This is a genomic window from Streptomyces changanensis (assembly GCF_024600715.1).
Taxonomy (GTDB): domain Bacteria; phylum Actinomycetota; class Actinomycetes; order Streptomycetales; family Streptomycetaceae; genus Streptomyces; species Streptomyces changanensis.
Genome location: NZ_CP102332.1, coordinates 1,944,083 through 2,058,805, shown reverse-complemented (window position 1 = coordinate 2,058,805; position 114,723 = coordinate 1,944,083). Strand labels below are relative to the sequence as shown.

The window sequence follows — 114,723 nt, the reverse complement described above, 5'->3', positions numbered from 1 at the left end:
CCGCCAAGTCCGACGTCGAGCGGCAGGCCGACGCCAAGGAGAAGACCGGTGTCTTCACCGGCGCCTACGCGGTCAATCCCGTCAGCGGCGAGCGGGTCCCCGTCTTCATCGCCGACTACGTCCTGATGGGGTACGGCACCGGCGCCATCATGGCCGTCCCGGCGCACGACACCCGCGACTTCGCCTTCGCCCGCGCCTTCGACCTGCCCATGCGCTGCGTCGTCGAGCCGGCCGACGACCGGGGCACGGACCCTGCCGCGTGGGACGACGCGTTCGACTCGTACGACGCGCGGATCATGGCCTCCACCAACGACGACGTGTCCCTGGACGGCCTGGGCGTCGTCGAGGCCAAGGCGCGCGTCACCGAGTGGCTGGAGACCCGCGGCATCGGCGAGGGCACCGTCAACTACCGGCTGCGCGACTGGCTGTTCAGCCGCCAGCGGTACTGGGGCGAGCCCTTCCCGATCGTCTACGACGAGGACGGCGTCGCCCACCCGCTGCCCGAGTCGATGCTGCCCCTGGAGCTGCCGGAGGTCGACGACTACGCGCCGCGCACCTTCGACCCGGACGACGCCGACACGCAGCCCGAGACGCCCCTGTCGCGCAACGCGGACTGGGTGAACGTCACGCTGGACCTGGGAGACGGCCCCAAGCGGTACCGCCGCGAGACCAACACCATGCCCAACTGGGCCGGTTCCTGCTGGTACGAGCTGCGCTACCTGGACCCCCACAACAGCGACAAGCTGGTCGACCCGGAGATCGAGCAGTACTGGATGGGCCCGCGGGACGGCATGCCGCACGGCGGTGTCGACCTGTACGTCGGCGGCGCCGAACACGCCGTCCTGCACCTGCTGTACGCGCGGTTCTGGTCCAAGGTGCTGTTCGACCTGGGCCACGTCTCGTCCGCCGAGCCGTTCCACCGGCTGTTCAACCAGGGCATGATCCAGGCGTTCGTCTACCGTGACGCGCGCGGCATCGCCGTCCCGGCCGCCGAGGTCGAGGAGCGCGACGCTGCCTTCTGGTACGGGGGCGAGAAGGTCAGCCGCGTCCTCGGCAAGATGGGCAAGTCCCTGAAGAACGCCGTCACCCCGGACGAGATCTGTGCCGAGTACGGCGCCGACACGCTGCGCCTGTACGAGATGGCCATGGGCCCCCTGGACGTGTCCCGGCCGTGGGACACGCGCGCGGTGGTGGGCCAGTACCGGCTGCTGCAGCGGCTGTGGCGCAACATCGTCGACGAGTCGACCGGCGAGGTCACCGTCGTCGACGCGGAGCCGGACGAGGACACGCTGCGCGCCCTGCACAAGGCCGTCGACGGCGTGTCCCAGGACATGGCCGCGATGCGCTTCAACACCGCCATCGCCAAGATCACCGAGCTGAACAACCACCTGACGAAGTCGGGTGGCGCGGTGTCCCGGTCGGTCGCCGAGCGGCTGGTCCTGCTGGTCGCGCCGTTGGCCCCGCACATCGCCGAGGAGCTGTGGCGCAGGCTGGGCCACACCGGCTCGGTCGTCCACGAGGAGTTCCCGGCCGCCGACCCGGCGTACGTCGTGGACGAGTCGGTGACCTGCGTCGTGCAGATCAAGGGCAAGGTCAAGGCGCGTCTGGAGGTTTCGCCGGCCATCACGGACGCGGAGCTGGAGGCGCTGGCGCTGGCGGACCCGGCGGTCGTGGCCGCCCTGGGTGGCGCCGGCATCCGCAAGGTGATCGCGCGGGCGCCGAAGCTCGTGAACATCGTCCCGGCGTGACGGAACACCGGGGCGCCGAGCGGCGCCCCGGGTTTTTCCCCTAGGGGGCGGGTCGAGGGGCCTCTCGGAACCCCCGACCCGCCCTTCGCCGTTTACCGTGGAGAGAACAACCGACAACGAGGGGACCCCCATGGCAGAGGCGATCGCGATTCTGGCGCTGCTCTTCGTCGCCCTCGTCGTCCTTGGTGTGTACGCGAGCGTCAAGGCGATCGGGGCCGCCAAGCGCGGCGTCGACCGCACTCTGACCCAGGCGCGCCGCACCGTGGAGGACACCACCCTCCGCGCGAAGAGCATGGGGCAGGGCGGCGTCGCGGGCGAGCTGGCGCAGCTGCGGCTGTCCCTGCGGACGTCGATGCGCGCCACGCAGGACGCCCTCGCGGCGGGCGCGGCGGAGGACGCCTCCCTCCAGGAGTCGCTGCAGCTGTTCCGGCGGCTGAGCGCCCACGGGCACGAACTCGACGAGGACCTCAAGCGGATGGAGCGCGACCCGGACCGCACCCGGGTGGCCGCGCACCTGCAGGACCTGCGGGAGCGCACGCGCCGCATCACCGACTCGGCGGACGCGCTGCGGTGGGCGGCCCGGGAGCGGGCGCAGAAGTTCGCCGACGACGAGTTGGACACGCTCAGCGCGCAGATCGACATGGAGGCCGGCGCCCTGCGCCACTGGACCACGTCCGAGACCCCCGGGACGACGGACCGGCGTCCCCCGGAGGCGTCGGGTACGCGGTCTCCCGGGACCTCGGACACGCAGGCGGCAAGGCCCGCCCCGCCGTGGACGGCACGGCCCGAGACCCAGGACCGCACAGGGACGTCGTGGCCCGAGGCCGGCGCCGGGCAGACGCCCACGCAGACGTGGCCCGCCGACGCCGACGGAGACCGGGACGCCGCGGCGGACCCCACCGCCCGGGGTGCCGCCGCGGGTGGCGACCGGGACACCGGCGGCGCGGCGGAGGGCGCCCGACCCGCGATCACCGCGCGCGACCCCCGCCTGGAGACCGGCTACCCGTGGCAGAAGGCCCGGCGGCCCGAGACCACCAACTGACCGCACGGCAGGAGCGGGGCGCCTCCCGGCCGCAGGAGCCGGGGCCTCGGCACTTCCACCGGGCCCGGCCGGGGCGGTGGCCCTGACGGGGCCGGGGCTGCTTCCGCAGGCCGCCTGCGGGTAACCTCCGGGTCATGTCCCGCCATGTCGCGATCGTCACCGACTCCACGGCCTACCTGCCGCCACAGACGATGGAGCGGCACGGTATCAGCGCGGTACCGCTGACCGTGGTCCTGGGGGACCGGGCCCTGGAGGAGGGCACCGAGATCTCGGCGCGGTCCCTCGCGCAGGCCCTGCAGAAGCGGCGCTCCGTCACCACGTCACGGCCCAGCCCCGAGGTGTTCGCCGCCCGCTACCGCGAGGTCGCCGAGACGGGCGCCACCGGCATCGTCTCGCTGCACCTGTCGGCGGAGCTGTCCGGCACGTACGAGGCCGCGCTGCTCGCCGCCCGCGAGGCGCCGGTACCGGTCCGGGTCGTCGACACCGGGATGGTCGCGATGGCGCTGGGCTTCTGCGCCCTCGCGGCGGCCGAGGCCGCGCAGGCCGGATGCACCCTGGACGAGGCCGTCGCGGCGGCCGAGAAGCGCGCCGCCGGCACGTCCGCGTACTTCTACGTCGACACCCTCGACTACCTGCGCCGCGGCGGGCGCATCGGCGCGGCCCGTGCCCTGCTCGGCTCCGCCCTGGCCGTGAAACCGCTGCTGGAGCTGACCGGCGGGCGGATCGAACCGCGGGAGAAGGTCCGCACCGCGTCGAAGGCCATCGCACGGCTGGAGGAGATCGCCGTCGAACGGGCGGGCAGGGCCCCCGTCGACATCGCCGTGCACCACCTCGCCGCGGCCGACCGGGCGGAGACGCTCGCCGGGCACCTGCGCGAACGCGTTCCCGGGCTGGCCGACCTCCACGTCAGCGAAGTCGGCGCCGTGATCGGCGCGCACACCGGGCCGGGGTTGCTCGGAGTGGTCGTCGCACAGCGGTGACCCCACCCTGAAGAGTGGCCGAGTTATCCCCAAGTGCCGTGTTATCCACGGAAATCGATACGGCCGCCCAGACTCGCACGCTTGTGTCTACCGTGTGATCCATGACGACACGAACACACTCCGTGACCGGTCACGCGGCCGCCCTTCCTCGATCCTCCGCGGCCACGAGCGGACCCGGCAGGCCTCCGGGCTCGGACGGCCGGACGCGCGGCCGGACAGGCGCGCCCCGGGCGCGCGGACGACACCGCGCCCGCGGCGACGCGGCACGGGACGCGCTGGCCGCGTACGCGCTCCGACGCAGGGCGGACGCGCTCATGGCGGGCACTCCCCGGCCCGCGCGTGCGCACCCGCCTGCGAGCGAACCACCCGCGCCCGCACCGTCCGCGCCCGCACCGCCTGCGAGCGAACCGCTCGCGCCCGCACCGCTCGCCGGCGGTGAGCCAGGCGTGGAGGAGCCGGGCGTCGGTGAGCCGCTCGCGGGAGAGGCGGGCCGCGGTGAGCCGGGCATGGTGACCGCCAGGGGAGGGCCTGCCCCGGAGCCGCCGGCTTCCCGCACGTCCGTGGCGGGGCCGGCGCAACCGCCGCCGCGTGCGGTCCCGCTCCGGAGGGTGCGACCGGCCGGTCGGCCGGAACCGCCGCCTTCCCCGGGCGCGCCGCCGGGACGGCGACCGTCCCCGTCCCCGCCGCCCCGGACCGGCGGGGCGCCCGAACCGCCCTACCCGGTGCCGCCGCCCGTCGCGCGGCCGCAGCGGTGGCTCGCCCTGCGTGAGCGGTTACCCCTGTGGGTGCAGCTCCGGTGCGGGCTCGAACGCCGCACGCTGGCCGCGCTCGCCGTCCTGCTCGTCGTGGGCGTCGTGCTCGCCGGACGCCTCTTCTGGTCAGGTCGCCCCGAGACGGTCCACGCCCCGGAGGTGGTGGTGCGCGCCGAGCCCACGGCCACCACTCCGGCGGACCCCGTACCACCCGTCGACCGTCAGGTCGCCGCGCCACCGGCGGCGCCGTCCGTGGTCGTCGTCGACGTGAGCGGCGAGGTGCGGCGTCCCGGTGTGCTGAGGCTGCCGACCGGCGCCCGGGTCGTCGACGCGCTGCGGGCGGCCGGGGGCGTCCCGCCGGGCACGGACACGACCGGACTCAACAGGGCCCGTGTCCTGGTCGACGGCGAACACATCCTGGTCGGGGTGCCCGCGACCGCCGGCCCGCCGGGGATGCCCGCGGCCGCCCCGGAGGGCGCCGCCGGAGTCGCCCCCGCGGGCGGGCCGATCAGCCTCAACAGCGCCACCGTCGAGCAGCTCGACACGTTGCCCGGCGTGGGACCGGTCCTCGCCCGCCACATCGTCGACCACCGCACGCGGCACGGGGGCTTCCGGTCCGTGGAGGAGCTGCGGGAGGTACGCGGCATCGGCACCCGCCGGTTCGCCGACCTCCGTACGCTCGTCAGGCCGTGACCCGCCCTCAGACGCCGCCCTCGCACCCGTCGGCCGGGCGGCCGGGCACGGGCCAGGTGCCGGGGCGGTCCTCCCGGCCGCCGGTCCACAGCGCGTCCGGTCACCGGCTCGGAGCCGCCCGCCCACGGCAGGAGGAACCAGCCGATCTGCGGCTGGTCGGACCCGCCCTGGCGGCCTGGGGAGCGGCCGCGCTGGCCCTGGGCGTGCCGGGCTGGTGGACCGTCCTCGGTGTCACCTCGTGCGGGGCGGTGGCTGCCCTCCTCCTGCTGCGCGGGCGGACGGCACGGAGACCGGCGGCCGTCGCGCGGCGGGGGAACACCACCGTGTGCGCCGCGGTGTTGCTGTGCGCGGCGGCCGGGGCGGCGTCCGCCGGACTGCACGGCGCGGACCTGCGGCGGGGGCCCCTCCCGGGGCTGGCTGCGGAGCACCGGCGGATCGGGGCCGAGCTGTCGGTCGTCTCCGACCCGCGTGCCGTGGTCCCGCGCGTGCGCGGCAACCACGCGATGCCCGCCTCGATCATGCTGAGCGCCGAGGTGACGCGGGTGACGGCACCCGACGGGACCATCGCGCAGGTCCGCACCCCGGTCCTCCTCCTCGCCCGGCCGGGCAAGCGCCAGGGCGACGCGGCCGCCTGGCTGCGGCTGCTGCCCTCCACCACACTCCGAGCGGAAGGCCGGCTGACGCCACCACGCCGGTCCGCCGACCCCTTCGCCGCCGTGCTGTACGTGGACAGCGGCCCGCCGCGGGTCACCGGCCCGCCGAACGGGCCGCAGCGCGTCGCGGGCCGGCTGCGCGCCGGGCTGCGGGAGGCGACGGACAGCCTGCCGCCGGACGCGCGGGCGTTGCTGCCGGGCCTGGTCGTCGGTGACACGTCGCGCATCCCGGAGGACCTGCGGGCCGCGTTCCAGGCCACCGACCTGACCCACCTGTTGGCGGTGTCGGGGAGCAATCTGACCATCGTCCTGCTGTTGCTGATCGGACCTGCGGGAAGAGCCCTGAACGCTGAGCGGGGCGGGCTCGCACCCCGGCTGGGCGTGTCCCTGCGCACGACGGCCCTGCTGGGCGGGGTCCTCACGCTGGCGTTCGTGGTGGTGTGCCGACCGGAGCCGAGCGTGCTGCGGGCGGCGGCGTGCGGGGCGGTCACCCTGCTCGCCATCGCCACGGGTCGCCGCCGGTCGCTGATCCCCGCCCTCGCCGCCGCCGTCCTGCTTCTGGTGCTGTTCGAACCCTGGCTGGCCCGCGCCTACGGGTTCGCGCTGTCCGTCCTCGCCACCGGCGCCCTCCTCACCATCGCGCCGCGGTGGAGCGCCGCACTCCAGGCACGCGGTGTCCCGCCCCGGCCGGCCGAGGCGCTGGCCGCGGCGGCCGCCGCACAGGCGGTGTGTGCCCCGGTGGTGGCGGTATTCGCGGGTCGCGTGAGCCTGGTGGCCATTCCCTGCAACATCCTGGCCGAACTCGCGGTCGCACCGGCGACGGTGCTCGGGTTCGCCGCGCTGGCGGTGGCGCCGGTGGCCATACCGGCGGCCCGGCTGCTCGCCGAGTGCGCCGCCTGGCCCGCCGGGTGGGTGGCGACCGTCGCGCGCACCGGAGCCGCGCTGCCCGGCGCGGAGGCCGCCTGGCCCGGCGGCTGGCGGGGCGGGCTGCTGCTCGCGACCGTGACGGTCGCGCTGCTGTTCGCCGTACGGCGGCTGCCGCACCGGCCCTGGGTGGCCGCCGGCTGCGTCCTCCTCCTTCTGGTGGCGGTCGTGCGGCCGGCGCCGCTCACCCGCGTCGTCACCGGCTGGCCGCCGCCCGGCTGGGTCTTCGCGATGTGCGACGTCGGTCAGGGGGACGCGACCGTCCTGGCCGCCGGAGACGGCACCGCCGTCGTCGTCGACACGGGACCGGATCCCGAGCCGGTGGACCGGTGCCTGCGCGAACTGGGCGTCAGTCGCGTGCCGTTGGTGCTGCTCACCCACTTCCACGCCGATCACGTCACCGGGCTCCCCGGGGTGCTGCGCGGACGGTCCGTCGGTGTCATCCAGACCACGGGGCTCCACGACCCGCCCGGGCAGGCTGCGTTCGTCCACCGGACGGCGGCGGTCGCACGGGTGCCTGTGGTCCGCGCGGTACCCGGCGAGCGCCGCCGTACCGGACCGCTCGACTGGCAGGTGCTGTGGCCGGCGGCCCGGCCGGGGTTCGTCCCCGAGGGCCCCAACGACGCCAGCGTCACGCTGCTCGTGCGCACCCGGTCGGGGGTGACGCTGCTGCTCCTCGGCGACCTGGAGCCGCCCGCCCAGCGCGGCCTGGCGCTGGCGCACCCGGCGCTGCCTCCGGTGGACGTACTGAAGGTCGCCCACCACGGCTCGGCCCACCAGGACCCCGGCCTGCTCCACCGGGCGAGACCCAGACTCGCCCTGGTGTCGGCCGGGCGGGACAACCCGTACGGCCACCCCTCGCCGCACACCCTGGACGCCCTGCGTGAGGCGGGCGCTGCGGTCCTGCGCACCGACCGGGACGGCGCCATCGCGGTGACCGGCTCCGGCCGCGACCTCAAGGCGGTGGCCATACATCCGCCCCGCGGCCCGGACCCGCCGTGACCAGGGTCCCGCACGCGCGCTCCGTACCGCCGGGGCCGGGCGTCCCGCGTTGCCGGAACGGAAGGGCCGACCTGGCGGCCGGTCGCACCGAAAGGGGTTGAACAATGGTCTCGTGAACGGAGTGAACGAAGAGAACCGCACCGACGATGTCCGGCACGTGCTGGTCCTGCCCGACCGGGACGCCGCCGCGGAGGTCGCCGAGACACTCGGTGAGCGGTTCGCACTGGACGAGGAGCCGCGCCTCGTCCGCGACGCCCTCGCGGGCGAGGACGACGCCGAGGACGCCCAGTGGCTCGTGGTGGTCGAGGACCCGGACGGCCGGCTCTCCGCTGCCGAGCTGGACGACCTGGCCGCCGAGTGGGACGGCTGGCGCGAGGAGCCGTAGGAAGCCGAAGCCGCCCGGGGAGACGGCCGGGAGGACGGTCGGCAGAAGGCCGGGAGGGCGGCGAAGGCGGGGTTCGGGGCTCGTGAGAGACGGGGGTGAGGGCTGGGAGGGCGACGGGACGCGCGGTGTGAGGGGTGGTGTCCCGGGTGTCGGGTGGTGTCCGGGCAGTGGGGGGCGGGCACGGCGCGGCCGGGTGTCGGCGGGCCGTGGGATGCTGGGCGTGATGGCTCCCAAGAACCCGACCGACGACCCGCTCGCCCCCGTCACCCTCGCCGTGGGCCAGGAGGACCTCCTCCTGGACCGCGCCGTCCAGCAGGTGGTGGCCGCGGCCCGGGCCGCCGACGCCGACACGGACGTCCGTGACCTGACCGCCGACCAGCTCCAGCCCGGCGGCCTCGCCGAGCTGACCAGCCCCTCGCTCTTCGCCGAGCGCAAGGTCCTGATCGTGCGCAACGCCCAGGACCTGGCCGCGGACACCGTCAAGGACGTCAAGGCGTACCTGGCCTCGCCCGTCGAGGACATCTCGCTCGTTCTCCTCCATCCCGGGGGAGCGAAGGGGAAGGGCCTCCTCGACGCCGCGCGGAAGGCGGGCGCCCGCGAGGTCGCCTGTCCCAAGACGACGAAGCCGGCGGAGCGTCTGACGTTCGTGCGGCAGGAGTTCCGAGCGCGGGGCAGGTCGGCCACGCCGGAGGCGTGCCAGGCGCTCGTCGACGCGATCGGCAGCGACCTGCGCGAGCTGGCCAGTGCCGTCTCCCAGCTCACGGCGGATGTCGAGGGCACGGTCGACGAGGCCGTCGTCGGCCGCTACTACACCGGCCGGGCCGAGGCGTCCAGTTTCAACGTCGCCGACCGGGCCGTGGAGGGCCGTACCGCCGAGGCGCTGGAGGCCCTGCGCTGGTCCCTGTCGACCGGCGTGGCTCCCGTGCTGATCACGAGCGCGTTGGCGCAGGGCGTGCGCGCCATCGGCAAGCTGTCGTCCGCGCGGGGAGGCCGGCCCGCCGACCTCGCCCGCGAGCTGGGCATGCCGCCCTGGAAGATCGACCGGGTGCGCCAGCAGATGCGGGGCTGGACGCCGGACGGGGTGGCCGTCGCCCTGCGGGCCGTCGCGGAGGCCGACGCGGGCGTCAAGGGAGGCGGGGACGATCCCGTGTACGCCCTGGAGAAGGCGGTCGTCACCATCGCCCGCGCCGCCCGCTCCCGCCGCTGAGGCCCCCGCCCACGGGGTCGGTGCCAGCCCACGGGGGTCGTTGCCCACACGCGGGCTCGGGCCCCACGCGGTGGGCGGGGCCCGGTAGGTGGCCGGGGCCCGGTAGGTGGGCGCGGCCGGTCCGGGGGCGGGCTTCGGCCGGGTAGGCCAGACTGCCCGGTCCTGAGTTTTCCGGTTCTGACTTCCGGTCCTGGTCGCGGGTCCCTGTGCCTGGTCCGGCGTCCCTGGTCCGGCGTCCCTGGCCCTCGCGACCTTGGCCCTCGCGACCCTGGCCCTGGTGGCCCGGGCACGGTGGGCGTGGTGGTGCCCGTCCGGGTAAGCCGAAGGCCCCGGGGCCGTTCGGGGAAGAACGGGCCGCCGGGGCCTTCGGTTCACGATGGTGAGCCCGTACCCGCGTGGCGAACGCAGGCCGCGTACGAGCTCGGGGGTGCCGGTCGGGAGCGTGGTTGAGAGGGCCCGCTTGGGTCCCTTCCGGCGATCAAGTCTTCCGGGTCGGTCACTCCGAGGCGTGTGCCCGGGAGGTTCCGGCCGGTTCCGGGGACGGTGTCCCCGGGACGGGGGAAGCTCAGCCCTGCAGGGTGGCGACCCGAGCAGCCAGCGCCGACTTCTTGTTGGCGGCGGCGTTCTTGTGGATGACACCCTTGGAGACGGCCTTGTCGAGCTTGCGGGACGCCTCGCGGACCGCCACGGCGGCCTTCTCGACGTCACCCGCGGCGGCAGCCTCACGGGCCTTGCGGATCGCGGTCTTGAGCGACGACTTGACGGCCTTGTTGCGCAGGCGCGCCTTCTCGTTCGTCTTGTTCCGCTTGATCTGGGACTTGATGTTCGCCACGAAAGAGCCTTTTCAGGTTCGTAAGGATTCCTCGAATGTGTGCCACGCTGCTGAGAGGGCCACGAGACACAGCTGCCCAGGCTACCAGCAGCGCTTCGGGCGGCCCAAACCGAGCGCCCGTCCCCGTCCGTGGGACCATGGAAGCTACGTATCGATCCGACGTCGACCCGAGCAGAGACACCGGCGTACGCCCGTGCGTCTCGAGAATCAGGACCCTGCGTGCCCGCGACCCCCATCCACGTGCCCGAGCCGAGCCGTACCGACCCGGCACTGATCCGCAACTTCTGCATCATCGCGCACATCGACCACGGCAAGTCGACCCTTGCCGACCGGATGCTCCAGCTGACCGGTGTGGTCGAGCAGCGGCAGATGCGCGCTCAGTATCTGGACCGCATGGACATCGAGCGCGAGCGCGGCATCACCATCAAGTCCCAGGCCGTGCGTCTGCCCTGGGCCCCCACCGAGGGTGAGGGGCAGGGCCGGACCCACATCCTCAACATGATCGACACCCCGGGCCACGTGGACTTCACGTACGAGGTGTCCCGCTCGCTCGCCGCGTGCGAGGGCACGGTCCTCCTCGTCGACGCCGCCCAGGGCATCGAGGCGCAGACCCTCGCCAACCTCTACCTGGCGATGGAGAACGACCTCACCATCGTCCCGGTCCTCAACAAGATCGACCTTCCGGCCGCCCAGCCGGAGAAGTTCGCCGAGGAGCTGGCGAACCTGGTCGGCTGCGACCCGGACGACGTACTGCGGGTCTCGGCGAAGACGGGTCTCGGCGTCGAGGCGCTGCTCGACCGCGTGGTCAGGGAGGTCCCGGCGCCGGTGGGCGTCGCCGACGCCCCCGCCCGCGCGATGATCTTCGACTCGGTCTACGACTCCTACCGCGGTGTCGTCACCTACGTCCGTGTCATCGACGGCCAGCTCAACAAGCGCGAGCGCATCCGCATGATGTCCACCGGCGCGACCCACGAGCTGCTGGAGATCGGGACGAACTCGCCCGAGATGCTCCCGGCCGACGGTCTCGGCGTCGGCGAGGTCGGGTACCTGATCACGGGTGTGAAGGACGTCCGGCAGTCCAAGGTCGGTGACACCATCACCACCCTGCACAAGGGCGCCACGGAGGCCCTCGGCGGGTACAAGGACCCCAAGCCGATGGTGTTCTCCGGGCTCTACCCGCTCGACGGCTCCGACTACCCGGAGCTGCGCGACGCGCTCGACAAGCTCCAGCTCAACGACGCCGCGCTGGTCTACGAGCCGGAGACCTCCGCGGCCCTCGGCTTCGGCTTCCGCGTGGGCTTCCTCGGCCTGCTCCACCTCGACGTGATCCGTGAGCGGCTGGAGCGCGAGTTCGGCCTCGACCTCATCGCCACGGCGCCGAACGTGGTGTACCGGGTCCTCATGGAGGACGGCACCGAGCACACCGTCACCAACCCGAGCGAGTTCCCCGAGGGCAAGATCAGCGAGGTGTACGAGCCGGTCGTCCGCGCGACGATCCTCGCGCCCTCCGAGTTCATCGGCTCGATCATGGAGCTGTGCCAGACCCGCCGCGGCACCCTCCTCGGGATGGACTACCTCTCCGAGGACCGCGTCGAGATCCGCTACACGCTCCCGCTCGCCGAGATCGTCTTCGACTTCTTCGACCAGCTGAAGTCCAAGACCCGCGGCTACGCGTCCCTCGACTACGAGCCCACCGGCGAGCAGAGCAGCTCCCTGGTCAAGGTGGACATCCTGCTCCACGGCGACAAGGTCGACGCCTTCTCCGCCATCACGCACAAGGACGCGGCGTACGCGTACGGCGTGCGGCTCGTGGCGAAGCTGCGCGAGCTCATCCCGCGGCAGGCGTTCGAGGTGCCGATCCAGGCGGCCATCGGCTCCCGGGTCATCGCCCGCGAGACCATCCGCGCCATCCGCAAGGACGTCCTCGCCAAGTGCTACGGCGGCGACATCTCCCGCAAGCGGAAGCTGCTGGAGAAGCAGAAGGAAGGCAAGAAGCGGATGAAGATGGTCGGCTCCGTGGAGGTCCCGCAGGAGGCCTTCATCGCCGTCCTGTCCAGCGACGAGTCGGCGGGCAAGGGCAAGAAGTAACGGCCCGCGACCGGCCCCGGCGACCCACGCCGGCAGCCCGGCGACGCGTGGCCGCCGACCCCGGCGACCCACGCCGTGGCCCACGCCGGCGGTCCGGCGACCGCCGCGCGGAGGCGCCCGTTCGGATGACGGACGGGCGCCTCCTCCTTTTCGCCCCGCTCCGCAGTCGTTATGAACCGGGTATGAATCCCGAGGCCGCTGCCCCTTACGCCGGGGACAGCCGCGCTCTACCCTGATCCCGCTCGGGGGTTACTCGCGAGTTAAACAACCAGCCGTTGATCCACGCTTTCCCGCAGCAGTGAACAGCCCGCACGACGTGCGGCACCTGCCAGGCCCGCCGGAGGACGCCGTGAGCGACACACAGACCCAGATCGAGAACCGGCCGCCCTCCGTGGCGGCCCTGTTCCTTGAGCGTGTGGCCAGGACCCCGGACGCGGAGGCCTACCGCTACCCGGTGCCCTCCGCCACCGGCCAGGGGCCCGACGACTGGAAGGCGCTCAGCTGGGCCCAGACGGCGGACCGCGTGTTCGCCGTCGCCGCCGGCCTCGTCGACCTCGGCGTACAGCCCGAGGAGCGCGTCGCCCTCGCCTCCGCGACGCGCGTCGAGTGGATCCTGGCCGACCTCGGGGTCATGTGCGCGGGCGCCGCCACCACCACGGTCTACCCGCAGACCAACGCCGAGGAGTCGGCGTACATCCTCGCGGACTCCGGGAGCCGCGTCCTGATCGCCGAGGACGGCACCCAGCTGGCGAAGGCCCGGGAGCGCCGCGCCGACCTGCCGGACCTGCACCACGTGGTCGTCATCGACGCCGCCGCCGCGCAGCCCGCCGAAGGCGACCCCGAGGGGTGGGTGCTCTCCCTCGACGAGCTGGAGGAGCGCGGCCGCGCCTACCTGAAGGAGCACCCGGCAGCGGTCGAGGAGCGCGTCGGGGCGATCACCGCCGACCAGCTCGCCACCCTCATCTACACCTCCGGCACCACCGGCCGCCCCAAGGGCGTGCGCCTCCCGCACGACAACTGGTCGTACATGGCGAAGGCCATCGGCGCGACGTCCCTGGTCCGCGAGGACGACGTGCAGTACCTCTGGCTGCCCCTCGCCCACGTCTTCGGCAAGGTGCTGATCTCCGGGCAGATCGAGGTCGGGCACGTGACCGCCGTCGACGGCCGCATCGACAAGATCATCGAGAATCTGCCGGTCGTGCAGCCGACCTACATGGCGTCCGTCCCGCGCATCTTCGAGAAGGTCTACAACGGCGTCGCCGCCAAGGCGCGCGCCGGTGGCCCCGCCAAGTACCGGATCTTCCAGTGGGCGGCGGGCGTCGCCCGCGAGTACGCCAAGGTCACCCAGGACAGCTTCCGGCGCACGGGGCAGGCGAAGGCGCCCCTGGGCCTCACCGCGAAGCACAAGGTGGCCGACGCGCTGGTCTACTCGAAGCTGCGCGAGGCGTTCGGCGGCCGGCTGCGCGCCGCCGTGTCCGGCTCCGTCGCGCTCGCGCCCGAGATCGGGTACTTCTTCTCCGGCGCAGGCATCCACATCCTGGAGGGCTACGGCCTGACGGAGTCGTCCGCCGCCTCCTTCGTGAACCCGGGCGAGGCCTACCGCACCGGCACCGTCGGCAAGCCGCTGCCCGGCTGCGAGGTGCGCATCGCCGACGACGGCGAGATCCTGCTGCGCGGCCCCGGCATCATGGAGGGCTACCACAACCTCCCCGAGAAGACGGCCGAGGTCCTGGAGCCCGACGGCTGGTTCCACACGGGCGACATCGGCGAGCTCTCCGCCGACGGCTACCTGCGGATCACCGACCGCAAGAAGGACCTGTTCAAGACCTCCGGCGGCAAGTACGTCGCGCCGACCGAGGTCGAGGGCCACTTCAAGGCCCTGTGCCCGTTCGTCTCGAACATCGTCGTGCTCGGCGCGGACCGGAACTTCTGCTCGGCCCTCATCGCCCTCGACGAGGCCGCGCTGCAGGGCTGGGCGAAGGACCACGGACTCGCCGACCGGCCCTACGCCGAGCTGGTCGCCACCCGGCAGGTCGAGGAGATGGTCCAGGGTTACGTCGACCGGCTGAACGAGGGCCTGCAGCGCTGGCAGACGATCAAGAAGTTCCGGCTGCTGCCGCGTGACCTCGACGTCGAGCACGGCGAGCTCACCCCAGCCTCAAGCTGAAGCGGCCGGTGGTGGAGCGCGAGTACAAGAACCTCATCGAGGAGATGTACGAGGGCGCCCGCGAGGCCTGACGCGGGCCGGGCGCCGCGCCTGGCCCGGGCCCGCGCCGGCGCCCGGGCCCGCGCCGGCGCCCGGGCCCGCGCCGCCCCGCGCCGCGCCTGGCCCGGGCCCGCGCCGGCGCCCGGGCCCGCGCCGGCCCCGCGCCGCGCCCGCACGGGCCCACGGGCTGTCGGGCGGGTTCCACGGGCCGCGCGGGCTCCACGGGCCGGGCGCACCACGGGCCGGCCGGACGGGCGGGACCACGCGGGCGCACGGATCCCGCACCCGGAAAGCGGCGGCGCACGAGGCGGTGACGGGCGGGCGGGGCGGTGACGGGCGGGCGCGCGGGGTGACCGGTGGGCCGCCGCCGTCCGCCCGCGAACCGCCCGCGAACCGCCCGCGAACCGTCCCGCCCGGCGGTGACGGACAATGGACCCCATGCCTTCCGTACTGCCCGATGGTGAGCCCATGCCCGAGGACGGGGCGCTGCCCCCGTCCGCCCTGCACGGGGCCGCGGACCGGCCGCTCGGGTTCTACCTGCACGTGCCGTACTGCGCCACCCGCTGCGGCTACTGCGACTTCAACACCTACACCGCCACCGAGCTGCGCGGCTCCGGCGGCGTGCTCGCCTCGCGTGACAACTACGCGGAGACCCTCGCCGACGAGGTACGGCTCGCCCGCAAGGTCCTCGGCGACGACCCCCGCCCGGTGCGGACGGTCTTCGTCGGCGGCGGTACGCCCACGCTGCTCGCCGCCGGGGACCTCGTGCGCATGCTCGGCGCGATCCGCGACGAGTTCGGGCTCGCCGACGACGCGGAGATCACCACGGAGGCCAACCCGGAGTCCGTCGACCCGGCCTACCTGGCGACCCTGCGCGAGGGCGGCTTCAACCGGATCTCCTTCGGCATGCAGAGCGCCCGGCAGCACGTCCTGAAGGTGCTCGACCGCACCCACACGCCCGGCCGCCCGGAGGCGTGCGTCGCCGAGGCCCGCGCCGCCGGCTTCGATCACGTCAACCTGGACCTCATCTACGGCACCCCCGGGGAGAGTGACGACGACTGGCGCGCCTCGCTCGAAGCGGCCGTCGGCGCGGGCCCGGACCACGTCTCGGCGTACGCGCTGATCGTCGAGGAGGGCACCCGGCTCGCCCGCCGGATCCGGCGCGGCGAGGTGCCGATGACGGACGACGACGTGCACGCCGACCGCTACCTGATCGCCGACTCGGTCCTCGCCGACGCCGGGTACGCGTGGTACGAGGTCTCCAACTGGGCGACCTCCGAGGCGGGCCGCTGCCTGCACAACGAGCTGTACTGGCGCGGCGCCGACTGGTGGGGGGCGGGCCCCGGCGCGCACAGCCACGTCGGCGGGGTCCGCTGGTGGAACGTGAAGCACCCCGGCGCCTACGCCGCCGCCCTCGCGGAGGGCCGTTCGCCCGGCGCGGGGCGGGAGCTGCTGTCCGACGAGGACCGGCGCGTCGAGCGCGTCCTGCTGGAGCTCCGCCTGCTGGACGGCTGCCCGCTGTCGCTGCTGCGGCCCGCCGGGCTGGCCGCAGCCGAGCGCGCGGTCGGCGACGGGCTGCTGGAGCCCGCGCCGTACGCGGAGGGCCGCGCCGTCCTCACCCTGCGCGGGCGGCTCCTCGCCGACGCGGTGGTACGGGACCTGGTCGACTGACCGACCCGCCCCGCCACCGGCACCGACGGCCCCGCCGCCGGCACCGGCCCGCAGTCCCGGCGCCACCCGCCCCACCGGCACCACCGACCAGCACCGGCCCGCAGCCCCGGCTCGCCGTCACCCCGCGCCGGCGCCACCTCAGCCGCACCGGCCCGGCCGGGCCCCGCCCGACGGCGGCCGGGGGCCGGCCCTCACCCGCCGTGCGTGCCGACCGTCACGTGGTCGATGAGCCGCTCCACCGCCCCGAGCAGCTCCGGCTCCAGGTCGCGGTAGGAGCGCACGGCGCCGAGGATTCGCTGCCAGGCCGCGCCGGTGTTCTCCGGCCAGCCCAGGGCCCGGCACACGCCCGTCTTCCAGTCCTCGCCGCGCGGCACCGCCGGCCAGGCGGGGATGCCGAGCGACGACGGCTTCACGGCCTGCCACACGTCCACGTACGGGTGCCCCACGACCAGGACGTGCGGGTCGGTCACGGACGCGGCGATCCGCGACTCCTTCGACCCGGGCACCAGGTGGTCCACCAGCACCCCGAGCCGGGCGTCCGGGCCGGGGCGGAAGTCGCGCACGATCGCCGGCAGGTCGTCGACGCCCTCCAGGTACTCGACGACCACGCCCTCGATGCGCAGGTCGTCGCCCCACACCCGCTCCACCAGCTCGGCGTCGTGGCGCCCCTCGACGTAGATCCGCCCCGCCCGCGCCACGCGGGCCCGCGCCCCGGGCACGGCCAGGGAACCGGACGCCGTGCGCGACGGCCGCGCCGGAGCGCCGGAGGCCGGCCGGACCAGCGTCACCACGCGGCCCTCCAGCAGGAACCCGCGCGGCACCAGCGGGAAGACCCGGTGCTTGCCGAACCGGTCCTCCAGGGTCACCGTCCCCGCCTCGCACCGGACCACCGCCCCGCAGAAGCCGCTGCCCGCCTCCTCGACCACCAGGTCCGGTTCGGCGGGCACCTCCGGCACGGGGGCCGGCTTCTTCCAGGACGGGGTCAGATCGGGGTCGTAACGGCGCATGACTCTCTCGGCTCCGGGTGCGTGACGGGCGCCGACCCGCCCCGGGGACGTCCCCCGGGCGCGGCGGCGCGCACGCGCCCGACGCTACGACACCGCGAACCGCCGGGCCAGCTCATCGCGTTGGGCCCGTACGAACGCGGCGTCGACCACCGCCCCGTGCCCCGGCACGTACGCGGCGTCCTCACCGCCCAGCCGAAGCAGCCGGTCCAGCGCCGCCGGCCAGCGGGAGGGCAGGGCGTCCGGCCCCGCCTGCGGCTCGCCCGACTCCTCGACGAGGTCCCCGCAGAAGACGACCCCGGGCGGAGCGTCCCCCTCCGCGCCCGGCACCAGCAGCGCCAGGTCCTGGCCGGTGTGGCCGGGGCCGGCGTTCGCCAGCAGCACCCGGCGGTCCCCGAGGTCGAGCGTCCACTCGGCGCACACCAGGTGGTGCGGACGCACCAGCACGTCCACCGCCTCGCCCGCCTCCCGCTCGGACACGCCCTCCCGCACGGCGTCGGCCCGCAGCGCGTCCCGCTCCCGGACCAGCACCTCGTCGAGCCCCATCGCCCCGAACACCTGGGCGCCCGCGAACGCCGCCGCGCCCAGCACGTGGTCGAAGTGCGGGTGGCTGAGTGCGATGTGCGTCACGCGGCGGCCGCCCAGCAGCCCCTGCACCTCACCGCGGAGCGCGGCGCCCTCGCGCAGCGTCGACCCGGCGTCGAACAGCAGGACCGCGGCCCCGCCGACGACGAGCCCCACGGTGGCGTCCCACCCCGGGAGCCGCCTGCGGCCCACGCCGGGGGCGAGGCGCTCCCAACCGAACTCTTCCCAAGCGACGTCCATGCCTCGACGCTATCGGCAACGCCCCCGCCCGGCGCGCGGTACCGTGAGCGGCCGCCGCGCCCACCGGGCACGACGCATCGCCCTTGCCAGGCATTGACCTCGGCGCCGTACACTGGCCGCGGGGATGACTGGCACTCGGACGCGAAGAGTGCCAGCAGACGTCAGCAGACCGAAAGCCAGCTGGAGGTGCGCCGTGCTCAGTGAACGCAGACTCGAGGTACTGCGCGCCATCGTCCAGGACTACGTCGGTACGGAGGAGCCCGTCGGCTCCAAGGCGCTCACCGAACGGCACAACCTCGGCGTGTCACCGGCCACCGTGCGCAACGACATGGCGGTGCTGGAGGACGAGGGCTTCATCGCCCAGCCCCACACCAGCGCCGGCCGCATCCCCACGGACAAGGGCTACCGCCTCTTCGTCGACAAGCTCGCCGGCGTCAAGCCGCTGTCGTCACCGGAGCGCCGGGCCATCCAGAACTTCCTGGAGGGCGCGGTCGACCTCGACGACGTCGTGGGCCGGACGGTACGGCTGCTCGCGCAGCTGACCCGCCAGGTCGCGGTCGTGCAGTACCCGTCGCTGACCCGGTCCACCGTGCGGCACGTCGAGCTGCTGTCGCTGGCCCCGGCCCGGCTGATGCTCGTCCTGATCACGGACACCGGACGGGTCGAGCAGCGCATGGTCGACTGCCCCGCCCCGATCGGCGAGACGTCCGTCGCCGACCTGCGCGCCCGGCTCAACAGCCGGGTCGTCGGACGGCGCTTCGCGGACGTGCCGCAGCTGGTGCAGGATCTGCCGGAGTCCTTCGAGGCGGAGGACCGCGGCACGGTCTCCACGGTGCTCTCCACGCTGCTGGAGACGCTGGTGGAGGAGACCGAGGAGCGCCTGGTGATCGGCGGGACCGCCAATCTCACGCGCTTCGGGCACGACTTCCCGCTGACGATCCGGCCGGTGCTGGAGGCGCTGGAGGAGCAGGTCGTGCTCCTCAAGCTGCTCGGCGAGGCGACGGACCCGGCCATGACCGTGCGCATCGGGCACGAGAACGCCCACGAGGGGCTGAACTCCACGTCCGTCGTCGCGGTCGGTTACGGTTCGGGCGGCGAGGCGGTCGCCAAACTCGGCGTGGTCGGACCGACCCGCATGGACTACCCCGGAACGATGGGAGCGGTACGCGCAGTGGCACGTTACGTCGGACAGATCCTGGCGGAGTCGTAAGTGGCCACGGACTACTACGCCGTACTCGGCGTGCGCCGCGACGCGTCCCAGGACGAGATCAAGAAGGCGTTCCGGAGGCTCGCGCGCGAGCTGCATCCGGACGTGAACCCCGATCCGAAGACGCAGGAGCGGTTCAAGGAGATCAACGCCGCCTACGAGGTGCTGTCGGACCCGCAGAAGAAGCAGGTCTACGACCTCGGCGGCGACCCCCTGGCGGGCGGCGCCGGTGGCGCGGGCGGCTTCGGGGCGGGCGGCTTCGGGAACTTCTCCGACATCATGGACGCCTTCTTCGGCACGGCGTCCCAGCGCGGCCCCCGGTCACGGACCCGGCGCGGCCAGGACGCGATGATCCGGCTGGAGATCGAGCTCGACGAGGCGGCCTTCGGCACGACGAAGGACATCCAGGTCGACACGGCCGTCGTGTGCACCACCTGCTCCGGCGAGGGCGCCGCGCCCGGCACCTCGGCGCAGACGTGCGACATGTGCCGCGGCCGCGGTGAGGTGTCGCAGGTGACGCGGTCCTTCCTGGGCCAGGTCATGACGTCCCGCCCCTGCCCCCAGTGCCAGGGCTTCGGCACGGTCGTGCCGACGCCGTGCCCCGAGTGCGCGGGCGACGGCCGGGTGCGGTCCCGCCGCACGCTCACGGTCAAGATCCCGGCCGGTGTCGACAACGGCACGCGCATCCAGCTGGCCGGCGAGGGCGAGGTCGGCCCCGGCGGCGGCCCGGCGGGCGACCTGTACGTCGAGATCCACGAACTGCCGCACCCGGTGTTCCAGCGGCGCGGTGACGACCTGCACTGCACGGTCACCATCCCGATGACGGCGGGCGCGCTCGGCACGAAGGTGCCGCTGGAGACGCTCGACGGGGTCGAGGAGGTCGACATCCGGCCGGGTACGCAGTCCGGCCAGTCGATCCCGCTGCACGGCCGGGGCGTCACGCACCTGCGGGGCGGCGGCCGCGGCGACCTGATCGTCCACGTCGAGGTGCAGACGCCGAGCAAGCTCGACGCCGAGCAGGAGCGCCTGCTGCGGGAGCTGGCGGAGCTGCGCGGGGAGGAGCGGCCCACCGGCCAGTTCGCCCCCGGCCAGCAGGGCCTGTTCTCCCGGCTGAAGGACGCGTTCAACGGGCGCTAGCCCACGCGTGTGACGGCTCCCCGCGGCGTCGCGGGGAGCCTCCGCCGGACCCACGGGTGCCCCGCGCGGGCGGCCCGCCGGAGGCGCGGGCGCTGCGGGTGGCGGCCTCCGCCAGGCCCGGCGCGCCGCTCCCTGACGGGCGGAACAGGGGATTCGGCGGCTGCGCGGGGGCGTGACACCATGCGTGCATGCCCTCCGCGCTGACCGATCTCTGCCCCCACCCGATCGTGCAGGCCCCCATGGCCGGTGGCGCCTCCTGCCCCCCGCTCGTCGCCGCCGTCTGTGAGGCGGGCGGCCTCGGGTTCCTCGCCGCCGGCTACAAGACGGCCGACGGCATGTACCAGGAGGTCCAGCAGGTCCGCGCGCTGACCGCGCGCCCCTTCGGCGTCAACCTGTTCATGCCGCAGCCCGGCCAGGCCGACCCCGCCGCCGTCGAGGTCTACCGCCACCAGCTGGCCGGCGAGTCCACCTGGTACGACACCCCCCTCGGCGACCCCGACGCGGGCCGGGACGACGGGTACGACGCGAAGCTCGCCATCCTCCTCGACGACCCCGTCCCGGTCGTCTCCTTCACCTTCGGCTGCCCCACCCGCGACACCGTGCACGCCCTCGCGCGCGTCGGCACCCGCACGATCGTGACCGTCACCAGCCCCGACGAGGCGCGGGCCGCCGAGCTGGCCGGCGCCGACGCCGTCTGCGTCCAGGGCGTCGAGGCCGGCGGCCACCAGGGCACCCACCGGGACGACCCCGAGAGCGCTGCCGCCGGGATCGGCCTCCTCGCGCTGGTCACCCGGGTCCGCGAGGCCGTGTCCCTGCCGATGATCGCGGCCGGCGGTCTGATGCGCGGCGCCCAGATCGCCGCGGTCCTCGCCGCCGGCGCCGAGGCCGCGCAGCTCGGCACCGCCTTCCTCGTCTGCCCCGAGTCCGGCGCGCACCCCCTGCACAAGCGGGCCATGACGGATCCGCTCTTCACGCGCACCGAACTGACCCGGGCCTTCTCCGGACGCCCGGCCCGGGGCCTGGTCAACCGGTTCGTACGGGAGCACGGGCCGTACGCCCCGGCCGCCTACCCCGAGGTGCACCACCTGACCAGCCCGGTGCGCAAGGCCGCCGCCGCGGCCGGCGACCCGCAGGCCATGGCCCTGTGGGCGGGCCAGGGTCACCGCCTCGCCCGGGAGCTGCCCGCCGGGCAGCTCGTCGAAGTACTCCACTCGGAACTCCGGTCCGCGCTCACGGCGCTGGCCGTGGGAGGAGCGTCATGACCGCCCCCGTCTTCGTCGTCGAGGACCTGGCGGCCGCCGCCCCCGGCGCGACCGTCGCCCTGGACGGGCCGGAGGGGCGGCACGCCGTGTCGGTACGCCGCCTGCGCACCGGTGAGGAGATCGTGCTGACGGACGGCACCGGGCGCGGCGCGTACGGGACCGTCGCCGCCGTCGAGGGCAAGGACCGCCTCGACGTCGCCGTCGCCGAGGTGCGCGACGAGCCCGCGCCCGCGCCGCGCATCACCGTGGTGCAGGCGCTCCCCAAGGGCGACCGGGGCGAGCTGGCCGTGGAGACCATGACCGAGACCGGCGTCGACGCGGTCGTGCCGTGGGCGGCGTCCCGGTGCATCACCCAGTGGAAGGGCGAGCGCGGTCTGAAGGCCCTGGCGAAGTGGCGCGCCACCGCGCGCGAGGCGGGCAAGCAGTCCCGCAGGCTCCGGTTCCCGGAGGTCGCCGACGCGGCGAGCACCCGCCAGGTCGCCCGGCTGCTCGCGGAGGCGGACTTCGCGGCCGTGCTCCACGAGGAGGGCGCCGAACCGCTGGCCACCGCGCCGCTGCCGGCGACCGGCGATATCGTGCTGGTCGTCGGTCCCGAGGGGGGCGTCGCCCCCGACGAACTGGCCGCCTTCGCGGAGGCGGGCGCCAAGCCGTACCGGCTCGGCCGCAGCGTGCTGCGCACCTCCACGGCCGGCACGGCGGCGGCGGCACTGCTGCTGGGACGCACCGGCCGCTGGTCCTGACGCCCGCCGCCCGGGGCACCCCTCGCCCCGGGCCCCTCGCCCCGGGCGCCCGGCACCCGCGACACCCCGGCACCCGCGACACCCCGGCACCCGAAGTCCCACGTCCCGCGCCCGACGCCCGCCCGGTCCGGCGGGCCGCGCGGCGATAGGGTACGGAACGAATCAGTCGGGTACGCCCGTACCCGCCGCCGGAGTCGAGGAAGGGCCGCCAGCATGGCCGAAGAGCCGCGGAGTGACTGCCTGTTCTGCAAGATCGTGGCCGGGGAGGTGCCCGCGCAGGTCGTCCGCGAGACCGAGACGACCCTCGCGTTCCGCGACATCAACCCCCAGGCCCCCACCCACGTCCTGGTCATCCCCAAGGCGCACCACCCCGACGGCGCCGCGCTCGCCGCCGCCGCGCCGGAGATCGCCGCCGACGTGCTGCGCGAGACGGGCGAGGTCGCCGCGCAGGAGAAGATCGCCGGCAGCGGGTACCGCGTCGTCCTCAACACCGGCACCGGCGCCGGCCAGACCGTCTTCCACGCGCACGCGCACGTCATCGGCGGACGCGGCCTGGAATGGCCCCCCGGGTAGCCACCGTGTCCGTACGCGAATTCGTCGTGCTGGGTACCGCGAGCCAGGTACCCACGCGCCACCGCAACCACAACGGCTACCTGCTCCGCTGGGACGGCGAGGGCATCCTCTTCGACCCCGGCGAGGGCACCCAGCGCCAGATGCTCCGCGCCGGCGTCGCCGCCCACGACATCGACCGGATCTGCGTCACCCACTTCCACGGCGACCACTCCCTGGGCCTCGCCGGGGTCATCCAGCGCATCAACCTCGACCAGGTGCCGCACCCGGTCACCGCGCACTACCCGGCCTCCGGCCAACGGTTCTTCGAACGGCTGCGGTACGCCACCGCCTACCGCGAGCGCGCCGACATCGTCGAGGCGCCGGTCGCCGCCGACGGCCCCGTCGCCGAGACGCCCGGCTACACCCTGGAGGCGCGGCGCCTGTCGCACCCCGTCGAGTCGTTCGGGTACCGCCTCACCGAGCCCGACGGCCGCCGCATGCTGCCCGCGCGGCTCGCCGCCCACGGCATCCAGGGCCCCGACGTCGGGATCCTCCAGCGCGAGGGCGTCCTGCGCGGGGTGCGGCTCGACGAGGTCAGCGAGGTGCGGCGCGGCCAGCGCTTCGCCTTCGTCATGGACACCCGACTCTGCGACGGCGCGCACGCCCTCGCCGAGGGCTGCGACCTCCTCGTCATCGAGTCGACCTTCCTCGACGAGGACACCGACCTCGCCGTCGAGCACGGCCACCTGACCGCCGGGCAGGCCGCCTCCGTCGCCCGCGACGCGGGCGTCCGCCACCTGGTCCTCACCCACTTCTCGCAGCGCTACGCCGACCCCGCCGCCTTCGAGCGGCAGGCCCGCGCCGCCGGGTTCGACGGCGAACTGACCATCGCCGAGGACCTCGTCCGCATCCCCCTCCCCAAGCGCCCGTAGAGAGCGATGAACCTCCCCGAGAACCTCCCCAAGGCCGAACTGCACCTGCACATCGAAGGCACCCTCGAACCCGAGCTGGCCTTCGCCCTCGCCGCCCGCAACGGCGTCGACCTGCCCTTCGCCGACACCCACGAGCTCCGCGAGGCGTACCGCTTCGGCGACCTGCAGTCCTTCCTCGACCTGTACTACGCGCTCATGGCCGTCCTGCGCACCGCGGACGACTTCACCGAGCTCGCCGACGCCTACCTGGCCCGCGCCGCCGCCCAGGGCGTCCGCCACGCCGAGGTCTTCTTCGACCCGCAGGCCCACACCGCCCGCGGCGTGCCCGTCGGCACGGTCGTCGAGGGCCTCGCCCGGGCCCTGGAGCGGGCCGAGGAGCGGCACGGCGTGACCACGCGGCTCATCATGTGCTTCCTGCGCGACCTGCCGGCCGAGTCCGCGATGGAGACGCTGGAGTCGGTCCGGCCGTACCTGCGGCACATCACCGGCGTCGGCCTGGACTCCGCCGAGGTCGGCCACCCGCCCGCGAAGTTCCGCGAGGTGTACGAGGCGGCCGGCGCGATGGGGCTGCGGAAGGTCGCCCACGCCGGCGAGGAGGGCCCGCCCGCCTACGTCCGCGAGGCCCTCGACGTCCTCGGCGTGGAGCGGGTCGACCACGGCCTGCGCGCCATGGAGGACCCGGAGCTGGTCGAGCGGCTGGTGCGGGAGCGGGTGCCGCTCACCCTGTGCCCGCTGTCGAACGTCCGGCTGCGCGCCGTGGACGTCCTGGAGGACCACCCGCTGCGGGCCATGATGGACGCCGGCCTCATGGTCACCGTCAACTCCGACGACCCGGCGTACTTCGGCGGCTACGTGGGCGAGACGTTCCACGCCGTCCGCGAGGCGCTCGGCCTCACCCCGGACGACCTGCGCCGGCTCGCCCGGAACTCCTTCGAGGCGGCCTTCCTCGACGACGACGAGGCCCTGCGCGCCCGCTACCTCGCCGAGGTCGACGCCTACACCTTCGACTGAGCCCGGCGCCAGGGACCCCGCCCCCCCCGGTCCCGCCCCGCCGGCCCCCGGCTCGCCCCGCCCCCGTCCCCGCCCGCGCCGGGTACGCGCGCCGGGCGCCGGCCGGTGCGCTGGTGCCGGTGGGGATCCCGGGGCGTACGCGGGACGGATCGGGCAGACTGGCCGGAACCGCACCGCGCGACCGGGGAGCCCGCCGTGACCACACCCGAGCCCATCGGAGGACAGCAGCACCAGCACACCGCCGGTGTCGACCCGCTCGGAGGGCTCCGCACGCCCGAGGACCCCGAGTGCGACGTCTTCCTCACCGGCACGGTGTTCCTGGACATCGTCTTCACCGGTCTCGACAGCGCCCCCGTCCGCGGGACGGAGACCTGGGCCCGCGGCATGGGCTCCAGCCCGGGCGGCGTCGCCAACATGGCCACCGCCCTGGCCCGGCTCGGCCTGCGGACCTCCCTGGCCGCCGCGTTCGGTGACGACCACTACGGCGAGTACTGCTGGGACGCCCTCGCCGACGGCGAGGGCATCGACCTGTCCCGCTCGCGCACGGTGCCCGGCTGGCACTCACCGGTGACGGTCTCCATGGCCTACGACGGCGAGCGGACGATGGTCTCGCACGGCCACGAGGCCCCGCCGCCCGAGGGGTCCGTCCCCACCTGCCCGCCGCGGGCGCGTGCCGCCGTGGCCTCCCTCGTGCCCGGCCGCCCCGAGGAGTGGGTGGCCGGGGCCGCCCGCCACGGCACGCGGATCTTCGCGGACGTCGGCTGGGACGAGACCGGCCGGTGGGATCTGGGGGCGCTGGCGGAGCTGGAGCACTGCGGGGCGTTCCTGCCCAACGCCGAGGAGGCCATGCGCTACACCCGCACCGACTGCCCCCGGGCCGCCGCCCGCGCCCTCGCCGACCGGGTGCCGCTCGCCGTCGTGACGCTCGGCGCCGACGGCGCCTACGCCGTGGACGGCGCCACCGGCGAGACCGCCGAGGTGCCCGCCATCTCCGTCACGGCGCTCGACCCCACGGGCGCCGGGGACGTCTTCGTCGCCGGCTTCGTCACCGGCACCCTCGCCGGGTGGCCGCTGGCCGACCGGCTGGCGTTCGCCGGGCTCACGGCGGCGCTCTCCGTGCAGGAGTTCGGCGGGTCGCTCTCCGCCCCCGGCTGGGTCGAGGTGTCCGCGTGGTGGCAGTACGTGCAGAGCTGCTCCGACCAGGAACCCGCGGCGCTGCGCCGGTACGGCTTCCTGGACGCGCTCGTGCCGCCGCCCGGCCGCCGGTGGCCGCTGCGCCGGGCGGTGCCCACCATCGGCTTCCGCGGGTCCGACTGAGGCGGGGGCGGCTCCGCCCGAGGCCGGGGCGGCGCCGCCGAGCCTGCGAAAAGCCTTCGGGGATGCGTGCGGTACGCCGTACCCTGGACAGTCCAGTGGTTGTCGACAGGCGAGAACCCTGCAACAGGAGGTATGCGCAGGCCAGAAGGCCGGCCCATGACTCACACACCCACAGACCAGGTACGGGCCCACTTCACCGTGCCCGCGAAGCATCCGATGGTGACCGTGCTCGGCTCGGGTGACTCCCTGCTCCGCGTGATCGAGCGGGCCTTCCCCCGCGCCGACATCCACGTCCGGGGCAACGAGATCAGCGCGATGGGCGACGCCGCCGAGGTGGCGCTCATCCAGCGGCTGTTCGACGAGATGATGCTGGTGCTGCGCACGGGGCAGCCCATGACGGAGGACGCGGTGGAACGCTCGATCGCCATGCTCAAGGAGGAGACCGGGGGAGCGGCCGCGGCCGAGACGCCGTCCGAGGTCCTCACCCAGAACATCCTCTCCAGCCGCGGGCGCACCATCCGCCCCAAGACGCTCAACCAGAAGCGGTACGTCGACGCGATCGACAAGCACACGATCGTCTTCGGCATCGGCCCCGCCGGCACGGGAAAGACCTACCTGGCCATGGCCAAGGCGGTCCAGGCCCTGCAGTCCAAGCAGGTCAACCGGATCATCCTGACCCGGCCGGCCGTCGAGGCGGGGGAGCGGCTCGGCTTCCTGCCGGGCACGCTCTACGAGAAGATCGACCCGTACCTGCGCCCCCTGTACGACGCGCTGCACGACATGCTCGACCCCGACTCGATCCCGCGCCTCATGGCGGCGGGCACGATCGAGGTGGCGCCCCTGGCGTACATGCGCGGCCGCACGCTCAACGACGCCTTCATCATCCTCGACGAGGCGCAGAACACGAACCCCGAGCAGATGAAGATGTTCCTCACCCGGCTCGGCTTCGACTCGAAGATCGTCATCACCGGTGACGTCACGCAGGTCGACCTGCCGAACGGCACCAGGAGCGGTCTGCGGCAGGTGCAGGACATCCTGGACGGCGTCCAGGACGTCCACTTCTCCCGCCTCACGTCCCACGACGTCGTCCGGCACAAGCTGGTCGGCCGTATTGTCGACGCGTACGAGAAGTACGACACCCGAAACGGGCGTTGACCACCCGAAGCGAGAGACCGAAACAGCACCATGTCGATCGACGTCAACAACGAGTCCGGCACCGAGGTCGACGAGCAGGCGATCCTCGACGTCGCGCGCTACGCCCTCGCGCGGATGCGCATCCATCCCCTGTCCGAGCTCTCGGTGATCGTCGTGGACGCCGAGGCGATGGAGCAGCTGCACATCCAGTGGATGGACCTGCCGGGCCCGACGGATGTCATGTCCTTCCCGATGGACGAGCTGCGTCCGCCGTCGAAGGACGACGACGAGCCGCCGCAGGGGCTGCTCGGGGACATCGTGCTCTGCCCCGAGGTCGCCGAGCGGCAGGGCCGTGAGGCGCCCACGCAGCACTCCATGGACGAGGAGCTCCAGCTCCTCACCGTCCACGGCGTGCTGCACCTCCTCGGCTACGACCACGAGGAGCCCGACGAGAAGGCCGAGATGTTCGGCCTCCAGGCGGCGATCGTCGACGGCTGGCGGGCGGAGAAGGGCCTGACCGGCCCCTCCCCGGCGCCGACCGTGTCATGAGCGGTCAACTCGTCCTGGGCGCGGTCGCGCTCGTCGTGGTCGCCTGGCTCGCGGCGTGCGCGGAGGCGGGCCTCGCCCGGGTGTCCAGCTTCCGCGCCGCCGAGGCCGTGCGGTCCGGGCGGCGCGGGGCGGCCCGCCTCGCCCAGGTCGCCTCGGACCCGACCCGGTACCTGAACGTGGCGCTGCTCGTCCGGGTGGCCTGCGAGATGGCCGCCGGGGCGCTCGTCACCTACGCCTGCCTGGAGGAGTTCGCGACGACGTGGGTCGCGCTGGTCGTGGCGATCGGCGTGATGGTCCTCGTGTCGTACGTCGCCGTCGGCGTCTCGCCGCGCACGATCGGCCGGCAGCACCCGCTGAACACCGCCACGGCCGCGGCGTACGTCCTGCTGCCGCTGGCCCGCGTCATGGGGCCGGTCCCGCAGCTGCTGATCCTCATCGGCAACGCGCTCACCCCGGGCAGGGGCTTCCGCAAGGGGCCCTTCGCGTCCGAGGCGGAGCTGCGGGCCATGGTCGACCTGGCCGAGCAGGAGTCGCTCATCGAGGACGACGAGCGCCGCATGGTGCACTCCGTCTTCGAACTGGGCGACACCCTGGTCCGCGAGGTGATGGTGCCGCGCACCGACCTCGTCTCCATCGAGCGGTACAAGACCGTCCGCCAGGCCCTCACCCTCGCCCTGCGCTCCGGCTTCTCCCGGATACCGGTGACCGGCGAGAACGAGGACGACATCGTCGGTATCGTGTACCTGAAGGACCTGGTCCGCAAGACCCACGTCAACCGCGAGGCCGAGTCCGACCTCGTCTCCTCCGCCATGCGCGCCGCGGCCTTCGTGCCGGACACCAAGAACGCCGGCGACCTGCTCCGCGAGATGCAGCAGGAGCGCAACCACGTCGCGGTCGTCATCGACGAGTACGGCGGCACGGCCGGCATCGTCACCATCGAGGACATCCTGGAGGAGATCGTCGGGGAGATCACCGACGAGTACGACCGGGAGCTGCCGCCCGTCGAGGAGCTCGGCGACGGCCGCTACCGCGTGACGGCCCGGCTCGACATCGGCGACCTGGGCGAGCTCTTCGGGCTCGACGCCTACGACGACGAGGACGTCGAGACGGTCGGCGGACTCCTCGCCAAGGCCCTGGGCCGCGTGCCCATCGCCGGGGCGTCGGCCGTGGTCGACCTGCCCGACGGCCGCGCGCTGCGGCTCACCGCCGAGTCCCCGGCCGGCCGCCGCAACAGGATCGTGACGGTCCTCGCCGAGCCGCTGCCGCCGGAGCCGGAGGACGAGGCCGCGTGACGCCCGAGCGGCTGAGGGCGTTGTGCCTGGGCTTCACCGCCGCGGTGGAGGAGTTCCCGTTCGGCCCGGGGACGTCCGTCTTCAAGGTCGGCGGGCGGATGTTCGCCCTCGGCGCGCTCGACGCGCGGCCCCTCACCGTGAACCTCAAGTGCGACCCCGAGGACGCCCTGCGGCTGCGCGCCGAGCACCCCGGGCTGATCGCCCCCGGGTACCACATGAACAAGCGGCACTGGAACACCGTCACCGTCGGCGCCCTGCCCGCGCCGCTCGTCCGGGAGCTGGTCGAGGACTCCTACGACCTCGTCGTCGCCGGCCTCCCCCGGGCGGACCGCCTCCGCCTGGACCGGCCGTAGGCGCACTCCGTCCGGGCGGACCGCCTCCGCCCGGACGGGGAGTGGGCCGACTGCCCTCGGGAGGGCGCCGGGCGCCGACTTATGCTCGGGGCATGACACAGAGCACCGAACTCGACCCCGAGGACCGCAAGATCATCACGCTGGCGCGCAGCGCCCGCGCCCGCAACGGCGTCCCCGAGGGGGCGGCGGTACGGGACGAGACCGGCCGCACGTACGTCGCCGGGACGGTCGCCCTGGAGTCGCTCCGGCTCAGCGCGCTGCGCACCGCCGTGGCGATGGCCGTGGCCAGCGGTGCGCGGTCACTGGAGGCGGCGGCCGTCGTCTCGGACGCCGCGGCCCTCGACGACGCCGACCTCGCCGCGGTCCGCGACCTGGGCGGGCCGGCCACCCCGGTGCTGCTGGCCGGCCCGGACGCGGTCGTGCGCGCCACCGTGACGGCGGGCTGACCGGCGGGTCCGGCGGGCGCCGGCCGCCCCCGGCGGCGCCCGCCGGACCCGCGCGGTACGTGGCGCGTGTCCGGATCGGGGACAATGGCCCCCATGAGCGTTCGTAAACCAGAAACCGAAGCGACCCACCGGGCCGGCTTCGCGTGCTTCGTCGGCCGTCCCAACGCGGGCAAGTCCACCCTCACGAACGCCCTGGTCGGACAGAAGGTGGCCATCACCTCCAACCGTCCGCAGACCACCCGCCACACCGTGCGCGGCATCGTGCACCGGCCCGACGCGCAGCTCGTCCTCGTGGACACGCCGGGCCTGCACAAGCCGCGCACGCTGCTGGGCGAGCGGCTCAACGACGTCGTGCGCACCACGTGGGCCGAGGTCGACGTCATCGGCTTCTGTCTGCCCGCCGACCAGAAGGTCGGCCCGGGCGACCGGTACATCGCCAAGGAGCTCGCCGCGGTCAGGAAGACCCCGAAGGTCGCCATCGTCACCAAGACGGACCTCGTCGACTCCAGGACCCTCGCCGAGCAGCTCATCGCCATCGACCGGCTCGGCAAGGAGCTGGGCATCGAGTGGGCGGAGATCGTCCCCGTGTCGGCGGTGGGGGACAAGCAGGTGCGGCTCGTCGCCGACCTGCTGGTCCCGCTGCTGCCCGAGGGGCCGGCGCTCTACCCCGAGGGCGACCTCACCGACGAGCCCGAGCAGGTCATGGTCGCCGAGCTGATCCGCGAGGCGGCCCTGGAGGGCGTCCGCGACGAGCTGCCGCACTCGATCGCCGTGGTCGTGGAGGAGATGCTGCCCCGCGAGGGCCGCCCCGAGGACCGGCCGCTGCTCGACATCCACGCCAACGTCTACATCGAGCGCCCCAGCCAGAAGGGGATCGTCATCGGCCCCCAGGGCAAGCGCCTGAAGGAGGTCGGCATCAAGTCCCGCAAGCAGATCGAGGCGCTGCTGGGCACCCCGGTCTTCCTCGACCTCCACGTCAAGGTGGCGAAGGACTGGCAGCGGGACCCGCGCCAGCTGCGCAAGCTGGGCTTCTGAGCCGGGCGGCGGAGGGGGCGCTCACGCCCCCTCCCGCAGTACCCGCGACACCAGTTCCCGCTGCGCGTCGGTCAGGTCCGGTTCGGCGCAGTGCGCCGTCCGGCCGTCGACCGTGATCTCGTAGTGGAACCCGTCGGGCACCCCCACCCCCCGTCCGGCGGACCCGTCGCCATGGGGCCCGTCCCCGGCCGCCCCGCCCCCTGACCCGCCGTCCGCCGTGCCGCCGTCCGCGGACCCGCAGCCCCCTGTGCCGCCGTCCGCCGTGCCGTCGGCCGCGGCCCCGTCCCGGGCCGTGGCGCCGGGCAGCGCCGCCCCGACCAGCCGGTGCCACGCGTCGGCGTCCGGCAGGTCGGAGGTGTCCACCCCCGCTCTGCGCTCGATGCCCGCGAAGCCACCCGTGCGCCGTACCTCGATTCGCATGGCCCACGTCTACCCGCCGGTCGGTACTCCCACCGTCGACCACGCCTTCAGCACCGCCTCGGTCTCCGCGCCCGAGGCACCGTACCGCTCGCGCGCCGCCGCCGCGGTCAGCCGGGCGAACGCGGCGAAGTCCGCCGTCTCCTTGAGCTTGCCGCCGGTCAGCACGTCGTACCAGATCCGCCCGGCCCGCTCCCAGGCGTGCCCGCCCAGCGCCGTCGCCGTCAGGTAGAAGGCGTGGTTGGGGATGCCGCTGTTGATGTGGACCCCGCCGTTGTCCGCGGCCATGTCGACGTAGTCCGCCATCCGCGCCGGCTGCGGGTCCTTGCCGAGGACGTCGTCGTCGTACGCCGTGCCGGGGGCCTTCATCGAGCGCAGCGCCTCGCCCTGCACGCGGTCCGACAGGAGGCCCGCGCCGATCAGCCAGTCGGCCTGCTCGGCGGTCTGGCCCAGGGCGTACTGCTTCACCAGCGACCCGAAGACGTCCGACATGGACTCGTTCAGGGCGCCGGGCTGGCTGAAGTAGGCGAGGTTCGCCGTGTACTGGGTGACGCCGTGCGCCAGCTCGTGGCCGATCACGTCGACGGCCAGGGTGAAGTCCTCGAAGACCTCGCCGTCGCCGTCGCCGAACACCATCTGCTCGCCGTTCCAGAAGGCGTTGGCGTACTCCCGGCCGTAGTGGACGGTCGCGTCGAGGGGCAGGCCCGCACCGTCGATCGAGTCCCGCCGGAAGGCTTCGAGGAAGAGCGTGAACGTGGCGCCGAGCCCGGCGTACGCGCGGTTGACGGTCGCGTCGCCCCCGGGCTCCTGGCCCTCGGCGCGGACCTTCCTCCCGGGCAGCCGGGTGCCGTGCTCGGCGTCGTGGACCGTGCGGCGGGGCTCACCGGTGGCCGCGTCGCGGGCGGCCGTGCGGGTGCCCGTGACGGTGGCCAGGCGGCGGGCGGCGCGGTTGGCCTCGTCGGCGGCGAGGGTGCGGCGGGCGGCCGCGGCGGCCGCCGTGTCGCCGGAGCGGGCCAGCCGGTCGAGGAGGTGCGGGGGGACGATCGTGCAGAACACCCGGGAAGGGCGAGGGAACGCGGTCATACCTCGCAATGTGGCAGCCCGTCACCACAAAGTCACCGGTTGCGACGGTGATTGACGAAAAGGAGTGATTGCTCACCCTTTGGGGATTGGCGGCGCGGCGTCCCGCATACTGGAACGGCACCTCCGCCCCCGTCGACCCTGGGCTACGCTGCTGCGCATCATGCGTTTCGGGCTGCTTCTCCTTAGCCGCCGCGGCGAGGGCCTGTAGTCGTAGGCCGACCCCCTCCCCGCGGAGTCTGGTGCTGCTTCGACCCAGTCGGCCGTCCCGTGCAGGACACCCGAGGAGCCCTACGCCATGTCCCAGCCCGTTGGTCGCCCCACGCCCGTCACCAACGCCACGCACGCCCAGAAGCCGTCCGGGATGCCGATCCACAAGTACGGCCCGTACGAGGCCGTCGACATCCCCGACCGCACGTGGCCGGACCGGCGCATCACCAAGGCGCCCCGCTGGCTCTCCACCGACCTGCGGGACGGCAACCAGGCGCTGATCGACCCCATGTCGCCCGCCCGCAAGCGCGAGATGTTCGACCTGCTGGTACGCATGGGCTTCAAGGAGATCGAGGTCGGTTTCCCCTCCTCCGGCGAGACCGACTTCCAGTTCGTGCGCTCCATCATCGAGGACGGCGCGATCCCCGAGGACGTGACGATCTCCGTCCTGACGCAGGCCCGCGAGGAGCTGATCGAGCGGACCGTCGAGTCGCTGCGCGGCGCCCACCGGGCCACCGTGCACCTGTACAACGCCACCGCGCCCGTCTTCCGCCGCGTCGTCTTCCGCGGCTCCAAGGACCAGGTCCGGCAGATCGCCGTCGACGGCACGCGCCTGGTGATGGAGTACGCCGACAAGCTGCTGGGCGACGAGACGGTCTTCGGCTACCAGTACAGCCCGGAGATCTTCACCGACACCGAGCTGGACTTCGCCCTGGAGGTCTGCGAGGGCGTCATGGACGTCTGGCAGCCCGAGGAGGGCCGTGAGATCATCCTCAACCTGCCCGCGACGGTGGAGCGCTCGACGCCCTCCACGCACGCGGACCGGTTCGAGTGGATGTCGCGCCACCTGTCCCGGCGCGCGCACGTCTGCCTCTCCGTCCACCCGCACAACGACCGCGGCACCGCCGTCGCGGCGGCCGAGCTGGCCGTCATGGCCGGCGCCGACCGCGTCGAGGGCTGCCTGTTCGGGCAGGGCGAGCGGACCGGCAACGTCGACCTGGTCACGCTGGGCATGAACCTGTTCTCGCAGGGCGTCGACCCGCAGATCGACTTCTCGCAGATCGACGAGATCCGCCGCACCTCCGAGTACTGCAACCAGATGGAGGTCCACCCGCGCCACCCCTACGCGGGCGACCTGGTCTACACCGCCTTCTCCGGCTCCCACCAGGACGCCATCAAGAAGGGCTTCGACGCGATGGAGGCCGACGCGGCCGCCGCCGGGAAGACCGTCGACGAGATCGAGTGGGCCGTCCCGTACCTGCCGATCGACCCCAAGGACGTCGGCCGCTCCTACGAGGCGGTCATCCGGGTCAACTCCCAGTCCGGCAAGGGCGGCATCGCCTACGTCCTGAAGAACGACCACAAGCTGGAGCTGCCGCGCCGGATGCAGATCGAGTTCTCGCGGATCATCCAGGCGAAGACCGACGCCGAGGGCGGCGAGGTCACGCCGAAGGACATCTGGGCCGTCTTCCAGGACGAGTACCTGCCGAACCCGGACAACCCCTGGGGGCGCGTCCAGCTGCGGTCCGGGCAGACCACCACGGACAAGGACGGTACGGACACGCTGACCGCCGAGGCCGTCGTGGACGGCGTCGACACCGTGCTGAGCGGTTCCGGGAACGGCCCGATCTCGGCGTTCTTCGACGCGCTGCAGTCCATCGGCATCGACGTGCGGCTGCTGGACTACCAGGAGCACACGATGAGCGAGGGCGCCTCCGCGCAGGCCGCCTCGTACATCGAATGCGCCATCGACGGCAAGGTCCTGTGGGGCATCGGCATCGACGCCAACACCACCCGCGCCTCGCTGAAGGCCGTCATCTCGGCGGTCAACCGCTCCGCGCGCTGAGTTCCCCAAGCCGCGCCGCCGAACCCCGTCCCCCGGTCGAGGACGGGGTTCGGCCATGTCGTTGGCGTTCTCCGGACGAGGTACTGACGGCGCATCACGGATGTGGCTAACATCACGTGCACGTCGGCAAGGTGGCCGAGGCGTCAGGAGGTGCGACGTGCAGACAACACGGGGATCGCGGAGATCACGTGGCCGGAAGCTCCGCATTTGTTCCGTCCACACCTCGTGGCACACCGTCGGCGACGGTGAGTTCTTCTGCCCCGGCTGCGGCGGTGACCGCAACTACCGGCGCCGTACCGGCCGGCGCCGCCTCACCCTCCTGGGCGTCCCGCTGCTGGCGCGCGGGGTCACCGGCCCCGTCGTCGAGTGCGCCGCCTGCCACGACCGGTTCGGCACCGACGTCCTGGACCACCCCACCACGGCCCGGTTCTCGGCGATGCTCCGCGACGCCGTGCACACCGTGGCCCTCGCGGTCCTGGCCGCGGGCGGCACCTCCTCCGCCACGGCCGTGCGGACCGCGGTCCACGCCGTCCGGGCCGCCGGGTACGAGGACTGCACCGACGACAGCCTCACCGGCCTCATCGACGCCCTCGCCGCCGACACCGGCCGGTACCTCGGCGACGTGGACGGGCCGTGCGGCGCGGCCCTCGCCATCGAGCTGCACGAGGCGCTGGAACCGCTCGCCCCGCACCTCGCCGCGGCCGGCCGCGAGTCGATCCTGCTGCAGGGGGCCCGGATCGCCCTCGCCGACGGCGCCTACAGCCCCGCCGAGCGGGAGGTCCTCGCCACCGTGGGCAACGCCCTGCTGCTGCGGCCCGACGACACCACCCGCCTCATGGAAGCGGCGCGCACCCCGCTCTGAGCCCCGCTCGGGGGCCCACGACGGCGTACGCGCCGAGAAGCCGCCGGCCGCCCGCGGCGGGGCGGCCGGCAACAGGTGTCAGACCTCGACGCCGCTCGCCCGCAGCATCTCCTCGCGCTCCACGATCTTCACGCGCTCCCGGCCCTCCGCCTCGCCGCGCGCCCGCTCGGCCGCGTCCAGCCGGTACCAGCCCTCCCAGGTGGTGTAGGCGACGCCCCGACCCTCCAGGAACCGCACCACGGCCTCCTCGTCCGGCGCCTCGGGGCTCAGCAGGCGGCCCTCGCGGTGGTCCTCCAGCAGGTTCGCGACGGTCTCGTTCGCGTCACCCTTGGTGTGGCCGATCAGCCCGATCGGGCCGCGGCGGATCCACCCCGTGACGTACGTGGAGCGGACGTGCTCGCCGCCCTCGACCACCCGGCCGCCCTCGTCCGGGACGGTGCCGGACGCCGGGTCCCACGGCAGCTTCGGCAGCTCCTCCGAGAGGTAGCCGACCGCGCGGTAGACGGCCTGGACGTCCCAGGTGGTGAACTCCCCGGTGCCCTTGACGTTGCCCGTGCCGTCCAGCTCGGTGCGCTCGGTGCGCAGGCCGACGACCCGGCCGTCCTCGCCGAGGATCTCGGACGGCGACTCGAAGAAGTGCAGGAACAGCTTGTGCGGACGGTCGCCGACGTCCCGGATCGCCCAGTTCTCCAGGGTCTTGGCGACCATGTCGACCTGCTTGTTGGAGCGCCGGGCGTCGATGGAGCCCTGGTCGTAGTCGATGTCCTCGGGGTTGACGACGACCTCGATGCTGGGGGAGTGGTCCAGCTCGCGCAGCTCCATGGGGCTGAACTTCGCCTGGGCCGGGCCACGCCGCCCGAACACGTGGATCTCGCGGGCCCGGTTGGCCTTCAGCCCCTCGTGGACGTTCGGGGGTATCTCCGTCGACAGCAGCTCGTCGGCGGTCTTGGCGAGGACGCGCGCCACGTCCAGGGCCACGTTGCCGACGCCCAGCACGGCGACCTTCTCGGCCTCCAGCGGCCAGGTGCGCGGCGCGTCGGGGTGGCCGTCGTACCAGGAGACGAAGTCGGCCGCGCCGTGGGAGCCGTCGAGCTCCACGCCCGGGATCCGCAGTTCCCGGTCGGCGTCGGCACCCGTCGAGAAGACGACCGCGTCGTAGAAGGCGCGCAGGTCGTCCAGGGTGATGTCGGACGGGTAGTCGACATTGCCGAAGAGGCGGATCTGCGGCTTGTCCAGCACCTGGTGGAGCGCCGTGACGATGCCCTTGATGCGGGGGTGGTCCGGGGCGACGCCGTACCGGATCAGGCCGAAGGGCGCCGGCATGCGCTCGAAGAGGTCGATGGAGACGCCCGGGTCGGTGGCGGCCTCGGACTTCAGCAGGGCGTCGGCGGCGTAGATGCCGGCCGGGCCGGCACCGACGATCGCGACCCGCAGGGGGCGGGGCATGGCAGGTTCCCTTCGACGGTCAGCACTTCTCGTCCGCCAGCCTCACAAGCGCGGGGGTGGAGCGGTACCCGGTTCTGGTCTATGACCACATAAGGCTCGCTTATGGGGTATCGAAGTGACGGTTGGGGCATCACGGTCCGGTCGGACCGAGATCACCACCCTATGGGGCCCGTGGCGGTGCCCCGGCCCGGGGGGTCGACGCCCGGCCACCCACCGGGAGCGGCACCGGGCACCTCCGTCCGTACGGGAGAATGGGCCCATGAGCCTGTTCCGTGACGACGGCGTCGTGCTGCGCACCCAGAAGCTGGGCGAGGCCGACCGGATCATCACGTTCCTCACCCGCGGCCACGGGCGCGTGCGCGCCGTGGCGCGCGGGGTACGCCGGACCAAGTCGAAGTTCGGCGCCAGGCTCGAACCCTTCTCGCACGTGGACGTCCAGTTCTTCGCCCGCGGCAGCGAGCTCGTCGGGCGCGGCCTGCCGCTGTGCACACAGACCGAGACCATCGCCGCGTACGGCGGCGGCATCGTCACCGACTACGCCCGGTACACCGCCGGCACCGCGATGCTGGAGACCGCCGAGCGCTTCACCGACCACGAGGGGGAGCCCGCCGTCCAGCAGTACCTGCTGCTCGTCGGCGCCCTGCGCACCCTCGCCCGCGGCGAGCACGCCCCGCGCCTCGTCCTCGACGCCTTCCTGCTGCGCTCGCTCGCCGTGAACGGCTACGCCCCCTCCTTCGTGGACTGCGCCCGCTGCGGCATCCACGGGCCGAACCGGTTCTTCTCGGTGGCGGCGGGCGGCGTCGTCTGCGGCGACTGCCGGGTGCCGGGCAGCGTCGTACCCTCGGCGGAGGCCGTCGGTCTGCTCAGCGCGCTGCTGAGCGGCGACTGGGTCACGGCGGACGCGTGCGAGGCGCGCCACGTCCGGGAGGGCAGCGGGCTGGTGTCCGCCTACCTGCACTGGCACCTGGAGCGCGGACTGCGTTCGCTCCGCTACGTGGAGAAGTAGAGAACTAGGAGATGTGAGCCGCATGGCCATGGCACGACGCGGAATCCTCGGGCGCTCCAAGCGCCAGTACAAGGACCCCGAGCCGCACCCGTCCGGCGCGCGCCCGCCGGGGCTCCCCGGCGAGCTCGTCCCCGGGCACGTCGCGATCGTCATGGACGGCAACGGCCGCTGGGCCAAGGACCGCGGCCTGCCCCGCACCGAGGGGCACAAGGTCGGCGCCGAGCGGGTGCTGGACGTCCTCCAGGGCGCGATCGAGGCGGGCGTCGGCAGCATCTCCCTGTACGCCTTCTCCACCGAGAACTGGCGGCGCTCCCCGGACGAGGTGCGCTTCCTGATGAACTTCAACCGGGACTTCATCCGCAAGACCCGCGACCAGCTCGACGAGCTCGGCATCCGGGTCCGCTGGGTCGGCCGGATGCCCAAGCTGTGGAAGTCCGTCGCCCAGGAGCTCCAGATCGCCCAGGAGCAGACCAAGGACAACGACCGGCTCACCCTCTACTTCTGCATGAACTACGGCGGCCGCGCCGAGATCGCGGACGCGGCGCAGGCCCTGGCGGCCGACGTGAAGGCGGGGCGGCTCGACCCGTCGAAGGTCACGGAGAAGACCTTCGCCAAGTACCTGTACTACCCGGACATGCCGGACGTCGACCTGTTCCTGCGGCCGAGCGGCGAGCAGCGCACGTCCAACTACCTGCTGTGGCAGAGCGCGTACGCCGAGATGGTCTTCCAGGACGTGCTGTGGCCGGACTTCGACCGCCGCGACCTGTGGCGGGCCTGCCTGGAGTACGCCCAGCGCGACCGCCGCTTCGGCGGTGCGGTGCCCAACGAGCAGCTCCTCGCGATGGAGAGCGCGATGCGGGGCGACGGGACGGCCGGCGCCGAGGCCTGACCGGCCTGCGGCCGCGTAGGGCGGCGCCACGGCGCCCGGGCGGACGTGGAGGGCGCGGCCACCCCCGAGGGGGCCGCGCCCTCCGTACGTCGCTGCCGCGTCCCGGGGCCGGTCGTACCCGAGACGCGGCGCCCGGTTCAGCCCTCGGCCGCCGCGCACTCCGCGCAGGTGCCGAAGATCTCCACCGTGTGCGCCACGTTCACGAAGCCGTGCTCCGCCGCGACGGACTCGGCCCACTCCTCGACGGCCGGCCCCTCGACCTCGACGGCCTTGCCGCAGCCGCGGCACACCAGGTGGTGGTGGTGCTCGCCGGTCGAGCAGCGGCGGTAGACGGCCTCGCCCTCGCTGGTGCGCAGCACGTCGACCTCGCCCGCGTCCGCGAGGGACTGCAGCGTGCGGTAGACGGTCGTCAGGCCCACGGAGTCCCCGCGGTGCTTGAGCATGTCGTGCAGCTCCTGCGCGCTGCGGAACTCGTCCACCTCTCTCAGCGCCGCCGCAACGGCGGCGCGCTGCCGGGTCGACCGGCCGCGTACGCCGGATCCTGCCGTCGCCACAGGTGTCTCCTTGCCCTCGGCCCGCTCACGCGTACGTCGTGTGTCTACGTCCGCCTTCCGTCCGGCCATTCTGCCAGGCCCCGCGGCGGGGCCCGGCCGCCGTGATCGGCGGGCACGGCCTGATCGGATCAGACCTTGACGTCGTCGGCGGCGCCCGCGGACGGCCGCGCGTCGTGTCCGTGCGCCGCCCCGGCCTCCCGGGCGGCCCGGGCGCGCCGCCGGGCCAGCGGCGCGGCCAGCGCGGCGAACAGGACGAACACGGCGATGGCCAGCAGCACGATCGTGGCGCCCGGCGGGACGTCCTGGTAGTACGTCGTGACGGTGCCGGCCAGGGACACCGCCGTGCCGATGAGGACCGCCACCGCGAAGGTCGACCGGAAGCTGCGGGTCAGCTGCTGGGCGGCCGCGACCGGCACCACCATCAGCGCGCTGACCAGGAGCAGCCCCACGACCCGCATGGCGACCGTCACGGTGACGGCGGCCGTCACGGCCACGAGCAGGTTCAGCGCCCGCACCGGCAGGCCCGTCACGCGGGCGAACTCCTCGTCCTGGCTGATCGCGAAGAGCTGGCGGCGCAGCCCCAGCGAGACCGCCAGGACGAACCCGGCGAGCACGCAGATCGCGGTCACGTCCTCGGCGGAGACCGTCGCGAGGGAGCCGAAGAGGTAGCTCATGAGGTTGGCGTTGGAGCCCTCGGGCGAGAGGCTGGTCAGCATCACGCCGCCGGCCATGCCGCCGTAGAAGAGCAGGGCGAGCGCGATGTCGCCGCGCGTGCGCCCGTACATGCGGATGAGCTCCATCAGGACGGCACCGGCGATCGAGACGAGGCCGGCGACCCACACGGGGTTGGCGGACATCAGGAAGCCGAGGCCGACGCCGGTCATGGCGACGTGGCCGATCCCGTCGCCCATGAGGGCCTGCCGCCGCTGCACGAGGTGGATGCCGACGGCGGGCGCCGTGATGCCCACCAGGAGGGCGGCGAGGAGCGCCCGCTGCATGAACGCGTGGTCGAGGATTTCCATGGTCAGGTGAGCAGTCCCGTGCGGAGCGGCTCGTCGGCCGCGTGCGGATGTACGTGGTCGTGGCCGGGCAGCGCGTGCTGGCCGACGGCTTCCGGCGGCGGGCCGTCGTGGACGACGCACCCGTCGCGCAGGACGACCGCGCGGTCGATCAGCGGCTCCAGCGCTCCCAGCTCGTGCAGGACCAGCAGCACGGTGGTCCCGCCGCCGACCTGCTCGCGCAGGGTCGCGGCGAGCACCTCCTGGCTCGCCAGGTCGACGCCCGCCATCGGCTCGTCCATGATCAGCAGCTCGGGTTCGGAGGCGAGCGCGCGGGCGATGAGCACGCGCTGGTGCTGGCCGCCGGAGAGCGCCCACACCGAGTCCGCGGCCCGGTCGCCCAGGCCGACGAGCTCGATGGCCCGGTCCACGGCCGTCCGGTCGGCCCTGGAGGGCCAGCGCAGCAACCCGGTGCGGGAGAGGCGGCCCGAGGAGACGACCTCGCGGACGGTGGCGGGCACGCCGCTGGCCGCGGTGGTGCGCTGCGGTACGTAGCCGACGCGCGCCCAGTCGCGGAAGCGGCGCAGCTCGGTGCCGAAGAGGGATATCGCGCCGCCGGTGAGCGGCACCTGACCGATCACGGAGCGCACGGCGGTGGACTTGCCCGAGCCGTTCGCGCCGAGCAGGGCGACGACCTCGCCGCGGTGGACGGCGAAGTCGACACCGCGCAGCACGGGGCGTGCGCCGAGCGCGGCCGTGGCCGCCCGGACCGAGATGACGGGCTCGATGCTCACCGTGCCTCCATGGGGTGTGCCGGAAGGGGAGGGTCGGGTCACTTGGCGCCGAGGGCCTTCTGGAGGGCCGCCAGGTTGGCCCGCATGACCTCGAGGTAGTCAGCGCCCCGGGACCGGTCGGTGATTCCCTCCAGCGGGTCGAGGACGTCCGTCTTGAGTCCGGTGTCGGCGGCGAGGGTCTTCGCGGTCCGGTCGCTGGCGAGGGTCTCGAAGAAGACCGTGGTGACCTTGTCCTGCTTCGCGATGGCCTGGAGCTCCTTGACCCGGGCGGGGCTCGGCTCGGACTCGGGGTCGAGGCCGGAGATGCTCTCCTGGTCCAGGCCGTACCGCTCGGCGAGGTAGCCGAAGGCGGAGTGCGTGGAGATGAAGGTGCGGGTGGTGGTGTTCTTCAGGCCCTGCCGGAAGGCGGTGTCCAGGCCGCCGAGCTCCTTCACGAGCTCGTCGGCGTTCTTGCGGTACGTGGCGGCGTTCTCCGGGTCGGCCTTGGCGAGGGAGTCGCCGACGCCCTTGGCGACCTCCGCGTACTTCACCGGGTCCAGCCAGACGTGCGGGTCGCCCCCGGCCTCGCTCTCGTGGGCGTGGTCGTGGGACTCCTCCGCGGGGGACTCCTCCGCGTGGGACTCCTCGGCGTGCGCCTCGCCCTCGTGGGCGCCGTGGTCGTGGCCGTCGACGGTGGTGCCGTGCGACTCCAGGGTGGTGAGGGTGGCGGCGTCGACGGTGTTCGCCACGCCCGCCTGCTTGACCGCGTCGTCGACGGCGGGCTGGAGGCCCTTGAGGTAGAGGATGTAGTCGGCCTTGCCCAGATCGGCGATCTGGCGCGTCTTGAGCTCCAGGTCGTGCGGCTCGACCCCGGGCTTGGTGAGGGTGGTCACCGAGACCTCGTCGCCGCCGATCCGCTCGGCCAGGTACTGCATCGGGTAGAACGACGCCACGACGTCCAGTTTGCCGTCCTTGTTCCCCTCCGCGCCTCCGGAGGAGCCGGAGCAGGCGGAGAGGGTGACCAGGCCGAGGAGGGCGGCACCGGCCGCGGCGGTGGTGGATATGGGGCGTCGTACGTTCATGACACTCATTTTCAACTTTCCTGGAAACGATTGTCAACAAAGCGACCAAGTGGCCCCCGCCACCCACCGATTTGATCCCGAGGGTGCGCGCGCCGCTAATCTGAGGCATTCGCCGTTCGTCGTCGTCGTTATGAAGAGAGCACCGTGGCCGCCGACAAGATCGACACCATCGTCAGCCTGAGCAAGCGCCGTGGCTTCGTCTACCCCTGCAGCGAGATCTACGGCGGCCAGAAGGCCGCCTGGGACTACGGGCCGCTCGGTGTGGAGCTGAAGGAGAACATCAAGCGTCAGTGGTGGCGCTACATGGTCACCTCCCGTGAGGACGTCGTCGGTCTCGACTCGTCGGTCATCCTCGCCTCCGAGGTGTGGGAAGCCTCCGGCCACGTGGCGACCTTCTCGGACCCCCTCACCGAGTGCACCTCCTGCCACAAGCGCTACCGCGCCGACCACCTGGAGGAGGCGTACGAGGAGAAGCACGGTCGCCTGCCCGCGAACGGCCTCGCCGACCTGAACTGCCCCAACTGCGGCAACAAGGGCCAGTTCACGGAGCCCAAGCAGTTCTCCGGCCTGCTCTCCACCCACCTCGGTCCCACGCAGGACTCCGGCTCCATCGCCTACCTGCGCCCCGAGACCGCGCAGGGCATCTTCACCAACTTCGCCCAGGTGCACCAGACTTCGCGCAAGAAGCCGCCGTTCGGCATCGCGCAGGTGGGCAAGTCCTTCCGGAACGAGATCACTCCGGGCAACTTCATCTTCCGGACCCGCGAGTTCGAGCAGATGGAGATGGAGTTCTTCGTCAAGCCGGGGGAGGACGAGACCTGGCAGGAGTACTGGATGGAGCAGCGCTGGAACTGGTACACGGGCCTGGGTCTCCGTGAGGAGAACATGCGCTGGTACGAGCACCCGCAGGAGAAGCTCTCCCACTACTCGAAGCGCACCGCCGACATCGAGTACCGCTTCCGCTTCGGCGGCAGCGAGTGGGGCGAGCTGGAGGGCGTCGCCAACCGCACCGACTACGACCTGTCCGCCCACGCCAAGGCGTCCGGCACCGACCTGTCGTACTTCGACCAGGAGGCCGGCGAGCGCTGGACCCCCTACGTGATCGAGCCGGCCGCCGGTGTCGGCCGCGCCATGCTGGCCTTCCTGCTCGACGCGTACGTCGAGGACGAGGCGCCCAACGCCAAGGGCAAGATGGAGAAGCGCACCTCGCTGCGGCTCGACCACCGCCTCGCCCCGGTCAAGGTCGCGGTCCTGCCGCTCTCCCGCAACCCCGAGCTGTCGCCGAAGGCCAAGGGCCTCGCCGCCGACCTGCGCCAGAACTGGAACATCGAGTTCGACGACGCGGGCGCGATCGGCCGCCGCTACCGCCGCCAGGACGAGATCGGCACGCCGTACTGCGTCACCGTCGACTTCGACACCCTCGAGGACAACGCCGTGACGGTCCGCGAGCGCGACTCGATGCAGCAGGAGCGTGTCTCCCTCGACCAGATCCAGGGCTACCTCGCCTCCCGTCTGATCGGCTGCTGACGCACCACCGCGACGCACACCAGCGGCGGAGCCCCCGGAACCTCGGGACCGGGGGCTCCGCCGTGTCCGCCGGAGGCGGCGGAGAAAACCGGATGCCGCACGCCCCCGCGGGCGCTACGGTCTTCCCCATGTTCTTCCACCTCCCGTTCTACGAGTGAGAGGGCGCCGGGCCGTCCCGGCCCGCGGCGCCCCGACCAGTCACACCCGGACGATTTCTCACCATCAGGGAGACCCCCATGGCCAAGAGCCGCAACAATCTGCTCGGTGTCGGCGGACAGCGCGGAAAGCTGTCCCGCGGAGACCGACAGGGATCCGCGCCGTCGCCCGACGCCGCCGAGCGCCGCACGGCGGCGGCCGAGGCGAAGCAGGAGCTGCTGCGCAAGATGCGCGAGCGCGTCGGTGACGCGCCGGAGCAGGAGCAGCAGGAGACGCAGAAGTAGAAGTAGGAGCGGGAGCGGCGGGAGGGCCGAGCGCCCCCCTGCCGTGACGCCGTGGGCCCGGTCGCCTGGTGGGGCGACCGGGCCCACGCCCGTGGTGCGGCTCCCGTCGAGCGGCGTCCACGGAGGGGCAGCCCGCAGCCCGAGGAGCGGCTGCCGCCGGGCGGTGCCCGAGCGCCGGGCCCGTTGATCCGCGGCCGTCGGGCGGTGCCCGCCCAGTGGCGGGAGCCGAGGAGCGGCGGCCGTCGGGCGGGCCCCTAGCGGCGGTGCCCGAAGAGGGGCGGCCGGGGAGCGCGCGCGGTACGGGACAATGGGGGGCATGACCGCGTTCACCCCCCTCTCCATCGGCCCGCACACCGTGCAGCCGCCGGTGGTGCTCGCCCCGATGGCCGGTATCACCAACGCCCCGTTCCGCACCCTGTGCCGTGAGTTCTCCGGCGGCAAGGGCCTGTTCGTGAGCGAGATGATCACCACCCGGGCGTTGGTCGAACGCAACGAGAAGACCATGCAGCTCGTCCACTTCGACGCGTCCGAGACCCCGCGCTCGATCCAGCTGTACGGAGTGGACCCGGTCACCGTCGGCAAGGCGGTCCGCATGATCGTGGACGAGGACCTCGCCGACCACATCGACCTGAACTTCGGCTGCCCCGTTCCCAAGGTGACCCGCAAGGGCGGCGGCTCGGCGCTCCCGTACAAGCGGCCGCTGCTGCGGGCGATCCTGCACGAGGCGGTCACCAACGCCGGTGATCTCCCGGTCACGATGAAGATGCGCAAGGGCATCGACGACGACCACATCACCTACCTCGACGCCGGGCGCATCGCCGTCGAGGAGGGTGTCACCGCCATCGCCCTGCACGGCCGCACGGCCGCCCAGCACTACGGGGGCACGGCCGACTGGGACGCCATCGCCCGTCTGAAGGAGCACGTCCCGGAGATCCCGGTGCTCGGCAACGGTGACATCTGGTGCGCCGAGGACGCCCTGCGGATGATGCGCGTGACCGGCTGCGACGGCGTGGTCGTGGGGCGCGGCTGCCTGGGCCGGCCGTGGCTCTTCGGCGACCTGGTCGCGGCCTTCGAGGGCGGCGGCGCGGTGGCGGCGCCCGGCCTGCGGGAGGTCGCGGACGTCATGGTGCGGCACGCCCGGCTGCTGGGGGAGTGGATCGGCGACGAGTCGCGCGGTGTCATCGACTTCCGCAAGCACGTGGCCTGGTACCTGAAGGGCTTCGCGGTCGGGTCGGAGATGCGCAAGCGGCTGGCGGTCACCTCGTCCCTGGACGAGCTGCGCGCTCAGTTGAGCGAACTCGACCTGGACCAGCCCTGGCCCGAGGGTGCCGACGGCCCTCGCGGCCGGACGTCCGGAAACAACCGGGTCGTCCTGCCCGACGGCTGGTTGAAGGACCCGTACGACTGCGCCGCCATCAGCGCGGATGCCGAGCTGGACACCTCCGGGGGCTGATCGGCGGGTGGTTCCCGACGTCCGGATCGTGGACGTCAAGGGCCGTCGGCGGCGTGATTCTCGCCACCCCTGATCGGGCTGTCGCTCAGATGAGCGCGAAAGGGGTGGCTGTACTTCTCAAAGGGCGGCACTCAGTGCCACCCTTTGAGCGTTCAAGAAGTGAAGACAAGTGGGCGGGGAGGGTGCTCGGATGAGCGGTCTTTGAGGACTTCTTGACCATGACGGTTCAAGGGGTGAACCCTTCGCGTCTCCGCGGAAACCGGCGCGTTACTTTCGATCTGCTGGCGGACGGGTGGTTAAGGCCGCATGACGCGCAGGCGTACCTCCCCAGAAGCCTTCGATCTGGGTATGTTCCTCGCCGTCAGGGCAGCCACGTCGTCCTCGAGGAGTCGAGACCCGTGTCGGAAAACAAAGATCAGAAGTTCGTGTACGACTTCACCGAGGGCAACAGGGACCTCAAGGACCTTCTCGGCGGCAAGGGTGCCAACCTCGCCGAGATGACCAACCTGGGTCTCCCGGTGCCTCCGGGCTTCACGATCACCACCGAAGCGTGCAAGGTCTACCTCGAGAGCGGCGCCGAGCCGGCCGCCCTCCGCGACGAGGTCAGCTCCCACCTCGACGCCCTCGAGCGGAAGATGGGCAAGAAGCTCGGCCAGGCCGACGACCCGCTGCTCGTCTCCGTCCGCTCCGGTGCGAAGTTCTCCATGCCCGGCATGATGGACACGGTCCTCAACATCGGCCTCTCCGACTCGTCGGTCGAGGGCCTCTCCCGGCAGTCCGGCGACGAGCGGTTCGCCTGGGACTCCTACCGGCGCCTCATCCAGATGTTCGGCAAGACCGTCCTCGGCGTCGACGGCGAACTCTTCGAGGAGGCCCTGGAGGAGGCGAAGGACGCCAAGGGGGTCACGATCGACACCGACCTGGAGGCCGCCGACCTCAAGGAGCTCGTGGAGCGGTTCAAGGGGATCGTCGCGTCCGAGGCCGGCCGCGCCTTCCCGCAGGACCCCCGCGAGCAGATGGACCTCGCGATCAAGGCCGTCTTCGACTCCTGGAACGGCGACCGCGCCAAGCTGTACCGCCGCCAGGAGCGCATTCCGCACGACCTCGGCACCGCCGTCAACGTCTGCTCGATGGTCTTCGGCAACCTCGGCCCCGACTCCGGCACCGGCGTCGCCTTCACCCGCGACCCCGCCACCGGCCACCAGGGCGTCTACGGCGACTACCTGCAGAACGCGCAGGGCGAGGACGTCGTCGCCGGTATCCGCAACACCGTGCCGCTCGCCGACCTGGAGTCGATCGACAAGGCGTCGTACGACCAGCTCATGGGCATCATGGAGACGCTGGAGAACCACTACAAGGACCTCTGCGACATCGAGTTCACCATCGAGCGCGGCCAGCTGTGGATGCTCCAGACCCGGGTCGGCAAGCGCACCGCCGCCGCGGCCTTCCGGATCGCCACCCAGCTCGTCGACCAGGGGCTCATCGACGAGGCCGAGGCGCTCCAGCGCGTCAACGGCGCCCAGCTGGCGCAGCTGATGTTCCCGCGCTTCACCGAGGCCGCGCAGGTGGAGAAGGTCGCCCGTGGCATCGCCGCCTCGCCCGGCGCCGCCGTCGGCAAGGCCGTCTTCGACTCGTACACCGCCGTCAAGTGGTCCCGGTCCGGCGAGAAGGTCATCCTCATCCGCCGTGAGACCAACCCCGACGACCTGGACGGCATGATCGCCGCCGAGGGCATCCTCACCTCGCGCGGCGGCAAGACCTCGCACGCCGCCGTGGTCGCCCGCGGCATGGGCAAGACCTGTGTCTGCGGCGCGGAGGAGCTGGAGGTCGACACCAAGCGCCGCCGGATGACCGTGCCCGGCGGGCACGTCGTCGAGGAGGGCGACGTGGTCTCCATCGACGGCTCCACCGGCAAGGTGTACCTGGGCGAGGTACCCGTCGTACCGTCGCCGGTCGTCGAGTACTTCGAGGGCCGCATGCACGCCGGCGCCGACGACGCCGACGAGCTCGTCCAGGCGGTCCACCGGATCATGGCGTACGCGGACCGCGTCCGCCGGCTGCGCGTGCGGGCCAACGCCGACAACGCCGAGGACGCCTCGCGCGCCCGGCGGTTCGGCGCCCAGGGCATCGGCCTGTGCCGCACGGAGCACATGTTCCTCGGCGACCGCCGCCAGTACGTCGAGCGGCTCATCCTCGCCGACACGGACGCGGAGCGCGACGAGGCCCTCAAGGCCCTGCTGCCGCTGCAGAAGCAGGACTTCGTCGAGCTGTTCGAGTCGATGGACGGGCTGCCGGTCACCGTCCGCCTCCTCGACCCGCCGCTGCACGAGTTCCTCCCGGACATCACCGAGCTGTCGGTGCGCGTCGCCCTCGCCGAGGCGCGCAAGGAGCCGCACGAGAACGAGCTGCGCCTGCTGCAGGCCGTGCACCGGCTGCACGAGCAGAACCCGATGCTGGGCCTGCGCGGCGTCCGCCTCGGCCTGGTCATCCCCGGCCTGTTCACCATGCAGGTGCGGGCCATCGCCGAGGCCGCGGCCCAGCGCGTCGAGGCCAAGGGCGACCCGCGCGCCGAGATCATGATCCCGCTCGTCGGCACCGTCCAGGAGCTGGAGCTCGTCCGCGACGAGGCCGAGCAGGTCATCGCCGAGGTCCAGGCGGAGACCGGCGTCGAGCTGAAGCTCGCGCTCGGCACGATGATCGAGCTGCCGCGCGCCGCGGTCACCGCCGGCCAGATCGCCGAGTGCGCCGAGTTCTTCTCCTTCGGCACCAACGACCTCACCCAGACCGTCTGGGGCTTCTCCCGGGACGACGTGGAGGCCAGCTTCTTCACCGCCTACCTGGAGAAGGGCATCTTCGGGGTGTCGCCGTTCGAGACGATCGACAAGGACGGCGTCGGCGCCCTGGTGCGCAGCGCGGTGGAGGCGGGCCGGGCCACCCGCCCCGACATCAAGCTCGGCGTCTGCGGCGAGCACGGCGGCGACCCGGAGTCGGTGCACTTCTTCCACGAGGTGGGCCTGGACTACGTCTCCTGCTCGCCCTTCCGCATCCCGGTGGCACGGCTGGAGGCCGGTCGCGCCGCCGCCCGGTCCAGCGACAGCGACAGCCGCTGACCCACCCGGTCCCGCCGCGGCGCCCCCGCGGCGGGACCCCCACGGCCCCGGAGCCGCCGTCTGTCACCCGACCCTCACCGATCGGCGGCGGCTCCGGACTGCAAGGAACGGGGCGGACACCTTGTGCGGAGGTGTCCGCCCCGTACTGTTTCGTCCCGTGGGGAATTACCGGTTCCCCGGGAAAGCGGTCTGTTGAATTCCGTGCCAGTTGAAGGCCGGACTATTTACGGCGGATTGACATCGCGTCAATTTCCGGGCTCCGCCCGGGAAAGGAACGGGCGGAGCGCGGCCACCGGATCCCCACCCGCCGACCGCGCCCCATTACCCCTGCCAGACAGGAGAGCCGCAACCTTTCAGGCCCGCCGCCGGGCGTGAGAAGCCCCCCACGGTCTTCCGACACGCCACCTCGGGTCCTGAAGGTTTCCCGTCCGACGGCGTACAGCTTTTCGGTTCGGGGCCACCGGCCGCGATGCGTTTCAACTGTGGCTGAAATGCCGTGGTAACAACCTGTGATGGCATGCATACTCATCGGTGGGGGGTGATTGCGGATGCAACAGGTGGGGGTTCAGTGCTTCGTATACATTTCACCGGTGCGGATCTCGCCGGGGTCCGGATGGCGGCCCGGCCGGACGCGCTGTGGGAAACGATTCTCAGCTTTCACCGTTTGCGCGACCGGCGCGGCGCCCTGGTCTACGGGGAATGGCGCTCCGAAACCCGGACGCGGTTGAACGGTGAAACGCGGCTCCTCGGGGCGCTCGTCCCGGCGCGCGGCTATTTCCCGGACTTCCTGACCCCGCCCGAGGGGCTGGACGGCCTCGACACGGCCCTGGAGGCCCTGCGCGCCACCCCGCCGGCGCGGCTCCACGCGGAGCTCGGCCTCCTCGCCGGGGAGCGCCCCGCGGCGGCTCCCCTGCCCTCCTGGGCGGCCTCGCTCGCCGAGGGCCGTCCGGAGCCCTTCAGCCGCCTCCTGGGGGCGCTGCGCGGCTATCACCGGGCCGCCGTCGAGCCGTACTGGACCTACATACAGGCGCGGGTCGAGGCGGACCGCGCCGTCCGGGGGCGGGCGCTCCTCGACGGCGGCTCCGAGGAACTGCTCGCCTCGCTCCCGCCGATGCTCCGCTGGCGCGCCCCGGTCCTGGAGGCGGACTACCCGGTCGACCGGGACGTCCGGCTCGACGGACGCGGGCTGCTGCTCCAGCCGTCGTACTTCTGCCGCGGGACCGCCGTCACCTACCGCGACCCGCGGCTGCCGCCGGTCCTCGTCTACCCCGTGACGCACACCGAGGCCCCGGCGACCGGCTGCGAGCCCGGTGACGCCCCGCTCGGGCGGCTCGTGGGCCACACCCGGTCCGCCGTCCTCAAGGCCATCGGGCACGGCGGCACGACCAGCGAGCTGGCCCGCAGGGCCGGCGTGTCCCTCGCCTCCGCGAGCCAGCACGCCGGCGTCCTGCGCGACGCCGGGCTGGTCGTCACCCTGCGCCAGGGCAGCTCCGTACTGCACACCCTGACGCCACTGGGCGCCGCCCTGCTGCACGGCGGCGCCCGGCCGGTCCGGGAGCGGCGCCGCCGCTACGCCCGGAAGGGCCCCGTCACCTCGTAGGTGATGCCGCCCGACGAACTGCCCGTCGTGCCGCGCTGGCTGGAGAAGTACAGCCGCCTTCCGTCGGGGGAGAAGGCCGGGCCGCAGATCTCGGAGCCGGACTGGCCGTTGATCCGCAGGAACGGCGCGACCACGTCGTCCGGCGTGATGACGCAGATCTCCATGTTGCCGCCGTCCTCGGCGACGTACAGGTCGCCGGAGGACGTGCCGGTGACGTTGTCGACGCCGGTCAGCGGGGCGCCGCCGCTCACCAGGGAGTCGTCGTAGGCGAGCTCGTAGGTGTTGTTCGCGAGGTTGAGCTGCCACAGGCGGTTGTCGCCCTTGGTGGTGAACCAGAGGGTGTCGTTGGCGTAGTGGCAGCCCTCGCCGCCGCTGAACCGCTTGGCGCCCGAGACCTGGTCGCGGGTGTACGTGGGGGAGCCGTCCGGGTCCGGCACGGTCACCCAGGTGAAGCTGCCGGAGGTGGCGGTGCCGGCCTTCAGCACCTGGAGGGTGCCGGAGGACAGGTCGCCCCAGGTGGTGGGGACGAAGCGGTACAGGCAGCCGTTGGACTCGTCCTCGGTCAGGTAGATCACCTTGCGCACGGGGTCGGCGGCCGCCGCCTCGTGCTTGAAGCGGCCCATCGCGTCCCGGCGTACGGCGGCGTTCACGCCGTACGGGTCGGTCTCGTAGACGTACCCGAGGCTGACCTCCTCGCAGGACAGCCAGGTGTTCCACGGGGTCCTGCCACCCGCGCAGTTGGTGCGGGTGCCGGACAGGATGCGGTACGCGCCGGTGATCTGGCCCGTGGAGGAGAACCGGACCGCGCTCGCGCCGCCGCCCGGGTTGATCTCCGAGTTGGAGACGTAGATCCAGCCGGACCCGTCCGCGAAGCAGGCGCCGCCGTCGGGGGCGTTGTGCCAGGTGTACGAGGTGGCGCCGACCTTCTGGCCGGACCGGGCGATCACCCGGCTGGTGAAGCCGGCCGGGAGCTGTATGCCGTTGGCGTCGGCGGCGCCGAGCGCTCCGTACGGCCCGGGGCCGGGCTGGGCGGGCGCCGCGTAGGCCGCGCCGCGCATCAGCGTGTAGCCGAAGGCCGCGGCCGCGCCGCCCGCGACCGCTCCGCGCAGGAAACCACGTCGTTCCACTTCATCACTCCAGGGGCTTGTGACCGCCCCGCCGCACCGGTCGGCGGCGGAGTCGCGCGCTGCCGGAACCTAGGAGTCCCAGATTGACGGTGCAGCAACAAGCGGTGAAGGGGAAGAAGAGTCGCGCGGTCGTCTCCGCGGAGCCCTTCCCGAACGGGTCCCTCCGGGGTGGGCCCGGCCGGCGGCGGGCCGGGTGCGGGGCGGGGCCTCGCGGGGCCCGGGTGCGCCGCCCGGGGCCCGGGGCGGGGGTGCGGCAGGGGTGCGGAAAGAATTTTCGGCGGTCGGCGATGAGTTCCACGCGGCGGCCCGGTCTACCCCTCCGTAAGCAGCACGCGACACACGACAGCACGCCGGCCACACCGGCCGCAGCAGAGGGAGAGCCCGCCATGGCACAGATGATCTTCGTGAACCTGCCGGTCAAGGACCTGGAGACGGCCAAGGCGTTCTGGACGGAGCTCGGCTTCTCCTTCAACCCGGAGTTCACCGACGAGAACGCCGCCTGCCTGGTCATCAGCGACACGATCTTCGCGATGCTGCTGACCGAGCCCTTCTTCAAGAACTTCACGAAGAAGGAGGTCGCCGACGCCTCCACCACGACGGAGACCATCATCGCGCTCAGCGCCGACAGCCGGGCCCGGGTCGACGAGCTCGTCGACAAGGCCCTGGCGGCCGGCGGGTCCCCCGCCAACGACCCGCAGGAGATGGGCGACGCGATGTACAGCCGTTCCTTCCAGGACCCCGACCACCACATCTGGGAGGTCGTGTGGATGGACCTCGAGGCGATGCGGGCCGCCCAGGGCTGACCCGCCCGCGCCCGGCGGCGCCGGGACCGCGACCACCGCGGTCCCGGCGCCGCCGGGGTGGTACGTGCGACCGGCCGGCCGCGCGGGCCGGTCTCAGGCCGCCCGGACCGGGTACACCGCCACCGACACCTCGTCGTCGTCCAGGCAGCGGCCCGTCTCCAGGTCGAAGCGCTGCTTGAGCAGCGGCGACGCCACGAACGTCCGGCCCTCCGCCGAGCCGACCAGGCCCCGCGAGAGCACCTGGGCGCCCGTGAACGGGTCCCGGTTGTCGATCGCGTACAGCCGGCCGGAGCGGTCCCGGAAGAGCGCCGCCTGCCGGCCGTCCGGCAGCAGGGCCGCCATGCCGCGCCCCGGCGTCAGCGCGGCGGTGTCGCAGATCGGCAGCCAGTCGTCGGCGTGCGAGAGTTCCAGCCTCATCGGGCGGACACCCCTTCCAGGGTCAGGACGGTCAGGTCGGGCTTGATCTGGCCGCGCTCCGGCACGAACCGCACCGACGGGTCCGGGGCCTCGGGCGCGTTGACGAAGGAGACGAACCGGGCCAGCCGCTCCGGGTCGTGCAGCGTCTCGGACCACTCGTCGCGGTAGGCGTCCACGTGCCGCGCCATCAGCGCGTCCAGCTCCTCCCCGATGCCGAGCGAGTCCTCGACCACGACCTCCCGCACGTGGTCCAGGCCCACCCGCTCCACCCACGGCGCGGTGCGCTCCAGCCGCTCGGCGGTGCGGACGTAGTACATGAGGAACCGGTCGATCAGCCGGATCAGCTCAGCGTCCGACAGGTCCTTGGCCAGCAGGTCCGCGTGGCGCGGGGACGCGCCGCCGTTGCCGCCGACGTAGAGGTTCCAGCCGTTCGCCGTGGCGATCACGCCGAAGTCCTTCGACTGCGCCTCCGCGCACTCGCGCTGGCAGCCGGAGACCGCCGACTTCAGCTTGTGCGGCGCCCGCAGGCCCCGGTAGCGCAGCTCCAGGTCGATCGCCATCCGCACCGAGTCCTGCACGCCGTACCGGCACCAGGTCTGCCCCACGCAGGACTTCACCGTCCGCAGGGCCTTGCCGTACGCGTGCCCCGACTCGAAGCCCGCGTCCACCAGGCGCGCCCAGATCGCCGGCAGCTGCTCGACGCGCGCCCCGAACAGGTCGATGCGCTGCCCGCCGGTGATCTTCGTGTAGAGCCCGAAGTCACGCGCCACCTCGCCGATGACGATCAGCTTCTCCGGGGTGATCTCGCCGCCCGGGATGCGCGGCACGATCGAGTACGAGCCGTTGCGCTGCATGTTGGCGAGGAAGTGGTCGTTGGTGTCCTGGAGCGCCGCCTGCTCGCCGTCGAGGACGTACCCGTGCGACAGCGACGCCAGGATCGAGGCGACGGTCGGCTTGCACACCTCGCACCCCTCGCCGCCGCGGGCCCCCTCGCGTCCGTAGCGGTCGAGGAGTTCGGCGTACGAGGTGATCCGCAGGACCTGCACGATCTCGTACAGCTCCTGGCGCGTCTTGGCGAAGCAACCGCACAGGCCGCCGTCGCCGGTCTTCGGCAGGAGCTGCTGGAGCACCTTCACGCAGCTGCCGCAGCCGGTGCCGGCCTTGGTGCACTTCTTCACCTCGGGCAGCGTGGTGTGTTCGCAGATCGCGCCCTTGGTGACGTTGTGGCAGGAGCAGATCACCGCGTCGTCCGGCAGCGACTCCGGGCCCAGGGCGACGGGCGCGCAGGCGCCGGCCGGCAGGACCAGCTGCTCGGGGGAGACCGGCGGTACCGACCCGGTCAGCGGGCGGAGCATGCCGTACGAGTCGGCGTCGCCGACGAGGACGCCGCCCAGCAGCACGCCGTCGGGCGAGACCACCAGCTTCTTGTAGACCCCGGACCGCGAGTCGGAGTAGACGACGTCCAGGCAGCCGTCGGCCGTGCCGTGCGCGTCACCGAACGACGCCACGTCCACGCCCAGCAGCTTCAGCTTCGTCGACAGGTCCGCGCCGGTGAACGCCGACTCCCGCTCGACGATCGCGTCGGCGGCCGTCAGCGCCATCTCGTAGCCCGGCGCGACCAGTCCGTACACCCGGCCGTCCGCCGCGAGCGCGCACTCGCCGATGGCGTACACCGCCGGGTCGGAGGTTCGGCACCGCTCGTCGACGGCGATGCCGCCGCGCTCGCCGACCGCCAGTCCGCAGTCCCGGGCCAGCTGGTCACGGGGGCGGACGCCCGCCGAGAACACCACCAGGTCGGTGGCGAGCTCGGAGCCGTCCGACAGCCTCATCCCGGTGACCGCGCCGTCGTCGCCGACGACGACCTCCTGCGTGCCCACACCGGTGTGGACGGCCAGGCCCATGCCCTCGATGGTGCGCAGCAGCGCCGCGCCGCCGCCCTCGTCCACCTGCACCGGCATCAGCCGGGGCGCGAACTCCACGACGTGGGTGTCCAGGCCGAGCCCCTTGAGCGCGCCGGCCGCCTCCAGCCCGAGCAGACCGCCGCCGACGACCGCGCCGGAGCGGGCCGTCTTCGCGTACTCCTCGATCGCGAGCAGGTCCTCGATCGTGCGGTAGACGAAGCAGCCGGTGGCGTCCTTGTTCGGGACCGGCGGCACGAACGGGTAGGAGCCGGTGGCCAGCACCAGCGTGTCGTACGTGACGGTCATCCCGGACCGGGCGGTGACCGTGCGGGCCGCCCGGTCGACGGAGACCGCCGGGTCGTCGGTGTGCAGCTCGATGCCGTGCTCCGCCATGAACCCCTCGGGCACCATCGACAGGTCGTCGGGGGTGCGGCCCGAGAAGTACGAGGTCAGCTGGACCCGGTCGTACGCGGGGCGCGGCTCCTCGCAGAGCACGACCACGCGCGCCCGCTCGGTCGCACCGCGCTCGGCGAGCGCCTCCAGGAAGCGCTGGCCGACCATGCCGTGGCCGACGAGGACGATGGTGTGCGGGTGCGCGGGCGGGATCGCAGCCCCGGGCGTGTTCGGCATGTCAGGAGCCTCCGTCATGGGTGAGCAGGTGGAGCAGGGGCGCGTCCGGGAGGGCTTCGTCGCCCTCCCACGCCCGGGCGAGCGTGCCGACCGGGCCGAGGTCGCCGACGAGCACGCCGCCCACCAGCCGGTCACCGCGGACGACGACCTTCCGGTAGGCGCTGCGGGTGGCGTCGGTCAGCCGCACGGTGTCGTCGCCGGGCCGCGGGACCGCCTCGCCGAACGCCGCCAGTTCGAGCGCGTCCATGCTGAGCCGGGTCAGCGCGCGGGTGCCGCGGTACGCGGCGGTGCCGCCGGTGAGGACGTCCGCGAGGACGTCGGCCTGTTCCAGGGCGGCGCCGGCCAGGCCGTAGAGCCGGCCGTCGTGCTCGGCGCAGTCGCCGACGGCGTGGACGTACGGGTCGGAGGTGCGCAGCCGGTCGTCCACGACGATCCCGCGCCGCACGTCCAGGCCCGCCTCCACGGCGAGGCCGGTGCGGGGCCGGACCCCGCAGGCCAGCACCACGACGTCCGCGTCCAGCACGAACCCGTCGGCGAGTTCGACGGCCGCCACCGCCCCGGACGCGACCTTCAGTCCGCGCACGCGGCACTCGGTGTGGACCTCCACCCCCAGCGACACCAGGTGGCGGCGCAGCAGTTCCGCGGCCTCCGGGTCGAGCTGGCGCTCCATGAGGTGCTCGCCCTGCTGGGCCAGCACCACCTCGGCGCCCCTGGTGGCCAGCGCGCGGGCCGCCGAGACGCCCAGCAGGCCGCCGCCGATCACCACCGCGCGGACCCCCGGGCGCACCAGCCCGTCCAGCGCCAGACAGTCGTCGAGCGTCCGGAAGGCGTGGACACCGGCCGGCAGTCGGCCGTGGCCCAGACCGCGCAGCGGTGGCAGCACCGGGTTGGAGCCGGTCGCCAGGACCAGCCGGTCGTACGCGACCGTGCTGCCGTCCCCGCAGTGCACGACGCGGGCGGCCCGGTCGATGCCGGTCACCCGCACCCCACGCCGCGCCGGCTCGCCCGCCGGCCGCGGCAGGGCGATCACCTCGGGCCCGTACCGGCCGGCCAGGACGTCCGCGAGCAGCACCCGGTTGTACGGGGCGTGCGGCTCCTCGCCGAGCAGGGTGACGGGCAGCCGTTCGGCGAGGCGGGCCCCCGCCGTACCGCCGCCGACCACCACGATCCGTGAACTCATGTCCGCCAGCGTGCGTCGGCGGTGTTACCCGGCGGGACCCCGTGTGTTTCGCGCGGGGAAAGCCGCCCTCAGCGGCGCGGGTGGCCGCCGGTGAGGGACGGCGGCACGGGCCGTGACCGGGGCGGTGGGTTGGGGTGTGGTGTGCAGGTGCTCGGCCGGGTCGGTGGGCCCGGGGCCGGGACGGCGGCGCTCGCCGGGCGGGGCGGTGGGCCGGGGCGGTGCTCGGCCGGGGCGGTGGGCCCGGGCGCGGTGCGGCGGCGACCGGTGCGGCCACGGTGGCGGGGTGGCGGGGTGGCGGGGTGGCGGGGTGGCCGGGTGGCCGGGGGCGCGGGGCGTGGGGCCGCGGGGCCGCGCATAGGGTCATGCTCATGCCTGACCTCTCCCTGACCGTCCTCGCCCTCCTCTGCCTGGCCGCGCTGCTGGCGGGCTGGATCGACGCCGTGGTCGGCGGCGGCGGGCTGCTGCTCCTGCCCGCGCTGCTGCTGGGCGCGCCGCACGTGCCCGCCGCCCAGTGCCTGGGGACCAACAAGGCGGTGGCCATCGTCGGTACGACCGGCGCCGCGGTGACCTACGTCCGGCGCGCCCCGGTACGGGTCGGGCTCGCCGTGCGGATCGGGCTCGCCGCGCTCGCCGGGTCGATGGGCGGGGCGTTCTTCGCGGCGGGCCTCAGCAGCGAGGTACTGCGTCCGGTGATCCTCGTGGTGTTGCTGGGCGTCGCGGCGTTCGTGCTGCTGCGGCCGTCCTTCGGCACGGGCCCCGCGCCCGAGGGGCCGGTGCGGCGGGCCCGGATCGTCGCCGCGGTCGTCCTCGTGGGCGGCGGAATCGGCTTCTACGACGGGCTGTTCGGGCCCGGCACCGGCACGTTCCTGGTGCTGGCCCTCACGGCGGTGCTCCACCTCGACCTCGTCACGGCGTCGGCCACGGCGAAGGTCGTCAACGTCTGCACCAACGCCGGCGCGCTGGCGATGTTCGCCCACCAGGGCAACGTGCTGTGGCGGCTGGCGGCGCTGATGGCGGTCTTCAACCTCGTGGGCGGCATGCTCGGCGCGCGGATGGCGCTGCGCAAGGGCGCCGGGTTCGTCCGCGGGGTGCTGCTGGTGGTGGTGTTCTCCCTGGTCGCCAAGTTGGCGTTCGACCAGTGGGCGTGACGATCGGCCGGGCGGCGGCGGGGGGGGGCGATGGCCGGCGTGGGCGGCGGCCGGCGGGGACGGCCGCCGCCCCGGTGGGCCGGTGGGCGTGACGACCGGGTGGCGGGCCGCGCGGCCGGTCAGCGGGCGCCGATGAGGTGGGCGTACGCGACGACGTTGCCCTGGTAGCCGGTCTTCGGCGAGAAGCCGCCGCCGCAGGTGATGAGGCGCAGCTCGGCGCGGTCGGAGGGGCCGTAGACCTTGTCGTCGGGGAAGGCGTCGTTGTCGTACACCTCGACCGCGTCGACGGTGAACACCGCCGTGCGCCCGTCGGCGCGGGCCACCTCCACCCGGTCGCCCTTGCGCAGCGCGCCCAGCGCGTAGAAGACGGCGGGGCCCTCGGCGTTGTCGACGTGCCCGGCCATGATGGCCGTGCCCCGGGCGCCGGGCCGGGTGCCGTCCCGGTACCAGCCCGCGAGGTTGCGGTCGCCGGGGGGCGGCACGTCGAGGCTGCCGTCGCGGGTCAGGCCCAGACCCATGACGGGGGCGTCGACGCGCATGCGGGGGATGCGGACGCGGACGGGGGCCGCGGGCGGCAGCGGGTCGGCCGCGGCGGGCGTGTGCCAGCCGGGTCCGGCGGCGAACGCCTCGGCGGCCGACGGGACCGGGGGGCGGACGTCCCCCGAGCCGCTCTGCACCAGCCACAGTCCGACGCACGCCGCGACGGCTATGCCCCAGCCCCTGGCGCGGGCCGGGGTCTCGGTGGGGCTGCTCATGGGTCCTCCGCTGGGGGTGCCTCCAGGGGCCGGACGCCTCCGCGGGGGCGGGACCGCCCGCCCGGCCCGGGAGGGTCCCCCCGCCCCCGCCGCGGTCTCGGGGGCCGCGCGGCGGGGGCGGGGAGTTCGGGGGGTGCCCGCCGGTCGGCAGGACGCCCCGAGGGGCGGGCGGCCGCCGGGTGGGGGACCGGCGGCCGCCCGCGGGGAGGGGGTCTCGGTCGGTCAGCCGCCGTGGCCACCGCTCGCCCGGCGGCGCAGCAGCCACACGCCGGCCACGGCCGTGCCGGCCAGGACGGCGACGCCCGTCGCGATGCGGGCGGCGTCGGGGCCGACGCTGCCGCCGACACCGGTCTTCACGTGGCCGTGCGGGCCCTGGTGGGTGGGGTGGTGCGTCGGGTGGTGCGTGGGGTGGTGCGTGGGGTGGTGGGTCGGGTGGTGGGTCGGGTGGTGGGTCGCTCCGCCGCCCTGCTTGACGACCAGGTCACCCGTGGCCGTCCTGCCGTTGTCGCAGGCCACGCCGATGCCGTAGGTGCCCGGCTTGGTGTGCTCGGGGACGCGGAAGCGGCCCGTGGCCACCCCCTTGGGGCCCTCGGGCCGCAGCTTGAACTCGGCCGCGCCGAGCGCCTGCGCGTCCCCGATGCCGTGGCCGTCCCCGCATGCCCGGGTGCTCACGGTGACGGTCGTGCCGGGGTTCGCCACGGCCGGGGACACGTCCAGCCTCTCGAAGTCGCCGGCGTACGCCGCCGGGGCGGCCAGGGCGCCGAGGCAGACGGCCGCCAACGCGGTACCGGTCAACGAGCGGGCAGTGGTGCGCATGGCGGGCCTCCGGGCAGCGCTTCGGTCGGGCGTCCTGTCTCCGAGGTAAGGCCGCGGTGACCGTCCCCGCCTGCTGATGCGCCGTCAGGCAGTGCGCCGCACGGGCGGCCGGGTCGGACGTCGGCGCAGGTCACGGCGGGTGCGCGGGGACGGTGGGGACGGTGTTCCGAACGGGTGACGCCGACGGCGCTTGACCTGAAGTTTGGTTGAGGTGTGAGGCTCGTCCGCATGCAGACCACCACGCCTGACACGCCCCTGAACCTGGCCGTCCTCCTCGGCAGCAACCGCGAGGGCCGCTTCGCCCCCGTCGTCGCCGACTGGTTCCTCGCCCGCGCCCGCGAGCACGCCGACTTCACCGTCGACCTCGTCGACGTCGCCGACGCGGACCTGCCGACCGCCCTCTCCCACGCCCCCGGCCCCGCCGTGCGCGCCGCGCTCGCCGAGGTCGGTCCCCGGCTCGCCGCCGCCGACGCCTTCGTCGTCGTCACCCCCGAGTACAACCACTCCTACCCGGCGTCCCTCAAGGCCCTGGTCGACTGGCACTTCGCCGAGTGGCAGGCCAAGCCCGTCGGCTTCGTCTCGTACGGCGGCGTCTCCGGCGGCCTGCGCGCCGTCGAGCACCTGCGCCAGGTCTTCGCCGAACTGCACGCGGTCACCGTCCGCGACACGGTCTCCCTCCACAACGCGGGCGCCCTGTTCGACGCGGACGGCACACTGCGGGACCCCTCCGGCCCCGACGCCGCCGCGAAGAAGCTGCTCGACCAGCTCGCCTGGTGGGCCGGCACCCTGCGCACCGCCCGCACCACCCGTCCGTACGCGGCCTGAGGGACGACGGCCGTGCTGCTGCCCCTGCTCCGCACCCGCATCCGCCCCTACCGGCGGTTACTCGCCCTCGTCGTCGTCCTCCAACTCGTCCAGTCCCTCGCCGGCCTCCTGCTGCCCACCCTCAACGCCGACCTCGTCAACGGCGGCGTCCTGCGCGGCGACACCGGGCACGTCCTCGGCACCGGCGGCGCCATGCTCGCCGTGACCCTGCTCCAGGTCACCGCGGCCGGCGCCGCCGTGTTCGCCGCGGCCCGCGTCGCCATGGGCGTCGGCCGCGACCTGCGGTCCGAGGTCTTCCGCCGCGTCCAGGGGTTCTCCGTACGGGAGGTGGGCCGCTTCGGCCCCGCCTCCCTCATCACCCGCACCACCAACGACGTCCAGCAGGTCCAGACCCTGACGGTGCTCGCCCTGACCACCCTGGTCGCGGCGCCGCTGATGTGCTTCGGCGGCACCGCCCTGGCCCTCGCCCAGGACGTGCCCCTCGCCCTGCTCCTGCTGCTGTTCGTGCCCGTGCTGGCCGGTACCGTCCTGCTCGTCGTCCGCCGCATGCCGCCGCTCTTCCGCACCACCCAGGAGCGCGTCGACCGGGTCAACCAGGTCCTGCGCGAGCAGATCGGCGGCGCCCGGGTCGTCCGCGCCTTCGTCCGGGACCACCACGAGCAGCGCCGGTTCGGCGCCGCCAACGACGCGCTGACGGCCGTGTCCTTGCGGGTGGGCCGGCTGACGGCGCTCATGTACCCGCTCGTCATCGTCGTGTGGGAGCTCGCCACGGTGGCCGTCCTGTGGGCCGGCGGCCACCGGCTGGAGGACGGCACCCTGCAGGCCGGCGCCCTCATCGCCTTCCTGGGCTACCTGCTGCAGATCTTCATGGCCGTGATGATGACGATGTTCCTGCTGATGCAGCTGCCGCGGGCCGAGGTCAGCGCCGGGCGCATCCGCGAGGTCCTCGACACCGAACCGTCCGTCGCGCCGCCCGCCGCCCCGGTGCGCCGCCTGCGCGACCCGGGCCACCTGGAGGTCCGCGACGTCCACTTCAGCTACCCGGGCGCGCAGGAGCCCGTCCTGCGCGGTGTCTCGCTCACCGCCCGCCCCGGCCGCACCACCGCCGTCATCGGCTCCACCGGCAGCGGCAAGAGCACCCTGCTCAGCCTGGTGCCGCGGCTGTTCGACCCGACCGCGGGCGAGGTCCTGATCGGTGGCGTCGACGTCCGGGCACTCGACCCGGACCTGCGCGCCCGCACCGTCGGCCTCGTCCCGCAGAAGCCCTACCTGTTCTCCGGCACCGTCGCCTCCAACCTCCGCTACGGCCGGCCGGACGCCACCGACGAGGAGCTGTGGCACGCCCTCGCAGTCGCCCAGGCACGGGAGTTCGTCGAGGCGCTCCCCGACGGCCTCGACGCCCCCGTCGACCAGGGCGGCACCAACCTGTCCGGTGGCCAGCGCCAGCGCCTCGCCATCGCCCGCACCCTGGTCGCCCGGCCCGCGGTCTACCTCTTCGACGACTCCTTCTCGGCGCTCGACAACCGCACCGACGCCCTCCTGCGCGCCGCGCTGGCAAAGGAGACCGCCGACGCCACCGTCGTCATCGTCGCCCAGCGCGTCGCCACCGTCCGCGGCGCCGACCGGATCGTCGTCCTCGACGAGGGCCGCGTCGTCGGCACCGGCACCCACGAGGAGCTGCTGCGGGACGACCCCACCTACCGGGAGATCGTCCTCTCCCAGCTCACCGAGGAGGACGCCGCATGAGCCGCCCCGCACCCCGCGCCACACCCGAGCGGCGCGCCGTCCCCGAGCAGCGCGCCACGTCCGGGCGGCCCACCGCCCCCGCGCCGCCGCGCACGTCCCCCGAGCGACGCGGCCCGGCGGGCGTGGCGCAGCAGCGGGGCCCCGGCTCGCCCGCCGCCCCCGCCCTGGAGCGGTCGCTCGACTTCCGCCGCTCCGGGCTGCGCCTGCTGCGCACCTTCGCGCCGGAACGCGCCCTGCTGCTCGGCTCGCTCGCCGCCGCCACCGTGTACGTCGCCCTGGCCGTCCTGATCCCGAAGCTCCTCGGCGACGCCACCGACCTCGTCGTCTCGGGGGCCGGCACGCCCGGCGGGGTCGACTTCCAAGCCGTCGCCCGGCTCCTCGGCACCGTCCTGGCCGTGGCCGCCGCCTCCGCCGGGTTCGCCTGGGTACAGGCCAGGCTCGTCATGGCCGCCGTCCACCGGGCCGGGCACCGGCTGCGGGCGCGGGCGCAGGCCAAGCTGTCCCGGCTGCCCCTCGCGCACCTGGACCGCCAGCCCCGGGGGGAGGTGCTCAGCCGGACCACCAACGACATCGACAACGTCGTCCAGACCATGCAGCAGGCGTTCATCCCGATGACCCGCGCCCTGCTCACCGTCGTCGGCGTCCTGGTGATGATGGTGTGGATCTCCCCGCTCCTCGCCCTGGTCGCCCTCGGCACGGTGCCCGTGTCCGTCCTCGTCGCCGCGCGGATCGGCCGCCGCGCCCAGCCGCAGTTCGTCCGCCAGTGGGCCGTCACCGGCCGGCTCAACGGCCACATCGAGGAGATGTACTCCGGCCACGCCGAGGTGCGGGTCTTCGGCCGCGGCCGGGAGGCGGTGGAGACGTTCGACGCCCTCGGCGAGGAGCTGTACCGGGCGGGCTTCCGCGCCCAGTTCGTCTCCGGCCTGATCCAGCCCGCGATGACCTTCGTCGGCAACCTCAACTACGTCCTGATCGCCGTCGTCGGCGGGCTGCGCGTGGCGTCCGGGACGCTCTCCATCGGCGACGTGCAGGCGTTCGTCCAGTACTCCTACGAGTTCAACGGCCCGGTCAACCAGATCGCCGCCATGGCGAACCTCCTCCAGTCCGCCGTCGCCTCCGCCGAGCGCGTCTTCGAGCATCTCGACGCCGAGGAGGAGACCCCCGACCCCGCCCCGACCGCGCGGCCCGGCGAATCCCGGGCGCCCCGGGGGAAGGGCCACGTCGTCTTCGACCGGGTCTCCTTCCGCTACGACCCCGCCCGGCCCCTCATAGAGGACCTCTCCCTCACCGTGGAACCCGGCCGCACCGTCGCCATCGTCGGCCCCACCGGCGCGGGCAAGACGACCCTGGTCAACCTGCTCATGCGCTTCTACGAGACGACCGGCGGCCGCATCCTCCTCGACGGCACGGACATCACCGCCGTACCGCGCGGGGAGCTGCGCGCCGGCATGGGCATGGTCCTCCAGGACACCTGGCTGTTCGGTGGCACGATCGCCGAGAACATCGCCTACGGCGTCCCCGGTGACGTCCCGCGCGAGCGGATCGTCGCGGCCGCCGCGGCCGCCCACGCCGACCGCTTCGTGCGCACCCTGCCCGACGGCTACGACACGGTCCTCGACGAGGACGGCGTCGGGCTCAGCGCGGGCGAGCGGCAACTCCTCACCCTCGCCCGGGCCTTCCTCACCGAGCCGTCCGTCCTCATCCTGGACGAGGCGACCAGCGCCGTCGACACCCGCACCGAGGTGCTGATCCAGCGCGCCATGGCCGCGCTGCGCGAGGGCCGCACCTCCTTCGTCATCGCCCACCGCCTCTCCACCGTCCGGGACGCGGACGTGATCCTCGTGATGGAGGCGGGCCGCATCGTGGAGCACGGCGGCCACGACGAGCTGCTGGCGGCCGACGGCGCGTACGCCCGGCTCCACGCCGCGCAGTTCGCGGCGGCGACCACGTGATCCGGGGCGCCCCGCGGACCGGAGCGACACAGGTCACACCCGCCGCCCGCCTCTTCGGTGAACCGGGGAGGCGGGCGGCGCGTCGGACAGGGCGGGCGCGGTGCGCGCACCGCCGACGACGGGAGGGGTCCAGATGCGGCGCACGACACGGAGGACGCCGGACGGCACCCGCCGCGGCCGGCGGCGGCTGGTGCGGGGCGCGGTACTGGCCTGCGTCCTGGCGCTCGCACCGGCGACCTGGCTGCACACCAGCACCGCCGGCAGCCTCCGCACCACCGCCGACGTACCCGCCCGCGACGTCGCCGTGGTCTTCGGCGCCGGACTGTGGAAGGGTCGCCCCACCCCCTACCTCGCCCACCGCCTGGACGCCGCCGCCGAGCTGTACCGCACCGGCAAGGTGAAGGTCGTCCTCGTCACCGGCGACAACGGCCGCGTCGAGTACGACGAGCCCGACGCCATGCGCGCCTACCTCGTCGAGCAGGGGGTGCCGACGACCCGTGTCGTCAGCGACCACGCGGGCTTCGACACCTGGGACTCGTGCGTCCGCGCGAAGCGGATCTTCGGCGTCGACCGGGCGGTCCTCGTCACCCAGGACTTCCACATCCGCCGCGCCGTCGCCCTGTGCCGGGCGGCGGGCGTCGACTCGTACGGCGTCGGCGTCGGCGAACCGCGCGACGCCGTCTGGTACCAGGGCCAGGTCCGCGAGCTGGCCGCCGCGGGGAAGGCCGCCGCGGACGTGGTGCTGCGGCCCGACCCGACGTTCCTCGGCCACCGGGAGCCGGGCGTGGCGCAGGCGCTCGCCGCGGCCGACCGACCAGCGGCCGACTGACCCGCCACCCATCGCCGTCTCCCGTCACCGCGCCGCCCCCGCGGACTCCCGCCGTCGGGCCCCGCCCCGTGCCACCGGGCCCCGGGCCCCGGGCCCGTGCCACCGGGCCCCGCCCCGTGCCCCCGCCCCGTGCCCGTGCCGGGCGAGGGGCGCTCACCGCCCGCGCGCCCGCCGCCGGAGCGCGACGTACCGCCTGCGTAATACACGGGCACCCTGGCCGTAACACGCGCCCCGCAGGCTCGACGGCATGCTCGCCACCACCTCCACGCACTGCCCGTACTGCGCCCTCCAGTGCGGGATGGACCTCCGCCCCACCGAGGGCGGCGGCGTCGACGTCGTGGAGCGTACGGACTTCCCCGTCAACCGGGGAGCGCTGTGCGGCAAGGGACGTACCGCACCCGCCGTGCTCTCCTCCCGGGTCAGGCTGACCGGGCCGCTCGTCCGGAGCCCCGCCACGGGCGGACTCGAACCGGCCACCTGGGAGGAGGCGCTGCGCGCCGTCGCCGACGGGCTGCGGCGCACCCGCGCCGCGCACGGCCCCGACGCCGTCGGCGTGTTCGGCGGCGGCGGGCTCACCAACGAGAAGGCGTACGGTCTCGGCAAGTTCGCCCGGCTGGTCCTCGGCACCTCGCAGATCGACTACAACGGCCGCTTCTGCATGTCGTCCGCGGCGGCCGCGCACACCAGGGCGTTCGGCCTGGACCGGGGGCTGCCCTTCCCACTGGAGGACCTGCCCCGTACCGGCTGCGTCATCCTGGTCGGCTCGAACCTCGCGGAGACCATGCCGCCCGCCCTGCGGTACCTGACCGAACTGCGGGAGAACGGCGGCAAGCTCGTCGTCGTCGACCCGCGCCGCACCCGCACCGCCGAACAGGCCGACCTCCACCTCGCGCCCCGCCCCGGAACCGACCTCGCCCTCGCCCTCGGGCTGCTCCACCTCGTCGTCGCCGAGGGGCGCGTGGACGAGGAGTTCGTCGAGAGCCGCACCACGGGCTGGGCCGGGGCCCGCGCCGCCGCGATGGCCCACTGGCCGGCGCTGGTCGAGCGCATCACCGGCGTGCCGGTGACCGCGCTGCGCGAGACGGTACGGATGTTCTGCAACGCGGAGAGCGGCATGGTGCTCACCGCCCGCGGCCCCGAGCAGCAGTCGAAGGGCACCGACACCGTCGGCGCCTGGATCAACCTCTGCCTGGCCACCGGCCGTGCCGGCCGCCCCCTGTCCGGGTACGGCTGCCTGACCGGGCAGGGCAACGGCCAGGGCGGGCGCGAGCACGGCCAGAAGGCCGACCAGCTGCCCGGCTACCGCAAGCTCGACGACCCGGAGGCGCGCGCCCACGTCGCCGCCGTGTGGGGCGTCGACCCCGACACCCTGCCCGGCCCCGGCCGCAGCGCGTACGAACTGCTCGACGCGCTCGGCACGGACGTGCGCGCGCTGCTGCTGATGGGCTCCAACCCGGTCGTCTCCGCGCCGCGCGCCGCGCACGTCGAGGAGCGGCTGCGGTCACTCGACTTCCTCGCCGTCGCCGACGTGGTGCTGTCGGAGACGGCCGCCCTCGCCGACGTGGTGCTGCCCGTCACGCAGTGGGCCGAGGAGACCGGCACCACCACCAACCTGGAGGGCCGGGTCCTGCTGCGCCGCCGGGCGTTGACCCCGCCCGACGGCGTGCGCACCGACCTGGAGGTCCTGAACGGGATCGCCGCCCTGCTCGGCTGGGAGAAGGGCTTCCCGACCGACCCGGAGGAGGTCTTCGACGAGCTGCGCCGCGCCTCCGCGGGCGGCGCCGCCGACTACGCGGGCATCAGCTACCGGCGCATCGTGGAGGAGGACGGCGTCTTCTGGCCCTGCCCCGACCCCGACCACCCGGGGACACCCCGGCTCTTCCTCGACCGGTTTTCGACCCCCGACGGCCGGGCCAGGTTCGTCCCGGTCACCCACCGCCCGGCCGCCGAGGAGACGGACGACGAGTACCCCGTGGTGCTCACGACGGGCCGGGTCGTCGCCCAGTACCAGTCGGGCGCCCAGACCCGGCGGGTCGCCGAGCTGAACGCCGCCGCGCCCGGGCCGTTCGTCGAGCTGCACCCGCGGCTCGCCGAGCGGGTCGGGGTCGCCGACGGCGAGCGGGTGGCGGTCGTGTCGCGGCGCGGGCGGGCGGTCGCCCCGGCCCGCGTCACCACGTCGATCCGGCCCGACACGGTCTTCATGCCCTTCCACTGGCCGGGCGAGGGCCGCGCCAACACCCTCACCAACCCGGCGCTCGACCCGACGTCCCGCATGCCCGAGTTCAAGGTGTGCGCGGTGCGCCTGGAACCGGCCGGCGACTGAGCCAGTCGCCGCCCGGGATCGGCGCCCCGGGCGTGGTGCGCGGCGCCGGGACGTACACCCAGGCCCGGACCACGGCCCCGTCCCGCAGCCGCACGGTGTCGCAGGGACGCCGCTCGTAGAGGTTCAGCGGGTGGCCGGGCCCGAGGTACTCCTCCAACCGATCCAGCTCCGACAGCAGCTCCCCGTACGCGCCGGGCGCGGCGTGCACCAGGTCGCCGGCCACCTCTCCGTGGCCGCCGGGCACCGCGTACGGGTAGCCGGGACCGTCGTGCAGGGCGGCGCCGGGCAGCCGGGCCGGCTCCACGGCGGCGGTGCGGCCCGCCAGGAACAGGCCGTGGTTGACCTCGCCGGGCCGGAGCGTCCCGTACACGAAGAACGGCAGCTCCCCGGCGCTCACCCGGCCGTCTCCCGCTCGACCCACGCCAGGTAGCCGGCGTCGCCCCGGACCACCGGCGTGGCGATGATCTCCGGGGTGTCGTAGTCGTGGTGGGCGCGGAGGTGGGCCTCCAGCGCCTCGTAGCGGGCGCGGGCCGTCTTGAACAGCACCTGCCACTCCTGGGCGTTCTCCACGGCGCCCTCCCAGCGGTACACCGACGTCACCGGCCCGGAGACCTGCGCGCAGGCGGCGACCCGCGCCTCGACCGCGCTCCGCGCCAGCTCCCCGGCCTTCGCCGCGGAGTCGGTGGTGGTCAGTACGGTCAGCACCTCGGTCACGCTCGCACTCCTCGGCTCGGGGACGTCCACCGCACCCCCAGGATCCCACCCGCCGCCCCGGCCGCCCCGACCCCCGGCCGCCCCGACCCCCCGGCCGCCCCGCCCCCGGCCCGCGGCTCACGGCTCACGGCCGGGGGTGCAGCGGCACGGGCACCCGGTCCAGCCGCACCCCGAAGTGCTCACGGTAGGCGGCGAGGAGCTCGCCGTCCCCCTCCAGCTCGTGTTCCTCCCGTGCCCCGCCGTCGGTGGTGACGAGCCTGCGGCCGCTGAGCGTGACCCGGCCGCGCCCGGTCGGCAGCGAGCAGAGCGGCGCGCGCGTGAACGGCGACTCGGGCGAGGTGCGGTGCCACCACGCGCCGGCCGCGAAGTCGCGCAGGACGCGCGGCCGTTGCTCCAGCCGGTACCGGGGCGTGCCGTCCCGCACCACGTCGAGGTCGCCGGCCGCGTCGGGCTCCGCGCTCGGGACGAGGCGGAACACCCCCGCCGGGTCCCGCTGGTCGCCCGGGTCGTCGAGCCGCAGCGGGAAGTGGCTGTGGTCGCCGAAACCCACGTCGGCCAGCCAGGCCCGGCCGTCGCCGTCCGCCGCCCGGACCCGCAGGGCGAGGTGGTCGTACGGGATGCCCGGACGGCCGTCCTCGCCGAACACCCGGGCCTGGAGCAGCTCCACCTCGTAGCCGAGCGTGCGCAGCAGCGCCGCGAACGCCCCGTTCAACTCGTAGCAGAAGCCGCCGCGCCGCCCGTCCACGATCTTGGCGACGAGCGCCTCCTCCGCCAGCACGACGTCCTCGCCCAGGTGGATCGAGAGGTTCTCGAAGGGCACCACCATCAGGTGGCGCAGCTGGAGGTCGCGCAGGGCGGCCTCGGTGGGGCGGTCGGGCCGGTCGGCGCCGATGCGGCGCAGGTAGGCGTCGGTGCGCGCGGGCGACAGGGTGTCCATGGGGCCAGTGTCGCCGGGCGGCGCCCCTCCCGCCATGGGCCTTCGGACCGAGGGCGGCGGACCGAGGGTGCCGGGGTGAGGGCGGTGGACCGAGGGCGCCGAGGTGAGGGCGGTGGACCGAGGGCGGCGGGGGAGGCCGGCTGGGCGGCCCCGGCGGACGGGGCCGGCGGAGGTCAGGCCGGAGTGCCGGGCCCCCGCGGGCGGGGAACCGGCGGCGGGGTGGGGCCGCCCCCGTACACCACTGCGGCGAGGACGCCGCCCAGGACCGCGCCGGCGAGCTGGGCGGCGACGAAGCCGGGCAGGGAGCCGGGCGCGATCCCGGTGAACGAGTCGGTGAGCGAACGGCCCATGGTGGCGGCCGGATTCGCGAACGACCCGGACGAGGTGAACCAGATCGCGGCCGCCACGTACGCGGCGACCGCCACCGGGGCGAGCTCCGTCCGGTCCAGCCGCTCCAGGCCGACGACCAGCAGGACGAGCCCGGCGGTGGCGACCGTCTCGCCGAGCAGCAGGTGCCCCTCCGAGCGCACCTGCGTCGCCCAGGACCAGCCGCTCCCGCCCGGAGTCCGCCCGAACATCGCCTCGGCGAGCAGCGCCCCGGCCGCCGCGCCCACCAGCTGCGCGGCGAGGTAGAGCCCCACCTCGCGCGCGGGGACGGGCGCCCCGCCGCGGCGGCGGTACCACCACGCGCACAGGGTGACCACGGGGTTGAGGTGCCCTCCGGAGACTGGGCCGAGCAGCGCGACGAGCAGGCCGAGCCCGATCGCCGACGCGAGCGAGTTCGCCAGCAGCCGTACGCCGACGTCGTCGCTGAGCCCGGCGGCCTGGATGCCCGACCCGACGACGGCGGCGACGAGCGCCCCCGTCCCGACCAGCTCGGCGAGCACACGCCGGCGCAGTGCCACCGCCCCTCCCATGACCGTCACCGTCCCCCTCCGCGGCCCACCCCGGGCTCGATAACGGAAAATATATTCCACTGAGCGGAATCCGGTGAAGGGGGAGGTGAACAAGGGCATGCCCCTCCCTCCACCGCCTGGCACGATGCCCGGGTGCAGACCGCCGCCCTCGACAACGCCCGGTGGTGCGCCGCCGTGTGCCGCGCCCACGACCTGCCGCCCGGCACCTTCGGGGACCGCGCCTGGACCTCCGCCCGGCGCACCCCGCCGCTCTACCCGGACGCCGTCACCCTCCGCGCCGACGCGACCCCCGAGGACGTCCTCGGCGGGGTCGACCGCACCAGCCCCGGCTGCTCGGTCAAGGACGGCTTCGCCGCGCTCGACCTGGCGCCCCACGGCTTCCGCGTCCTCTTCGAGGCCCGCTGGATCCACCGCGCCGCCGGCCCGCCGCCGACCGCCCCGCCGACCCCGTGGGAGCCGGTCCGCACCGCCGGAGCGCTCGCCGCATGGGAACGCGCCTGGAGCGGCGGCAGCACCCCCGGCCCCTTCCGCCCCGCCCTTCTCGCCGACCCCGGCGTCACCGTCCTCGCCGGGCGCGCACCCGACGGCCGGATCACCTCCGGCGCCGTCCTCAGCCACGGGACCGGCAGCGGCAGCGGCGCCGGCGCCGGCCCGGGTACCGGCACGGGCACCGCTCAGGCCACCCGCGCCGGTACCGGCACCGCCGAGGACACCGGCACCGGCGTCGTCGGCGTGTCCAACCTCTTCGGCCCCGCCGCCGAGGCGTGGCCCGGCTGCCTCGCCGCCGCGGCCGCGCGGCACCCCGGCCTCCCCGTCGTCGGGTACGAACACGGCGACGACCTCGCGACGGCCCTCCGGTACGGCTTCACCGACGCCGGACCGCTGCGGATCTGGCTCGCCGACGACTGACGGGCGCTCCACCCCACCGGTGAGCGGGCGCCAAACCACCCGTGACCGCCGCGCAACACCCCGGCAACCTGCGCCCGTCAGGATCGACGTACGGTCCCCACCCCCGACGGAACGCGCAGGCGCCGCCCATGAGCTCACCCCACCGGCCCCCCACCCTGATCGCCGTCGCCCACGGCAGCCGAGACCCGCGGGCCCTGCCCACCGTGACCGCCCTGCTCGACCGGGTCCGCGCGCTGCGCCCCGGCCTGCCGGTCCGGCTCGGCCACATCGAACTGAACGCCCCGCTGCTCCCCGACACCCTGGACGCCCTGCCCGCGGGCGGCGACGCCGTCCTCGTCCCCCTCCTCTTCGGCCGCGGCCACCACGTCAAGCACGACCTGCCCCGCGCCGCCGCGGCCGCCGCCCCCCGCACCCGCGTCCGGGTCGCCGACCCGCTCGGCCCGCACCCGCTGCTCGCCGAGGCGCTGCACGACCGGCTCGTCGAGGCCGGCTGGCGCGACGGCCCGGCCACCCGCCGCCACGCCGGGGTCGTCCTCGCCGCGGCCGGCTCCCGCGACCCCGACTACGGCGCCGCGCACCTCCCCGGCGGCCCCGGCCCCACCGGCGGCATCCCGGCCCTCGCCGCGCTCCTCGGCGAACGCCTCGGCGGCGTACCCGTCGTGGCCGCCTACGCCTCCGCCGCCGCGCCGACCGTCCCCGAGGCGGTCCGGGCCCTCACCGCCCGCGGCCGCACCCGGATCGCCGTGGCCTCCTGCTTCACCGCGCCCGGCCTCTTCGCCACCCGCAGCGCCGCCGCGGCGCCCTGGCTCGCCTCCGCCCCCCTCGGCCCGCACCCCGCGCTCGCCCGCCTCGTCCTGCACCGCTACGACCGGGCGCTCGCCCGCCGCGCGGAGTCCGCTCCCCCCGCGTACGCCTCCGTCTGACGCACCGCGTGCTTCACCGTCACCCCCTGCGGTTACCTTCACTGCATGAACGGCATGGAAGGCACGACCCAGGCGACCGACGCGCACCAGACGACCGACCCGACCCGGACGAACCCCCCGAACCATCCCGTCGGGCCCTCCGCTCCGGCCGGGCCCGCCCCCGCATCCGGCCCGTACGACGAGACCGCCACCGAACGCTGGGCCGCCGAACCCGACAAGCGCCCCGGCCGCACCGCCTTCCAGCGCGACCGGGCCCGCGTCCTGCACTCCGCCGCCCTGCGCCGGCTCGCCGGCAAGACCCAGGTCGTCACCCCCGGCACCCTCGCCGAATGGGACGCCAGCCCCCGCACCCGGCTCACCCACTCCCTGGAGTGCGCCCAGGTCGGTCGTGAGCTCGGCGCCGCCCTCGGCTGCGACCCCGACCTCGTCGAGGCCGCCTGCCTCTCCCACGACATGGGCCACCCGCCCTTCGGGCACAACGGCGAGCAGGCGCTCAACGAGTTCGCCAAGGACTGCGGCGGCTTCGAGGGCAACGCCCAGTCGCTGCGGCTGCTCACCCGCATCGAACCCAAGCGGTTCGTCCCCGGCGGCCCCGGCGGCGAGCCCGTCAGCGTCGGCCTCAACCTCACCCGCGCCGCCCTCGACGCCGCCACCAAGTACCCCTGGCCGCGCGGCGCCCACCCCACCGACCCGCACTCGCCGAAGTTCGGCGTCTACGAGGACGACCTGCCCGTCTTCGACTGGGTCCGCCTCGGCGCCCCCGAGGGCCGCACCTGCTTCGAGGCGCAGGTCATGGACTGGTCCGACGACGTCGCCTACTCCGTCCACGACTTCGAGGACGGCCTCCACGCCGGCCACATCGACCCGGGCCTCCTCCTCTCCGCCCCCGAACGCGCCGACGTCTGGCGCGTCGCCGCCGGCCGCTACGTCCCGGGGGACACCGACCCCGAGGAGCTGTCCGAGGCACTCGACCGGCTCCTCGGACAGGAGTGGTGGCCCCACGGCTACGACGGCACCGCCCTCGCCCAGGCCCGGCTCAAGGACGCCACCAGTCAGCTCATCGGCCGTTTCTGCCTCGCCGCCGAGGCCGCGACCCGCCAGGCGTACGGATCGGGCCGGCTCACCCGGTACGGCGCCCGCCTCGTCGTCCCCCGCGAGACCCGCAACGAGTGCGCGGTCCTCAAGGCCGTCGCCGACCGGTACGTGATGCAGCGCGCCGAGCAGGAGGCCCTCCGCGCCGACCAGCGCGTCGTGATCGCCGAGCTCGCCGAGGCACTCGTCCACCGCGCCCCCGACGACCTCGACCCCCAGTTCCGCGCCCTGTTCGAGGCCGCCCCCGACGACCGCGCCCGCAAGCGGGTCGTCGTCGACCAGATCGCCTCCTTCACCGACGCCTCCGCCCGTGCCCTGCACGCCCGCCTCGCGGCGCCCGGCAGCCGGTAGGTCCTCTTCACGCACCGACCCGCCGTGCGGGACCCTCCCTAGGGCGCCGCGGCCCCCGCACGAGGCCGGGGCGTAGCGTGGACAGGGACGTACGGTGCATTCCGGTGGGAGGCGACAAGTGGTCGACGCAGATGAGACCTTCGTCATCGTGGGCGGGGGACTGGCCGGTGCCAAGGCGGCGGAGACGCTCCGCGCCGAGGGGTTCTCCGGGCGGGTGATCCTCGTCGGTGACGAGCGCGACCACCCCTACGAGCGGCCCCCGCTCTCCAAGGGCTACCTCGCCGGCAAGGACCCGCGCGACGGCGTCTTCGTCCACGAGCCCGCCTGGTACGCCCGGGCGGACGTCGAGCTGCACCTCGGGCAGTCCGTCACCGCCGTCGACCGCGAGCACCGGGCGGTCCGGCTCGGCGACGGCACCACGATCCACTACGACAAGCTGCTCCTCGCCACCGGCGCCGAGCCGCGCCGCCTCGACGTGCCCGGCACCGGCCTCGTCGGCGTCCACCACCTGCGCGGCCTCGCCGACGCCGACCGGCTCCAGGGCGTCCTCGCCGCCCTCGGCCGCGACAACGGCCACCTCGTCGTCGCGGGCGCGGGGTGGCTCGGCCTGGAGGTCGCGGCGACCGCGCGCGGCTACGGCGCCGAGGTCACCGTCGTCGAACCGGCCCCCACCCCGCTCCACCACGCGCTCGGCCCCGAGCTCGGCCAGTTCTTCACCGACCTGCACGCCGGGCACGGGGTCCGCTTCGCGTTCGGCACCCGTCTGTCCGAGATCGTCGGCCAGGACGGCATGGTGCTCGCCGCGCGGACCGAGGACGGCGAGGAGCACCCGGCGCATGCCGTGCTCGTCGCGGTCGGCGCCACCCCGCGCACCGCGCTCGCCGAGTCCGCCGGGCTCGCCCTCGTCGACCGGGCCCACGGCGGGGGCGTCGCCGTCGACGCCGCGCTGCGCACCTCCGACCCCGACATCCACGCCGCGGGCGACGTCGCCGCCGTCCACCATCCGCTCCTCGGCCTCCGGCTGCGCGTCGAGCACTGGGCGAACGCCCTCAACGGCGGCCCCGCCGCCGCCCGCGCCATGCTGGGCCGGAGCGTTTCCTACGACCGGGTGCCGTACTTCTTCTCCGACCAGTACGACCTGGGCCTGGAGTACTCCGGCTGGGCGCCGCCGGGCTCGTACGACCAGGTCGTGCTGCGGGGCGACGCCGGCCGGCGCCGGTTCCTCGCGTTCTGGCTGAAGGACCGCCGGGTCCTGGCCGGGATGAACGTGAACGTGTGGGACGTCACAGCCCCGGTCCAGGCCCTGGTCCGGGCGGGCGCGGCGGGCACCACCGTGGACCCCGAGGCCCTGGCGGACCCGTCGGCCCCCCTGGAGTCCCTGCTCCCACCCGCGTAGGCGCGGGCCGACCCCCCGGACCCCCGTAGAATCTCTGCGTGGCAGGCAGGATCAACGATGACGACGTGAAGGCGGTACGGGACGCGGTCCCGATCGACGCCGTCGTGTCCGAGTACCTCCAGCTGCGCAGCGCGGGCGGCGGCAACCTCAAGGGCCTGTGCCCGTTCCACGACGAGAAGTCCCCCTCCTTCCAGGTCAGCCCCGGCAAGGGTCTCTTCCACTGCTTCGGCTGCCAGGAGGGCGGGGACACCATCGCCTTCGTGATGAAGATCGACCACCTCTCCTTCTCGGAGACGGTCGAGCGCCTCGCCGCCAAGGCGGGCATCACCCTGCGGTACGAGGAGGGCGGGTACAACCCCGGCCACCAGCGCGGCGAGCGGATCCGGCTGATCGAGGCCCACAAGGCCGCCGCCCAGTTCTACGTCGAACAACTCGACGGCGCCGAGGCGGAGATCGGCCGGGCCTTCCTCGCCGAGCGCGGTTTCGACCAGGCAGCCGCCCGGCACTTCGGCGTCGGCTACAGCCCCGCCGGCTGGGACCACCTCACCCGCTACCTGCGCGGCAAGGGCTTCACCGACAAGGAGCTGCTCGTCTCGGGGCTCGCCCAGGAGAGCCGCCGCAACCCCATCGACCGGTTCCGCGGCCGACTGATGTGGCCCATCCGGGACGTCGGCGGCGACGTCGTCGGCTTCGGCGCGCGCAAGCTCCGCGACGACGACAACGGGCCCAAGTACCTCAACACGCCCGAGACGCCGATCTACAAGAAGTCCCAGGTGCTGTACGGCATCGACCTCGCCAAGAAGGACATCGCCAAGTCCAGTCGGGCCGTCGTCGTCGAGGGTTACACCGACGTCATGGCCTGCCACCTCGCCGGGATCACCACCGCCATCGCCACCTGCGGCACCGCCTTCGGCGGCGACCACATCAAGATCCTCCGCCGGCTGCTGATGGACAACGGCTCGGCCCGCGTCATCTTCACCTTCGACGGTGACGCGGCCGGCCAGAAGGCCGCCCTGCGGGCCTTCGAGGACGACCAGAAGTTCGCCGCCGAGACGTACATCGCCATCGCCCCCGACGGCATGGACCCGTGCGAGCTGCGCCTCGCCAAGGGCGACGAGGCGGTCGCCGACCTCGTCGAGCCCCGCACCCCGCTCTTCGAGTTCGCGCTGCGCCAGATCGTGGGCCGGTACGACCTGGAGACCCCGGCCGGCCGCGCCGCCGCCCTCGACGAGGCCGCGCCGGTCGTCGCCCGCATCAAGAACGTCGCCTCGCAGCACGAGGTCGCCGTGCAGCTCGCCGGCATGCTCGGCATCCTCGACACCCAGTTCGTCGTCAAGCGCGTCGCCCAGCTCGCCCGCTGGGCCAGGGACCGCGGCGGCCGCGGCCCGGCGCCCGCGCGCCACGCACCCTCAGGCGAGTCCGCCGCGGCGCCGGTGGCCCTGTCCGGCCCCGCGCTCAACCTGCGCAGCCCGGCCCACCGCACCGAGCGGGAGTTGCTCAAGCTCGCCCTCCAGTACCCGGCCCTCGTCTCGCCCGCCTTCGACGCGTACGGCGCCGACGAGTTCACCGCCCCGCCGTACGCCGCGGTCCGCCGGACCATCGCCGAGGCGGGCGGCGCGGAACAGGGCGTCCACGACGCCGCCGGGTACGTGGCGCGGGTCCGGGACGCCGCGCCCGACGACACGGTGCGCGCCCTCGTCACGGAGCTGGCCGTGGAGGTCATCCACGGGCGCACCGTCGACGAGACGTACGCGGGCGACCACCTCGTCCAGGTCCGCCTCCGCGCCGTCGACCGCCGCATCCGCGACGTCCAGGGCTCCCTCACCCGTCTCGGCGGGCAGGGCGACCCGGAGCGGTTCGCGGCCGTCCAGAACGAGCTGTGGGTCCTCCAGCAGTACGCGCAGTCGCTGCGCAACCGGGGCGCCGAAGCCCTCTGACGGCCCCGCGCCCCCGTCCGGGGCCGTACCCACCCGTGGTCGCGCCGTCACGCACCGGTCGCAAAAAGTGGGCGCACGACCCTCGTGGCGGTCCTGTGTCGTACCCCACACTGGGGGCGCAGCCTCGGACCGGCACGGTGCACCGCGCGGCGGGCCCGCGCCGTCCCGCCGCCGTACGCCCCCGAACCGGCAGCGATCACCTGGAGGTCGCCCCCGTGCAGACCCGGACCCTGACCGATGTCGCCGACGTCATCCCCCTGGTGGGCCGGCCGCAGGACCACCCCGAAGCGCTGACGGACGCCGTCCGGGACCCCGCGCTCCCGGACGCCGCGCTCCCGGAGGCGGTCGTCCCGGACACGGCGGTCCCGGACGGGGTCGTGCCGGAGGCGGTCGTGCCGGACCTCCCGGCGCGCTCCGCCGCGGACCGGGCCGCCGGGCCGTCGTCCGACCTGTTCCGGCAGTACCTGCGGGAGATCGGGCGCATCCCGCTGCTCACCGCCGCCGAGGAGGTCGAGCTGGCCCGCCGGGTCGAGGCGGGCCTCTTCGCGGAGGAGAAGCTCGCCCGCACCCCCGACCCGGACTCCCGCCTCGCCCACGACCTCGACACGCTCGTCGTCATGGGCCGCATGGCCAAGCGCCGCCTCATCGAGGCGAACCTGCGGCTCGTCGTCTCCGTCGCCAAACGGTACGTCGGCCGCGGCCTGACCATGCTGGACCTCGTCCAGGAGGGCAACCTCGGACTGATCCGGGCCGTCGAGAAGTTCGACTACGCCCGCGGCTACAAGTTCTCCACCTACGCCACCTGGTGGATCCGCCAGGCGATGTCCCGGGCCCTCGCCGACCAGGCACGGACCATCCGCGTCCCCGTCCACGTCGTGGAGCTGATCAACCGGGTGGTGCGCGTGCAGCGGCGGATGCTGCAGGAGCACGGGCAGGAGCCCACGGCCGTCGAGGTCGCCGCCCACCTCGACCTGCCGCCCGAGCGCATCGGCGAGGTGCTGCGGCTCGCCCAGGAGCCGGTCTCCCTCCACGCGCCGGTCGGCGAGGAGGACGACGTGGCCCTCGGCGACCTCATCGAGGACGGCGACGCGGCGTCCCCCGTGGAGTCCGCCGCGTTCCTGCTGCTCCGGGAGCACCTGGAGGCCGTACTGTCCACGCTCGGCGAGCGCGAGCGGGAGGTCGTCCAGCTGCGGTACGGGTTGGTCGACGGGCGGCCCCGCACCCTGGAGGAGATCGGACGCCTCTTCGGCGTGACGCGCGAGCGCATCCGCCAGATCGAGTCGAAGACCCTCGGCAAGCTGCGGGACCACGCCTTCGCCGAACAACTGCGCGGCTACCTGGACTGACCGCCCGCACCCGGTCGGCACGGGCGCCGCACGGGCGGCTACCCGTCGGCCTCCCCGCCGTCGCGGCGGGCGGAGCCGCCGAACGCCACCCCGAGGACCATGCCGATCGGCACGCCGAAGGCGACGCCCATCGCCAGGTCGTCGGTGACCACCCCGTACACCAGGCCCCCCGCGATGCCCAGGGGCAGGCCGACCGCGAGGCCGAGCCCGCTGCCGCCCTTCCCCGCGTCCCCGGCCTTGCCGGCTTCCCCGGCCTTGACCGTGTCCCCGGACCCCTCCGGCCCGCCGTCGGACACCCCGTCGGGGCCCCCGTCCGGTGTCCGGGCGGGTGTGTCCTCCGGCGTCCCGTCCTCCGGCGTCCCGTCCTCCGGTGTGCGGTGCTCCGGTCCCGAGCCCGTCGTCATGTCGTTCCCCCTCGTTGCCACGTGCGGTCAGTCGACCTCGGCCACGGCCTCGGCGAACTGCGCGGCGTACAGACGGGCGTAGGCACCCTCCGCGGCCAGCAGCTCGTCGTGCGTGCCCTGTTCGACGATGGAGCCATTCTCCATCACCAAGATCACGTCGGCGTCGCGGATCGTCGACAGGCGGTGGGCGATGACGAAGCTGGTCCGCCCGTGGGCGAGCCGCGCCATCGCCTTCTGGATCAGCACCTCCGTGCGCGTGTCCACCGAACTCGTCGCCTCGTCCAGGACGAGGATCACCGGGTCCGACAGGAACGCCCGGGCGATGGTGATCAACTGCTTCTCGCCGGCGCTGACCCCCGCCCCCTCGTCGTCGAGGACGGTGTCGTAGCCGTCCGGCAGCGTGCGGACGAAGCGGTCGGCGTGCGCGGCCCGCGCCGCCTCCTCGATCTCCGCGCGCGTCACCTCGCGACCGGCGGCCGCGCCGTACGCGATGTTCTCCGCGATGGTCCCGCCGAACAGCCAGGCGTCCTGGAGCACCATGCCGATCGAGGAGCGCAGCTCCTCCCGGGACATGCGCGCCGCGTCCACGCCGTCCAGCAGGATCCGGCCGGACGTGACCTCGTAGAACCGCATCAGCAGGTTGACGAGGGTGGTCTTGCCCGCACCCGTCGGACCGACGATGGCGACCGTCTGACCCGGCTCCACCGTCAGCGACAGGTCCTCGATGAGGGGCTTGTCCGGCTCGTACCGGAACGACACCGACTCCAGCGCCACCGCCCCGCCCAGCCGGCCCGGCCGCTCCAGCGCCGGCGACTCGGGCTGCTCCTCCGCGTCCAGCAGCTCGAAGACCCGCTCGGCCGACGCCACGCCGGACTGGAGCAGGTTCGCCATGGAGGCGAGCTGCGTCAGCGGCATGGAGAACTGCCGGGAGTACTGGATGAACGCCTGCACGTCGCCGATCGACAGCGTCCCGGACGCCACGCGCAACCCGCCGACCACGGCGACCAGCACGTAGTTGACGTTCGACACGAAGAACATCAGCGGCTGCATGAGCCCGCTGGTGAACTGGGCCCGGAACCCGGCCTCGTACAGTTCGTCGTTCTGCTCGCGGAAGTCCCGCGCCGCCTCCTCCTGCCGGCCGAAGACCTTCACCAGCGCGTGCCCCGAGTACATCTCCTCGACGTGGGCGTTGAGCCGGCCGGTCGCCTTCCACTGGCGGACGAACTGCGGCTGCGACCGCTTGCCGACCCGCGCCGCCACGACCACCGACAACGGCACGGTCACCAGCGCCACCAGCGCGAGAAGCGGCGAGATCCAGAACATCATCACCAGCACGCCCAGGACCGTCAGCGCCGAGTTGATCAGCTGGCCCATGGTCTGCTGGAGCGTCTGGCCGATGTTGTCGATGTCGTTCGTCGCCCGGCTCAGCACCTCGCCGCGCCGCGCCCGGTCGACGTAACTCAGTGGCAGCCGCTCCAGCTTCGCCTGCACGTCCTCCCGCAGCCGGTACACCGTGCTGTTGATGACCCTGATCGACATCCGGGTCGACACCAGCATGAGCAGCCCGGCGACGGTGTACACCGCCAGTGCCAGCAGCAGTACGTCGCCGACGGCCCCGAAGTCGATGCCCCGGCCCGGGGTGAAGCCCACCCCGGACAGCATGTCCGCGAGCCCGTCGTCACCGCGCTCCCGCACCGCGGCGACGGCCTCCTCCTTGGTACCGCCCTCCGGCATGCCGCGGCCCACGACCCCGGCGAACACCAGGTCCGTCGCCCGGCCGAGGATCTTCGGCCCGACCACCGCCGCCGCCACGCTCAGCACGCCCGCCGCGACCATCGTCCACAGCGCCGTCCTCTCCTGCCGCAGCCGCGCCAGCAGCCGCTTGAAGGAGCCCTTGAAGTCGGTGGACCGGTCGCCCGGGCCCCCCGCACTCGGTCCGCCAGGAGCCATCAGGCCGCCTCCGCCTCGGTCAGCTGGGAGAGCACGATCTCCCGGTACGTCTCGTTGTCCGCCATGAGTTCGGCGTGCCGTCCCGTCCCCACGACCCGGCCCTCGTCCAGGACCACGATCCGGTCGGCGTCCCTAATCGTCGACACGCGCTGCGCGACGATCACCACCGTCGCCCCGGCGGTGTCCCGGGCGAGCGCCGCCCGCAGCAGAGCGTCGGTCCGGTAGTCGAGCGCCGAGAAGGAGTCGTCGAAGAGGTAGATCTCCGGCCGCTGCACCAGCGTCCGGGCGATGGCCAGCCGCTGCCGCTGCCCGCCGGACACGTTCGTGCCGCCCTGGGTGATCGGCGCGTTGAGCCCGCCCTCGAGTCCGCGGACGAAGTCGGCGGCCTGGGCGGTCTCCAGCGCCTGCCACAGCTCGTCGTCGGTGGCGTCGGGCCGCCCGTAGCGCAGGTTCGTCGCGACCGTCCCGGAGAACAGGTACGGCCGCTGCGGGACGAGCCCCACCGTGCGGGCGATGACCGCGGGGTCCAGCTCCCGCACGTCGACGCCGTCGACCAGCACCCGGCCGCCCGTCACGTCGAACAGCCGCGGCACCAGACCCAGCAGCGTCGACTTGCCGCTGCCCGTCGAGCCGATGACCGCGGTGGTCTCGCCCGGCCCGGCCACCAGGTCGATCCCCCGCAGCACGGGCTCCTCCGCGCCCGGGTAGCGGAAGTCGGCGCCCCGGATCTCCAGCCGACCGCGCACGGCGGACGGCGTGGGCAGCGGCGTGACGGGCGGGCGGACGCTCGTCTCGGTGCGCAGCACCTCCTCGATGCGCTCGGCGCACACCTCGGCCCTCGGCACCATCATGAACATGAAGGTGGCCATCATCACGGCCATCACGATCTGCATCAGGTAGGCGAGGAAGGCGGTCAGCGCGCCGATCTCCATCCCGCCGTCGTCGATCCGGTGGGCGCCGAACCACACCACGGCGACGCTGGAGAAGTTGATGACCGTCATCACGGTCGGGAACATCAGCGCCATCAGCCGCCCCGCGGAGACCGACACGTCGGTCAGCTCGCGGTTCGCGCCCCGGAACCGCTCGCGCTCGTACGCGTCGCGGACGAAGGCGCGGATGACGCGGTTGCCGGTGATCTGCTCGCGCAGTACCCGGTTCACCGTGTCCAGCCGCTCCTGCATGGTGCGGAACAGCGGCCGCATCCGGGCCACGACGAGCCCGACGGACACGCCCAGCACCGGCACCACGGCCACCAACACGGCCGACAGCGGCACGTCCTGACCGAGCGCCAGGACGATCCCGCCGACGCACATGATGGGCGCGGACACCATCAGCGTGAACGCCATCAGGACCAGCATCTGCACCTGCTGGACGTCGTTGGTGGTCCGGGTGATCAGCGACGGCGCCCCGAAGTGGCCGAGCTCCCGCGCCGAGAAGGACTGCACCCGGTCGAAGACCGCCGCCCGCACGTCCCGGCCGAGCGCGGCGGCGGTCCTGGCGCCGTAGTAGACGGCACCGATGTTGCCCGCGACCTGCACCACGGACACCGCGATCATCACCGCGCCGTAGGTCAGGACGTAGCCGGTGTCGCCCACCACGACACCCTTGTCGATGATGTCGGCGTTGAGCGTCGGCAGGTAGAGGGTGGCGCCCGTCTGCAGCAGTTGGAGCGCCACCAGGAAGGCTATGGGCCGCCGGTACGGCGCCAGGTGGTTGCGGAGTAGTTGTCTGAGCACGGATTCAACTATCGCCCGCGGGCCCACCGCGTTACGACCGGGTTTTCGCCGGGTCCACCGGGGCGTCCCGCCGATCGGCTCGCCAGGACGCCCGCTGCCGCTCCGCGCCGAGCACCCCTACGCGCCGAGCGCCCCTCCGCTCCCGGCGCCCCTACGCGCCGAACGCCCCCGGGTGCAGCTGGTCGCGGGTCGCGCCGTACTGCTGGCGCACCGCCTGGCCCACCGCCAGTTCCTCGCCCGGCTCGAAGACCTGCGCCGCGGCGCCCCGCCAGGCCGGCGGCGCCTGCGCGGTGAGCGTGCCGTGCGCCGCGCCGAGCGCCCAGGCGGCCTGGCGGGCGGCGCCCAGCGCCGTGTAGTCGGCGGGCTGCGGCACGACGACCTGCGCGCCGAAGATCGCGGGCGCCGCCGCCTGCACGGCCGGCAGTTCCGCCGCGGCACCGAGCAGGAACACCCGCCGTACCTCGGCGCCGCGCCGGCGCAGCACGTCCATCGCGTCGGCGAGGGAGCAGAGCATGCCCTCGAACGCCGCCCGGGCCAGGTGCTCGGGCTTCATCGACTCGCGGCGCAGCCCGCTCAGGGTGCCGGCCGTGTGCGGCAGCGGTGGCGTGCGCTCACCCTCCAGGTAGGGAAGGAGCACCAGTCCGGAGGCGCCCGGCGTCGACTTCAGCGCCAGCGCCGACAGCTCCTCCAGCCCCTCGACGCCCAGCATCTCCGCCGTGCCGCGCAGCGCCCGCACCGCGTTCGACGTGTAGACCACCGGCAGGTGGGTCCCCGCCGCGTCGGCGAACGCCGTGATCATGCCCTGGCCGTCGGTGAGCGCCGTGTGGTGGACCGCCATCACCGAGCCGGACGCCCCGAGCGACACCACGGCGTCCCCGAGGCCGAGCCCCAGCCCCAGGGCGGCGGCCATGGTCTCTCCGGTGCCCGCGGAGATGAGCAGCCCCTCGGGCGTCACGCCCGCCGCCTCCGCCGGTCCCAGCACCTCGGGCAGCGCCGCCCGGTGGCCCAGCGCGAGCTCGACCAGGTCCGGCCGGTACGACCCGGACGCCGCCGACCAGTAGCCGGTGCCGGACGCGCCGCCCCGGTCGGTGGTCCGCCGGGCGGGCCGGCCCAGCAGCTGCCACACCAGCCAGTCCTGCGGCTGGAGGACCGCGGCGATCCGCCGCGTGGCCTCCGGTTCGGTGCGGGCGAGCCACCGGAGCTTCGCCACCGGGTGCGCCGAGCCCGGGACGCAGCCCACGGCCTCCGCCCACGCCTGCCGTCCGCCCAGCGACTCGACCAGGTCCGCCGCCGCGACCTGCGCCCGCTTGTCGTTGCCGACGAGCGCGGCCCGCACGGGGGCGCCCTGGTGGTCCAGGGGGACGAGGCCGTGCTGCTGCGCGGCGACACCGATGGCCTGCACTCCTTCGAGCAGCCCGCCCGCCGCGGCCTCGCCGAGCGAGAGCAGCCACGCCTGCGGGTCGACCTCGGTCGCCTTCGGTTCGAGGGGGTGCGCGGCGTACCCCTGGCGCAGGACGGCGCCCGTGTCCGCGTCGCAGACGACGATGCGCGTGGAACCCGACGAACTGTCCAACCCGGCGACTATCCCCATGAAGGAGATTCTGCCGTACTCCGACCCGGAACCGGCCCGTCGGGAACGTCCGCGCCCAGCCGGGTCAGGTGTTGCTCGTGCCCCACTCGTCCTCGGCGCCCTGGCCGCGGCCCCGCAGCGACCTGACCCGCTCGGAGACCGCCTCCGGCATCCGGTCGCCCACCCGCACGCTCACCGTGTGGTACGCCCGGCCCGCCACCTGCCGGCCGGTCTGCGTGGCCGACTCGGCGACGTTGCGCACGGCGGGGTTCGCCGAGAGCCGGCGTGCCGAGGCGCGCAGCTTCTCGTACTGTTCCCGGCCGGCCCTGGTGCCCAGGACGTACCCCACCGCCGCTCCGACGGCGAACGTGATCTTGTACCGCATGGCTGCCACCCTTCTCCGTAGGCGTCGCTGCCGGCCGCCTGCCCGCAGGGGCGGGGGTCACACCCGGCAGGCCGGGGCGGAACCGATTGGCGGAGCACCCCCCAGCTTGCGCTAATGTATGTGTCGCAGCGAGCGAGCGCCGCCCGGGAGGCCCCCGGTGGGTACGTTCGGTGCAACGCAGCAATCCCCTGTAGCTCAATTGGCAGAGCAGCCGGCTGTTAACCGGCAGGTTACTGGTTCGAGTCCAGTCGGGGGAGCGCGGTCCCCTGTAGCTCAATTGGCAGAGCATTCGGCTGTTAACCGGAGGGTTGCTGGTTCGAGTCCAGCCGGGGGAGCGGTGACGAGAGAGGGTCCTACGGGGCCCTCTCTCTTTTTCTTCCGGCGCGTCGGGAACCATCGGCGGGCCCCGGCAGTCCTTGAGGACGTGCGTTGCCGACCATCCGGAGCAGGAGATCGTATGAGCGGCTATGCTGCGGCAGACGGCGCGCACAAATGTGCGCGACGCGCCGCACGGGGCGGTAGCTCAGCCGGTTAGAGCAGCGGACTCATAATCCGTCGGCCGTGGGTTCGAGTCCCACCCGCCCCACCGTCGGCCACGCGGGCAGAAACCTATCGCCGCGCGTACGGGCAGGAGTGAGGGCCTCCACGGATCGCGTGGAGGCCCTCACTGTAGCCACGGAGCGGGGTCGGGCGGCCGGTGGCGTGCCGCGTGCCGCGCGAACGTCACCCCGTCGGACGCGTCACGCGAAGAGGCGGACTGTTCACCGGCGTGATGTCGATCGCCTGGTGGCTCCGGCTGTGGACGATGTGGCCCGTTCGGTCGGCGCCGCTGTGGTGCAAGCGCATCTGCGTCTTGGCGCCCGGGTGTCGGTCGAAGACGATCTTCGTGCCGACCCGGTTGCCGTGGGCCCCGTAGGTGTACCACCGGTGGCTGGGCCTGCCGGTCGGCCTGGCTCTGGTGCACGCCCGCGCCGCCGACCTCGCAGCCCCCGTCGTCCCGCCGCCGCGCCCCCTGCCCGCCGGCCTGGGCGGTGGGCGGAGCCGGCGGCGATGACGCCGTGTCGTCAGCACCAGTGCGGCGGCGCCGCGCGCGATCTTCTCGAACATGGTCGTTCCCCCTCGACGGGTTCCGGCAGCGGCGTGGTCGTCCGCGGTGTGCCGCTGTGGGGACCACGTCACCGGAGGGCCGGACGCCGCGGTACCTCACAGGTGCGAGGTCGACGGCCGGGGCGCCCGGCCGTCGGGCCCCCTCGGTCCCGCCCGGCCCCGCCCCGACCCGCCGACGGGCCCGGGGTCCGGGTGCTCAGCGGCCCACGGCCTCCGCGCTGCGGGCGGAGTGCCGGTGCAGCCGGGCGAGGGCCTCCTGCACCCGGCTCACCGGCTCGTCGAGCCGCAGTCGGGCCCGGGCGTAGGAGTGGACGAGCCTGCCCAGCCCGTACAGAGCCGGCCCGAGGTGTTCGAGCAGTCCGGCCGCGACGAGCTCGGTGAGCCGGTCCGCGGCGTCCTGCGGGCTCGTGCCGGCGAGGCGGGCCGCGGTGCGCACGTCGGTGTAGGCGGCCGGCAGCAGCGTCAGCAGCCGCAGCAGGCGGCGCGCGTCCCGTGACACCCGCTGCTCGGAGGCGGCGAAGGCGCGGCCCATGCCGCCGCGCAGCGCGAGCGAGGCGACGACGTGCTCGTGGTAGTCGGCGAGCGGCCAGTCGGGGTGGGCGGCGACGTGCCGCCCGACGATCACCAGCGCCTGCGGGAGGTGACCCACGGCCTCGCTGATCAGGGTCGCGGCGACCGGGTCCGCGTCGATGCGCCCCGCGCCCGCGGCGCCGCGCAGGATCCGCAGCGAGTCGGCCGTCTCGCACGGCGGGACCCGCACGCGTCCGCCGACCCCCGGACCGCCGAGCGGGCGCCGCGTGGTGATCACGGTGTGGCCCGCGCGGGGCCCGGGCAGCAACGGCCGTACCTGATCGGCGTCGTAGGCGTCGTCCAGGATCAGCAGCGCCCCGGTGCCCGCCAAAAGGCGGCGCAGCAGGACGGTGCGGCGCTCGGTGGAGGCCGGTACGTCCGCCATGGGCGTGCCGAGGACGCGCAGCAGGTGGCCGAGGACGGTGAAGGGCGTGGCCGGGGGCGCCGCCGGGTGGGTGCCGTGGAGGTCGGCGACGAGGACGGGGCCCCGGGCGTGGCGCGTGGTGACGAGGTGGCGGCCGAGCTCGTGCGCGAGGGTGCTCTTGCCCGCGCCCACCGGGCCCTCCAGGACCACGGTGCGGCCGTTGCCGGGGAGTTCCATGAGGCGCAGCGCCTCGTCCAGGAGGGGGCCGCGCACGAGGGTGCCGTCGGGCGGCGGCGGGATCTTGTCGGTGACCCGCACACCGGGGCCGGAGGCCGCCTCGCCGAGGGCCGCGTGCAGCGCGCGGCTCCACGCGGCGAGCAGGTCCTGGTCGTCCATCGTCAGCGCCCGCACCACCGCCAGCAGGAGGTCGGAATTCGGCCGACGGCGGCCCGTCTGGAAACAGTTCCCGACGGTCGAGCGGGCCGGCCACTCGCTTCTCGGTCGCCCCGCCCGCCGCCAGTCGCGGTGAACGCGGCGTGTTATCTCGGTGATGGACGGATTGCCGACTCTCATCTTCAGCGCACGCAGCTGGATGACGAACTCGTCAAGCGTCCGAATTCCGTCGAGTTCCGACGTCTGTGACACGCGGCCCGCTCCCTCCCCCGAAGTGTCAAGGCCGGTGATTGATGCGCGACTGCGCGTCACCGTACCGTACCCGTCGCCGCCGGCGTCAACCGTGATCCGCATGGTGAGAAGGGGATCGGGCGGTCCACCGACCGTAGGTCGACGGGATGTTGGTCGGCTGGGGGTGGGCTCCGGTTCCCGCGGTCCGATGAATTTTCCGGAGGCTTTGTATACGGCCGGGAGCGGGGTCGGGCGGGTCTCGGCGCGGGGGCCGGGAATGGGCCGGGCGCTGTTCCCCGGGCGACGGCGGCCCGCCTAGTATCGCGTTACCGAGACCTTTTCCCGGCTGCGGGACTTCGAGGGGGAGAGAGATGGCGAGTTCCCGGTGGGCTCCGCCGCGGCAGTTGTTCGGCTTCGTCGCGCTGCTCGTGCTGTTGTTCTTCTGGGCGTATTACGTCGGCGTGCTGGCCGGGGTGGTGGCGCCCGGTCTCCGCCCCGCCGGGGCGGAGACCGGGGTCGAGCAGGGGGAGCGCAGGGAGCTGGACGGGCACGGCCACGGGATGTGACCGGCGCCGGTCAGCGCTCGGCGGCTCCCGCGTCGACCGCCTTGCCGTCGGCGGTCTTCCCTTCGGCGGCTTGCGCGTCCGCGGTCTTCCCGTCGGGGGCCGGGGCGGCGGCGGCGCGCAGGACGCGCGGCAGCCACACCGCGATGATGACGGTGGAGACGAGCGCGATGGCCGCCGAGAAGACGACCACCGGGTCGTACGACCGGAGCGTGTCGTAGCTGATGCCGCCGCCCTCGCTCGCGATGAACGCGCCGATCTGGTGGATGAACCACATGAGGCCGAGCGCGAGGCCCTTGGCGCGGGCGTCCAGGGAGTTGATCAGGTACATCGAGCTGGCCACCACGGTGCCCAGGTAGGTGATGCCGAAGAGCAGCCCGAAGACGTTGGCGGCGAGCGCCGTGGGCGCCGCCATGAGGATGACCAGGGACAGCGCGCGCACCAGGTAGCTGAGGACGAGCACCTTGACGCCGTGGCCGCGGTCGCAGTAGTAGCCGGCGATGAGCGCGCCCACGATCTCGGCGGCGCCGAGCAGCGCCACCGTGGTGCTCGCGACGTTCGCGCCCAGGCCGATGTGGTCCAGGTGGGCCACCAGGTGGACGTCGACGAAGGCCATCGTCACGCCGCAGCCGAAGAAGGCGAGGCTGATCGTCCAGAAGACCCGCGAGCCGAGCACCTCGGAGAGCATGCCCTGGCTGGACTTGCGCTGCGGGGCCGCGCCCTCCTGCGCCGGGACGCCGGCCGAGCCGCCCTCCTTGGGCAGGACGAGCAGCGCGACGACGGTGACGACCAGCAGGACCACGCCCAGCCAGCGGAAGACCGACCGCCAGACCGTCCCCTCGTCCAGCTGGATCCACAGGGGCAGCAGCGCCACGAAGCCGACGGCGGTGCCGTTCATGAGGATCGCGTAGGTGACGCCCCGGCGGTGCGGGGGGAACAGCTCGTCGACGAGGACGCCCAGCGGCACGTACGAGATCGCCGTGTACGAGATCGCCAGGCCCACCCCGTAGACCACCGTGAAGACGGCGAACGACTGGGTGAAGCCGCCCGCCAGGAAGAGCACGCCGCCGAGGACGAGGCCGCCGGCGAGGGACTTGCGCGCGCCGAACCGGTCGGCGACGAAGCCCATCACCGGCGACGCCACCGCGTACGTCAGCATGAACGCGGACGGGGCGATCGCGAACGTGCCGCGCGACACGTCGAAGTCCTCCGTCATGGAGACGTAGAACGCCGTGAGCGTGTTCTTGATCGACGAGGACAGCAGCGCGATGACGAAGCCCAGGGCCACGGCGACGAACAGCAGGGTCCGCCCGTGCCGGGACGCCCCGGCCGCCGAGGACCCGCCGGGCGGGGGCGGTTCGGGCGTGCGCGTACTGGTCTCTTCCTCGAAGGGCGGCATGTCTCTCCCTGCCTGTGTCGTGGCCGGCGTCCCGGGCCCGTGGTGCGGTGGGTTGGGTTGTGAATGTACGCGGTCAGATGCCGCGCGCCCCGTCCGTTCCGGCCGGTGGACGGGTGAACTGACGCAAAGTCAGCTCCCGGCCGCCCCGCCGGACCGCGCCCGGGTCCGCTCGGCCACGGAGGCCGCCAGTTCACGGACGCCGTGGCGCATGTAGTGGCCGCGGTACGACGTCCCGTCCACGCGCGCGTAGTCGTCGAGGACGCCGTAGGAGGTGAAGCCGAAGCGCGACCACACCCGGTGCGCCTTGGAGTCCTCCCGGACGTCGATGGTGAGCGTCTCGACGCCCACCTCCGTCGCCTTGGCGCAGACCTGCTCGACCAGCTGGTAGACGGCCGACGTGCCGCGCACCCGGGGCTCCAGGTACGCCTTCATCACCTCGGCCAGGTGGCGGCAGTTGGGCATGCCGTTGGTCTTCATCACGCACATCGCCGCCACCCCCTCCCCGTCCTCGCCGATCAGGAGGTGACCGCCGCCGCCGGAGACGAGCTGCTCGACCCCGTCGACGAACCCCGCCTGCTGGGCCTCCGAGGGGGTCTCGGCGTAACCGAGGATCCCGTCGTCCGCGGCGCTCGCCGCGAGCATCCTGGCGAGGTCCTTCTCATGCGCCCGTACGTCGACGGGCCAGTGCCATGTCAACACGCTGGTGCCCACTCCGCTCTCTCGAATCGTTCAGGGCCCGCACCCAGTCGGTGAAGAAGGCCCGTGAGTCCGCCAGCCAGCCGTCCTCGATCCCCTCGGCGGCGGCCCGGTCGGGGAAGCTCTTGAGCAGCTCGGGGTCGCGCTGCTCCCGGAGCTTCTCGGCGTACGCGAGGAGCGTGTCCTCGGCGTCCGCCGTCAGGTAGTCCCGCGGCAGGTCCGGCACGTGGTCGGCCTCGCCCCCGGCGTACCGGCGCAGGTCGCGCCGGTACTCGCTGAGCAGCGTCTCCCGCAGGTACTCGGGGTGGCCCTGGCAGAAGACGTGCCGCAGCCCGTCGTCACCGGTCGCCAGGGACCAGGCGCCGTCCTCGGTCTCCAGCGCGACGGTGACGCCCACGCGCCGCAGCTCCTCGGTCGGCATGGTGTTCCACCGCGAGTGCGGCACGCGCACGGTGTCCGGCAGACCGGCCGTGAGCGGGCCGCGGGCGCGCACGCGGTGGGTGTAGACGCCCTGCCGCTTGTGCGGCAGGCGGCTGCGGCTCAGCCCGTGCAGCAGGTGCAGCGCCGCGTGCGCCGACTGGCAGGAGTACACCGTCGACGCGACCCTCCCCGCCGTCTCGGCCAGGATCCGGTCGACCACCGCGAGGGCCGGTTCGGCCTCCACCGCGCGGTAGCGCGGCTCGCCGCCCGTGACGATCAGCCCGTCCAGCGACGGCAGGTCCTCCCAGGCGATCCCGCAGTCCGCCGTCGGGCGGGTCATGTCCGCCCCGTACGCCGTGACCTCCACGGGCAGGCCGAGCCGGCCGGCCGCGCTCTCCACGGCGGTGGCGAACATGTACCGCGCCCAGCTCTCCGGGGCGGGTGAGAAGAGGTCGACGATCCCGATGCGCAGTAATCCGCCGGTCACGTCGGGTGTGTCGGTCATGGTGCCCCCGTTCGGCTTCACGTTCATGTCACGACGACCGGGCGTCGACGGCGCGCAGCGCCTGGTCCAGGTCGGCCATCAGGTCGGAGACGTCCTCCAGGCCGACCGAGATCCGCAGCAGGTTGGGGGCGATGCCGGCGCGCTCCTTCTCGAAGAGCGACATCCGGCCGTGCGTCGTCGACGCGGGGTGGGTGACCATCGACTTGGTGTCGCCGATGTTCGTGGTGAGGGAGATGAGCGACAGCCTGTCGACCACGTTCCACGCGTCCCCCTGGTCCCCGCGCACGGTGAAGCTGACCAGCCCCCCGTGGCCGGACTGCTGCGCGTCGACCAGCTCGCGCTGCGGGTGCTTCTCCAGGCCGGTGTAGAAGACCTCCTCCACCGCCGGGTGCTGCTCCAGCCACTCCGCCAGGAGCGTCGCGTTGCGCGAGTGCTCCCGCATCCGGATCGGGAGCGTCTCCAGCGACTTCAGGAAGACCCACGAGTTGAAGGCGCTGGGGCTGGGGCCGGCGGTGCGCAGCACCTCCGACACCGGCTTGAGCAGGTCCGCCCGCCCGGCGACGACGCCGCCCCCGCACCGCCCCTGGCCGTCGATGTACTTCGCGGCGGAGTGGATGACGAGGTCGGCGCCGAGCGCCAGCGGATTCTGCAGGACCGGCGTGCACAGGGTGTTGTCGACGACCAGCACGATGTCCCGCTCGGCCGCCAGGGCGGAGAGCGCGCGCAGGTCGGCGACGTGCATCATCGGGTTGGTCGGGGTCTCCAGCACGAACATCGCGGTGTTCTCCCGGACCGCGTCCCGCCACTGGTCGAGGTCCCGGACGTCCGCGACGGACACGGACACCCCGAACTTCTCCATGTACGTGCGGAAGAACCGGGGCGTCGTGCCGAACATCCCGTCGCCGAGGACCACGTGGTCCCCGGCCGAGAGCAGCCCGAGCGCCACGGCCGTGTACGCCGCCATCCCCGAGCCGACCGCGACCGCGGCGTCGGCACCCTCCATGGCCGCGATCCGCTCCTCGAAGGCGGCCGTGGTCGGGTTGCTGAACCGGATGTAGACGTTCCCGGGCCGACGGCCGGCGAACTTCTCGGCGGCGTCCTCGGCGTCCGCGAACACGTAGCTCGCCGTGAGGGCGAGCCCCTCGCTGTGGAGATCCGACAGGTCCTGGTACTGGCCCGCGCGCACGGCGTGCGTGGCGAGGGAGTACGACCCGGGCGGCTGTTTCACGGGCATCCCTGCTCCTCCGTCGTCCGCGGTCAGAGCCGGCCGGCCTTGTACTCCTGGTAGACGCCCTCGTACATGTTGTAGAAGAGGTCACAGGTGTGGGAGACGGCGTACAGCGCCTCCTCCTGCATCTTCTCCGTGGTGCAGATGTCGGAGACCAGGTCCAGGCCGTGGCGGACGTGGTGGACGTCCTCCGCCTGGTGCACGGAGAAGAACAGCAGGTCCTCGTCCTTCAGGCCGTACACCCGCTTGAAGATGCTGTCGCGGGCCTCGGCGCCGCGCGTCTCCAGGTTCTGGCCCTCGCTGGCGATCATCACCGCGGCCGCACCGATGTGGTACGTCTCCGGGTTCTTGCACGCCTTCATGCGGTAGTCGATCAGCTCCTGCGTGTTCGGCAGGGCCGTCTCGGCGTCACGGGTCTCGTCGTCGATGCCGATGGCGCGGATGAAGTCCTGCATCAGCTCGACGTGGTTCTTCGTCTTCGAGATGCGGCCCGTCTCCTCCTCGTAGAGGTTGAAGAGCAGGCGGCGCTTGTGGCGGCCCTCCTTCGGGCAGAAGTAGAAGAGCGTCTCTATGTAGTCCAGGAAGTGCTTCGTCAGCTGGTAGCCCTGGAGCGCCACCTTCTGCAGCGTGTGCAGCTCGCTCTTCTCGGCGTCGAAGAGGATGTCGAACATCGGGTGGTTCAGGGTGAGCTTCTCGTGCAGCGTCTTCTCGAGCTGGTCGCGAAATTCCTGACGTTCCATCAGCATGTCGGCTCTCCTTTGTCGGTCGTCTGGGCCGGTCCCCAGCATCACGCCGGGGGCGGGACGTGCTCGTCTTCGTGGACGATCCTGGACGGCGCCGCCGCGTTCCGTTCGAGCGCGGCCAGCAGGACGCAGACGGCGAGGCCCTCCATCGCCTGCTCCAGGTCGTCCAGGGCGGGATAGGTCGGCGCGATCCGGATGTTCCGGTCGCGGGGGTCGGTGCCGTACGGGAAGGTCGCGCCCGCCGGCGTCAGCCGGATGCCCGCCCCGGCGGCCAGCTCGACCGTGCGCCGCGCACAGCCGTCCGGCACGTCGAGGCTGACGAAGTACCCGCCCCGGGGCTCCGACCAGGTGGCCACGCCCAGACCGCCGAGCCGCTCACGCAGCACCCGCCCCACCAGGTCGAAGCGGGGGCGCAGCAGGGCGCGGTGGGCGTCCATGTGCGCGCGCAGTCCGTCGGCGTCGCGCAGGAACAGCGCGTGCCGCAGCTGGTTGAGCTTGTCCGGGCCGATGGTCCGCAGGGCGAGGTGGCCGGTCAGCCACTCCACGTTCGTGCGGGACGCCCCGAAGAACGCCACGCCCGCGCCCGCGAAGGTGATCTTCGAGGTGGAGCCGTAGACCAGCGGCCGGTCCGGGTGGCCGTGCTCCGCGCACCGGGCGAGGACGTCGGGCGCCTGCGCGGGCTCGTCGGTGAGGTGGTGCACCGCGTACGCGTCGTCCCACAGGATCCGGAAGTCCGGAGCCGCCGCGTCGAGCGCCGCCAGCCGGCGCACGGTCTCCTCGCCGTAGACCGCGCCCGTCGGATTGGCGTAGGTGGGCACGCACCAGATGGCGCGCACCTCCGGATCGGCGGCGGCGATCCGCTCCACCGCGTCCATGTCCGGTCCGTCGTCACGCATCGCGACGGGGATCATCTCGAACCCGAGCTTCTCGCAGAGCGCGAAGTGGCGGTCGTACCCCGGGACCGGGCAGAGCACCGCCGTCCGCCCCGCCGACCAGGGCCGCTCGGAGCCGGGGACGCCGAAGAGCGCCGCGTGCGCCAGCGTGTCGTGCATCAGCGCCAGGCTGGAGTTGCCGAGGGCGAGGAGCTGCTCGACGGGGACGCGCAGGACGCCGGCGAAGATCCGGCGCAGCTCCACGAGCCCCGCCAGGCCGCCGTAGTTGCGGTGGTCGGCGCCGGCGCCGGCCGGGCCCAGTTCGGCCCCGCCCAGGTCGAGCATCGGGGTCGAGAGGTCCAGCTGGGCCGGGGACGGCTTGCCCCGGGTCAGGTCGAGGGCGAGCCCGCGGGCCACGAGGGCGTCGTACGCGGCCCGGGTCTCCTCCCGCAACTCGGCGAGGCGGGCGGGGCTGGTGGTGCTCAGAGTCATGGCGCTCATCCGTGGTCGGGGTCGAGGACCTGGGCCAGCGCCCGGAGGACGCCCTGCTCGGGCCCGGAGGCGTAGCACAGCGGCAGGTCCTCGCGGACGAGCCAGTCGAAGAGGTCCGCGGCGGCCGCGTCGGCCCCGGCGGCGGTGGTGGCGGGCGTGGCGGTGCCGTCGGCGGCGGTGCCCGGGGCGGCTTCGGTGAGGAGGACCGGGGCGGCCTCGGGCGACCGCACCTGCGTCTCCGCCACCGAGGCGAACGCCACGGGCGCGTCCGGGGACACCCGGGCGACCACGTGCTGGGAGAGCTGGGCGCCGCCGCGGACACCGAGGGTCAGCACCGCCGGCACCTCCGGCCGGTCCGTCTTCTCGTGCACGGTCAGCCGCACCGTGTGCGGACCGGCGGTCCGGCCGGGCGCGTCCCGGTCGGCCCGCGCGATGGCCGTGTACCGGGCGGCCGCTGCCCGCCCCACCGCGAGGACGAACGCGATGGCGTCCTCCAGGACCTCCGGCCGGTCACCGAACACCTCCAGCCAGCGGGCCTGGGCGGCGGGCGAGACCGCGCAGGTCACCGCGGCCCGCACCAGCAGCGGTACCCGCTCCTCGGGCGCCTCCCGCAGCCACTCGGCGACGTGCGGCGCCATGGGCACGCCGTGCGGCGCCTCACCGCCGGCGGCCAGCGGCAGCACCTGCGGCCAGTCGACGTTGAACAGCATCACCGGCATCTGCCCGGCGACGTCCTCGTCGGTGAGCGCCGCCAGGTGGCGGGCCACCCGCTCCTCGTGCCGCTCGTCCTCCGCCGCGTCCGACCGCATCACCGCCGCGTAGTCCAGGAACTCCGCCACGCCCGGGCCCACCAGGGCCGCGGCGATGCGCTGCCGCTGCGCGTCGTACTCCGCGAACGCCTGCGGACGGGCGTACAGGGCCTTGGCGAACCGGTTGCCGCCGGAGTACACCGTCATGCCGATCCGGTCGTCCTCGGCCAGCTCGCGGGCGGCCAGCACGAGCGCGAGCACCCGGCCCACCGCGTACACCTCGGCGAGGTCGGCCCACTGCCCGTGCGTCTTCAGCCCGCCGACCGTGCGCTTGGCCTGCCCCCAGGCGAGTTCGAAGCGCAGCGGCTCCGACTCCGCGAGCGCCTCCACCACGCGGCGCTGCAGCGCCCGGGAGTCCAGGCGGCCCGCGTTGGCGCTGATCTGGTGGTTGCGGAACAGCTCGGCGACCAGGGCGGCCCGCCGGTGCGCCGGGTCGTCCAGCCGGTCGTACAGGGTCTCCCCGGTCAGCACCTCCAGGGTGCTCCGGGAACGCCGGACCATCGCCTTGGCCTGCCGCTCCACCCCCTCGCGCCAGCGCGGCAGCAGCTCCCCACGCAGCTGAGCGACCGTCAGCACGCAGCAGGGGGCCGGGGTCCGCGGGACGAAGGGGACGGCGTCGGGGCTCTCCCTGAGCAGCGCGGGCAGTCCGCTGCCGCTGACTATCCGGCCGGGCCGGGGGGAAGAGGTCGCGGTGGTCGTCATAGTTCCAGGGCCTCCAGGAGATGCGGAAAGGTACTGTCGAGCAGCGGCGCCGGGTCGTCCACGTAGGCGACGGGCTGCTGTGTGCGCTCCAGCCGGGCCAGCGGCAGGAAGTGCGGCTCGCGCTCGGCGCGGTCGGCCGCGCCGTGGAGCAGAACCGGCGTCTCCCCGGCGGCCTCCCGCTCGATGCGGTAGCGGAAGGTGGGCCTGGCTCGACCGTCCAGCAGAGCGTAACCGCCCGTCGAGTGCTGCGCCGTCATGTTCGCGTCGCGCGATGCCGCCGTCGTGAAGTGCAGCTCACCCGGCTTCCCGTGGATGGTGAGCTTCACCGCGCGGGGCGCCGTCTCCCGCACCAGGTTCAGGTCCCGGTCGGTGAGCGAGATCGCCACGTAACGGCAGGCGGCCCGCCATGCCTCCTCCCGCAGGGCGTGGTGCAGCGCCGGATCGGCGGCGGTGCGCCCGTACGGCGCGGCGGGCCGCTGCCCGTCCGGGCCCGTCACCGGGCCCGTCCCCGTCAACGGCCGCCCCAGGTGCGCGACGTACTGCGCGTACGCCTCCTGGTACGCGTCGGAGTAGCAGGGGCCGTCCGGGAGGCCGGCGTGGCCGGTGTCGAGCGCCGTGTAGTGCACGGACGTGGCGATCGACCAGAAGGTGTGCGCCAGTTGCTGCCCGGTGCCGCCCCCGTCGGCCAGCCGCGCCAGGCTGTCGCGCGGGGCGGCCGGGGAGAAGCGCCGTCCGTGCCGCTCGTGCAGGGCGGCCGCCTGGCGGAGGTAGTACTCCTCGCGCTCGCGCAGGTCGGCGGCGCCGAGGCCGCCGGCGACCCACTCCTCGTAGTCCACCACGCGCAGGACGTCCTCGGCGTCGAGCTCGCGCACCCACCGGCGCAGGGTGTCCTGGTACGCGTCCACCACCGCGTCGGGCGTGCGGCAGGCGCGGTTGTACTTGTGGCCGTCCGCCACGACGGTGAAGCGGCAGCCCGTGGGGGAGAGGGCCGCGACGGTGTGGGCGAGCGCCGCGCACCGCGCCAGCGAGTGCAGCTCCGCGGTGTCGGGGGCGACGCCGCGGTTCTTGACCGGGGAGAACGGCTTGCGGGAGAAGAGGGGGAAGACCAGCTCCACCGGCTCGCCGTGCGCCAGGGCGTCCCGCACCCGGTCGCGCAGCTCAGCGCGCCCCACGTGCTCACGCTGGGTGCGGAACCACTTGTTGTCGGAGAGCGCCTCGGCCACCGCCTCCGCCGAGCCGACGCGCTTCACCCCGTACTCGGACATCCGCTTGCGGGCCCGCGCCAGGGCGGTGTCGAGCCGCGCCGACGCGGTGCGGCTGACGGCCGCGCGCATCGCCGGGAGGACGCCCGCCATCCACTCCTCGGCGTCCAGGGTCACCGCGCGGGTGGCGTGCCGCCGGGCGGTGTACAGCTGGAAGGGCCGGGCGCGGACCGCGCGGATCAGCCGGTGGCCGTCGGATATCTGGCTCCTGCGCTGCTCGGCGGTGAGGTCGCGCAGCGACCGCTCGCGCCGGCTCGTCACGAAGCGGGTGGGCGCGGGGGCGGAGGTCTCGGGGGCGGTAGAGGTCATGACGGTGCCTCACTTCCTGGTGTGCGTGGTCGAGGGGGGCGCCGCCGCCGTGGCCGGGGCCGCCGTGTCGGGCGGCTCGCGCAGCAGGCGGACGACGACCGCGGCGACGGTGCCGACGGCGGTGAGCATCAGCCAGGCGGCGCCCCAGCCGGCGTGGTCGACGAGCAGTCCGAAGAGCATCGGTCCGGTGGCGCCGCCCAGCGAGACGCCCATCTGCGTCACCGCCGTCGCCCGCGCCGCGCGCCCGGGGAAGGCGGCCCCCGCGACGTAGTGGAGGAGCCCCGCCCACCCCCAGCCGCCGCCGAACGCGAGCAGTCCGCCCACCGTCATCACCCACGGGCCGCCGCCGAGGGCCAGCAGCAGCGTGCCGACGGCGCCCGCCAGGTACAGCTGCCACAGCAGGGCGCGCGGCGCGTACCGCCCCCGGTCCACGACGATCCCGGCGACGAGGCGCACCGCGATGTTGGTCGTCGAGCCGGCGGCGGCGAGGAGGCTCGCCCAGGTCAGCGCCATGCCCTCGTGGACACCGGAGGCGATGAGGAAGCCGCCGAGGGCGTTGCCCACCATCGCGCCGCACAGCCCGGCGACGGCCAGTCCGATCAGGTGGGCGTTCAGCCGCAGCGGCGGCGCCGGGGCCGCGGGCCCGCGCCGTCCGCCGGCCCCGCGGTGGCGCACGACGAGGCCGGGGAGCGCGTAGGCCACGCACACGACCGCCGAGGCGGTGAAGACGGCCCGCCAGCCGTACGGCACGGCGAGCGCGGGCACGGCCAGGCTGCCGACCAGCGTCGACGCCGGGATCGCCGCCTGCTTCAGACCGAAGGCGAACCCCTGCGCGGACGGCGGACAGCGCTGCATGAGCAGGGAGTTGGTGTGCGGCTGGGTGTAGCCGTAGACCAGTCCGCCGAGCGCGGTGCCCAGCGCGAGCCCCCAGCCGCCGCACCAGGCCGCCACCGACAGGCCGACGGCGGTGACGAGCGCGGCCGAACCGACCGTCGTCTCCGCCGACACCGGCGTGTCGACCCGCCGGCTCAGATAGGCGCCGGAGAGCGACGACAGCCAGTACGCCGCGAGGAGCAGCCCGGTGTCCCCGGCGTCCCACCCCAGCTCGCGGTTGACCAGCGTGCTCGTCGCCCCCACGAGGAACAGGGGCAGGGAGGTGAGCACGGTGATCAGCGCCACGCTCACGGCGGCCGCGGCCCCCGATCCGCGGCGGCGCCCGCCGGCCGCACCATCCCCGCCGGCCGCACCATCCCCGCCGGCCGCGCGAGCCCCGCCGTCCCGGCCTTCCCGGCCGCCCTGGTCGTCCCCGCCGTCCTCGCCGTCCCGCCCCACGACCGCCCCTTCCCCGAGGCTCTCCGCGCGCCGCGCCCCGGTCGGGGAAATCCCCGTCGCATTCCGGACGCGCGAACGCTCCCTTTCCGCGGTCCCTTTTCGGACCCGCGGATTCGAGATCCATCATGAGCAGTTCGGAAAACGGGCGGCAAGCACGTTCAAGATGCATGTGCCAATTTTCGCCAAACCCGGTCCGACCAGCGGCGACGGAGCTGACATCGAAGTGGAACCGAATCGACAGACCCGCTTTTCGGCCGCATTTCCCGGTACCGGTGAACGGGCGGCGACGGGGCGCCGAGTGCGCCGCGGCGGTCAGGGAACGAGGGGGTAATGCGCGACGCCGTCGCCGGGGAAGGCCGCCGCGGCCAGCGCGGAACCCGTGCCCGCCACCGCCGCGTCCGCCTCGGCGCGCAGCGCCTCCGCCGTGGCGCGATCACCGCCCCGGACCACCAGGACCGCCGCGTGCGCGTACCGGCAACGCGCGTACCGCACCGGCGCGCCCAGCGCGAGGCTGAGCGCCGCCGAGCGCTTCAGCAGCACGTACGCGGCGTCGGGGTCTCCGGTGTGCCCGCGGGCGGCGGCCAGGCAGAACAGCCCGCCCGCCTCCAGCAGCGGGTCCCGCACGGTGCGCGCCTGCTCCACGCACCGGTCGAGCAGGTACTCCGCCCCGGCCCAGTCGCCCCGCTCCAGGGCGATCCCGCCCAGCCCGAAGTAGGCGTGGCCGACCGCGACGACGTCCCCGAAGGCCCGCGCCGACTCCAGCCCGCGCCGGTACTGCGCCTCCGCCTCCACCAGGCGCCCCCGGCCGCGCAGCAGGGCCGCGGGCGCCAGCCGCGAGCGGTCCGCGGCCCGCCCGTGCAGCCGGCGCGTGATCTCCTCCGCCCGCCGCAGGTACGGTTCGGCGCCGTCCACGTCGCGCAGCTCCAGCAGGGTCTGCCCGGTCCACCGCAGCACCTGCGCCCGCGCCTCCTCGTCACCGGCGGCACGCAGGGCCGGCAGGCAGCGCGCCCAGCGCTCCAGCGCCCGCTCGTACCGGCCCTGGTACCGGTCCGCGCGTGCCACCTCGCGCAGCGCGAGCGCCGCGCCGTACGCGTCGGCCGCCTCCTCGAACGCGCGGTGCGCGTCCTCCAGCAGCGGTACGGCCTCGGCGTGCCGGCGTCGGGCGAGGTGCAGCTCGCCGAGCCCGAGGAGCATCGCCGCCGTGCCCCGGCGGTTGCCCGCCCCGCGCACGGCGCGCAGGGCGTGCCGGTGGGTCGACGCCCAGTCGTCGTGGTGACCGCGGGTGCGGAACAGGCAGCGGCAGACGGCCGCGAGGTCCCAGGCGTGACCGTCCAGCCCGTGGCCCGCCGCCTGGCGGACCAGCGCGGTGAGCGTCAGCCGCTCCGCCTCGTACCAGCGCAGCGGGTCCGCGGGCGGTGCGCCCGCAGCGTCCGGCGCTCCGGCGGACGGCCGGTCCGAGCGGCTGCGCACGGCTGTGAACTCGCCGCCGCACACCAGGTGGTGGGCCGTCTCGGCGTACGTGACGGCCGCCGCGGCCGTCCGGGCGACGGCGGCCCGGCGGGACTCCTCCGTCTCCGAGTCGGCCGCCTGCTCGGCGGCGAAGAGCCGCACGAGCTCGTGCACGCGGTAGCGCAGCTGCCCCGCCCGGTCGGTGCCGACCACGTCGACCAGACGGGAGTCCACCAGCTCCTCCACCGCCGCCTCCGCCTCGTCGGGCGCGGCGTCGAGCAGGGGAGGGGCGATCCAGTCGGCGAAGTCCGGCGGGGCCAGCACGGCCAGCCGGCGCAGCAGCAACCGCGCGGCCGGGCCGATGCCGCGGTAGGAGAGGGCGACGCTGGTCCGGACGGCGAGGCTGTCGTACTCCAGCTCGTCCAGGCGCCGTTGCTCGTCGGCGAGGCGGGTGGCGGCCCGGTCGAGCGTCCAGTGGGGCTTGGCCGCGAGCTTGGCCCCGACGATGCTCACGGCGAGCGGGAGCCGGCCGCAGTGCTCCAGGAGCTGGCGGGCGGCGTCCGGCTCCGCGGCGGGCCGGTCGGGACCGGTGATCCGCGCCAGCAGTTCCAGCGCCTGCTCCGGGCTGAACAGGCCCGGTTCGACCACGCGCGCCGCGAAGGACGTCGCCACCCGGGAGCGGCTCGTCACCACCACGGCGCAGCTGCCCGTGCCGGGCATGAGCGGCCGGATCTGTGCGGCGGACGCCGCGTCGTCGAGGATGATCAGCACACGTCTGTCGGCGAGCAGGGCCCGGTACGTCTCGGCGCGCTCCTCCAGGCCGTCGGGGATCGCGGGCCCCGGGGTGCCCAGTTCGCGCAGGAACCGGGCCAGGGCCTCCTCGGGCGGTACCGGATCGGTGTGCAGGCCGCGGAGGTTGATGTAGAGCTGGCCGTCGGGGAACGCCGGGCGGCACCCGTGGGCGACGTGGAGGGCGAGCGCGGTCTTGCCGGTGCCGCCCGCGCCCACGACCTCGGCGACCGGGACGTGCCCGGCCCTGGCGGGCGCCGTGCCGGCCGGGTCGGCGCGGCGCTCCCCGGGCGTGTGCGCCTGAGCCAGGACCTCCGCCAGGACCGCCGCCTCGTGCTCCCGCCCGACGAACTCGGGCACGCCGCCGGGCAGCAGACAGGGCCCGACCGGCGGCGGGGGCAGGGTCGGGGGCGCAGGCGGGGACGGGGATGGGGGCGGGGTGGCCGTGGCGGCGTCCGAGGTGGCCGGGGGGCAGGGGGCCGGGCGCGCGGCCGTCGGGGCGGGGGGACGCGGCGGCGCGGGCGGTCGCGGTGGTGGCGCCGGGTGCGGGGGCAGGGTGCCGCGCAGGATCTCCTCGTGGAGCCGGCGCAGCTCCGGCCCGGGGGCGACGCCGAGCTCCTCGTCGAAGAGCCGCGCCCCGTCCCGGTACAGCCGCAGCGCGTCGGCCTGCCGGCCCGAGCGGTACAGCGCGGTCATCAGCTGGGCGCGGGGACGCTCCAGGAACGGGCGCTCCTGGACGAAGGCGCTCAGCTCCGCGGTGAGCCCCTCGTACCGGCCGAGCGCCAACTCCAGCTCCGCCCACCGCGCGTGGAGGGCCACGCGCTCCTCCTCCCAGGCGCGGACCTCCGGCGCCCAGGCCCGCCGGCTCGTCCCCTCCAGGAGCGGCCCCCGCCACAGCGACAGCGCGCGGCGCAGCAGTCCGGCGGCCTCCTCCCGCTCGCCCGCTCCGGCGCGGACGTGCGCCTCGGCGGCGAGGCGGCGGACCAGGGCGGTGTCGAGCTCAGCGCCGCGGGTGGTGAGGAGGTAGCCCGGCGGGGTGGTGACGATGAGGCCGTCCGGCGCGCCCGCCCGCGCGAAGCGGCGGCGCAGCAGCGACACGCAGACGGCGACCTGGTTGGCGGGGTCCGCGGGGAGCCGGTCCTCCCACACGCCGTCGGCCAACTGGTCCACGGAGACCGTGCGGTCGGCGTGGAGCAGCAGCGTTCCGAGGGCGTACCGCAGCCGGGGGGCCGTGAGCGGGAGCCGGCGGCCGGCCACGCGGACCTCCAGCGGCCCCAGCAGCCGGAACTCCGGGCCGCCGTCGGAAAGCAGCGCCATCTCGTGTCGCTCCCCTCGTCGGTGCTCCAACCTCGCCGAGCCACCGACGACGCATCGAGCGCACCAGCAGCGACATTCGCACAACTGCCCTGGCGGCGCCAGGGTGATCCACGGAGAGAGACGCGCCGCGCTGCCGTCCGACTGAATGCCTATTAATCCCTACGAGTGGCAGGAATTCAGATTTTCTCCTGCGGCCCACGAGAATGGCGCTCCCCGCCCCGTCGCAGGAGATGCCGGTGTCCCGCCTCGACTCGTCCCCCGCCGCCGCCCCCGCCCCGGCCGCCACGTCGCACATGACGACCCTCGGCTACGCGCTGTTCGCCACCCGCTGGCTCCAGGCGCCCCTGTACTTCGGCCTCGTGGCCGCCCAGGGCGTGTACGTCTACAAGTTCTTCAACGAGCTCTGGAAACTGATCGAGCACGTCCTGAGCGGATCCGCCGACGAGACGCACGTCATGCTCGCGGTGCTGAAACTCGTGGACGTCGTCATGATCGCCAACCTGCTCATCATGGTCATCGTCGGCGGGTACGAGACCTTCGTCTCCCGCATCGGCCTGCAGGGCCACCGGGACCAGCCGGAGTGGCTTTCCCACGTCAACTCCAACGTGCTGAAGGTGAAGTTGGCGACGGCGATCGTCGGCATCTCGTCGGTGCACCTGCTCCAGATGTTCGTCGACGTCCACCACACCCCGCGGCACGACCTGCTGTGGGGCACGGTCATCCACATGGCGTTCATCGTCTCGGCCCTCATCCTGGCGTACATGTCCGGGCCGATGACCGCCCACGAGCACGGCCCCCGCTCCGACCACGCGGCGGAGCACGGCCCCGTCCACCCCCGTACGGCCGGCACCGCCGACGTGGCCGGTACCGCGCACGCCGCCGGCGCACCCGGCGCACCCGGCGCCCCCGGCGCTCCCGTCGGGCCGGTCGCGTGGGACGCCCTGGCGGGCGGCACGGCCGCGGGCGGGGCGAAGGCGGGCGCCGCCCTCCGGCCCATCCCGCGGCAGGCGGGCGCCGGACGGTACGCCGTCGGGGCGGAGGAGCGGGTGGCGGCGGCGGGCTTCCCGGCCCGCAAGGAGCTGGAGACCTTCGACACCGGTCACCTGCGGGCGCCCGACCCGCTGGTCCTGGACCGGCTGGGCCGGCTCGACTTCGTCGCGCGCGGCGAGAACGTCGTCTTCCTCGGCGGCCCCGGCACCGGCAAGACCCACCTCGCCGTCGCGCTCGGCGTGCGCGCCTGCGAGGCGGGGCAGCGGGTGCTCTTCGCGACGGCGCAGGAGTGGGGTGCCCGGCTGCGCCGCGCCAAGGCCGCGGGCCGGCTCGACGAGGAGCTGGCGGCGCTGGACGCCTATCCGCTGCTGGTCGTCGACGAGCTCGGGTACGTGCCGTTCGACGGCGAGTCGGCCAACCTCTTCTTCCAGCTGGTCGCGCACCGCTACGAGCGCGCCTCGCTCCTCGTCACCACCGACCGGCCCTTCGCGCGGTGGGCCGAGGTCTTCGGCGACGGCGGTGTCGCCTCCGCGACCGCGGACCGGCTCGCCCACCACGCCGAGGTCGTCGCGCTGGAGGGGGAGAGCTACCGCACCCGCGGCCTGGAGGCCGCGGCGGTGGCCGGCTGGCCGGGCCAGGGCGTCTGAGGCCGCCGGGCCCCGGCTCCGGCCCCGGGTGCGGAGCGGGACGCGCGGGAGCTCCGGACCTGTCGGGTCCGGGGCTCCCGCGCGTACGTCGGCGGCTCGGCCCGCCGTCGGCCGGCGCGTCGTCGGCCCGGCGTGTCGTCGGCTCCGCGGTGCGCGTCAGCGCGTCAGCGCGTCAGCGGGGACGGTGCGGCCTATGGGGTCGACGGGGGCCATGAGGTCGACGGGGTCACTCGACCTCGATCTTCACGTCGATGTTGCCGCGCGTCGCCTTGGAGTAGGGGCAGTACGCGTGGGTCTTCTCCAGCAGGTCGCGCCCGGCCTCGCCCTGGAGGTGGTCCGGGAGCTCGACGCGCATGACGACGGAGAGGCCGAAGCCGCCGTCGGTGTCCTTGCCGATGCTCACCTCGGCGGTGACGGAGGCGTCCTTGACGTCGATCTTCTCCTGTCGGCCGATCGCGCCCATGGCACTGGCGAAGCACGCGGCGTACCCGGCGGCGAAGAGCTGCTCGGGGTTGGTGCCCGCGCCGTTACCACCCAGGGCCTGGGGGAAGGCGAGCGGCAGGTCTATCCGGCCGTCGGAGCTGACGGCGCGGCCCTCGCGGCCGTTGGCGGTGGCGACAGCGGTGTACAGGGCGTCCATGGGGAGTCCCGGTCCTCTCGGTCGTGGAGTGGCGTCGAGATCATTTCTAGCAGGCAACTAAATTGCGCACAACTAAATTGGGGGGAGTAGCCTAGTGGGATGCACCACACCGACACGCACGGCGACGCCCGGGAGGACGAGGACTTCCTCCGCCTCGACCACCAGATCTGCTTCTCGCTGCACGCGGCGACCCGCGCCTTCAACGGCGTCTACCGTGTCGCCCTCAAGGACCTGGGGCTGACCTACCCCCAGTACCTGGTGATGCTGGTGCTGTGGGAACACGGCGAACTGCCCGTGAAGCGGATCGGCGAGCACCTGCGCCTCGACTCCGGCACCCTCTCGCCGCTCCTCAAGCGGCTGGACGCGGCCGGGTACGTGGAGCGGCGCCGCAGCGCCGAGGACGAGCGCTCCGTCACCGTCCGGCCCACGCCCGCCGGCGCCGCCCTGCGCGAGCGCGCCGCCGGGGTCCCGCGCCGGATGGCCGAGGTGACGGGCATGTCCCTCGACGAGATGCGCGCGCTGCGCGCCCGGCTCACCGACCTCGCCGCCGTCCTGGACGCCGCGGCGCGGACCATGGACGACGAGGAGGCGGTCGGCGGACGGCGCTGAGCGCCGTGGGCCCCCGCGCGGGTGCCCCGCCGCGACGGCGCGGGGCGGCGCCGGCCGGCCGTGCGGTGGCCCGGCGTGCGGTGGCCGGCCGTGCGGTGGCCCGGCCGGGCGCGGGGCCCGGGTGGGCGTGGGCGTGGTGCCCGGGTGGGCGTGGTGCCCGGGCAGGCGTGGGCGTGCCGGGCCGGGCAGGCGTGGGCGTGCCGGGCCGGGCAGGCGTGGGCGTGGTGCCGGGCGTGCGTACGGCGCCGTCAGACGATGCCGCGCACGACCCCCAGCTCCACCAGGTCCTGCGGGCGCAGCCGCAGCTGCTCCGCCGTGCGCGCGGCCTCCTCGGCCGGGCGCTTGAGGATCGCCGCCGCCGGCTCCGGGGCGATCACCGAGAAGTAGCTGTCCGGCGTCACCCACGTGCGGCCCGGCGCCGCGAGCGCCAGCGCGCCGCCCGACCCGCCCTCGCCGACCACCAGCGTCGTCACCGGCACCCGCGCCCCGGCCACCGCGGCGAACGCCTCCGCGATCGACGCGCCCGCGCCCGCCCGCTCGGCCTCCGCGTCGTTCGCGGCGCCCGGCGTGTCCACCAGCGTCAGCACCGGCAGGCCCAGCCGGTCGGCGAGGCGGACCACCCGCGCCGCCGTGCGGTACCCGGCCGGGAGCGTCGCCGTACCGCACTGGGCCGCGTACACGACCCCGTACCCGTCGCGCAGCCCCACGCCGCACAGCATCCCCGGGTCCGTGCCGCCACACCGGTCGCCGACGAGCGGCAGCCGCTCCTGGAAGTACACGTCCAGGTACGCCTCCGCACGGGGCCGCTGAGGGGCGCGCGCCCGGCGCACCGCGTCCCAGCCGGTCGCCGGCGGGCCGGCCGCCCCGCCCAGCGCCGGCGGCGGGGGCACCGGGCCCGGCGCCGGCCGGGTCAGGGCGGTCAGCCACCGCCCCAGCGTCGCGCGCAGCTCCCCGGCCGGCACCACCGCGTCGATCTGGCCCGCCGCGAGCTGGCCCTCCGCCGTGTACGCCGCCGGGTCGGCGTCCGCGGGCCGCACCCGCGCCCCGGCGAAGCCGATCTGCGCGCCGGGCAGCGCCAGCAACACGTCCGCGCCCGCGCCGATCGTCGCCCAGCCGCCCCCGGTCGCCGGGTCCCGCAACACGGCGACGTGCGGCACCCCCGCCGCGCGCAGCAGCACCGTCTCGCGGGCCACCCGCTGCAACTGCGCCAGCGCGACCATGCCCTCCTGCATCCGGCTGCCGCCCGTCGCCACCAGCGACACCAGCGGGACCCGCCGCTCGCGCGCGAGCCGGTACGCGGCGGTGATCCGGTCGCCGGTGCGCTCGCCCAGCGACCCGCCGAGGAAGCCGAACTCGAAGGCGAGGACGACGCACCGCACGCCCGCCACCTCGGCCTCCCCGTACACGGCGGACTCCGCCTCGCCCGTCCGCTCCCGCGCGCGGGCTCGTGCCTCCCCGTACCCGTCCCACCCCAGCGGCCCGTCGGCCGGGCCGGGGCCGGAGGGCGGTGGGGGCGGCGTGCGCTCCGTGAACCCCTCCGCGACCAGCGCTATCGCCGCGCGGGCGGTCAGCCGCGCCGCCGCCTCAGCCATGGAGGGCCCGCTTGAGCACCTTGCCCATGTCGTTGCGGGGCAGTGCGTCGAGGTAGCGGACGGCGCGGGGCCGCTTGTGCGGGGCGAGCTGCGCGGCGACGTGGTCCGCCAGCTCGGCCGCCGGCGGTGGCGCTCCCGGGTCGGTGGCCACCACCCACGCCACGACGCGTTCGCCCAGGTCTGGGTCGGGCTCGCCGGTGACGGCCGCCTCCCGCACCGCCGGGTGGGCGAGGAGGGCGTTCTCGATCTCCCCGGCGCCGATCTTGAAGCCGCCGCTCTTGATCAGGTCGGTGGCCCTGCGCCCCACGAGCCGTACCGATCCGTCCGCGTCCCGCACCGCCATGTCGCCGGTGCGGAACCAGTCGCCGTCGAACGCGGCGGCGGTCGCGTCGGGCCGGTTCAGGTACTCCGTGAACAGGTGCGGGCCGCGCACCTGCACCTCCCCGATCGTCTCGCCGTCGTACGCGGTGACCGGCGTCCCGTCGTCGAGGACGAGCCGCAGCTCCACGCCGGGCAGCGGCGTGCCGACGGAGCCGGGGCGCTCCGGCTCGGCGCCCGGACGGACGCTCGTGTTCATCAGCGTCTCGGTCATGCCGTACCGCTCGACCACCCGTCGTCCCGTCGCGGCGGTGATGCGTTCGTGGTCGGGCAGCGGCAGCGCGGCCGAGCCCGACACGAGCAGCCGGGCACCCGCCAGCGCCCGGGCGAGCGTGGCGCCGCCGGCGCCGGGGGCCGCGTCGGTACCGCGCGGGTCCGAGCCGGTGCCGGGGGCCGCGTCCGTACCGCCGGAAGGCGCGTCCCCACCGCCGGGGGACCCGTTCGCGGTGGGGGAGCCGCTCGGGGCCAGGGCCTCGGCGATCCGGTGGTACATCGTCGGCACGCCGAACAGCATCGTCCCGCCGTCGGCCAGGGCGCGCGCCACCCCGTCGGTGGTGAACCGCCCGAGGTGCCGGACGGCGCCGCCGCGGCGGAGGGGGCCGAGGACGCCCAGGACGAGGCCGTGCACGTGGAACAGGGGCAGCGCGTGCACCAGGACGTCGTCGGCCGTCCACGCCCAGGCGTCGGCCAGCGCGTCGAGGGTCGTCGCCAGGGCGCGGCGGGGGAGGACGGCGCCCTTGGGCGGGCCGGTCGTGCCGGATGTGTACACGACCAGCGCCGGCGCCCCGGGGTCCGGCTCGGCGGGCAGCGGGCCGCCGGCCGCGGCGCCGTCGGGCGCGTCGGCCGTGACGTCGACGCGCGGCAGGCCGGCGAGCGGCGCCGGGAGCTCGTCGCCCGGGGCGGCCAGCACCAGGGCCGGTGCGCTGTCGCCGACGATGTGCGTCAGCTCGCGCTCGCCGGTGCGGGGGTTGAGCGGTACGGCCGGGACGCCGGCGAGCAGCGCCGCGACCACCGCGACGCAGGTCTCCGGGGAGGGCGTGGCCCACACCGCGACCCGCCCGGCGCCGGCCAGGCGGGGGACCACGGCGGCGGCCGCTGAGCGGAGCCCGCCGTAGGTGAGGGCGCGGTCGCCGAACCGCAGGGCGGGCCGGTCGTCGTCGTCCGGGCCGCCGGCGGTCAGGGCCGGAAAGAGGGAACTCACGGGGCCGTCCTCCTCGCATCGCTGCACGGGGTGTCCCGCCATGCTCCCAGGCGCCGCCCGCCCGACCCCGACCCACCCGGCCACCGGCCCTGGGCCGCCCGGCCACCGGCGCCGGCCCGCCCGGCCACCGACCCCGGCCGGCCCGCGCCGGCCCGCGCCCGCGCCCGCGCAGCGCCGGGCCCGCGCGTACCGCCGTACCTCCGCCCAGCCGGGCCGTCGGGCCCGCCGCGTGCCGCCGTAGGCCCGTGCAGCCGTGCCTCTGGCCGGCGGCCGTCCGGGCTACTCCGCGTCGGCCAGGGGGTTGAGGGTGAGCGGCTCGATCCGGCCCTCCAGCATCTCGCCCAGCCCGAGGACCGCGCAGACGTCCGGACGCTCGGCGATCCGCACCGGCATGCCCGTCCAGTCGCGCAGCATCTGGTCGAGACCGGGCAGCCGGGCGCTGCCGCCGACCATGGTGATGCCGCGCTCGGCGAGGTCGGCGACGAGGTCGGGCGGGCAGTCGCGGAGCACCTTGCCGATGCCGTCGAGCACGGCCGTGAGCGGGGTGTGGATGGCCTGGCGGACCGCGGCCGTGTCCACGAGGACGGAACGCGCCAGTCCGGTGGCGACGTCGCGGCCGTGGATCTCGGTCGACGCCGGGCCCTCGGCGGTCAGCCCGTTGCCGTGCAGGGCGAGCTGCAGCGGGCGCACGGACTGCGTCGGCAGCATCAGCTCGTGCTGGTGGCGCAGGTACTGGATGACGGCGTGGTCGATGGCGTTGCCGCCCACGGGGATGCGCTCAGCGGTGACGATCGAGCCGAGCGAGAGCACCGCGACCTGCGTCGTCGCCGCCCCGCACACGAGGATCATGGTCGCGGTCGGCTGGGCCACGGGCAGGCCGCAGCCGACGGCCGCCGCGATCAGGGTGTCCACCAGCTCGACGCGGCGGGCACCCAGCCCGACCATCGTCTCGACGGTGGCGCGCTGGGCGAGCGGGTCGCTGTCGTGCGGGGTGCAGGCGGCCGCGCGCAGCATCGGCTTGCGGCGCAGCTGGCGGCGGAGCTTCTCGCCGAGGAGGCTGCGGAGCATCCGCTGCGCCATCTCGATGTCGACGACGCTGCCGCCGGAGACGGGGCGGACGACCCGGATGTAGTGGGGCGTGCGCCCGGTCATCTTCTCCGCGAACTCGCCGACCGCGATCAGCGCGCCGGTGCGCGTGTTCACGGCGGCCACGCTCGGCTCGTCCACGACGAGCCCGGCGCCCTTGACGAAGACCCGGGTCCTGGCGGCCCCGAGGTCGACGGCGACGTGGCAGCGGCGCAACTGCTCAAGACTGACGGTCACGGCGGATCCTCCCGAGAGCGGTGTGTGTCTGCATCGTCCGGCCGCCCGGGCCGGGGCGCGCGCTGGGCTGCGCCGGTGGGGGGACGGAGCTGACGGGGGGTCAGCCGGGTGGCCCAGGCCGCCCCGGTCCCACCGCCCGCGACCCCGCCGCCCGGAAGGGGCCGCCCCGCCGCCCCGCCGCCCCCGAGGGCCCCCGCGCGACGGGCGGGTGGCGCGGGCGCACCATGGAGGGAGGGGGACGGCCACCGGACGGAGGTACGGCTGCCATGGCCACGTACATGGACGTTCACCACGGGTTCGAAGGCATCACCGCCGACCAGCTGCGCCAGGCGCACCAGGCGGACCTCGCCCACGAGAAGGAGGAAGGCGTGCACTTCGAGCGGGCCTGGGCCGACCCGGAGTCCGGCACGGTGTACTGCCTGTCGTCGGCGCCCTCCAAGGAGGCGGTGCAGCGGGTGCACGAGAAGGCGGGGCACCGGGCCGACGAGGTCCACGAGGTGCCGATCGCGGTCTGAGAGGGCGGCGCGCCCACGCCCGAAACGTCGGGTGATCCGGTGACGGAAGGCGTCCTTCCACACAGGATCCTCACAAACTCTCCCGTCCGTGACGCCCGTCGGGCGCATAATCTGCGGGCGCCATGGATTACTGCCACCAGTGTCAGCGGCACCTCAACGGAGCCCTGGCCTGTGCCGGGTGCGGAACCCCCGTCGAGGAGCTCCGGCACGACGACCCCCAGCCATCCGCGGCGGACCACGTCTTCGAGCTCGCTCGGGACGAGCAGGCGCCGCGCGCGGTGACCGGGCGTGCCCAGGCGCGGCAGGCCCGCTCCGGGTCCGGTAAGGCCCGGTCCGGTGGGGACCCGTCCGGGTCCCGGCGCGCCGCGCGGGCCGGCGGCCGACGCGCCCGGCAGCGGCGCGGCCGCAACGTCCTGCTGGGGGTCACGGGCCTGGTCCTGGCGGCGGGCGCCCTGAGTCTGGCCGAACTGGCGATGGAGCACCCGGCCGACGGCGGCGCGGCCACCGCCGTGCGGCAGGAGGACGCGGCGCAGCCGGAGCCCCTGCCCGTCCCGACGCCGAGTGCCGGGCGGCCGGAGGGCCCCGACGAGGTCCGGGAGTCGCCGTCGGCGCCGCACCCCACCGTCGACCCGTCCGCGTCGGCGGACGGCGAGGGCGCGGTCGACGCGACCGGTGGTCCCGACGGCACCGCCCCCGCGCCCGGTGAGGGCGACGGGACCGGCGCGGACGGGGGAGCCGGGCAGGGGCAGGGCAAGGGAGAGCTGAAGAACCCGACCCGGCCGGGCGCCTCCCCGGACACGGACGCCTCGGAGCCTCCGCGGGACGCCCCCTCGGAGCCGGTCGAGGGCGACCCGGACCCGGACCCGACGCCCACCCCGCCGACCGACGACCCGGCGCCCGAGCCGCCGTCCTCGCCGTCGCCCGCACCCTCGCCGACGAAGAGCTGCACGCCGTGGCTGTGGTGGTGCTTCTAGCCTTCCGGTCCGACGCCGCCGCTGACGGGCCCGGCCCTCGGGCGACGGCAGCGCGTCCCGGACCGCCTTCCGGGGATCCCGCCGCAGGCGGGCACCGGATGCCCGGCCGGGGGCGCGCTGCCATCGCCTGAGGGCCGGGATCCCGCCGAGCATCAAGCCGCGGGCCGCCGAGCGTCAGTCCGGAAACACCCCAGGGTCAAGCCGCGGGCCGCCGAGCGTCAGTCCGGAGGCTCGCGAGGGTCAAGCCGGCTGCCGCCGAGGGTCAGGCCCGGGGCCCGCCGTCAAGACCATCAGCCCGGGGCTCGTCGAGCATGCGGCGCAGCAGGTCGCGCAGCAGGGCGCGCTCCGCCACCGAGAGGCCCGCCAGCGGCTCCCGGGCGAAGTCCAGGGCGTCCCGCAGACGGCGCGCGGTCGCGCGGCCCTCCTCCGTCGGCGCGGCCAGCTTCACCCGGCGGTCCGCCGGGTCCGGGCGCCGCTCGACGAGGCCGCGGGCCTCCAGGCGGTCGACGATGCCCGTCACGTTCGACGGCTCGCACCGCAGGGACACGGCGATGCGCCGCATGGGCAGCGGCTCCAGGGCGAGCAGGCTCAGCACGCGCGCCTGCGCACCGGTCAGCGAGTGCTGCGCCGCGGCGTGCTCGTACTCCTCGTGGTAGCGCGCCACGACGGTGCCGATGAGTTCCACGACCTCGACGGTGACCGGGTCTGTGCGTGTACTGGCCATGCCCGCCAGCCTACCCGTTTACTTGACAACCTGAAATATCGAGGCGCATGGTTGTTTCAGCTAGTGAAACATCTTCTGGAGGTACGCAGCATGTCCGCACTCCCGACGTCCGGCCGTGAATGGCACCTCGTCGCCCGCCCGCACGGCTGGCCCGTCCCGGAGGACTTCGCGCTCCGCGAGGCCCCCGTCACCGCCCCGGGCGAGGGCCGCATACTCGTCCGCAACCTCCACTTCTCGGTGGACCCGTACATGCGGGGCCGGATGAACGACGTGAAGTCGTACGTCCCGCCCTTCCGGCTGGACCACCCGATGGAGGGAGGCGCGGTCGGCGAGGTCGTCGCCTCCGCCGCCGAGGGCTTCGAGGTCGGCGACCACGTCCTGCACGGCCTGGGCTGGCGGGAGTACGCCGAGGTCGAGGCCGGGCGCGCCGCCAAGGTCGACGCCTTCCTCGCGCCGCTCACCGCCTACCTGGGCGTGCTCGGCATGACGGGCCTCACGGCGTACGCGGGCCTCTTCGAGACGGCCTCCTTCAAGGAGGGCGACGCCGTGTTCGTCTCCGGCGCGGCCGGCGCGGTCGGCAGCCAGGTCGGGCAGATGGCCCGGCTGAAGGGCGCCTCGCGGGTGATCGGCTCGGCCGGTTCCGACGAGAAGGTCAAGCGGCTGGTGGAGGAGTACGGCTTCGACGCCGCCTTCAACTACAAGAACGGCCCGGTCGGCGAGCAGCTGCGGGCCGCCGCCCCCGACGGCATCGACGTCTACTTCGACAACGTCGGCGGCGAGCACCTGGAGGCCGCGATCTCCTCGCTCAACGTCCACGGCCGCGCCACCATCTGCGGCATGATCGCCCAGTACAACGACACCGAGGCGACCCCGGCCCCGCGTAACCTCGCCCTGGTCATCGGCAAGCGCCTGCGCCTGCAGGGCGTGCTCGTCGGCGACCACGCCGCCCTCCAGCCGCGCTTCGTGGAGGAGGTCTCCGGCTGGCTGCGCTCGGGCGACCTGAAGTACGACGAGACGGTCGTCGAGGGCATGGAGAACGGCGTCGACGCCTTCCTCGGCATGCTGCGCGGTGCCAACACCGGCAAGATGATCGTTTCTCTCACCCGCTAGGCTCCCCCCAGGCCGTCGCGATCGTGGGCGCGAGTCGCGGCGCGACACAGGGAGGAACCCCTATATGTCCATCCAGCAGTCCGACGTCCTCTACACCGCCGTAGCCACCGCCGAGAACGGCCGGGACGGCCGTGTGGCCACGGACGACGGCGTGCTCGACGTGGTCGTCAACCCGCCCAAGGCGATGGGCGGCTCCGGCGCGGGCACCAACCCGGAGCAGCTGTTCGCCGCCGGCTACAGCGCGTGCTTCCAGGGCGCGCTGGCCGTCGTCGCCCGCCAGGAGAAGGCCGACGTGTCCGGCTCCGAGGTCACCGCCGAGGTGGGCATAGGCAAGAACGACGACGGTTTCGGGATCATCGTCAAGATCTCCGCGACCATCCCGAACGTCGACCCCGCCACCGCCAAGGAGCTGCTCGAGAAGGCCCACCAGGTCTGCCCGTACTCCAAGGCGACCCGCGGGAACATCACGGTCGAGCTCGCCGTCTGACGGACGGGCGTACGCCGCGCACGGGCGAGGGCCGCGTCCCCGGGACCACCGGGGGCGCGGCCCTCCGCCGTCCGTCCTCCCCGCCCCCGTCTCCCGCCCCCGTCCGCCGTCCGTCCTCCCCGCCCCCGTCTCCCGCCCCCGTCCGCCTTCCGCCCCGTGCCCCCGGTCCGTCAGCCGCTCTCCGCCGTCATCGGCCCGGCGTCCGGCGCATGCCGTCCGCCCCCGTGGCGACCGTGACCGGAAACCGGCGGCGTGGCCCCGATAGGGTGACCCCCATGCGTGATCTTGCCAAGGGTTTCGGCTTTCTCCTGCAGGGACAGCGGTGGGTCGGCCGGCACGGCCGCTGGTTGGGCTTCGGGCTGCTCCCCGGCCTCGTCACCCTCGTCCTCTACGCCGGCGCGTTGGTCGGTCTGGCCTTCGGCGCCGACGACCTGACGGCGTGGGCCACCCCCTTCGCCGACGACTGGTCCTCGCCCTGGCAGGGGCTGTTCCGCGGGTTCCTCACCGCCCTGGTCTTCGCGCTCGGGCTCTTCCTCGCCGTGATCACCTTCACCGCGGTGACCCTCCTGGTGGGCCAGCCCTTCTACGAGTCGCTCTCCGAGGAGGTCGACCGCTCGGAGGGCGGGCACGTCGCCGAGTCCGGGCTGTCCCTCGGCCGCGAGCTGTGGATCTCCGCCCGCGACAGCCTCCGCATCGTGGCGCGTGTGGCCTGCTACGGCGTGCTGCTCTTCGCCCTCGGCTTCGTCCCGGTCATCGGCCAGACCGTCGTCCCCGTGCTCGGCTTCTGCGTCTCCGGCTACTTCCTCACCGAGGAGCTCACGGCGGTCGCCTTCCAGCGCCGCCGCATCGAGCTGAAGGAGCGCCTGGCGCTGCTGCGCGGCCGCCGCATGATGGTCATCGGCTTCGGGGTGCCGCTGACCCTCGCGTACCTGGTCCCGTTCGTCGCGGTCTTCCTGATGCCCGGCGCCGTCGCCGGGGCCACGCTGATGGCGCGCGAGCTGGCGCCGGACACCCACCGGCCGGACCAGGAGCCCGCCCCCTCCGCGCAGCCCGGGGCGTACGGCCTCCACAAGGACTGACCCGCGTCCGCCCGCCGCGGCCACCCGCGGCCGCCGGCCCTTCGCCCGCCGGCCCTTCGCCCGCCGGTCCCCGCCTACCGGGGGGCCGGCCCACCGGGCACACCGGCCGCACCGGGCGCCTCTGCCCCCACGTGACCGGCCTGCGCGCCGACCACCCCGCCGGCCCCGGTACGGACCTCCGCCCGGACCAGCCCCGGCGCGGTCGCGTCCGCCTCGGCCAGCAGACCGCCGTCCGGACCCCACACCGCGCTGCGCCCGCAGCCGGTCCACGGGCCGGCGGGGCCGACGTGGTTGGCGAGGACCACGTACATGCCGTGGTCGCGGGCGACGGCCGGATAGACCGTCGCCCGCTGCCGCACGCCGTCCCCCGTCCCGTACAGGGAACTGGCCAGGTACACCCGGCAGCCGTCCGCCGCCGCCCGCTCGCCGACCTCCGGGAAGTGGTTGTCGAAGCAGGTGGCCAGCGCGAACCGCTGTCCGTCCAGCGTGAAGCGGCCGTCGCGGGTGCCCGCCGCGAAGACCTCGCCCTCCGCCTCGTACAGGTGCCGCTTGTCGTAGCGGGTGAGCAGCGACCCGTCCGGCCCGAACACGAACGACGTCAGGTACGGCCGCCGCTCGCCCGGTGCCTCACCCGGTGCCGCGCCGTTGACGACGGCGGCGGCGCCCACCGCGCGGCACGCGTCCCGCAGCGGGTCGAGCCGCGGATCGTCGGCGTCCGTCCACAGCCGGCGGTCCCGGTCGACGAGCTCCGGCTCGTAGCCGGTGAGGGCGAGCTCGGGGAAGACCACCACCCGCGCCCCGGCCGCCCCGCGGAGCATCCCCGCCATGGTGCGGACGTTGGCCCCGACGTCCCCGGGTACCGCGCTGAACTGGGCCGCTGCGACGATCATGTCCGACAGTATGCCGTCCCCGTCCGCGCGGCCCGGGGGGCCGACGGACCGTCACCGCCGCACGCCGCCCGGACCGCCCGCGCCCTCCGAGCCGCCGCCCGCGCCCTCCGAGCCGCCGCCCGTGCCCGCCGCCACGGCGATGACCGAGCGGACCTGCGCCGTGATGGCCGCCCGGTTCCGCAGGTACGTGGGGTCCTCCACCGCGTCCGCGTTGTCCGCGCCGAACTGCAGCACCGGCGTGTGCAGGTGCCCGCCCGGCAGGCCGGGCAGCCCCAGCCGGTCGCGCAGCAGCGTGGCGCGGTAGGCGATCTCGTTGGAGAGGTAGTCGCCCCCGCCGCCCGCGCGGGCCGCCGAGCCGGGCGTGGGCCCGTCGGGGCGGACCACCGGCTGGGCCGCTCCGGCGGGCACCTCCGTCACCGCCGTGTTGTCGTACATCGGGAACGGGCCCGCGGCGGCGGCCGTGATCGCGGCGTACGGCAGGCTGGTCACCGTCCACTGGGGCCGCGTGGCCGGGTCGTCGACCGGGACCGGGCCGGTCTGCGAGGCGTTCTCGTTGTCCGCGAAGCCGCCGCGCCACGCCCCGTTGTACCGCTCGACGTCGAAGCGGCCCACGCGGCCCTGGCTGACGGTGGTGAACAGGTCCACGCGCGGCAGGTGCGGGCGCAGCGCCCGTTCCACGGTGCCGTCCGCGAAGTCCCGCCAGCGCACCGGGAAGACCATC

Annotated in this window: 95 protein-coding genes, 3 tRNA genes and 3 pseudogenes (2 of these 101 only partly in view); 57 read left to right on the top strand and 44 right to left on the bottom strand. The window is 74.3% G+C overall.

The features are described from left to right. The 7 genes from leuS to holA form a co-directional block, all read left to right on the top strand. Window positions 1–1,748: the 3' portion of a leucine--tRNA ligase gene (leuS, locus tag NRO40_RS09215; RefSeq protein ID WP_058943082.1), read on the top strand. The gene continues 1,120 nt to the left of window position 1, outside the view; 1,748 of the gene's 2,868 nt are visible here — the last part of the coding sequence; its start codon lies beyond the left edge, outside the window; its stop codon occupies window positions 1,746–1,748. A gap of 130 nt (window positions 1,749–1,878) precedes the next feature. Further along, window positions 1,879–2,790: a hypothetical protein gene (locus NRO40_RS09210; RefSeq protein ID WP_058943081.1), complete on the top strand. Its 912-nt coding sequence runs from the start codon at window positions 1,879–1,881 to the stop codon at window positions 2,788–2,790. 134 nt (window positions 2,791–2,924) lie between these two features. Further along, on the top strand, window positions 2,925–3,770 hold the full coding sequence (locus NRO40_RS09205; protein ID WP_058943080.1) for a DegV family protein: 846 nt from the start codon (window positions 2,925–2,927) through the stop codon (window positions 3,768–3,770). Between the two features lie 785 nt (window positions 3,771–4,555). After that, window positions 4,556–5,215 (top strand): ComEA family DNA-binding protein, encoded by a 660-nt coding sequence (locus NRO40_RS09200; protein ID WP_306674858.1) that lies wholly within the window; start codon window positions 4,556–4,558, stop codon window positions 5,213–5,215. A 56-nt stretch (window positions 5,216–5,271) separates the two neighbouring features. Beyond that, on the top strand, window positions 5,272–7,794 hold the full coding sequence (locus NRO40_RS09195; protein WP_058943112.1) for a ComEC/Rec2 family competence protein: 2,523 nt from the start codon (window positions 5,272–5,274) through the stop codon (window positions 7,792–7,794). Between the two features lie 157 nt (window positions 7,795–7,951). Next, complete coding sequence (locus NRO40_RS09190) at window positions 7,952–8,179, top strand: hypothetical protein (protein WP_058943111.1); 228 nt, start codon at window positions 7,952–7,954, stop codon at window positions 8,177–8,179. A gap of 223 nt (window positions 8,180–8,402) precedes the next feature. Continuing rightward, on the top strand, window positions 8,403–9,386 hold the full coding sequence (gene holA / locus NRO40_RS09185; protein WP_408056986.1) for a DNA polymerase III subunit delta: 984 nt from the start codon (window positions 8,403–8,405) through the stop codon (window positions 9,384–9,386). A gap of 565 nt (window positions 9,387–9,951) precedes the next feature. Here the strand turns inward: holA and rpsT are convergent. Further along, window positions 9,952–10,218, bottom strand: coding sequence for a 30S ribosomal protein S20 (rpsT, locus tag NRO40_RS09180; protein ID WP_257375370.1), 267 nt, complete (start codon window positions 10,216–10,218; stop codon window positions 9,952–9,954). 219 nt (window positions 10,219–10,437) lie between these two features. On the opposite strand from rpsT, the gene lepA reads away from it, so the two are divergent. The 3 genes and pseudogenes from lepA (at window position 10,438) to hemW (ending at window position 16,183) form a co-directional block, all read left to right on the top strand. Next, window positions 10,438–12,306, top strand: coding sequence for a translation elongation factor 4 (lepA, locus tag NRO40_RS09175; RefSeq protein WP_058945495.1), 1,869 nt, complete (start codon window positions 10,438–10,440; stop codon window positions 12,304–12,306). Between the two features lie 349 nt (window positions 12,307–12,655). Then, window positions 12,656–14,544: pseudogene (locus NRO40_RS09170) on the top strand (AMP-dependent synthetase/ligase). A 397-nt stretch (window positions 14,545–14,941) separates the two neighbouring features. Then, window positions 14,942–16,183: a radical SAM family heme chaperone HemW gene (gene hemW, locus NRO40_RS09165; RefSeq protein WP_058945247.1), complete on the top strand. Its 1,242-nt coding sequence runs from the start codon at window positions 14,942–14,944 to the stop codon at window positions 16,181–16,183. A 191-nt stretch (window positions 16,184–16,374) separates the two neighbouring features. Here hemW and NRO40_RS09160 read toward each other — a convergent pair whose 3' ends face one another. Together NRO40_RS09160 and NRO40_RS09155 are read right to left on the bottom strand one after the other, a co-directional pair. Beyond that, on the bottom strand, window positions 16,375–17,190 hold the full coding sequence (locus NRO40_RS09160; RefSeq protein ID WP_058945246.1) for a DUF3097 domain-containing protein: 816 nt from the start codon (window positions 17,188–17,190) through the stop codon (window positions 16,375–16,377). A gap of 84 nt (window positions 17,191–17,274) precedes the next feature. Then, complete coding sequence (locus NRO40_RS09155) at window positions 17,275–18,012, bottom strand: MBL fold metallo-hydrolase (protein WP_058945245.1); 738 nt, start codon at window positions 18,010–18,012, stop codon at window positions 17,275–17,277. A 193-nt stretch (window positions 18,013–18,205) separates the two neighbouring features. Between NRO40_RS09155 and hrcA the strand changes: the two genes are divergently transcribed. From hrcA to era, 14 genes are all read left to right on the top strand, one after another. Further along, window positions 18,206–19,222, top strand: coding sequence for a heat-inducible transcriptional repressor HrcA (gene hrcA / locus NRO40_RS09150; protein ID WP_058945244.1), 1,017 nt, complete (start codon window positions 18,206–18,208; stop codon window positions 19,220–19,222). Beyond that, on the top strand, window positions 19,223–20,356 hold the full coding sequence (dnaJ, locus tag NRO40_RS09145) for a molecular chaperone DnaJ (RefSeq protein ID WP_058945243.1): 1,134 nt from the start codon (window positions 19,223–19,225) through the stop codon (window positions 20,354–20,356). It begins immediately after the preceding gene. A 188-nt stretch (window positions 20,357–20,544) separates the two neighbouring features. Next, on the top strand, window positions 20,545–21,618 hold the full coding sequence (locus tag NRO40_RS09140; protein ID WP_058945242.1) for a nitronate monooxygenase: 1,074 nt from the start codon (window positions 20,545–20,547) through the stop codon (window positions 21,616–21,618). After that, window positions 21,615–22,358 (top strand): 16S rRNA (uracil(1498)-N(3))-methyltransferase, encoded by a 744-nt coding sequence (locus NRO40_RS09135; RefSeq protein ID WP_058945241.1) that lies wholly within the window; start codon window positions 21,615–21,617, stop codon window positions 22,356–22,358. Before NRO40_RS09140 ends, NRO40_RS09135 begins: the two co-directional genes overlap by 4 nt. Window positions 22,359–22,571: 213 nt before the next feature. After that, the gene (locus tag NRO40_RS09130; RefSeq protein WP_058945240.1) at window positions 22,572–22,931 is read left to right on the top strand and encodes a histidine triad nucleotide-binding protein; all 360 of its coding nucleotides are present in this window, start codon (window positions 22,572–22,574) and stop codon (window positions 22,929–22,931) included. Window positions 22,932–22,936: 5 nt separating this feature from the next. Continuing rightward, window positions 22,937–23,842, top strand: a complete 906-nt coding sequence (locus NRO40_RS09125) for a ribonuclease Z (RefSeq protein ID WP_058945249.1) — start codon at window positions 22,937–22,939, stop codon at window positions 23,840–23,842. Window positions 23,843–23,848: 6 nt separating this feature from the next. Further along, window positions 23,849–24,853 (top strand): adenosine deaminase, encoded by a 1,005-nt coding sequence (locus NRO40_RS09120; RefSeq protein WP_058945239.1) that lies wholly within the window; start codon window positions 23,849–23,851, stop codon window positions 24,851–24,853. Between the two features lie 195 nt (window positions 24,854–25,048). Beyond that, window positions 25,049–26,170, top strand: a complete 1,122-nt coding sequence (locus tag NRO40_RS09115; protein WP_232791286.1) for a carbohydrate kinase family protein — start codon at window positions 25,049–25,051, stop codon at window positions 26,168–26,170. A gap of 156 nt (window positions 26,171–26,326) precedes the next feature. Continuing rightward, complete coding sequence (locus NRO40_RS09110) at window positions 26,327–27,325, top strand: PhoH family protein (RefSeq protein WP_079047529.1); 999 nt, start codon at window positions 26,327–26,329, stop codon at window positions 27,323–27,325. Between the two features lie 30 nt (window positions 27,326–27,355). Then, entirely contained in the window at window positions 27,356–27,853 is a 498-nt protein-coding gene (ybeY, locus tag NRO40_RS09105) for an rRNA maturation RNase YbeY (protein WP_228982569.1), read from the top strand. Continuing rightward, window positions 27,850–29,145 (top strand): hemolysin family protein, encoded by a 1,296-nt coding sequence (locus tag NRO40_RS09100; protein ID WP_058944698.1) that lies wholly within the window; start codon window positions 27,850–27,852, stop codon window positions 29,143–29,145. Before ybeY ends, NRO40_RS09100 begins: the two co-directional genes overlap by 4 nt. After that, on the top strand, window positions 29,142–29,498 hold the full coding sequence (locus tag NRO40_RS09095; protein WP_058944699.1) for an MmcQ/YjbR family DNA-binding protein: 357 nt from the start codon (window positions 29,142–29,144) through the stop codon (window positions 29,496–29,498). The genes NRO40_RS09100 and NRO40_RS09095 overlap by 4 nt, the downstream gene beginning before the upstream one ends. Window positions 29,499–29,590: 92 nt before the next feature. Next, on the top strand, window positions 29,591–29,944 hold the full coding sequence (locus NRO40_RS09090) for a hypothetical protein (RefSeq protein ID WP_058944700.1): 354 nt from the start codon (window positions 29,591–29,593) through the stop codon (window positions 29,942–29,944). 84 nt (window positions 29,945–30,028) lie between these two features. Continuing rightward, complete coding sequence (era, locus tag NRO40_RS09085; protein ID WP_058944701.1) at window positions 30,029–30,979, top strand: GTPase Era; 951 nt, start codon at window positions 30,029–30,031, stop codon at window positions 30,977–30,979. Window positions 30,980–31,000: 21 nt separating this feature from the next. On the opposite strand, the pseudogene NRO40_RS30940 reads toward era, so the two are convergent. The 3 genes and pseudogenes from NRO40_RS30940 to NRO40_RS09075 all read right to left on the bottom strand — a co-directional run. Then, a pseudogene (locus NRO40_RS30940) lies at window positions 31,001–31,129 on the bottom strand (protealysin inhibitor emfourin); the annotation flags it as partial. A gap of 120 nt (window positions 31,130–31,249) precedes the next feature. Continuing rightward, window positions 31,250–31,399, bottom strand: a pseudogene (locus tag NRO40_RS30750) (protealysin inhibitor emfourin); the annotation flags it as partial. 9 nt (window positions 31,400–31,408) lie between these two features. Continuing rightward, window positions 31,409–32,479, bottom strand: a complete 1,071-nt coding sequence (locus NRO40_RS09075) for a M4 family metallopeptidase (RefSeq protein WP_058944703.1) — start codon at window positions 32,477–32,479, stop codon at window positions 31,409–31,411. 295 nt (window positions 32,480–32,774) lie between these two features. On the opposite strand from NRO40_RS09075, the gene leuA reads away from it, so the two are divergent. Next, window positions 32,775–34,532: a 2-isopropylmalate synthase gene (gene leuA / locus NRO40_RS09070; protein WP_058944704.1), complete on the top strand. Its 1,758-nt coding sequence runs from the start codon at window positions 32,775–32,777 to the stop codon at window positions 34,530–34,532. Window positions 34,533–34,689: 157 nt separating this feature from the next. Then, window positions 34,690–35,394: a TerB family tellurite resistance protein gene (locus NRO40_RS09065; protein WP_058944705.1), complete on the top strand. Its 705-nt coding sequence runs from the start codon at window positions 34,690–34,692 to the stop codon at window positions 35,392–35,394. A gap of 78 nt (window positions 35,395–35,472) precedes the next feature. Here the strand turns inward: NRO40_RS09065 and NRO40_RS09060 are convergent, their stop codons facing one another. Then, complete coding sequence (locus NRO40_RS09060; protein ID WP_058944706.1) at window positions 35,473–36,840, bottom strand: FAD-dependent oxidoreductase; 1,368 nt, start codon at window positions 36,838–36,840, stop codon at window positions 35,473–35,475. Window positions 36,841–37,099: 259 nt separating this feature from the next. Between NRO40_RS09060 and recO the strand changes: the two genes are divergently transcribed. Next, window positions 37,100–37,846: a DNA repair protein RecO gene (recO, locus tag NRO40_RS09055; protein ID WP_058944707.1), complete on the top strand. Its 747-nt coding sequence runs from the start codon at window positions 37,100–37,102 to the stop codon at window positions 37,844–37,846. Between the two features lie 28 nt (window positions 37,847–37,874). Further along, window positions 37,875–38,735 carry an isoprenyl transferase gene (locus NRO40_RS09050; protein ID WP_058944716.1) on the top strand — a complete coding sequence of 287 codons (861 nt, stop codon included), beginning with the start codon at window positions 37,875–37,877 and terminating at the stop codon, window positions 38,733–38,735. Between the two features lie 137 nt (window positions 38,736–38,872). On the opposite strand, the gene NRO40_RS09045 is transcribed toward NRO40_RS09050, so the two are convergent. The 4 genes from NRO40_RS09045 to NRO40_RS09030 form a co-directional block, all read right to left on the bottom strand. Further along, entirely contained in the window at window positions 38,873–39,289 is a 417-nt protein-coding gene (locus tag NRO40_RS09045) for a Fur family transcriptional regulator (protein WP_058944708.1), read from the bottom strand. Window positions 39,290–39,417: 128 nt separating this feature from the next. Beyond that, the gene (locus NRO40_RS09040; RefSeq protein WP_257375369.1) at window positions 39,418–40,311 is read right to left on the bottom strand and encodes a metal ABC transporter permease; all 894 of its coding nucleotides are present in this window, start codon (window positions 40,309–40,311) and stop codon (window positions 39,418–39,420) included. A 2-nt stretch (window positions 40,312–40,313) separates the two neighbouring features. Next, window positions 40,314–41,081 carry a metal ABC transporter ATP-binding protein gene (locus tag NRO40_RS09035; protein ID WP_107115228.1) on the bottom strand — a complete coding sequence of 256 codons (768 nt, stop codon included), beginning with the start codon at window positions 41,079–41,081 and terminating at the stop codon, window positions 40,314–40,316. Between the two features lie 38 nt (window positions 41,082–41,119). Beyond that, the gene (locus NRO40_RS09030; protein WP_058944717.1) at window positions 41,120–42,142 is read right to left on the bottom strand and encodes a metal ABC transporter substrate-binding protein; all 1,023 of its coding nucleotides are present in this window, start codon (window positions 42,140–42,142) and stop codon (window positions 41,120–41,122) included. A gap of 144 nt (window positions 42,143–42,286) precedes the next feature. On the opposite strand from NRO40_RS09030, the gene NRO40_RS09025 reads away from it, so the two are divergent. The 5 genes from NRO40_RS09025 to NRO40_RS09005 all read left to right on the top strand — a co-directional run bounded on the left by NRO40_RS09025 (window position 42,287) and on the right by NRO40_RS09005 (window position 50,272). Continuing rightward, the gene (locus tag NRO40_RS09025) at window positions 42,287–43,669 is read left to right on the top strand and encodes a glycine--tRNA ligase (protein WP_058944711.1); all 1,383 of its coding nucleotides are present in this window, start codon (window positions 42,287–42,289) and stop codon (window positions 43,667–43,669) included. A gap of 236 nt (window positions 43,670–43,905) precedes the next feature. Then, on the top strand, window positions 43,906–44,109 hold the full coding sequence (locus NRO40_RS09020; RefSeq protein WP_058944712.1) for a DUF6243 family protein: 204 nt from the start codon (window positions 43,906–43,908) through the stop codon (window positions 44,107–44,109). 316 nt (window positions 44,110–44,425) lie between these two features. Next, window positions 44,426–45,562, top strand: a complete 1,137-nt coding sequence (dusB, locus tag NRO40_RS09015; RefSeq protein WP_058944713.1) for a tRNA dihydrouridine synthase DusB — start codon at window positions 44,426–44,428, stop codon at window positions 45,560–45,562. Between the two features lie 398 nt (window positions 45,563–45,960). Beyond that, complete coding sequence (gene ppdK, locus NRO40_RS09010; protein ID WP_058944714.1) at window positions 45,961–48,672, top strand: pyruvate, phosphate dikinase; 2,712 nt, start codon at window positions 45,961–45,963, stop codon at window positions 48,670–48,672. A 568-nt stretch (window positions 48,673–49,240) separates the two neighbouring features. Then, complete coding sequence (locus NRO40_RS09005) at window positions 49,241–50,272, top strand: ArsR/SmtB family transcription factor (protein ID WP_079047440.1); 1,032 nt, start codon at window positions 49,241–49,243, stop codon at window positions 50,270–50,272. On the opposite strand, the gene NRO40_RS09000 is transcribed toward NRO40_RS09005, so the two are convergent. Beyond that, window positions 50,242–51,399: a PhoX family protein gene (locus NRO40_RS09000; RefSeq protein ID WP_257375368.1), complete on the bottom strand. Its 1,158-nt coding sequence runs from the start codon at window positions 51,397–51,399 to the stop codon at window positions 50,242–50,244. The genes NRO40_RS09005 and NRO40_RS09000 overlap by 31 nt on opposite strands. 386 nt (window positions 51,400–51,785) lie before the next feature. Between NRO40_RS09000 and NRO40_RS08995 the strand changes: the two genes are divergently transcribed. Next, the gene (locus tag NRO40_RS08995) at window positions 51,786–52,202 is read left to right on the top strand and encodes a VOC family protein (RefSeq protein WP_058945532.1); all 417 of its coding nucleotides are present in this window, start codon (window positions 51,786–51,788) and stop codon (window positions 52,200–52,202) included. A 93-nt stretch (window positions 52,203–52,295) separates the two neighbouring features. Here NRO40_RS08995 and nirD read toward each other — a convergent pair whose 3' ends face one another. From nirD to NRO40_RS08980, 3 genes are read right to left on the bottom strand one after another with little or no spacing between them, the layout of a single operon-like run. Next, on the bottom strand, window positions 52,296–52,619 hold the full coding sequence (gene nirD / locus NRO40_RS08990; protein ID WP_058944987.1) for a nitrite reductase small subunit NirD: 324 nt from the start codon (window positions 52,617–52,619) through the stop codon (window positions 52,296–52,298). Next, the gene (gene nirB, locus NRO40_RS08985) at window positions 52,616–55,150 is read right to left on the bottom strand and encodes a nitrite reductase large subunit NirB (RefSeq protein WP_058944986.1); all 2,535 of its coding nucleotides are present in this window, start codon (window positions 55,148–55,150) and stop codon (window positions 52,616–52,618) included. Before nirB ends, nirD begins: the two co-directional genes overlap by 4 nt. A 1-nt stretch (window position 55,151) precedes the next feature. Beyond that, window positions 55,152–56,330, bottom strand: coding sequence for an NAD(P)/FAD-dependent oxidoreductase (locus NRO40_RS08980; protein WP_079047490.1), 1,179 nt, complete (start codon window positions 56,328–56,330; stop codon window positions 55,152–55,154). Between the two features lie 368 nt (window positions 56,331–56,698). Between NRO40_RS08980 and NRO40_RS08975 the strand changes: the two genes are divergently transcribed. Further along, window positions 56,699–57,478, top strand: a complete 780-nt coding sequence (locus tag NRO40_RS08975) for a sulfite exporter TauE/SafE family protein (protein ID WP_058944990.1) — start codon at window positions 56,699–56,701, stop codon at window positions 57,476–57,478. Between the two features lie 119 nt (window positions 57,479–57,597). Here NRO40_RS08975 and NRO40_RS08970 read toward each other — a convergent pair whose 3' ends face one another. Beyond that, a complete protein-coding gene (locus tag NRO40_RS08970) occupies window positions 57,598–58,233 on the bottom strand; it encodes a class F sortase (RefSeq protein ID WP_257375367.1) in 636 nt (211 codons plus the stop codon). 222 nt (window positions 58,234–58,455) lie between these two features. Beyond that, complete coding sequence (locus tag NRO40_RS08965; protein ID WP_058944985.1) at window positions 58,456–59,049, bottom strand: hypothetical protein; 594 nt, start codon at window positions 59,047–59,049, stop codon at window positions 58,456–58,458. 228 nt (window positions 59,050–59,277) lie between these two features. Between NRO40_RS08965 and NRO40_RS08960 the strand changes: the two genes are divergently transcribed. The 5 genes from NRO40_RS08960 to NRO40_RS08940 all read left to right on the top strand — a co-directional run bounded on the left by NRO40_RS08960 (window position 59,278) and on the right by NRO40_RS08940 (window position 66,724). Further along, window positions 59,278–59,874: an NADPH-dependent FMN reductase gene (locus tag NRO40_RS08960; RefSeq protein WP_058944984.1), complete on the top strand. Its 597-nt coding sequence runs from the start codon at window positions 59,278–59,280 to the stop codon at window positions 59,872–59,874. A 12-nt stretch (window positions 59,875–59,886) separates the two neighbouring features. Continuing rightward, entirely contained in the window at window positions 59,887–61,620 is a 1,734-nt protein-coding gene (locus NRO40_RS08955; RefSeq protein ID WP_058944983.1) for an ABC transporter ATP-binding protein, read from the top strand. Continuing rightward, entirely contained in the window at window positions 61,617–63,572 is a 1,956-nt protein-coding gene (locus NRO40_RS08950; RefSeq protein WP_079047489.1) for an ABC transporter ATP-binding protein, read from the top strand. Before NRO40_RS08955 ends, NRO40_RS08950 begins: the two co-directional genes overlap by 4 nt. A gap of 133 nt (window positions 63,573–63,705) precedes the next feature. Continuing rightward, window positions 63,706–64,401, top strand: coding sequence for a SanA/YdcF family protein (locus NRO40_RS08945; RefSeq protein WP_079047488.1), 696 nt, complete (start codon window positions 63,706–63,708; stop codon window positions 64,399–64,401). Window positions 64,402–64,648: 247 nt separating this feature from the next. Beyond that, entirely contained in the window at window positions 64,649–66,724 is a 2,076-nt protein-coding gene (locus NRO40_RS08940) for a molybdopterin oxidoreductase family protein (RefSeq protein ID WP_058944981.1), read from the top strand. Here the strand turns inward: NRO40_RS08940 and NRO40_RS08935 are convergent. The 4 genes from NRO40_RS08935 to NRO40_RS08920 all read right to left on the bottom strand — a co-directional run bounded on the left by NRO40_RS08935 (window position 66,684) and on the right by NRO40_RS08920 (window position 69,292). Further along, entirely contained in the window at window positions 66,684–67,121 is a 438-nt protein-coding gene (locus NRO40_RS08935; RefSeq protein ID WP_058944980.1) for a gamma-glutamylcyclotransferase family protein, read from the bottom strand. The genes NRO40_RS08940 and NRO40_RS08935 overlap by 41 nt on opposite strands. Then, window positions 67,118–67,438, bottom strand: coding sequence for a divalent-cation tolerance protein CutA (gene cutA, locus NRO40_RS08930; RefSeq protein ID WP_058944979.1), 321 nt, complete (start codon window positions 67,436–67,438; stop codon window positions 67,118–67,120). Before cutA ends, NRO40_RS08935 begins: the two co-directional genes overlap by 4 nt. A 124-nt stretch (window positions 67,439–67,562) precedes the next feature. After that, window positions 67,563–68,375 carry an arylamine N-acetyltransferase family protein gene (locus tag NRO40_RS08925; RefSeq protein ID WP_058944978.1) on the bottom strand — a complete coding sequence of 271 codons (813 nt, stop codon included), beginning with the start codon at window positions 68,373–68,375 and terminating at the stop codon, window positions 67,563–67,565. Between the two features lie 173 nt (window positions 68,376–68,548). Beyond that, on the bottom strand, window positions 68,549–69,292 hold the full coding sequence (locus NRO40_RS08920; protein ID WP_058944988.1) for an aquaporin: 744 nt from the start codon (window positions 69,290–69,292) through the stop codon (window positions 68,549–68,551). A 132-nt stretch (window positions 69,293–69,424) separates the two neighbouring features. Between NRO40_RS08920 and NRO40_RS08915 the strand changes: the two genes are divergently transcribed. From NRO40_RS08915 to NRO40_RS08890, 6 genes are all read left to right on the top strand, one after another. Beyond that, window positions 69,425–70,201 (top strand): hypothetical protein, encoded by a 777-nt coding sequence (locus NRO40_RS08915; protein ID WP_058944977.1) that lies wholly within the window; start codon window positions 69,425–69,427, stop codon window positions 70,199–70,201. A 128-nt stretch (window positions 70,202–70,329) separates the two neighbouring features. Further along, window positions 70,330–71,124, top strand: coding sequence for a sirohydrochlorin chelatase (locus tag NRO40_RS08910; protein WP_257375366.1), 795 nt, complete (start codon window positions 70,330–70,332; stop codon window positions 71,122–71,124). A 54-nt stretch (window positions 71,125–71,178) separates the two neighbouring features. Then, the gene (locus tag NRO40_RS08905) at window positions 71,179–72,567 is read left to right on the top strand and encodes a deoxyguanosinetriphosphate triphosphohydrolase (protein WP_079047056.1); all 1,389 of its coding nucleotides are present in this window, start codon (window positions 71,179–71,181) and stop codon (window positions 72,565–72,567) included. A 118-nt stretch (window positions 72,568–72,685) separates the two neighbouring features. Further along, window positions 72,686–73,963: an NAD(P)/FAD-dependent oxidoreductase gene (locus NRO40_RS08900; protein WP_058942213.1), complete on the top strand. Its 1,278-nt coding sequence runs from the start codon at window positions 72,686–72,688 to the stop codon at window positions 73,961–73,963. A gap of 38 nt (window positions 73,964–74,001) precedes the next feature. Continuing rightward, window positions 74,002–75,900 (top strand): DNA primase, encoded by a 1,899-nt coding sequence (gene dnaG, locus NRO40_RS08895; RefSeq protein ID WP_058942214.1) that lies wholly within the window; start codon window positions 74,002–74,004, stop codon window positions 75,898–75,900. A gap of 95 nt (window positions 75,901–75,995) precedes the next feature. Next, on the top strand, window positions 75,996–77,246 hold the full coding sequence (locus NRO40_RS08890; RefSeq protein ID WP_408056985.1) for an RNA polymerase sigma factor: 1,251 nt from the start codon (window positions 75,996–75,998) through the stop codon (window positions 77,244–77,246). Between the two features lie 38 nt (window positions 77,247–77,284). Here NRO40_RS08890 and NRO40_RS08885 read toward each other — a convergent pair whose 3' ends face one another. The 5 genes from NRO40_RS08885 to NRO40_RS08865 form a co-directional block, all read right to left on the bottom strand. After that, on the bottom strand, window positions 77,285–77,650 hold the full coding sequence (locus NRO40_RS08885) for a hypothetical protein (RefSeq protein WP_058942215.1): 366 nt from the start codon (window positions 77,648–77,650) through the stop codon (window positions 77,285–77,287). 27 nt (window positions 77,651–77,677) lie between these two features. Then, window positions 77,678–79,603: an ABC transporter ATP-binding protein gene (locus NRO40_RS08880; protein WP_306674899.1), complete on the bottom strand. Its 1,926-nt coding sequence runs from the start codon at window positions 79,601–79,603 to the stop codon at window positions 77,678–77,680. After that, window positions 79,600–81,336, bottom strand: a complete 1,737-nt coding sequence (locus tag NRO40_RS08875; RefSeq protein WP_058942217.1) for an ABC transporter ATP-binding protein — start codon at window positions 81,334–81,336, stop codon at window positions 79,600–79,602. The genes NRO40_RS08880 and NRO40_RS08875 overlap by 4 nt, the downstream gene beginning before the upstream one ends. A gap of 151 nt (window positions 81,337–81,487) precedes the next feature. Beyond that, window positions 81,488–82,927, bottom strand: coding sequence for an FGGY family carbohydrate kinase (locus NRO40_RS08870; protein WP_058942218.1), 1,440 nt, complete (start codon window positions 82,925–82,927; stop codon window positions 81,488–81,490). 64 nt (window positions 82,928–82,991) lie between these two features. Further along, entirely contained in the window at window positions 82,992–83,291 is a 300-nt protein-coding gene (locus NRO40_RS08865) for a hypothetical protein (RefSeq protein WP_058942219.1), read from the bottom strand. 184 nt (window positions 83,292–83,475) lie between these two features. On the opposite strand from NRO40_RS08865, the gene NRO40_RS08860 reads away from it, so the two are divergent. From NRO40_RS08860 to NRO40_RS08850, 3 genes are all read left to right on the top strand, one after another. Continuing rightward, window positions 83,476–83,548 (top strand) — tRNA-Asn (locus NRO40_RS08860). Window positions 83,549–83,553: 5 nt separating this feature from the next. Next, a tRNA-Asn gene (locus NRO40_RS08855) sits at window positions 83,554–83,626 on the top strand. 177 nt (window positions 83,627–83,803) lie between these two features. Next, window positions 83,804–83,877: transfer RNA gene (locus tag NRO40_RS08850), tRNA-Ile, on the top strand. A 717-nt stretch (window positions 83,878–84,594) separates the two neighbouring features. Here the strand turns inward: NRO40_RS08850 and NRO40_RS08845 are convergent. Continuing rightward, entirely contained in the window at window positions 84,595–85,977 is a 1,383-nt protein-coding gene (locus NRO40_RS08845) for a hypothetical protein (protein ID WP_157901842.1), read from the bottom strand. A 350-nt stretch (window positions 85,978–86,327) separates the two neighbouring features. On the opposite strand from NRO40_RS08845, the gene NRO40_RS08840 reads away from it, so the two are divergent. Beyond that, window positions 86,328–86,522: a hypothetical protein gene (locus tag NRO40_RS08840; RefSeq protein ID WP_058942221.1), complete on the top strand. Its 195-nt coding sequence runs from the start codon at window positions 86,328–86,330 to the stop codon at window positions 86,520–86,522. A 10-nt stretch (window positions 86,523–86,532) separates the two neighbouring features. On the opposite strand, the gene NRO40_RS08835 is transcribed toward NRO40_RS08840, so the two are convergent. The 10 genes from NRO40_RS08835 to NRO40_RS08790 form a co-directional block, all read right to left on the bottom strand. Continuing rightward, on the bottom strand, window positions 86,533–87,918 hold the full coding sequence (locus tag NRO40_RS08835; protein ID WP_058942222.1) for an MFS transporter: 1,386 nt from the start codon (window positions 87,916–87,918) through the stop codon (window positions 86,533–86,535). Between the two features lie 129 nt (window positions 87,919–88,047). Then, the gene (locus tag NRO40_RS08830; protein WP_157901843.1) at window positions 88,048–88,617 is read right to left on the bottom strand and encodes a GNAT family N-acetyltransferase; all 570 of its coding nucleotides are present in this window, start codon (window positions 88,615–88,617) and stop codon (window positions 88,048–88,050) included. Further along, window positions 88,577–89,539 (bottom strand): homoserine O-acetyltransferase/O-succinyltransferase family protein, encoded by a 963-nt coding sequence (locus NRO40_RS08825; RefSeq protein WP_157901844.1) that lies wholly within the window; start codon window positions 89,537–89,539, stop codon window positions 88,577–88,579. The genes NRO40_RS08830 and NRO40_RS08825 overlap by 41 nt, the downstream gene beginning before the upstream one ends. A 28-nt stretch (window positions 89,540–89,567) precedes the next feature. Next, window positions 89,568–90,767, bottom strand: coding sequence for an O-succinylhomoserine sulfhydrylase (locus NRO40_RS08820; RefSeq protein ID WP_257375364.1), 1,200 nt, complete (start codon window positions 90,765–90,767; stop codon window positions 89,568–89,570). Window positions 90,768–90,796: 29 nt separating this feature from the next. Next, window positions 90,797–91,513 (bottom strand): TenA family transcriptional regulator, encoded by a 717-nt coding sequence (locus NRO40_RS08815; protein ID WP_058942226.1) that lies wholly within the window; start codon window positions 91,511–91,513, stop codon window positions 90,797–90,799. A gap of 41 nt (window positions 91,514–91,554) precedes the next feature. Next, window positions 91,555–92,874 carry an aminotransferase class I/II-fold pyridoxal phosphate-dependent enzyme gene (locus NRO40_RS08810; RefSeq protein ID WP_058942227.1) on the bottom strand — a complete coding sequence of 440 codons (1,320 nt, stop codon included), beginning with the start codon at window positions 92,872–92,874 and terminating at the stop codon, window positions 91,555–91,557. Between the two features lie 5 nt (window positions 92,875–92,879). Then, a complete protein-coding gene (locus tag NRO40_RS08805; protein ID WP_058942228.1) occupies window positions 92,880–94,385 on the bottom strand; it encodes a hypothetical protein in 1,506 nt (501 codons plus the stop codon). Beyond that, entirely contained in the window at window positions 94,382–95,956 is a 1,575-nt protein-coding gene (locus NRO40_RS08800) for an L-tyrosine/L-tryptophan isonitrile synthase family protein (RefSeq protein WP_058942229.1), read from the bottom strand. Before NRO40_RS08800 ends, NRO40_RS08805 begins: the two co-directional genes overlap by 4 nt. A gap of 9 nt (window positions 95,957–95,965) precedes the next feature. Continuing rightward, entirely contained in the window at window positions 95,966–97,141 is a 1,176-nt protein-coding gene (locus NRO40_RS08795) for an MFS transporter (protein WP_157901845.1), read from the bottom strand. Window positions 97,142–97,600: 459 nt separating this feature from the next. Further along, a complete protein-coding gene (locus tag NRO40_RS08790) occupies window positions 97,601–100,843 on the bottom strand; it encodes an AfsR/SARP family transcriptional regulator (RefSeq protein WP_058942231.1) in 3,243 nt (1,080 codons plus the stop codon). 293 nt (window positions 100,844–101,136) lie between these two features. Here NRO40_RS08790 and istB point away from each other — a divergent pair, with 293 nt between their 5' ends. Then, window positions 101,137–102,480: an IS21-like element helper ATPase IstB gene (gene istB, locus NRO40_RS30525; RefSeq protein WP_107115092.1), complete on the top strand. Its 1,344-nt coding sequence runs from the start codon at window positions 101,137–101,139 to the stop codon at window positions 102,478–102,480. A gap of 226 nt (window positions 102,481–102,706) precedes the next feature. Here the strand turns inward: istB and NRO40_RS08775 are convergent, their stop codons facing one another. Continuing rightward, on the bottom strand, window positions 102,707–103,120 hold the full coding sequence (locus NRO40_RS08775; RefSeq protein ID WP_058942232.1) for an organic hydroperoxide resistance protein: 414 nt from the start codon (window positions 103,118–103,120) through the stop codon (window positions 102,707–102,709). Window positions 103,121–103,219: 99 nt separating this feature from the next. Between NRO40_RS08775 and NRO40_RS08770 the strand changes: the two genes are divergently transcribed. Then, the gene (locus tag NRO40_RS08770) at window positions 103,220–103,729 is read left to right on the top strand and encodes a MarR family winged helix-turn-helix transcriptional regulator (RefSeq protein ID WP_058942233.1); all 510 of its coding nucleotides are present in this window, start codon (window positions 103,220–103,222) and stop codon (window positions 103,727–103,729) included. A gap of 248 nt (window positions 103,730–103,977) precedes the next feature. Here the strand turns inward: NRO40_RS08770 and NRO40_RS08765 are convergent, their stop codons facing one another. The 3 genes from NRO40_RS08765 to NRO40_RS08755 all read right to left on the bottom strand — a co-directional run bounded on the left by NRO40_RS08765 (window position 103,978) and on the right by NRO40_RS08755 (window position 108,223). Next, window positions 103,978–105,321: a carboxyl transferase domain-containing protein gene (locus NRO40_RS08765; RefSeq protein ID WP_058942234.1), complete on the bottom strand. Its 1,344-nt coding sequence runs from the start codon at window positions 105,319–105,321 to the stop codon at window positions 103,978–103,980. Beyond that, entirely contained in the window at window positions 105,314–106,900 is a 1,587-nt protein-coding gene (locus NRO40_RS08760; protein WP_058942235.1) for an acyl-CoA synthetase, read from the bottom strand. The genes NRO40_RS08765 and NRO40_RS08760 overlap by 8 nt, the downstream gene beginning before the upstream one ends. Before the next feature lie 279 nt (window positions 106,901–107,179). Continuing rightward, window positions 107,180–108,223 carry a rod shape-determining protein gene (locus tag NRO40_RS08755; RefSeq protein ID WP_058942236.1) on the bottom strand — a complete coding sequence of 348 codons (1,044 nt, stop codon included), beginning with the start codon at window positions 108,221–108,223 and terminating at the stop codon, window positions 107,180–107,182. A 266-nt stretch (window positions 108,224–108,489) separates the two neighbouring features. On the opposite strand from NRO40_RS08755, the gene NRO40_RS08750 reads away from it, so the two are divergent. Continuing rightward, window positions 108,490–108,738: an SCO4226 family nickel-binding protein gene (locus tag NRO40_RS08750; protein ID WP_058942237.1), complete on the top strand. Its 249-nt coding sequence runs from the start codon at window positions 108,490–108,492 to the stop codon at window positions 108,736–108,738. A gap of 122 nt (window positions 108,739–108,860) precedes the next feature. Then, a complete protein-coding gene (locus NRO40_RS08745; RefSeq protein ID WP_058942238.1) occupies window positions 108,861–109,712 on the top strand; it encodes an SCO2400 family protein in 852 nt (283 codons plus the stop codon). 262 nt (window positions 109,713–109,974) lie between these two features. Here NRO40_RS08745 and NRO40_RS08740 read toward each other — a convergent pair whose 3' ends face one another. Then, window positions 109,975–110,436 (bottom strand): MarR family winged helix-turn-helix transcriptional regulator, encoded by a 462-nt coding sequence (locus tag NRO40_RS08740; RefSeq protein ID WP_058942239.1) that lies wholly within the window; start codon window positions 110,434–110,436, stop codon window positions 109,975–109,977. 90 nt (window positions 110,437–110,526) lie between these two features. On the opposite strand from NRO40_RS08740, the gene NRO40_RS08735 reads away from it, so the two are divergent. The 3 genes from NRO40_RS08735 (at window position 110,527) to NRO40_RS08725 (ending at window position 113,112) form a co-directional block, all read left to right on the top strand. Continuing rightward, window positions 110,527–111,546, top strand: coding sequence for an NADP-dependent oxidoreductase (locus NRO40_RS08735; protein ID WP_058942240.1), 1,020 nt, complete (start codon window positions 110,527–110,529; stop codon window positions 111,544–111,546). Window positions 111,547–111,610: 64 nt separating this feature from the next. Further along, window positions 111,611–112,033: an organic hydroperoxide resistance protein gene (locus tag NRO40_RS08730; RefSeq protein WP_058942241.1), complete on the top strand. Its 423-nt coding sequence runs from the start codon at window positions 111,611–111,613 to the stop codon at window positions 112,031–112,033. Window positions 112,034–112,308: 275 nt separating this feature from the next. Beyond that, entirely contained in the window at window positions 112,309–113,112 is an 804-nt protein-coding gene (locus tag NRO40_RS08725; protein WP_058942242.1) for an EI24 domain-containing protein, read from the top strand. A 74-nt stretch (window positions 113,113–113,186) separates the two neighbouring features. On the opposite strand, the gene NRO40_RS08720 is transcribed toward NRO40_RS08725, so the two are convergent. Together NRO40_RS08720 and NRO40_RS08715 are read right to left on the bottom strand one after the other, a co-directional pair. Then, a complete protein-coding gene (locus NRO40_RS08720; RefSeq protein ID WP_079047060.1) occupies window positions 113,187–114,002 on the bottom strand; it encodes a carbon-nitrogen hydrolase family protein in 816 nt (271 codons plus the stop codon). A 51-nt stretch (window positions 114,003–114,053) separates the two neighbouring features. After that, window positions 114,054–114,723, bottom strand: partial view of a pyroglutamyl peptidase gene (locus NRO40_RS08715; RefSeq protein WP_107115090.1) — the final stretch only. 728 nt of this gene lie beyond the right edge of the window; 670 of the gene's 1,398 nt are visible here — the last part of the coding sequence; its start codon lies off the right edge, out of view; the stop codon is at window positions 114,054–114,056.

What these genes read in the sequence shown, in the direction of transcription:
- NRO40_RS08865 (WP_058942219.1), bottom strand. Translation starts at nt 83,291, where the DNA reads ATGCGGTACAAGATCACGTTCGCCGTCGGAGCGGCGGTGGGGTACGTC.
- NRO40_RS08885 (WP_058942215.1), bottom strand. Translation starts at nt 77,650, where the DNA reads ATGACGACGGGCTCGGGACCGGAGCACCGCACACCGGAGGACGGGACG.
- NRO40_RS08905 (WP_079047056.1), top strand. Translation starts at nt 71,179, where the DNA reads ATGGAAGGCACGACCCAGGCGACCGACGCGCACCAGACGACCGACCCG.
- NRO40_RS08725 (WP_058942242.1), top strand. Translation starts at nt 112,309, where the DNA reads ATGCGTGATCTTGCCAAGGGTTTCGGCTTTCTCCTGCAGGGACAGCGG.
- NRO40_RS08775 (WP_058942232.1), bottom strand. Translation starts at nt 103,120, where the DNA reads ATGGACGCCCTGTACACCGCTGTCGCCACCGCCAACGGCCGCGAGGGC.
- NRO40_RS08925 (WP_058944978.1), bottom strand. Translation starts at nt 68,375, where the DNA reads ATGGACACCCTGTCGCCCGCGCGCACCGACGCCTACCTGCGCCGCATC.
- recO (WP_058944707.1), top strand. Translation starts at nt 37,100, where the DNA reads ATGAGCCTGTTCCGTGACGACGGCGTCGTGCTGCGCACCCAGAAGCTG.
- NRO40_RS08840 (WP_058942221.1), top strand. Translation starts at nt 86,328, where the DNA reads ATGGCGAGTTCCCGGTGGGCTCCGCCGCGGCAGTTGTTCGGCTTCGTC.
- NRO40_RS08920 (WP_058944988.1), bottom strand. Translation starts at nt 69,292, where the DNA reads ATGGGAGGGGCGGTGGCACTGCGCCGGCGTGTGCTCGCCGAGCTGGTC.
- NRO40_RS08810 (WP_058942227.1), bottom strand. Translation starts at nt 92,874, where the DNA reads ATGACTCTGAGCACCACCAGCCCCGCCCGCCTCGCCGAGTTGCGGGAG.
- NRO40_RS08940 (WP_058944981.1), top strand. Translation starts at nt 64,649, where the DNA reads ATGCTCGCCACCACCTCCACGCACTGCCCGTACTGCGCCCTCCAGTGC.
- NRO40_RS08835 (WP_058942222.1), bottom strand. Translation starts at nt 87,918, where the DNA reads ATGCCGCCCTTCGAGGAAGAGACCAGTACGCGCACGCCCGAACCGCCC.
- NRO40_RS09030 (WP_058944717.1), bottom strand. Translation starts at nt 42,142, where the DNA reads ATGAACGTACGACGCCCCATATCCACCACCGCCGCGGCCGGTGCCGCC.
- NRO40_RS08770 (WP_058942233.1), top strand. Translation starts at nt 103,220, where the DNA reads ATGCACCACACCGACACGCACGGCGACGCCCGGGAGGACGAGGACTTC.
- istB (WP_107115092.1), top strand. Translation starts at nt 101,137, where the DNA reads ATGACGACCCTCGGCTACGCGCTGTTCGCCACCCGCTGGCTCCAGGCG.
- NRO40_RS09130 (WP_058945240.1), top strand. Translation starts at nt 22,572, where the DNA reads ATGGCCGAAGAGCCGCGGAGTGACTGCCTGTTCTGCAAGATCGTGGCC.
- holA (WP_408056986.1), top strand. Translation starts at nt 8,403, where the DNA reads ATGGCTCCCAAGAACCCGACCGACGACCCGCTCGCCCCCGTCACCCTC.
- NRO40_RS09090 (WP_058944700.1), top strand. Translation starts at nt 29,591, where the DNA reads ATGACACAGAGCACCGAACTCGACCCCGAGGACCGCAAGATCATCACG.
- NRO40_RS08995 (WP_058945532.1), top strand. Translation starts at nt 51,786, where the DNA reads ATGGCACAGATGATCTTCGTGAACCTGCCGGTCAAGGACCTGGAGACG.
- NRO40_RS08735 (WP_058942240.1), top strand. Translation starts at nt 110,527, where the DNA reads ATGTCCGCACTCCCGACGTCCGGCCGTGAATGGCACCTCGTCGCCCGC.
- NRO40_RS08970 (WP_257375367.1), bottom strand. Translation starts at nt 58,233, where the DNA reads ATGAGCAGCCCCACCGAGACCCCGGCCCGCGCCAGGGGCTGGGGCATA.
- NRO40_RS08800 (WP_058942229.1), bottom strand. Translation starts at nt 95,956, where the DNA reads ATGACCTCTACCGCCCCCGAGACCTCCGCCCCCGCGCCCACCCGCTTC.
- NRO40_RS08720 (WP_079047060.1), bottom strand. Translation starts at nt 114,002, where the DNA reads ATGATCGTCGCAGCGGCCCAGTTCAGCGCGGTACCCGGGGACGTCGGG.
- NRO40_RS08750 (WP_058942237.1), top strand. Translation starts at nt 108,490, where the DNA reads ATGGCCACGTACATGGACGTTCACCACGGGTTCGAAGGCATCACCGCC.
- NRO40_RS08805 (WP_058942228.1), bottom strand. Translation starts at nt 94,385, where the DNA reads ATGACGACCACCGCGACCTCTTCCCCCCGGCCCGGCCGGATAGTCAGC.
- NRO40_RS08980 (WP_079047490.1), bottom strand. Translation starts at nt 56,330, where the DNA reads ATGAGTTCACGGATCGTGGTGGTCGGCGGCGGTACGGCGGGGGCCCGC.
- ybeY (WP_228982569.1), top strand. Translation starts at nt 27,356, where the DNA reads ATGTCGATCGACGTCAACAACGAGTCCGGCACCGAGGTCGACGAGCAG.
- NRO40_RS09210 (WP_058943081.1), top strand. Translation starts at nt 1,879, where the DNA reads ATGGCAGAGGCGATCGCGATTCTGGCGCTGCTCTTCGTCGCCCTCGTC.
- NRO40_RS09020 (WP_058944712.1), top strand. Translation starts at nt 43,906, where the DNA reads ATGGCCAAGAGCCGCAACAATCTGCTCGGTGTCGGCGGACAGCGCGGA.
- NRO40_RS09060 (WP_058944706.1), bottom strand. Translation starts at nt 36,840, where the DNA reads ATGCCCCGCCCCCTGCGGGTCGCGATCGTCGGTGCCGGCCCGGCCGGC.
- NRO40_RS09135 (WP_058945241.1), top strand. Translation starts at nt 21,615, where the DNA reads ATGACCGCCCCCGTCTTCGTCGTCGAGGACCTGGCGGCCGCCGCCCCC.
- NRO40_RS08945 (WP_079047488.1), top strand. Translation starts at nt 63,706, where the DNA reads ATGCGGCGCACGACACGGAGGACGCCGGACGGCACCCGCCGCGGCCGG.
- NRO40_RS09040 (WP_257375369.1), bottom strand. Translation starts at nt 40,311, where the DNA reads ATGGAAATCCTCGACCACGCGTTCATGCAGCGGGCGCTCCTCGCCGCC.
- leuA (WP_058944704.1), top strand. Translation starts at nt 32,775, where the DNA reads ATGTCCCAGCCCGTTGGTCGCCCCACGCCCGTCACCAACGCCACGCAC.
- NRO40_RS09205 (WP_058943080.1), top strand. Translation starts at nt 2,925, where the DNA reads ATGTCCCGCCATGTCGCGATCGTCACCGACTCCACGGCCTACCTGCCG.
- NRO40_RS09140 (WP_058945242.1), top strand. Translation starts at nt 20,545, where the DNA reads ATGCCCTCCGCGCTGACCGATCTCTGCCCCCACCCGATCGTGCAGGCC.
- NRO40_RS08790 (WP_058942231.1), bottom strand. Translation starts at nt 100,843, where the DNA reads ATGGCGCTGCTTTCCGACGGCGGCCCGGAGTTCCGGCTGCTGGGGCCG.
- NRO40_RS09160 (WP_058945246.1), bottom strand. Translation starts at nt 17,190, where the DNA reads ATGCGCCGTTACGACCCCGATCTGACCCCGTCCTGGAAGAAGCCGGCC.
- NRO40_RS09100 (WP_058944698.1), top strand. Translation starts at nt 27,850, where the DNA reads ATGAGCGGTCAACTCGTCCTGGGCGCGGTCGCGCTCGTCGTGGTCGCC.
- NRO40_RS08815 (WP_058942226.1), bottom strand. Translation starts at nt 91,513, where the DNA reads ATGCTGATGGAACGTCAGGAATTTCGCGACCAGCTCGAGAAGACGCTG.
- NRO40_RS08910 (WP_257375366.1), top strand. Translation starts at nt 70,330, where the DNA reads ATGAGCTCACCCCACCGGCCCCCCACCCTGATCGCCGTCGCCCACGGC.
- NRO40_RS08950 (WP_079047489.1), top strand. Translation starts at nt 61,617, where the DNA reads ATGAGCCGCCCCGCACCCCGCGCCACACCCGAGCGGCGCGCCGTCCCC.
- NRO40_RS08960 (WP_058944984.1), top strand. Translation starts at nt 59,278, where the DNA reads ATGCAGACCACCACGCCTGACACGCCCCTGAACCTGGCCGTCCTCCTC.
- NRO40_RS09110 (WP_079047529.1), top strand. Translation starts at nt 26,327, where the DNA reads ATGACTCACACACCCACAGACCAGGTACGGGCCCACTTCACCGTGCCC.
- NRO40_RS08740 (WP_058942239.1), bottom strand. Translation starts at nt 110,436, where the DNA reads ATGGCCAGTACACGCACAGACCCGGTCACCGTCGAGGTCGTGGAACTC.
- era (WP_058944701.1), top strand. Translation starts at nt 30,029, where the DNA reads ATGGCCCCCATGAGCGTTCGTAAACCAGAAACCGAAGCGACCCACCGG.
- NRO40_RS09155 (WP_058945245.1), bottom strand. Translation starts at nt 18,012, where the DNA reads ATGGACGTCGCTTGGGAAGAGTTCGGTTGGGAGCGCCTCGCCCCCGGC.
- NRO40_RS08765 (WP_058942234.1), bottom strand. Translation starts at nt 105,321, where the DNA reads ATGGCTGAGGCGGCGGCGCGGCTGACCGCCCGCGCGGCGATAGCGCTG.
- NRO40_RS08965 (WP_058944985.1), bottom strand. Translation starts at nt 59,049, where the DNA reads ATGCGCACCACTGCCCGCTCGTTGACCGGTACCGCGTTGGCGGCCGTC.
- NRO40_RS09120 (WP_058945239.1), top strand. Translation starts at nt 23,849, where the DNA reads ATGAACCTCCCCGAGAACCTCCCCAAGGCCGAACTGCACCTGCACATC.
- hemW (WP_058945247.1), top strand. Translation starts at nt 14,942, where the DNA reads ATGGACCCCATGCCTTCCGTACTGCCCGATGGTGAGCCCATGCCCGAG.
- NRO40_RS09050 (WP_058944716.1), top strand. Translation starts at nt 37,875, where the DNA reads ATGGCACGACGCGGAATCCTCGGGCGCTCCAAGCGCCAGTACAAGGAC.
- nirD (WP_058944987.1), bottom strand. Translation starts at nt 52,619, where the DNA reads ATGAGGCTGGAACTCTCGCACGCCGACGACTGGCTGCCGATCTGCGAC.
- dusB (WP_058944713.1), top strand. Translation starts at nt 44,426, where the DNA reads ATGACCGCGTTCACCCCCCTCTCCATCGGCCCGCACACCGTGCAGCCG.
- NRO40_RS08825 (WP_157901844.1), bottom strand. Translation starts at nt 89,539, where the DNA reads ATGACCGACACACCCGACGTGACCGGCGGATTACTGCGCATCGGGATC.
- NRO40_RS08730 (WP_058942241.1), top strand. Translation starts at nt 111,611, where the DNA reads ATGTCCATCCAGCAGTCCGACGTCCTCTACACCGCCGTAGCCACCGCC.
- nirB (WP_058944986.1), bottom strand. Translation starts at nt 55,150, where the DNA reads ATGCCGAACACGCCCGGGGCTGCGATCCCGCCCGCGCACCCGCACACC.
- NRO40_RS08745 (WP_058942238.1), top strand. Translation starts at nt 108,861, where the DNA reads ATGGATTACTGCCACCAGTGTCAGCGGCACCTCAACGGAGCCCTGGCC.
- NRO40_RS08870 (WP_058942218.1), bottom strand. Translation starts at nt 82,927, where the DNA reads ATGGGGATAGTCGCCGGGTTGGACAGTTCGTCGGGTTCCACGCGCATC.
- NRO40_RS08975 (WP_058944990.1), top strand. Translation starts at nt 56,699, where the DNA reads ATGCCTGACCTCTCCCTGACCGTCCTCGCCCTCCTCTGCCTGGCCGCG.
- NRO40_RS09075 (WP_058944703.1), bottom strand. Translation starts at nt 32,479, where the DNA reads ATGACCGCGTTCCCTCGCCCTTCCCGGGTGTTCTGCACGATCGTCCCC.